This is a genomic window from Clostridium sp. AF27-5AA (genome assembly GCF_003478415.1).
In the GTDB taxonomy this organism is placed as follows: Bacteria; Bacillota; Clostridia; order Lachnospirales; family Lachnospiraceae; genus Otoolea; species Otoolea fessa.
Genome location: NZ_QUFH01000009.1, coordinates 57672 through 146065, shown reverse-complemented (window position 1 = coordinate 146065; position 88394 = coordinate 57672). Strand labels below are relative to the sequence as shown.

Genomic DNA, 88394 nt, shown 5'->3' with positions numbered 1-88394 from the left:
AGAAAAGCGGTTCCAACAATAGCAAAACCCTGCAAAAGCAGGGCTTTGTCTACAGTCTGCGCAGAGATAATTCTCTGTTCATTAATATAATACTATACAATAAGGAGATTGATTTTATGAAAGGCTTAATCAAGAAAGTTCGTGAGAACAAAAAAGGTTTCACACTGGCTGAGCTGTTGGTGGTTGTTGCAATCGTGGGCATCCTGGTTGCAATCTCGATTCCGGTATTTACGGCACAGCTGACCAAGGCTAGAATCGCTACGAATCAGGCCAATATGAGAGCGGCGAAAGCAGCAGCGGTAGCTCAGTATATGACGGATGAGATAGATAAGAATAGTGACGCCGCAATGATTTATGATTATGACTTAAAAACTGGTACAGCTACCTCAATCAAGGATGATGCGTCTATAGTAGCTGATGCGAATAAACAGGGTGATATTGAAGAAGAAAAGGGTAGCAAGCAGTATAAACAGATTAATGTAAAAATCGAACCGACGAAGACGAAAGACACTGACGTTATTAATGGTGCAAAAATTACAATATATGCAAAATAAAACCACATACGTGGAAAAAGGTTGCTGAGCATGTATGCGAGAACAGTAACGAAAAATGGATGGGGTTTCCCATCCATTTTTGCTAAATGCGCCTGCCAGAGCTTTCATTTGTGGTGGTACACCTGACTGCCAGGCGCATGAAGGTTTAGAAGTAACTGTTCACAGGTAGGAATTTTCTGAACTGAAAATTCCGTACGATACAGTTCTGGCAGCAGATTTTGCCGATTTGGAATGCGCAGCATCGGCAAAATCCCGTTGCTGGGCACACGTGTGTGAACAGTAACGTTTAGAATGAAAGTGATGTTCACATCATAAATTTTTCAGGATTGAAAAATCCATTCATTGTCAGATACATAAGCGTGACCTGCAACGCACGAATCAAAACAAAGTCAGCAGGTCATTTTGATAAAAAGTGGGTAAGCAAATGAAAAAGAACCAACACGGTTTTACACTGGCAGAGCTGCTGGTGGTGATAGCGATCGTAGGGATCCTGGCGGCGATCAGTATTCCGATTTTTACGGCACAGCGGAAAAAAGCGGTCATCGCAGCCAATCAGGCGAATGTCCGTGCGGCGAAGGCGGCGGCCGTGGCAATGCTGTATGGAAGCAAGGAAAGCCTGGAACGCTACGAGAACCAGCCGCAGAAGCAATACCGCTATTACCGATACAATGTAAAAGAGGGAAAGATTGTCTGTCAGGCAGAGGGAGAGAACGCGCACATTGAGTACGCACAGGGAAGTGGAACAAAGAAGGTAAATGACCTGGGGCAGGAATACCGGAAGACGGCGATGGAAGCCAAGACACCGTGTACAGATATTCTGGTTTACATCGGAAATCCGGCGGCTAATCCATATGCGAATACGTCTCCGCTTCAGACCGCTCCTTTCTATGAGGGAAATGAAGTTGGGGGAACCAGCCAGAATCCATTTGGTCCAAAGCCGGGATTTGGCGCCAAATAAAAGAAATGAAATTGGGCGTTTTAAGATAAAGATAGCGTTTTACATATCTTGGAAGATATAAAATATTGGGGATTTACAAACAGACAGAACATGGGTACGGACAGGAGATATTCCATTGATGCTGCATCAAACCACATTTTTAACAATTTACATTTTGATGATTACTTTTATTCTGGGCTGTGCGCTCGGAAGTTTTACAGACTGTCTGGCAGGGCGGATGTTAAACGGAACGTCCGTTTTGAAAGGGAGATCCCACTGTGATGCCTGCGGTCATGTGCTGGGAGTACTGGATTTGGTACCGCTTTTTTCACGGCTGTGCCTGCGGGGCAGGTGCCGTTATTGCGGAGCGAAGATCCCGGCGGAGGCATTCTGGACGGAACTTGTCTCAGGAATTGCATGCTGCCTGATTATGTACCGGTACGATGTCTCGGTGCTGGCACTGCGGGGAATTCTGCTATGGATGGTGCTTTTATGTCTGACACTCACAGATCTGCACGCGTGGATCATACCGGACCGGCTTCAGATAGCCGGAATCCTGATCTTTTTCGGCACGGCGCTGAGCTTACCGGAACCGGGAAGACAGATGATGCGGGGAGTTCTGACCGGTGCCGGACTGTCTGTCAGTATGCTGGCACTTTCCCTGCTGTTTGACCGCCTGACCGGAAAAGAAAGCCTGGGGGGCGGCGATGTAAAACTTTTTTTTGTGACGGGACTGTATATGCGTTCCGCCTGGGAGGTATTATTTTTCCTGATTCTCAGCTGTGTGCTGGGAATTGCAGGTTCTGTCATCAGTCGGAGGGAAAAAATTCCGTTCGGACCGGCGATTGCGGCGGCATGTTTTTGTATGCTGCTGTATGGAGATATATGGACACAATGGTATACAGGGCTCTTTTAAAGGGAGTGCAGAGATGAAGAATTGTTTAGGAATTGAGATTGGACATTACCGTATCAAGATTGCATATGCGGAAAAAGGCGAGCTTCGCGAATTTATCAGCGAGCGGGTCGAGGGGATCGACCGGAACGATATGCGTCAATATGCGGATTTAATAAAGGATTTGCTGAAGGAGTATGCGATCCGCTGCCGGAACGTCGTGTTTGTCATCCGGCAGGAGGATGTGTATGTGCGGCGCTTTGAGCTGCCGCTGATGACGGAGGAACAGCTCCGGCTGAATCTTCCATATGAGTTCCATGATTATATCGGAAACGAGATGGATAAGTACGTCTTTGATTATGCGATGATCTATGCGGATCAGGAAAAAATGGATTTGATTGGTGCGGCGTGTACGAAAGAGCTGTCGCAGCAATTTGAAAAACTGGCCAAGATGGCACACTTGAAATTGGTCGGTCTGGTTCCGGCCGTGCTGGGACTGGAATGGATTCTGGAATATGCAGAAGAGAGAATGGCGGATGAGAAGAAGGCTTTGGAGACAAAGCTGAATGCAGAACCTCATAAAAAGGAAGAAAAAGAGAACGCAGAGGGGGCAGAAAAATCGGAAACTGTGAAAGACTATGCGATTCTCGATCTGGGAACCCAAGCATTGCGGATCCATTTCTTTCGCCATGGGATCTATGATATTACCCGTACCATGGAGCCGGGCTGTGAGGAGATCGAGCAGATCCGTTTGGGAGATAAGAACAAGATGCAGGAACTGGGAATTGAGGTGGAGGAAGAAAACCGCGAGGAGACCGACAAAGAAAAGATGGCGGCTGTGCTGGAGGAGCAGTACCGGACCCGCGCCGTCCAGGTCATGCGAGTTTTGAACTTTTATAGCTTCAACAATGTGAATAATACGATCGACAGCCTCTATTATTGCGGCGGAGGCGCACGATACGGGGAATTGATTGATGCGCTGAAAGAAACGCTGGATCTGCCGGTGCGGAGTGTGGCGGAGCTTCTGCCGGAGGTCTCTTTGGATGAGGAAGACGAGTGGATCGACAGCCCACAGGCATACGGTGTATTACTTGCATAAGGAGGAAGAGCGGTGGCTGATTTAAAATCAATCGCGAATATGCAGATTGGCGGTCCGAAGTATCCGAAAAAACGGCGCATCAATCTGTATCAGAAGCAGGTTAAAAAAGGAAAGATAGCGGCAGAATTGGGTGTGTTTGTCGTATTTATGGGACTGGTTTATGGGTTTTCGCAGTTTGGCGTGGTGCGTCTTCTGAGAAAGGCAGACCAGGCGGAGGCAGTCTATGCGGCGACTGAGCAGCAGCTTTCGGCGCTTCAGAAGTCCAACGAGGTGTACAGTGAGGTTCAGGCGGAATACGCACATTATGGAAATGGGTACCTGAATGAGGAAGAGAGACAGCTTCCAGACCGGAGAAAGATGTTGGATTCGCTGAAATCACAGATTTTCCCGCTGACGGCCGTTTCGACGGTTTCGATCACCTCCGATCAGATGGCATTAGAGGGAAGAATTCCCAATGGTTCCTCCTTTCCGGAGCTGGTTCGCGATGCGGAGGCGGATCCGGATGCACGCTATGTGACGGCGTCTCTGGAAGAGACGGTTCAGAAAGAGGGGGAGGAGCGGGTTCTTGCGGCTTCCAAACCGGTGGGCGTGTCGATGACTGTATTTTTTAACGTACCAGAAGAGGACGGAGAAAAACAATGAATTCGTTAAAGAAATATATCTTATCAAGAACGCAGAAGATTGTACTGCTTCTGTTTGTAATCATATTGATCGCGGCGGGCTACTATGCCGGATTCTATCTTCCGGTGCAGAGGCGGATCCAGGCGGCGGATACGACGGATCTGGAGGCACAGATCCAGATGGAGCAGGTAAAGTCGAAGCAGATCCAGCAGATGAAGAAGGAGATAGAGGAAAATAAGGCATCCAATGCGCCGATGGTTCCGGCTTACAATCATTTTAAGGAAGAGACGGAAGAGCTGAACCGCATTTTTGCAGATGCGTATAATTTCAGCTTCCAGTATTCGGAACCGAAGGTGGATGGGATGCAGATCCGGCGTGCGATCAATCTTTCTTTCACGGCAGAGAGCTTTGATAAGGCGGTTTCGATGATCCATGAGGTGTTAGAGGGACCGTACCGCTGCCTGATTGAAGATCTGAGCATCGAAGATGATGAGGACGAGACAGAGGAAATGGATATCCGGAATCATCCGGTGAGCGTAACATTTCAGCTGACCTATTTTGAGACCCGATACGATGCGGAATCAGAAGAAGGTCTGGATCTGGAACCGGAGGAGACACAGGCACCGTCGGGACTGGCGAATGCGGATGTGTCGAACCTGCAGCGTTCGGACATTGAGACAGCGGCAGAGGCGGCGCTGGGAGAATAAAGCATGAAAAAAGCAGAGAACAGTGAAAAACACCCGGAAATCTGGAAGCGGGTTTTCAGCTGTATGAAAAATCAGGATGGCGCCAGCTTGATGGCGGCGCTCCTGTTTTTTGTGTTTTGCGGGGTAGGCGCGTCGATCATTCTGGCGTCCGCCTCTGCATCGGCTGGTAAGATCCGGAATCTTCCGGGAGAAGATCAGAAGCGGTATGCGGTGGACTCGGCGGCGATATTTCTGCGGGATGAACTGCAGAAGACGGAGAATATAGTCAAGATCAAGGAAGTGATCGTGCATGACAGCCGGGATGACGAGGAAGACGATGATTTCTACTGCTACTACGTCGGCAGCCGGAAAAACACGGATAATGAGGCGTCGTGGCAGAAGTTCTATGGAACGGATTCGGGTTTGTCAAGCCCGGAGAGTGGGAATAGCGCGATTCTCGATTCACTGATCGTGGATATTTATAGAAATAATGAGTATCGGAAGCTGGCAGACGGGGACGATGCGTCGGAGGAAGAAATGGCGTACAAAGATTTTACCCTGTCAGTGAAGAAAGACGGAATGAGCGGGAACACGATTGATCCGTTAAAGACCAGTGTACGTCTGTGGATGACGGATGATTATAAAATCAAGGCGGTTATCTCAGATACAGTAACGGCGGATGACAGGAAGGAAGAGCGGTGCGAGAAACGGCTGGAGCTGGAAGCAGCACATAGCTCCGAGCATAAGACGGTCACAGTACAGGGCGATGACGACGAATCGGATGACGACAAATCGGACGACGACGATTCCTACACGATCACGACGACGACCATCATTACGACGATCCGCTGGCAGAACGGAACAATAGAGAAGGAGCTGCTGCAGAATGATAAGTAGAATGAAATGGGCAGCTGGAAGAAAGCTGCGTGCCAATACGGGCGAGACACTGACAGAGGTACTGATATCGGTTCTTGTGATTGCACTGGGAATGACGATGTTTCTGAGTGCATTTCTGGCGTCCGGCAGGATGCTGCGGCAGGGCGAAGAGCAGATGGCGAGCTATTATGACAGCCGCAATCAGCTGGAGAACAACCGGACAGCGAAACAGGCGTCGGGCAGATATGTTCTGGAGCTGGAGGCATCTGGAACCGGCGGCATGAAGAAAAGCCTGGCGTCAAATGCCTACCAGACAGGCACACAGACGAATTACCGGACGGGACAGTATCCCATCGTGCTGTATGTGAGCCAGGCTGATTCGGATGCAGAAGAGGAAGAGGTAAACTTACAAGAGCTGCTTTACAGATACCGATAGAGGAGACAGAGATGGGACAGGAGAGATGTGAATGCCGCAGATGCAGAAATAGGCATTGCAGGCAGCAGAAACAGACGGCATCCAAGGGTCACCGGAAGCTCTTTTCAGTATGTCAGAAAAAACTCCGGTCACAGAACGGTATGACGCTGACGGAGCTTCTGGCGGCGATTGTGATTCTCGGTATGATCGGCACGGTGCTTGGAGGCGGCGTGATGATGGTAAAAAATGTTTACCAGAGGACGCAGGAACAGGCAGATGCAGAGCAGGCGCTGTCGCTCACGGCGCAGCTGATGACCGATGAATTTGCGAATGCGCTGGAAGTGAAAAATTCTGCCGGGACTTCCGCAACAGGAGAATTGGTAACACCTCTTTTGCGGAGTGGAAACAGCCACCTGTGGCTGCACTTCAGTGCGACAGACTGGTCTGGCACGGGCATTGAAAAATGGTATGGGGATTATACTTACGATGATGCGTATAATAAGATATCCTTGCTGACGCAGGCGGCGATTTCGGATGAATACTATACGGCATTTGACGGCTATACCTATTCGGAGGAGACAGCATGCTTTACGGTTCAAAATCTGGCGATCTACCGGAAAAAAGATACGATGGGAACTTCCCGGAAAGCGGTGGTAAAGCCGATTAACCTGACCGTGCGTGCAGTCAACCTGGATCAGAAATAAAATAAAAACTAACTGTTCAGCAGGTCTGCGCGTGACTGTGAAGGTACTGAACAGTTACAATAAAAAGAGGAACGAGGACAGATGGAGCAGAAGAGACAGAACAAACAGAAGAGAAGGGCGGCGTTTACACTGGCGGAATTTTTGACGGTGATTGCGATTGTCGGTATTCTTGCCAGTCTTTCTTTTGTTGCGGTGATTCATTACCAAAGAAAACTCCGCCGTCTGGAGATGGATCAGACGGCGAAGGAGATCTTTCTGGCGGCGCAGAATCATCTGACACTGGAGGTCTCCAGTGGGACGATTCCGCGTCTGCTCCATATGGAGGCACAGGGGGAATTTTCAGACGATCAAAAGCAGGCAAAGCTGGGAATTTCGGTAGATAATACAGTGCTGGCGGAGGAGAAAGAGGGAAATATCTACGGGGTTCTCTATGTGCCGGAAAAACAGGCAGGGCAGCCTGAATCGGAACAAGAAGAGTCTGGCGGTGAGATGGCGCTGGCATCTGCGAATGTGACCGAGGAGATCCGGCAGCGCCTTCTTCCGTTTGGATCGATTGATGAGACCGTCCGTGGAGACGGGAGCTATCTTATTTTCTATGATCCGGAGGCAGGACTGGTCCGCGAGGTGTGGTATTCGGATCATTATCAGTTTGTGCAGACGGATATCGGAAGCGAGGCACTTCTGGCGGCGGCGTCTGATGCCGGAAAACGGGAGCGGTTTACGGGAGCTAACTCCAATTATAAAGATCAGAAACTGCCGATCGGATATTACGCATCAGGAAATCTGGAAGTCCCGGAACTGCCGGTGGAGGAATTCGAGGCGCCGACAGTGAAACTGGTGAATGATGATATTTTATATGCGGAAATTGAGGATCCGAATAAAAATGAACATTCACTGAGTCTGTTTGTAAAGGGAGAAAAGAGCGGTACAACCGGATACATCGAGATCAATCCCCCGGGAACCAGCCCTTCGGCGCGTGTGGCGAAGGTGTCCGGAGCTTCGGGCAATTCGGATGGAACGTATCAGGTCATTCTGGATGATATAGCGACGCCAGCCGGCACGGGCACAAGTACAGGATTCAAATTTATGGATTTCAACCAGCCGGCACAGACGGATATGACATTTCAGCAGGATGAAAGAGGTTTTGCCTCCTTTATTCCGGGCGAAAATATCTTTGTGTACGCGCAGGTTTTCAACAATGAAGCGCTTTCGCAGGTTAAGACGAGCAATATAGAATCCGGCAGCAGCCTCTTTGCATCGATCAGTACGGACCGAAGCGCGGAGATTGGCAGCTTCCGCCATCTGGAAAATCTGGATGAGCGGGTTTCAGGCTGGGATCCGGATCAGCTGTACACTGGGGCGGTGACTACATCCAAAACGGTTACGGCGATGCAGAATAGTGATCTGACCTGGAAAGCGGGAGAAAACATTGCGGACGAGAGCGGTTACTGCGGACATGTGGCGAAGCTGCATACGGCATTTGGCTCGAATTTTTTGAATCAGAATGCGGAAACCATCTCGATTGCCTACCGGGTGACGGATCAAACGAATGCAGATCGGACGAACCCGACGGCACAGGCATATACCACGGAGGCGGGAAGCTATCTTCCGCTTAGTCTGCCGTATCCACTGGACTATCAGGGAAATACATACCGGATCGATGGTCTGCAGGTAGGAAAAACGGCGGGAAGTTCAATCACAGCAGTAGATGGGACGGGTGGACTGTTTGGAACGGTAACACAGGATATGAGTGTTAAAAACCTGCTGATCTGCCAGCCGGTGGTCCGGACGAAGGCGAGTGCAGGCGCTTTGATTGGTGCGGTGACGCCGGGAACGGATTCCCGGGGAACTACGAATCTGGCAACGGTGAAAATTAAAAATGTGCAGATTGAATATCCGCAGGTACAGGCAGAGCAGACCGGCGCTTCTGCCGGTGCGTTGGTGGGCACATTTGAGGGCGTCACTCTGACCGTCCAGGATGCACTGGTGGAGAACCATTTCCGTGATAAGCTGGGAAGCAGCACAGAAAAAGCGGCAGATCTGAAGCAGGAGGAAGAAAGCAAATACCGGATCCGCGCTTTAAAGGGAACGGCGGGCAGCCTGATCGGCACGGCAAAGGGGGAAATTTCTCTGACCGACAGCGCAGCGGCACTCTATGTGGAAGGCATGTACGCCGGCGGTCTGGTCGGAACTGTTGAGAAAGCATCAACTGCAGCCGCCGCAAGCGGTCCCACGGTGCAGATTCAGAGCTGTTATGTCGGCGGTCATACAGCAAACAAGAAGTTTGACACATCCCAGAAACCGGGGAATGGGGCAAATGCCAATGCAGCCTTTGAGAATCTTACCGGACGTTATAATGTAGCGGCATATACCGGCGGATTCGCAGGAGGTCTCGCCGCACAGCTTCCGGCAGACAGTCAGATAGCGAATACATATGTGTCGGCGTCGGTGTATTCGCCGACGGCTGAGGAAAAATCGGATGAAACGGAGGATGGAAGCGGAACGGCAGCGGATGAAACAGAGAATCCGGCGCTGAAAGCACCTGCGTTTGTTGCGTTCTATGATTATGCAAATAGAACGGATGGAATGCTGCCGTCGGAGACGAGCGGTACGGGAACAAACAAAAAATCAGTTTATCCGGGCTGTTATGCGTGCAGTAAGGTGAATGAGAAGTATGTGCTCGCATACGCAGAAGAACTTTCAGAACTGTTTGGTGCTGAGGGAACGGGTGCAGACAGCAAGAATACATATCCCTATGATCCAGAATTAAAGAAAGCAGAGATACCGATTTATCCCATGCCGACGATCCAGAAGGTAGCGGAAAAACTTGCTGCGCAGAACGTATCAAAGGGATTGTCCTGGTTTCTGAATAACCATGTCGGGGACTGGGACAAGGAAGAGAACGAAGAGGCGCTGCATACTGGAAACAGGCTGTATATCGATTATGTCTCTCCGTCTCCGCTTGAAGAAAATCAGAGAATACATCTGATATTTTCGATTACCGGCGAATTGAGCCATAAAACGATGTGGTATGTTCTCCAAGTCAATACTGGTGATTTGCAGGAAGATACTCTGAGAAAGGGATCGAAATTTTGCTTTGTAGATACGGAAAGGAAAGCTGCCAGCTGTGCAGAAAATGAGGAAAATGGCAATTGGAACGGCTTTGATGAAAAAAACAGGGTAAATCGTTTTGAAATAGGCAAAACGAAAGATAAAAAGTTGAAATTGCGTTTCTATCTGGATGATTTATCACGTGAGGGTGGAAATTTCTGTAGTCTGGGTACCTGGGGAGGTTATCAGCCGGGCGGTTACATAAATGGAGAAAATGTTATCGTAAAATTGAGCGAGGATGGCTATCCGCCGACAGAAAATACAAAGCTCTCATACAAGTTCAACAGCTGCTTTGCCGATGTAATTGAACGAAATGGTGATGGAACGGATACCTATACGGTTAAGGTCGCCAATGGACGTCATCTGCAGAATCTGAATTTCTGCGGAGAAGGCTATGGTGGTTTAAAGATCACACGGGTCATTCAGACCGATAATATTCTCTGGCAGGAGGATGATTCGATTACCTCACAGACGGAAGCGTATTGTAAAGAGGTGAAAGATGCATACGGAAAGATGACGATCTACAGTCCGGGAAATTCCAAGTATGAAGGTGGAAGTTTCTGGCCGATTAACAACCCGGATATTATCTCTTATGATGCGGAGGTGGATGAGAAAGAAAAAGCAAAACTGGGTGAATGTTATACGATTGCAGGCTTAAAGATAACTCCTGTTGCCTGGAATGGTGCGGCTTTATTTCAGAAGACGGATCATCTGACGATATCAAACTTGAATCTGAAGGATCCGGACATTTCCTGTCAGGGGCAGAATACAGCAGGGCTGGTGGCGCAGGCAGGCACTTCGGCGGACAGCTATCTAACGATTAAAAATATCCATATATATGGAGAAGAATCCCGGATTTCTGGAACGCTGGCAACAGGCGCGGTGGTTGGAAGCACGAATAATGGCAGTCTGACACTTGAACATGTAGTTGTAGATGCACCGACGCTGCAAATAAGCGGAGGAAAAACCGGAGGCTTGATCGGGGAAGCAAAAGTAAGTGATTTAGTGATGAATCACGTATATGTTTCAGGAAAAAATGCACGGATACAGGGAACCGATGCTAGCGGAGGTCTGGTCGGCTTTGCCGAGAGCTCTGGTCAGATGAAGCTGCAAAACAGTTTCTTCTCTGGGTATGTGGATACAATTGGAACCGCTGGAGGTTTGTATGGATATCTGAAAAACAACCAGAATGGCGGAACTGCCGGGAAAGAATTCAGCATTGAAAACAGTTATGTCGGCGGACGGAACCGCCCTTACGGTTATACGGAAAGTGGTGCGAAGATGCTGTCAGATAGAAAAAATGTGTCAGGCGGCTGGTGTGCCGGAGGTCTGGTGGGATGGATGGATGGTCCGATTTCGGTAATACGGAGTTTCAGTGCAGCGGATGTGTGTGGAAAAACATATGATGCCATCGCAGGCGGTTTGTTTGGAAAATATGATTCTGCAAAACTGGTTCTTTCGAACTGCTATACAACAGGAAGTGTGAAAGCGGCTGGAACCTCAAGGTTCCTTGGATACTATATTGGTCAGTTGAACAATACCTGGTGGTGGGGACCAGGAGCCCAGCTGGAAGCTGGCATTCTTTCGGTTCCGGAAGAATGCTGGTATCTGCCAAAGTTAAGCGACGCAATCATCGGCGCACCTTATGTGGACAGCAGCTCTGTAAAGGACAGCTATTCCAGTATTACTAGGACGAGTGCCGCTGACCTGTCCTCCAAAACAGGCACAAATGGCGTTGATCAGACGATTGTAATAGATGATTCTCTGCAAGGAAAAGCATATCCATATCCAATTTGGACGATCTACGAACCAGCAGCCGGGCAGACCGCTACACGCCTGTATGTAGGCGACTGGGAAGAATAAAAAATAGAAAACGATTAAAACTGGAAACAGGCGCTATTCTACATATCGGGCGGAACCATCAAATTTTTGTCCGGCAGGCAGGATAGCGCTTGTTTTTATCTCAGTCGAGAAGACTCCCACCTCTTCAGGTGGTGAGTAATAGAAAATTTGTCTCAGTGGAAGCCTTGTCTCCGACTGAGATAAACGCTCCGCGAGGATGCGCAGTGATTCTGTAAAGAATATGTCAGCTTCGCTGACCAGAATCACGCGCCAAGTCTCACGGACGTTCGACTTGAAAAAAATGCCGGATGGGCAATCAGCGAAATTCTCCAATTCCCTGATGTAAATGCAGACAAAATATGGTATGATATAAGGTACGAGATTTCGAACCGACGGAACTGTGGGAAGACAAAGCAGTTACCGGGACAGGATAATGAAACGGCAGGTGATAGGAATGAAAGAGAGAATTAACCGGCTGGCGAAGGGAATCATCGATTCGGAACAGCCGAAGATGACCTGGTCGCCTGAAAAGATAGACGAGACGCTGCGGATGAATACCCTGATGCAGAGAAATTTATGGATCGGGAGCGAAAATGGATTAAGTGTGAAGGGATTTGTGTATTCCTCGAACCTGCGGGTGCGGATTCCAGGGGATAACAATTCGTTTGGCGGACTCCGGTGCCGGATCGTATATGAAGTGGACACTTCGTTCCTGACGGCAGGCGACACGATCACGGGTTCTTTTTATCTGGTGACAAACTGCGGGGAAGAGGAGATTCCGTATGAGTTTCATGTCGAGGTGGCAGACGCCGGGAAGACTTTAGGTGATCTGAAAACGGCGGAAGATTTTCTGCACGTCGCGGAAAATGATATGGAGACGGCGCTCCGGCTTTTGGAGTACCCGGATTTTGTGGAAGTGCCGTTTATGCAGGATCTGCATGTGCGGGCACTCTATGACGGCCTGAAGGGGCACGGCAGCCGGGCAAATTTTATGGAAGAATTTCTGGTTGGACTGGGCGTGAAAAAGCCGGTCGGTCTGACGATTCCGGGCAGGGCGCGCGTATATGCCGAGCTGGCTGAGAATGCCGAGGATACGATCGAGATCCGGATGGATAACTGGGGCAGTGTGTACCTGGAGGTGACGGCAGACGGTGAGTTCCTCCATCTGCCGAAGAAGAGTGCGACGCAGGCGGATTTTGAAGATGGTCTGCTCCGTATTCCGGTACGGATTCTGGCGGAACGGCTGCATGCCGGAAAAAATTTCGGTGCCGTCCTGATTCACACTGCCAGAGAAACCGTGCGGATCCCGATCGAGGCATCGGCTGCCGATGCGGGCGGATGCGACCGGGCACATATGTCATTCCAGAAAGAGCTTGGAAATTATCTGACTGCCCGTCTGGCGTATGAAAATGGGATCGGCGGCACGGAGGCGGTTCACCAGATGCAGCGGGAGCTGGATCTGATGAAAATGACGCACTATGACGCGGGACTGCGGCTTTTGCAGGCGGAATTATACCTTTTGACTGATCGGCGCGAGAAAGCGCAGACGATTTTAAAGGAGCTGCAGGATTCAGCGGCGCTTAAAATATCGGGCGACCGGAAGCTTAACTGCCTGTACCGCTATCTGTATGTGACGCTGACCGGCAATGCCGAGCAGAAGGACACTTTGATCCGCCTGCTGCAGCAGTATGCGTCGGAGGAGACGGGCTGCAGCCTGTTTTATTATCTGATGCTTCTGCGTCTGGATGAGGAACTGCAGAAAAATCCGGTTACGGTGCTGATCAGCATGGAGCAGGAGTTTAAGGATGGCTGTCACAGCCCATTCCTCTATGCGGCGGGACTGAAACTTCTGGAGAGTGATCCGATCCTTTTAGACAATGCGGGTAATTTTGAACTTCATGCCCTGTACTATGGGGCACGCCGGAAAATCATCAGCCGCGAGCTGGCACTGGCGGCGGTCCGGGTGGTGCGTGCGTCCCGTTCGTACCGGGAGTTTTACAGACGCCTTTTGACGGAACTTTACGGGCTGTATCCGGAGACGGAGATTCTGGAGGCGCTCTGTGCAATGCTGATCCGGGGAGACTGCCGGGAGACAGCCTGTTTTGAATGGTATAGCCGGGCGCTGGAGGCAGATTTGAGTCTGACGCGCCTGTATGAATATTATTTATATGCGATGCCGGAGAATTATGACCGCCTGATGTCGCGTGAGGTATTTTTATACTTTTCGTATTCGGCAAATTTGGATGCGGGGTCACTGGCGAAGCTTTATGCGAACCTTCTTACATATGGAACGCCGGATTCGGATATTTACCGGATGTACGAGCGGGCGATGGAAGAGTTTGCGGTGGATCAGCTTTTCAAGGAACGGATAGACGGTGCCCTGGCGGTCCTGTACCGGAAATTGATCTATCCGGAACTGATCGATACGCAGATGGCGCGTGTCCTGCCGGGGATTTTGAAATCCTGCCGGGTAGAATGCCGGGAACCGGCGATGAAATACGTGGTGGTGCGCCATGAGGAGCAGATGACGGAGGACGCGTATGTGCTGAACGAGGGCACGGCGTATGTGCCGCTGTTTTCGGAGCGCGATCTGGTTCTATTCCAGGATGAAAATGAGACGCGGTATGCGCGGGTAAATTGCGCCATCCAGCCTGTATTTACGGATATGGAGGAACTTTTACAGACCTGTTTTGAAATGAATCCGATGCATCCGTTCCTTTTTATGAATGCGTGTGCAAAAGCCTGCCGCAAGGAGGTGCTGACCGGGGACGATGCGATCCTTTTGGAGCACGCGGATCAGAAGATGGAGCTGCACCCGCTGTTTAGGGCAAAGGTGCTGTCAGCGATCGTGCGGTATTATAAGAGGATGGCGGATGGGATTGAGGATGCGAAAAAGGATGGAAGTGTTTCATACCTTCTGAGTCTTGACAAGGACCAGCTGACGCGGGATGAGAGAAACGGCGTCTGCGGGACGCTGATCCGGTGCGGGCATTTCAGCGAGGCGTATGAGATGGTGTGCCGGTATGGTCTGGAAGGTCTGCCGGTCAATCTGCTGCTGCGGCTTTGCGGGAGAATGCTGCTTCAAAATCTCTTTGACCGGGATGACCACCTGCTTTATCTGACCTGGTATGTCTTTGAACACGAGAAGCCGGACAGTGTGATTCTCGATTATCTCTGCGAACATTTCAACGGTACGGTGGATCAGATGTACCGCGTCCTGATGCAGGGGCTGCGGCTCCGGGTGGAGACGTATGATCTGGAGGAACGGCTGGTGGCGCAGATGCTCTTTACCGGCAATACAGCAAAGTTAGACCGGGTGTTCGAGCTTTATGCGTCACGCAAGAAAACAGGGGAAAATATCGTGCGCGCGTATTTCACGGTCAAGAGCGTGGAATATTTTCTGGAAAACCGTCCGACGGACGACAAGGTGTTCGCATTTTTGGAGGGTGCTGTGCAGGGAAGCTCTGATCGGGAGCGGATCCCGGATATTTATCTGCTGGCGCTGACAAAGTATTATGCGACGCTGCCGGAGCTTTCGGAGGAACAGCGGCGCCTGTGCCAGTCGGTGGTGGATGTGCTTTTAGATGCGGGCATGATTTTTGCCTATTTTAAGGATCTGGCGCGGTTTATCCATATCCCGGGCAATATTTTAGATAAAGAAATCATCGAGTATCACGGAAACCGGGCGGTGCGCCCGTATCTGCGGCTGCGGATTCTGCCGCAGGAGGAAGAGTTCCACTATGAGGAAATGCGTCTCGTTTACCGGGATATTTACATTCGTGAAAAGGTGATTTTTGAGGGCGAGACGCTGGAATATCAGATCGAAGAGGAAGAGGACGGCGTCCGGAAGACGAAAGAAAAGGGAGAGATTTCCTGCAGGGAGATTCCGGGACGCAGCCGGGAAAGCCGGTTTGCGGCGCTCAATGAGATGAGTCTTTCTTTAAAAGTAAATAACGAGACGGCGCTTCGGGAAAAGATGCGGGAGTACCAGAAGAGAGATGCGGCGGTAAGCGCACTTTTCCCGATCGCCTGAGGAAAGGGACAGACGGACAAACGATAGATGAATGGACTTATAATTGGCATGGATCTGTGTGATTCATGCACACATATATCCTGTCAGGGTCAGGAGACGATCTGGTCGGTTCCGACCCGGATCGGAAAAGAACCGGATTCGGACGTCTGGCGGGTGGCAGAGGAGAGTGCCGGGGGCGCGTTAGAGGGCATGGTAGTGGAAGATAAGCTGCTTTCCCTGGCGATGAAGGACGGCACCGCCACGATCGATGGTGTTCGCTACGAGGGCTTATATCTGCTGAAAATGTTCCTGAAGCAGGTGCTTGCGATTCCCAGACAGGCGTCCGGAAAAGAAGAGATAGAAAACCTGGTGATCACGGTGCCAAAGCTTGAGGTAAAGCTGGTGGACTGCCTGATGTACTGTGCCGATTTTCTGGAAATCGACCGGAGCCGGGTGCATGTGATCAGTCACGCGGAGAGCTTTGTATATTACGTGATGAGCCAGAAACGGGAAGTCTGGAGCAACCAGGTGGGAATGTTTGAACTTTCGGAGAATGGTCTTCATTATTATGAATTGAGAGTGCAGCGCGGGCTGCGCCAGATGCAGGTGGTCGCGGATCAGGAGGAACTGGAGGAGTCATTCCACTTAAATGTGCTGGACAGCGACGCGGGCATCCAGATGGCAGACCGGATTCTTTCCTCCTGTGCGGAACGGCTGCTGCAGAAGCGCCTGTTTTCAGCGATCATCCTGACCGGCAGGGGATTTGCACAGACGGACTGGGCGGCAGATTTTATGCAGCAGATCTGCAAACGGCGCCGGGTGTTTGCGGAGATGGATGTATTTACCCGAGGGGCGCTGATCCGCTCGGAAGATCTCTGTGAAGCGCAGAGTGCGTACCATTTTACCTGTATCTGTGAGGGGCGGCTGAAAACAACGGTTTCTCTAAAGATTCAGGAGCGTGAAAAAGAGGGACAGCTGGTGCTGGCATCCGCCGGGGACAGCTGGTATGAGACGAAAATGACGGCGGAATTTATCGTGTCGGGCACGCCGGAGGTAGAATTTTCACTCCAGCCGCTGGAACCGCGCAAAAAGAAGACGGTGAAGATTCCGCTCGAGGGATTCCCGAAACGCCCGGACCGGACGACCCGGATCGAGATGGCATTTGGATTTACCGGGGAAGACACGATGATCGTCATGATACGTGATTTGGGATTTGGAGAATTGTTTCCGGCGACAAACCGGATGATTAAACAAGAGGTTTCATTATGAGTCTGATACTTTGCCGGCAGGAGCCGGTTCGACATCCTTTTTACATAGAACGGCTGGGCGTCCATATCGCATCGTCGCAGGAGCTGTGTTATGTCATTTATCAGAATCCGCTTCTGGTGCTGGATGGATTTGTGGATGACCGCCTGATTGAGTTTATCCGTTCGGAGCTGGGACTTTCGTTTCTGGCAGGCAAACTGGAGGCATGGCAGCGGAGCGGCGAGAGCCAGGACGAGCTGCCGATCGTGATTCTGCAGGAGTGCTGTTATTATACGGCAAAGGAGATTGCGGCATACCGCCAGAAATTGGCGGCATTTCGCAAAATGAATGCGGCGGAGTTCCGGAAGGAGATGGCGGATTACTATTTCCGCCTGCGGCAGTTTGGGACGGCGATCTATTACTACAACCGGATTCTGGAGGACTGGCGGGTCAAATCGCTGACGGACGAATTTACCGCGAAGATCTGGAACAATATCGGGGCGGCGTATGCCGGGATTTTCTGGTTTGAGAAAGCGTTTACCGCTTATGAAATGGCGTACAATTTCGACAAGAGCCCAGAGATGCTGAAGCATCTGTACCAGCTTGCCTTGATTGACCCGAAGCTGGAGCTTAAGGAGCGGCATGCGGCTGCGATGACGCCGGAACAGAAGGAGATCTGGAAACGGGAACTCGACGAGGCGAATCAGACTGCGGAGAAGTGCGGGAATGTCCGCATGGTCGAGACGATGTTTGACCGCAATCCGGTCCGGCGGATGGAGAGTGCGGGAGAACTTTTAAATGGGTGGAAGCAGGAGTATCGGAAGATGCTCTAATTTTGCCCGCGCCCAGATACATCCTTTGGTCATGAGCACCGCGCTTTTTGGTTTTGTAACATTTCTTTACGAAAGGAGTTTTCCTATGCGCCTTCTGATTGTCCGCCATGCGGATCCTGATTACTCAATTGATTCCCTGACCCCGGCTGGCTGGGAGGAAGCAAAGCTTCTGGCAGACCGTCTGGCGCCGATTCCGGTGGCGGCTTATTATGTATCGCCGCTGGGGCGTGCGAAGGACACGGCGTCCCTGACCTTAAAAAAAGCCTGCCGCACGGCAGAAACCTGCAGCTGGCTGCGTGAATTTGCCCCGCAGGCGGTACATCCGGGAAAGGATTCCGGGCATTGTGTCTGGGACTGGCTGCCGGATGCGTGGATGGCGGAGCCGAAGTATTTTGATAAGGATCACTGGCATGAAACAGAAGTCTTTCGGAACGCCCATGTAAAGGAAGAGTACGACTGGGTGACTGGAGAGCTTGACCGGCTGCTCAGCCAGCACGGATATGAGAGAAACGGATTGTTTTACCGAGCCGTGGCACCGAATGAGGACACGATTGTGTTATTCTGTCATTTTGGCGTCGAGTGCGTCCTGCTTTCCCATCTCTTAAATATCTCTCCGATGCAGCTCTGGCACGGAACCTGTGCGGCACCGTCGTCGGTGACGGTGCTCTATACAGAAGAGCGCCGCTCCGGCGTTGCATCCTTCCGCATGAGCCGTTTTGGGGATGTTTCTCATCTGTATGCGGGTGGACGCGAGCCGTCGTTTGCGGCGCGGTTCTGTGAGGTGTATACACGGTTTGATCAACGGCATGACTGATGGATGTTTCTGTTATTATGTATCGCAATCGTTTGAATCAGCCGATAAATAGATTTTGTGTGAGAGGCTATTTACTGCTCAGCATCCCAATATTTTTAATCAACACCGAGATTGTCCCGTCCATGTTGGTAATAAACTCCACATGGTCGGGATTTCTGTATTCTTCCATCGGGATCGTGATCTCGATGCCGGTGTCAGTGTACAGCTTCTGTTTCTGGAATTTCTTGATCGTCTGCTCATTTTTCGGCGCGACCGTCTCGTAGGAGAGGTTGTAGCGGTCGAGTTTTTCATCCAGCTCCTCGAGCATCTCCGGGCTGCCGGGAAATACTTTTTCGCGCAGTTCGGACACCTTGATTTCGCCCTGTTCCTCTAATTCATTACAGATAATGTCTTTGATTTCCATCTTTTTCTGTGCATCCTCGTCGCCGTAATATTTTTTGGCAACCTGATCGACGGCGCGGGTGACGATGTCGAGCTTGGATTTCTGGGAGAGCGGGGCGCGGCATTCGAGGAAGAGCTCGGAGAAATAGAAGCATTTTTCGCCGTTGACCTCATATTTTTTCTCAGCCAGAATCAGGGAGCCGTCGGAGAGATCGAGGACAAACGCCTCGGAGAGGCGCTGTCCCTGTCCCGGAAGCAGTGCGCGCTGTAAAATGATCTCGTTGCTGTTGCCTCCGTCTGTTTCTTTGGTCTGATGCGTGTAAGAGGTTTTGTAGTTCATTTTTAAGAATGCCAGATAATCCTTGCCCTTGCAGCCGAATACGGTCATCGCCACATCGGCGGCCGGAATGTCAATATTCGCATTCATGATGTCGTAGAGGCGCTCGGCGAGCTGTTTGCTCGTCTCGACGAAATTGTCCGGGTTGCAGTTTTGCAGCAGCTCTTTGACCTCGGATCCTTCTGCAAATGTACAGTGCTTGACATCGTCGCTCTCAGTGATTTTCTCGATATGCGCTTTCAGAAAGTCGGAAAAATCGGGTCCGACCTCCATGCTCTGGTCGGAGAGAACCGGGATTCCCACCGAAGAATCAAGGATGTGCACGATGGCTGCCTTTAAAATCATATCTTCACTTTTCAATGTTATCTTACCTCCAGGTTATAACTTCTTTTGTAGAACCATTCTCGACGCACTCAAAGGAAACGGAGTCGCCCGCCTGCACGAACGGAAGCCGCTCGGAAACGGTGATCGCAGCGGTGTAGATGCTGTCGGTGCGGTCATCGGTCAGTGTGAAATAGTAGCAGGTGTTACCGGAAACGACGACATTCTCGATCGCCTCGACCGTGCCGGAGACAGTTTCGCTTGCCGCCGGTTCCTTGGCAGTCGGATCTTCGATTTCCTCCTGTCCCAGCGTCTCACGGTAATTGCGCTTCGCCTCATCGATCGTCTGTCCGGTGCCGACGATCTGGTACTGCGCGACATCGACGAATGCATACATTTTCACAAGCCCTGCAGCATCTTTCAGGGAAATGAAATATGCCGGTCGTCCGGAAATATTTAAGAGAAGCGGGAAGGTCGCACTGTAATTTAAGTGCTGCACCTGTCCGCGCGCGGAATCCATTGCGGCGAGCTCGGTGGCACCCGGAACGGTGTAAAATTTCGTTTCTTTCGTCCGCAGGTTGACGAGGACGAAGCCAATGTTCGACTCATCTGAGGTTACAGAGCTCATGCCGGTGTACAGCCACACATCGTCGTCGATGGCGAGATAGTTGTAGCCGTAGGTCGTCCGGCGCACGCCGCGCTGACCGAAGATGGAGTTTAAATAACCATTCTGGAATCTGCCGTTGTCGTCGAGCTGTTCCATGATGAGGTTCGAATCATAGAGCTGATCGATCCACTGCGGTACATCCGCTTTGGCGTACCACTTAGATTCGCCGGTCTCAGCATTGACGAGGATCGCGCCGTCGATGTCCTTGCCGTTCCACCAGCCGATCCGGTAGGCGATGGTCGGCGCCACCCAGTATGGATTTCCATCGTCGTCGATCTCGAAGGAGACCGTCTCAAACATCCGTGTCGGGTAGCAGAAACGGATGTAGCGGTTGATATTGCGGAAGAAATATTCACTGGTGGAATACTTCATGCCGGAGGACAGCCAGACGAGATCGGTATTCTGATCGACCATATTGACAGCAATGTATGCCGGAAGTCCCTTCTTCTGGTTGTAAAGCCATTTGATCGGGTCGGCATAGCGCAAAGGCGTCACGCGGTACGGTGTCCCCTTGTAGTTGATCTGTGTGTAATTTTCCTGAATCTCAAACTGGGAGACCAGGTCGGTCATCTCACCGAGCTTTTTGCTTCCGAGCCGGGAGGCGGTGTCCTTATCAACGACCGGGATCTGCGACATGCCAAGCTCTGCGACATCTGAGGCAAAATCGCCCTCGGTAACGGTGATCAGATCGCGGTAGCGGGACGCATTAAAAAGCTGGACGCCCGCCGCTGAGGCGATCAGGGAAAAGAAGATCAGGACAGCGATCGCGATTGTGCCATATTTGCACGGGCGTCCCATCGCCTTAAAACCGGCAAACGGACTGCCGGAGGCGTCGGCGTACTTGCGCCGCAGAACCATCCGTCTGGTCACAGGATCGCGCACGATCTCAACGCCGCGGTTTTGCTGCACTGTTTTTAGGAATATGAGAATGCTTTCCATAAAGTTGACTGCCAGTACAATCAGAATGCAGATAATCAGGAATACGATGAAATCCTGATCGTGCAGATTGATGGCTGGCATCATGGTGTAGAACACCAGAAAAATAAGGACGGCAGAGAGAAACAGACGCCCAAACGCCGAAGTGAATTTTTTCAAAATAGAACCCTCCTGACTCGTTTTATGATAAAAAATAGCTGTTCCCATGAAAAAAAGGATTTCGCTGATTGTAAATGTGATAGAACTCTATTGTATCGCACGACGAGAGATAAAATCAAGCCCGGAAACGGAATTTGCCGTGGCTTCGCATTTAAATACGGCAAATTCCCGGGTTGAAGTCGGGAAAAAAACAGTTGTCCTTCCGCCGAAAATATGCTATGATTACTATGTTTATTCAGGAGGTGCGAAGATGATCAAGACGATCCTTACGATCATATTTATTATTATCTGTGTATTCCTGTCGGCGGTAATCCTACTGCAGGAGGGCAAATCGGCAGGTCTGTCCGGTTCCATCGGCGGTATGGCTGACAGCTACTGGGGCAGAAATAAAAGCCGTTCTATGGAAGGAAAGCTGGAGAAGCTGACCAAATATGCTGCAATTCTGTGGCTGATCCTTGCATTAGTTTTGAATTTGAAATTCCTGTAAGGAACCTTTAAGAGGCTGTCGCGTGGCAGCGGGATCTGTTTCCTGAATCTGATATTTGCCGGTGGTTTCCGAGCAGATGCAGGGGTGAGAGGCAGAGAGCGCTGGACGTGGCAGCTTTTTTTCATAGGAAATGGCGCGAGAATGTGAATTAAGAAAGAGAAGTGAGATAAATTTGAACATATTTGATAAAATCATGGGAAAAATAAAGAGAAGCGAGGCTCAGAAATACGCAAAACAGCAGAAGCGCCAGGCGCAGATGCAGAGTGCGGCAGCTTCACAGAAAGAGGAAGGACAGAAAATGCCGGAAAATCCCAGGAGAGAAAGAGAGGCGTTTGAAAAACGTCAGCAGACGGAGATGAAGCTCTCGGATGAGATGCTGGAAACGATCCGGAAAAATGCAGAACAGAAGTTTGCGATGCGCAAAGAAGAAGCGCGGGAAGAGAAAATGCTCGGAGAAAGCCGGGAGAGCAGCGTACAGCGCCAGATTGACGGGGATGGGCTGATTGGCGAGTGGGAAGAGAGGTACGGAAAAAAGAAGAAAAAACCGGAGCGTGCGAAAGGTCCGAAAGAAAAATCGGTGCGCCAGAAAAAGGATAAAGCGGGAAAGAAAGACCGTGATCGAAAGCTTGAGCGTGAGATGGATAAGAAGCGCGAAAAGCGCGGCAAGAAGGAGCGTGAGGATGCTGGCGCTTCCGAGGAGGAGTTTACCCGCCGCTGCAAGATGATTCAGGATGTCATGAATGAACCGGCATACGTGCCGATGAAGCTGAAGGAGCTGGCACTTCTTTTAAATATTCCGAAGGAACAGCGCCGGGAGCTGCAGCGGGTTATCGATCATCTGCTGGAAGAGGGAAAAATTAGCATGTCCCGCAAGGGCAAGCTGGGGCGCCCGGAGACATTTTCAGAGGCAGGTATTTATTCGGGACACCCGAAGGGCTTCGGTTTCGTGACAATCGAGGGACGTGAGCAGGATGTGTTCGTTCCGCGTGAAAAAACAAAGGGCGCGATGCACGGCGATAAGGTGCTGGTTGTGATTGAGCAGGAGAGCGACGGCGGACGCAGAGCTGAGGGAAGTATCGTGCGGATCCTGGAGCACGCTAATCAGGAGCTGGTCGGTCTGTATGAGAAAAACGGCGGTTTCGGCTTTGTGATCCCGGACAATCCACGGATTTCACGCGACATTTTCATCCCGCAGGGGTGTGACGCGGGCGCAGTGACCGGTCATAAGGTCATCGTGAAGATCAAGGATTACGGAAACAGCCCGGATAAGAAGCCGGAGGGCGTGATCACCAGCATTCTCGGACATATGAACGATCCGGGAGTCGATATTTTATCCATCGTGAAAGCATACGGTCTGCCGGAAGAATTTTCTCCGGAGGTCATGGCACAGCTTGAAGAGATCCCGGATGCCGTCCGCGAGGAGGACAAGGCGGGACGCAAGGATCTGCGTGAGCTGCCGACAGTCACGATCGATGGTGAGGAAGCGAAGGATCTCGATGATGCGATCACGCTGGAAAAGACGGAGCAGGGCTACCGGCTCGGTGTACACATTGCGGATGTGACCCATTATGTCCGCGAGGGCAGCCCGCTTGACCGCGAGGCATTAAAGCGCGGAACGAGCGTGTATCTGACCGATCGCGTCATTCCGATGCTGCCGCATAAACTTTCAAACGGTATCTGTTCCCTGAATCAGGGCGAGGATCGCCTGGCGCTGAGCTGTATCATGGAAATCAATGACAAAGGCGTCGTGATCGGACATGAGATTGCAGAGACATTGATCCGCGTCGATCGCCGGATGACGTATACGGCGGTCAATGCGATCATCACGGATGATGATGCAGAGACAAAGGAGAAATATAAGGAATTTGTGGATTTATTCCTGCAAATGAAAGAACTTTCGCAGCTTCTCCGAAAGAGACGCCAGGAGCGCGGTGCGATCGACTTCGACTTTCCAGAGAGCAAGATTTTACTCGACGCCAAAGGACGCCCGATCGAGATCAAGCCGTATGAGCGCAACGCGGCGACGAAGCTTATCGAGGATTTCATGCTGATGGCAAATGAGACGGTAGCCGAGGACTATTATTGGCAGGAAATTCCGTTCCTCTACCGAATCCATGAGAAACCGGATGAGGAGAAGATGGCGAAACTCGGCACGTTCATCAACAATTTCGGATATACATTGCGGATGCCGGGCGGCGAAATCCACCCGAAAGAGCTGCAAAAGCTGCTTGAAAAGATAGAGGGCACGCCGGAGGAGGCATTGCTCAGCCGTTTGACGCTGCGCTCCATGAAACAGGCGAAATATTCGACCTTGAACTCCGGTCATTTCGGATTGGCGGCGAAATATTATACTCATTTCACCTCCCCGATCCGCCGTTATCCGGATCTGCAGATCCACCGGATCATCAAAGAATGCCTCCACGGCAATATGGATGCGCGAAAAACCGCCCATTTTGAGAAAATCCTGCCGGAAGTGGCAGTCCAGACCTCGGCCCTGGAGCGCCGCGCTGACGAAGCCGAGCGCGAAACCGATAAGATGAAGAAAGTCCAGTACATGGAACATTACATCGGAGAAGAATTCGAGGGAGTCATTTCCGGTGTCACCAACTGGGGTTTCTATGTCGAGCTGCCGAACACAGTTGAAGGATTAGTTCATGTCAATGAACTGCGCGGCGACTATTTCGTATTTGACGAAGCACACTATGAGCTGGTCGGAGAGATGACGAGAAAGCCGTACAAGCTCGGTCAGACTATCCGCGTTCGCGTGACTGCGTGCGACCGGTATGCGAGGACGATTGATTTTATGCCGGCGGTGTACTGGAAGTAGAAGATTGTAAAATAAGATGTAAAAAGTAGAGAGGGAAAGAGGAATTAAAATGGGAGCTGGAATCAAGATGGTGGCGAACAATAAGAAAGCCTACCATGATTATTTTATCGATGATAAATTCGAAGCCGGGATCGAGTTATTCGGTACCGAGGTTAAATCGATCCGCATGGGTAAATGCAGCATCAAGGAAGCATTTATCAAGATCGAGAGCGACGGTCAGGTGTATGTATTCGGCATGCATATCAGCCCATATGAGAAGGGAAATATCTTTAACAAAGATCCGCTGCGTGTGCGGAAACTCCTTCTCCACAAACTGGAGATCCGCCGCCTGATGTCAAAGATCAAAGAAAAAGGATATACGCTGGTGCCGCTGCAGGTGTATTTTAAGGGAAGTCTCGTAAAAGTAGAGATTGGTCTGGCACGCGGTAAGAAGCTGTATGATAAGAGAGACGATCTGGCGAAAAAGGACGCGAAGCGGGAGATTGACCGTGCGTTTAAGGCGAGACAGAAATAAAAGAAAAGATCCCATCTATGTACCGACTTCCAAATGTTAGACCTAAAAATCTAACGATTGGAGGTCGGTATTTTTACGGCTAAATATTCTTTTGAACTTAAATTTCTGTTTCGTTGTAAAAACAACTGAATTTCTGCCGGTATTTTTTTATAATACGCTTGTAAAGCTAAGAAAGACAAAAAGCCGGCAGCCTGGAAGTGCGCGAATGTGTTCTTGAACGTGAGGGTGCCGCAGGTTAGAAATAATGGCAGTTGATTGCAGAACAACGAAAAGGAGTTATAAAGTATGGAGCGGAAAATGTTTTGTTACCAGTGTGAGCAGACGGCAGGCTGTACGGTCTGTACCGGCAGTGCCGGTGTGTGCGGCAAGAGAGCGGACACCGCCAGGCTGCAGGATAAGCTGACGGGTGCGCTGATTGGTCTTGCAAGAGCGACGGAAGGCAATGAATACCTGATTAGCGGGGATACCAGCAGGCTTGTATTGGAAGGATTGTTTACCACGGTAACAAATGTGAATTTTAACAATGACACCATCACTGAATTGATCCGGCGGGTTGAAAAAGAGAGAGAACGCCTGGTGCCTGATTGTTTCGTGTGCACGGTCTCCTGCGGCAAAAATAACAATTATGATATGAATAATCTCTGGGAGGCAGACGAGGATGTCCGTTCTCTGAAATCGCTGATTTTGTTCGGAATCCGCGGCGTTGCGGCGTATGCTTACCACGCGGCCGTTCTGGGATATACCGATGACACGATCAATCGCTTCTTTTTTAAGGCGCTCTTTGCGATCGGCATGGATGACTGGGGCATGGACGAGCTGCTTCCGATTGTCCTGGAAGTGGGTGAAATCAACCTCAAGTGCATGGCGCTTCTGGATCGAGCCAACACCGAAACTTATGGAAATCCTGTTCCGACGCAGGTGTCTCTGACCGTGGAGAAAGGCCCGTTTATCGTTATCAGCGGCCATGATTTATACGATTTAAAACAGCTCCTTGAGCAGACGAAAGATAAGGGCATCAACATCTACACTCACGGAGAAATGCTTCCGGCGCACGCTTATCCGGAACTGAAAAAGTATCCTCACCTGAAGGGCAATTTCGGCACGGCATGGCAGAACCAGCAGAAGGAATTTGCAGATATTCCGGCTCCGGCTCTCTTTACGACGAACTGCCTGATGCCTCCGAAAAAGAGCTATGCCGACCGGGTGTTTACGACGGAAGTCGTATCTTATCCGGAAATGGTACACATCGGCAAAGAGAGAGATTTTACGCCGGTTATTGAAAAGGCACTTTCACTGGGCGGTTATCCTGAGGATATGCATTTTACAGGCATAAACGGCGGCAAAACAGTCATGACTGGATTTTCCCACCATGCGGTTCTTTCAGTGGCGGATACGGTCATCGATGCCGTTAAATCGGGAGCCATCAAACATTTCTTTCTGGTCGGCGGATGTGACGGTGCCAAGCCGGGACGCAATTATTATACCGAATTTGTAAAGCAGACACCGGCAGACAGCATTGTTCTGACCCTTGCCTGCGGCAAATACCGGTTCAATGATCTGGATCTGGGTACGATTGGCGGTCTTCCGAGAATAATGGATATGGGACAGTGCAACGACGCTTACAGCGCCATCAAGGTTGCGGTGGCACTGGCAGAAGCATTTGACTGCGGTGTCAACGATCTGCCGCTTTCCATGGTGCTCTCCTGGTATGAGCAGAAAGCAGTGTGTATCCTGCTGACACTGCTTCATCTGGGGATCAAAAATATTCTCCTCGGACCGTCCCTTCCGGCATTTATCTCTCCGAATGTGCTGCAGTATCTGGTGGAAAATTATAACATTGCACCGATCAGCACACCGGAGGAGGATCTGCACAGATGATATTGGGCGCGAGTGCAAAAGCCCCGATCGAGGGGACAATTGTACGTCTCTATTCTTTTGTAACGTGCAGCTATGAATTTGACAATGCTCGGACGATTCTGTATGCGTATGAGACAACGGAATAATTAAGCGGATATTCGATGAAAAAGGAAATAGATAAAAAGAAGTCGTGATATTATAATAAGGACGCAGAACCGCCGCAAAAAAGTATAAATAAAAAGGCAGCTATAAAACAGATAAAGAAATTCAAAGAAATATCTGTTTTACAGCTGCTTTTTATTTACAGGCTTGTGCGATATATTTTAAACTGCTTCCTGTTTCTGCAGTTTCGTCAATTTCCGCCAGATGGTAAAAAGCATCGTTCCAAAGCAGGCAATTCCGCCGATAAAGTTGGAAATTGGTTCGGCGGCGAATACGCCGTTGGTGCCCATTCCGAACATACCTGGCAGCAGGATTGTCAGCGGAACGACGATGATTACTTTTCGGAAAATAGAGAAAAAGATCGCTTTTTTGGATTCGCCCAGACCGACGAAAATCGACTGTCCGGAGAATTGGAGCGACATCATAAAGAATCCGAAAAAGTATAAGCGGATCGCCGGAATACCTGCTGCAATGAGTTCTGCATCCTGATTAAAAATGCGGATAAAGAATGCTGGGAAACCATCGACGATCAGCCAGATACCGGTCGTATATAAAATTGCAATAAAAGAGGTAAAGACGATTGCCTTTTTAACGCGGCCGTATTCTTTCGCCCCATAATTGAAACCGAGCACCGGCTGGGCGCTGTGGGTAACGCCGGTTACCGGAAGAGTTGCAATTTCACGGATGGAGTTGATAACGGTCATAACACCGACGTAGAGATCGCCGCCGTATACCTGTAAGGTTGCGTTGCACATGATCTGGACGGTGCAGTTGGTGATCGCCATCGTGAAACCGGACAGACCGAGTCCGACGATTTTCCGGATCCTCCGTGCGGAAAGGTGCATCGAAGAACGTCTCAGTTTCAGGATTGTTTTGTCACTGGTTAAAAACCGCAGAATCCAGATGGCAGAGAGAAGCTGCGACAGGATGGTGGCGAGCGCCGCGCCGCGGATTCCCATGTGAAGCATAAAGATAAAAATCGGGTCGAGCAGGATATTGGCGGCAGCGCCCAAAAGGACGGTCATCATGCCGATGCGCCCGAATCCCTGTGAATTGATGAACGAGTTCATGCCGAGTCCGACCATCACGAACAGGCTGCCGAGCAGATAGATTGTAATGTAGGCGTCCGCATATGGATAAGTAGCGTCGCTGGCTCCGAACAGATACAGCATTGGTTTGCGGAATATCAGGCAGAGTACGGTCAGAAGCACACCGGAAATAACCATCATGGAGAAGGAATTTCCCATGATTGCCTCGGCTTCTTTGATATCCCCGCGTCCGCGCTCAATTGAGCAGAGCGGCGCGCCGCCCATGCCAAACAGGTTGGCAAATGCGATGACGAGCGTGATGATCGGCAGCGAAAGCCCGATGCCGGTCAAAGATAGGGTGGCATGATCGGGTATGCGTCCGATGTAGATGCGGTCAACGATGTTGTACAGGACATTGATAAGCTGCGCCAACGTCATCGGGATCGCGAGATTCATGATATTTTTAACGATACTTCCTTTGGAAAAATCGTTCTGTGTATTGGAAGCACTCATACAAACTCCTTTTTTCTTGCGTTTGGATACAATCTGATATTATAATAAGGAAAAAGAAATTTGTCCAGAGAGAAAGTCATTCAAAAGAGATTCAAAAAGGAAGTATATTATCAAAAAATGCGTTTTATTGAAATGGAGATTACTCTGATTGATGAAAAACTTGGTTTTTAAACGAATCGATATTGCACAAATAAGAGATTTGTGCTATTCTCAAAGAAAACGAAAGGGGTATGTATTATGCCGAGAGGACCGAAACGTTCTGCATTAGAAGTAAACAAAGAGAAGCTGGCAGCGGTAGAAGAGAAGCTGGCTAAATTAGAAGAAACCGTTAAAGCTCTGAAAGCAGAGAAAAAGGAATTAGCGGCTGAGATTCGTAAAGCTGAATTAAGCGAATTACTGGATGCGATCGAAGAGAGCAATTTAAGCGTAAACGATGTTCATGAGTTTATTAAACAGAATTCTGAGCAGAAATAAATTAAAGAGTGATAAATCATTGTATTCAAAGAATGAAAAGAGAACTGGAAATTAGGGACATCCTGATTTTTGGTTCTCTTTTTTTGTTTGCGGAAAGACGTTTGCAAACGAGAAACATATGAAAGAATGCCGATGTATAAACAGAGGGTTGTTTGAATCGGATTTGAGCCGGGATTGGTGGATGAAACTGGCTTAATGATAAAAAGGAACCGTGCAAAAGAAAGGCGCATATGCTACAATAGGAATATTCAATCAGAGGAACTTGAGATGACTTCTTTGAACGACCCGGTACATCAAAGAGAAATAGAAGAAAAAAAACGAGGTTCCGGGAAAAGAACCGTTCAGATATTTAAAAAGAAAAAGAAAGGAATGAATATGGATCAAAATACGCTTCTTGGGGTTTTGATTCCGTTTGTCGGTACGACGGCGGGAGCAGCCTGCGTCTTTTTTTTGAAAAATGAGTTAAAGCCGATCATCCAGAAAACGCTTCTGGGATTCGCATCGGGGGTGATGGTGGCGGCGTCGGTCTGGTCACTTTTAATTCCGTCGATGAATATGTGCGAAGCGATGGGGCATCTGGCATTTCTGCCGGCATCCATTGGTTTTATGGTGGGTATTCTGATGCTGCTTTTGCTGGATCGTGTGATCCCGCATCTGCATCTGGGAAGTGATGAGCCGGAGGGGCATGTGTGCGGGCTCAAGAAGACGACGATGCTGGTTCTGGCGGTCACACTTCACAATATCCCGGAGGGCATGGCAGTCGGAGTGGTATTTGCCGGATTCTTAGCAGAAAAGAGCGGTATCACGCTTGCAGCGGCTCTGGCGCTTTCGCTTGGAATCGCGATTCAGAACTTCCCGGAGGGAGCGATCATTTCCCTGCCACTTCGGAGTGAGTCAGGGATGAGCCGGAAAAAGGCATTTGCGATGGGAACACTCTCTGGTATCGTCGAGCCGATCGGGGCGCTTGCGACGATCGCCGCGTACCGCTATCTGGAACCGGTTCTGCCGGTTCTCCTGGCGCTTGCAGCAGGGGCGATGATTTACGTGGTTGTGGAGGAGCTGATTCCGGAGTCGGCGCAGGGCAGTCATTCCGATATGGGAACGATCGGATTTGCGGTTGGATTTGTGCTGATGATGATTCTGGATGTGGCGCTGGGATAAAAGAAAGCTGGCAGTGCTGGCATGGAATCCGGCTGCCTAAAAAGCGAACATTTGTTCTAAAAAATGCGTTGCAAAATTTTTGAATTTATGTAATAATATTTGTAGCTGTTCAGTAGGTCCGCGCATTTACTGCGCTGACCGTACGAAAACATGGTCTAGCAGGCAAAAATCCCATTGCCGCAGGCAATTTTTAATGGATTTTTGCGCGTGACGGTGAAGGTACTGAACAGTTACTAATATTTTATAGTAAATGAGAACGGTTTACTACTTTTTCGGTAATGAAAAGTCTATAAAACAATGGCTGGCGGGTGTGATGCCAGAGAGTTAGAATGTTCTATTTGCATGATTTCAAAGTCATAAAATAAATACGTATTATAAGTGGAAGAAATCAGCTTGGCTAGTGAAATAAAAGCTGCCGTTTGCATCATACGTGTAAATGGCAGCAAATATGATTCCCAGGTCGGGCACAGGAGGAATGAATCTATGGGTAAAACACAGTATGATGCGGACAGCATAACAGTTCTGGAGGGGCTGGAGGCTGTCCGTAAGCGTCCTGGTATGTATATAGGAAGTGTGGGAACGAAGGGACTGAATCACCTGATCTATGAGATTGTGGACAACTCGGTCGATGAGCACCTGGCGGGCGCCTGTTCCCAGATCCGCGTGACGCTGGAGGCGGACGGCTCCTGCACCGTCCGGGACAATGGACGCGGTATTCCGGTGGAGATGCATAAAAAGGGTGTGGCGGCGGAGCGAATCGTACTCTCGACCCTGCACGCGGGCGGCAAGTTTGACAACAATGCGTACAAGACGAGCGGTGGTCTGCACGGCGTCGGTTCGTCGGTTGTCAATGCCCTCTCAGCGCATCTGGAGGTCAATGTATATAAGAATGGACAGATCCATCACGATGCATATGAGCGCGGCATCCCGACGGTTGAGCTGATCGATGGTCTTCTGCCGGTGGTTGGAAAGACAAGAGAGACCGGAACGGAGATCAATTTCCTGCCGGATCCGGAGATTTTTGAGAAAACGCGGTTCAAGGCGGACTGGCTCAAGAGCCGCCTGCATGAGACGGCATATCTGAACCCGAAGCTGACGATTCTTTATGAGAATAAGCGGGCAGGCGAGGCTGAAAAGGTGACTTATTCGGAGCCGGACGGCATCGTGGCGTATGTGCGCGAGCTGAACAGCACGAAGACGCCGATTCATGATCCGATTTATTTTAAGGGCGTCAGCGACCAGATCGAGGTTGAAGTGGCGTTCCAGTTTGTTGATGCATTTGAGGAAAATGTACTCGGCTTCTGCAACAATATTTTTACACAGGAGGGCGGCACGCATCTGGCGGGCTTTAAGACGCGTTTTACCCAGATGATCAACAGCTATGCGAAAGAGCTGGGAATCCTGAAGGAAAAAGATACAAAATTTACAGGACCGGATACGAGAAACGGCATGACGGCGGTTGTGGCGGTCAAGCATCCGGATCCGATCTTTGAGGGGCAGACGAAGACAAAGCTGGCGAGTGCCGATGCGACAAAAGCGGTGTTCAGCGTGACAGGGGACGAGCTGCAGCTTTATTTTGACCGGAATTTAGAGGTATTGAAGGCGATCATCGCCTGTGCGGAGAAATCTGCAAAGATCCGGAAGGCAGAGGAACGTGCCAAGACCAATATGCTGACGAAATCCCGTTTTTCCTTTGACAGCAACGGAAAGCTGGCAAACTGTGAGAGCCGCGAAGCGGAGAAATGTGAGATTTTCATTGTCGAGGGAGATTCCGCGGGCGGTTCAGCTAAGATGGGACGAAACCGCCGCTATCAGGCGATCCTGCCGATCCGGGGCAAGATTTTAAATGTGGAGAAAGCTTCGATGGACAAGGTGTTGGCGAATGCTGAGATCAAGACGATGATCAATGCGTTCGGCTGCGGCTTTTCGGAAGGATATGGCAATGATTTCGATATTGCGAAGCTGCGTTACCACAAGATCGTCCTGATGACGGATGCCGATGTGGACGGAAGCCATATTGATACGCTGCTTCTGACTTTCTTATACCGTTTTATGCCGGAATTGATTCAGAACGGGCACGTATATATTGCGATGCCGCCGTTATTTAAGGTGATTCCGAAAAAGGGAAAAGAAGAGTATCTATACGATGAGAAAGCATTGGAGCGCTACCGCAGAACCCACACAGGGGAATTTACTCTGCAGCGCTACAAAGGTCTGGGCGAGATGGATGCGGAACAGCTCTGGGAGACGACGTTAAACCCGGAGAACCGTGTGCTCAAGCGTGTGGAGATCGAGGATGCCCGGATGGCGTCGGAGATCACGGAGATGCTGATGGGAAGCGACGTGCCGCCGAGACGGCAGTTTATCTACGATCACGCGGATGAGGCGGAGATAGATGCTTAATAGAAAGATTATGAGTGACTGTGAAGGCACTGAACAGTTACGATTATGAAAGTATATGACAGGAATTTAGGAGATAGAAAATAGAATGGCTGAAACGATCATTACGACAGAATATTCAGAGGAAATGCAGCGCAGCTATATGAACTACTCGATGAGTGTCATCACGGCCCGCGCCATCCCGGATGCAAGGGATGGTTTGAAACCGGTACAGCGCCGCGTTCTTTACGATATGGGGGAGCTGCATCTGGGGCATGACAAGCCGCATCGGAAATCGGCGCGTATCGTCGGTGATACGATGGGTAAATACCACCCGCACGGCGACAGCTCGATCTATGAGACGCTGGTCGTGCTTTCCCAGAGCTTTAAGAAGGGAATGCCGCTGGTAGACGGACATGGAAACTTTGGTTCCATCGAGGGCGACGGGGCGGCGGCAATGCGTTACACGGAGGCGCGTCTCCAGAAGTTTGCGGAGGAAGTGTATTTAAAGGATCTGGACAAGACCGTCCGGTTTGTGCCGAACTACGATGAGACGGAGAAAGAGCCGGAGGTTCTGCCGGTCCGCGTGCCGAATCTGCTGATCAACGGTGCCGAGGGAATTGCGGTGGGCATGAGCACCAGCATTCCGCCGCACAATCTGGGCGAGGTCATCGATACGGTGATGGCGTATATCGATCAGCCGGAGATGGAGACGGAAGCGCTTCTGAGCGTCTTAAAGGGACCGGATTTCCCGACCGGCGGCATCATTGCGAATAAGAGTGAACTTCCGGCGATCTATGAGACAGGAACGGGGCGCATTAAGCTGCGTGCCCGGATGGAGGTGGAGCTTGGAAAACGCCGTTCTGACCGGGACAAGCTGGTGATCACGGAGATTCCGTACACGATGATCGGCGCTGGCATCAATAAATGTCTGTCGGATATCGCAGATCTGGTTGAGTCCAAGAAACTTGCCGATGTGGTGGATATTTCCAACCAATCGAATAAAGAAGGAATCCGGATTGTTCTGGAACTCAAGAAAGACGCGGATATTGAGAAAATCCAGAATATTTTGTATAAAAAGACAAAACTGGAGGATACGTTCGGTGTCAATATGCTGGCGATCGCGAATGGACGTCCGGAGACGCTGAATTTAAAGGGAATCTTAAAGAATTACCTGGATTTCCAGTATGAAAATAATACCCGCAAGTATCAGGTGCTTCTGGAAAAGGAGCAGGAGAAGAAGGAGATCAAGGAAGGTCTGATCACAGCCTGCGACTGCATCGATCTGATTATCGCGATCCTGCGCGGTTCGAAGAACCTGAAGGATGCAAAAGCCTGCCTGATGGAGGGCGATATTTCCAAAATCCAGTTCCGCACACCGGGCTTTGAGGAAGATGCCAAGAAGCTTCATTTTACAGAAAAACAGGCATCTGCGATTCTGGAAATGCGTCTTTACAAGCTGATCGGCCTGGAGATCTTAGCACTCCAGAAAGAGTACAAAGAGACACTCCGAAAGATCAAAGAATATCAGAAGATTCTCGGCAGCCGTGAGGCGATGGACGAGGTGATTAAAGAAGATCTGCAGTCAATCAAGGAAGAGTTTGCGGTGGAACGCCGTACGAAGATCGAGGATGGACGCGAGGCGGTGTATGACGAGGCGGCGGAGAGCGCCAGACCGGGTGTGTTCGTGCTGGACAAGTTTGGATACTGTAAGATTCTTGAACCGTCGATCTACGAGCGGAACCGGGAGACAGTGGACACGGAGAATGTGTATGTACTGCCGTGCCATACGACGGATAAGATCGGATTATTTACGGATCTGGGTGCATTCCATCAGGTGAAGGTGACCGAGATTCCCTTTGGAAAGCTGCGCGATAAGGGGGTGCCGATCGATAACCTGAGTAAATTTGATGCCACCAAAGAACGTCCGGTCTGTGTGGTGAATGCGGCGCAGTTAAAGGGACAGAAGCTATTATTTGCAACGAAGGATGCGATGATTAAGATCGTGCCCGGCGGGGAATTTGAGACAAATAACCGAACAGTGGCGGCGACCAAGCTGCAGGAGAATGATATGCTTCTCTCGGTACAGCCGGCGGACGGCATGAAAGAGGCGGTCATCCAGACGACCAGCGGTATCTTCCTGCGATTCCCGATCGAGGAGATATCGGAGATGAAGAAGAATGCGAAAGGTGTGCGCGGTATCAAGCTGGGGCGTACCGAGTCGCTGGAGACAATCCATCTGCTGGACGGCACTGAGGACGATCCGATCGTTATGTATAAAGAAAAACCGGTTCATTTGAGCCGTTTGAAAATAGGGCACCGCGATGGCAAGGGAAGCCGGGCGAGAAGCTAGAATCAAACAGAAAGATTCCGAGAGTACATTTACGAAAAAAGGAGGTATTTCATATGGCTGAACTTCAGAACACACCGACCCCTCATATCGGGGCAAAGCAGGGCGAGATTGCGGAGACGATTCTGCTTCCGGGCGATCCGCTGCGGGCAAAGTATATCGCAGAACATTTTCTGACGGATGCAAAACAGTTCAATACAACGAGAAATATGTACGGTTATACCGGCTATTATCAGGGCAAACGCGTGTCTGTCATGGGAACCGGCATGGGCTGTCCGTCGATGGGAATTTATTCGTATGAGCTGATTCATTTTTATGGATGCAGGAATCTGATTCGGATCGGAACTGCCGGTGCGCTGCGTCCGGAGGTAAAGGTGCGCGAGCTTATTTTTGCGATGGGCTCCTGTACGACATCCAACTATGTAAAACAGTTCCGCCTGCCGGGGGATTATTCCTGCGTGTGCAGCTATGAGCTGCTGGAAAAGGCGGTTGAGTCTGCGAAAAAGAGAAATTTAAAATATCATGTCGGTAATATTTTGTGTTCCGATATGTTCTACAACCCACCGCTTGAGCCGACCGGAACTACCTGGGCGCAGATGGGCGTGCTGGCGGTGGAGATGGAGTCGGCGGCACTTTACAGCAACGCTGCCTATGCGGGCGCAAATGCGATCTGTATCCTGACCGTATCGGATTCGGCAGTGACCGGAGAGGCAACGACGGCAGAAGAACGCGAGAAGACGTTTACCAATATGATGGAAGTGGCGCTGGCTCTGGTGTAAGTGCTAAGCTGGTAAAATAAAAGTAGAATTTGAAGGTTACTGTTTATGGGTAGGCACTTTTGGAACCGAAAGTGCCGTAAGAAAACGTGGTGGCAGCAGGAAGAGAAAACAGGAGAGAACAATGATAGGAATTGCTCCACAGGAGTGGAAAACAGATCTTCCGGAGTTTTGTGAAAAAACGAGGGATTTTTATGCAGGAAAGATGGATAAGGGCTCATATAAGGGCTTTTCAGGACGTTACGGCAGTTATGCACAGAAAGGCGGCGCGGCGAGCATGCTGCGTCTGCGTATGACGGCAGGATGTGTGTCGAAGGAGAAGCTTGCATTTATCGCAAAGGCAATCCGTGCATATCAGGTAAATATGGTACATTTTACGACTTGTGAGAGCGTGCAGTTTCACAATCTGGATGAGAAATCAGTCTGTGAATTGATGGAGCAGGCACTCGATGCCGGGATCGTGACGATGGGCGGCGGCGGGGATTTTCCGCGAAATGTGATGTGTTCTCCGCTTTCCGGTGTGGAAGTGGGCGAATATTTCGACGTTATGCCGTGGGCGAAGGCGGCGGGAGAATACCTGATGACCTTCATCAATGCGGAAAAGATGCCGCGCAAGCTCAAGGTCTGTTTCTCTAATTCACCGGCGAATGTGACGCACGCGACCTACCGAGATCTGGGATTTGCGGCTTGCCCGGACGGAACGTTTGAGGTGTACAGTGCAGGCGGTCTGGGAAACAATCCGCAGTTTGGCGTTAAAGTTGCCGAGGGCGTTGCGCCGGAGAAGATTCTTTATTACATTAAGGCGATGTGGCTGACATTCCGGGCATATGGCAATTACGAAAACCGCGGAAAAGCGCGTACCCGGTATATGCAGGAAGCACTCGGCGGAGCGGAAAATTACCGGAAGGCGTATCAGGAGAAGCTTCAGGAGGTACTGGCATCCGGGGAGCAGCTGGATCTTTCCCGCGAGGAAGTGATGGCAGCGGCAGGAATAAAAGAAAAGCAGAGCAAAACAGGCGATGGAAGCAGCGCGTCGGGAGAACGTGTGCTGGAGCAGAAACAGCCGGGACTTTATACGGTTATCTGGCATCCGATTGGCGGACAGCCGCGCCCGGAGACGCTGGCAGCCCTGGGAGAACTGATGCAGACGATTGACGGCACAGAGCTTCGCCTGGCACCGGATGAAACTGCGTACATCATTAATTTGACCGGAGCAGAAGCAGAGAAGATTCTGGAGGCGACGAAGGAGACGGCTCAGACAAAGTTTGAGACATCGGTAAGCTGTATCGGTGCGTCGATCTGTCAGGTTGGTGCACGCGATTCGCAAGCTCTGTTACAGGCGTGTGTAAAGGCGGTCGGGGAGGCACAGATCCCGGACGGCGCACTTCCGCAGATTCATATTTCCGGATGTCCGTCTTCTTGCGGTACCCACCAGACTGGACCGATGGGATTCCGCGGAGGCGTGCGGATGGCAGATGGCAAGGCTCAGCCGGCATTTGTATTTTATCTGGGCGGAAATGAGGTACAGGGAAAAGAGACGATGGGACGTGAGCTTGGCACGATGTTTGAGAGCGAGATTTCGTCGTTCTTAGTCAAACTTGGAAAAGAGATTGCGGCAAGGGGGCTTGATTTTGAGAGCTACCGGACGCAGTACCCGGATGGGATTGAGAAGGCTGCAGCGGAATACTTGGCTTAGAAGAACCTATTTTGAGTTAAAACATCGTTAAATCCGTGACAGACGTTATAAATTTATCAAATGTCCGTGAGTGACGTACAAATGTATTTTTCTTGCGGAAAAATGTTGATTTTTTGTTTGTTTTGTTATAGGATAGACAAGAATTACAGCGGCAGAGTGAAAACGTGTTGCAGAGCAGGAGCTTCCTATCCAAACTCCATCCTGCCATGAGAAGCTGAAAAAGCCGCTGTCAGAAGAGGAGAAAAACGATGAACATGGAAAAGAAATTACGTGTAGGCGTTCTGGGAGCAACGGGTATGGTAGGTCAGCGTTTCATCACGCTTCTGGCAAATCATCCGTGGTATGAGATTGCTGCGCTGGCAGCAAGCCCGCGTTCTGCAGGAAAAACATATGAGGAGGCAGTCGGCGGACGATGGAAAATGCAGACCCCGATGCCGGAGTGTGTGAAGAAGATGGTCGTTATGAACGTAAACGAGATCGAGAAGGTGGCATCCGAAGTTGATTTTGTGTTCAGCGCCGTAGATATGACAAAAGAAGAGATCCGTGCGATTGAAGATGCGTATGCAAAGACAGAAACACCGGTTGTTTCCAACAACAGCGCACACCGCTGGACACCGGATGTTCCGATGGTAGTGCCGGAGATCAATCCGGAGCACTTTAAGGTAATTGAGTTCCAGAAAAAACGTCTGGGAACCAAGAGAGGCTTCGTAGCGGTAAAACCGAACTGCTCCATTCAGAGCTATGCACCGGTTCTGACTGCATGGAAGGAATTTGAGCCATATGAGGTAGTAGCTACTACGTATCAGGCAATTTCCGGAGCTGGCAAGACGTTCAAAGACTGGCCGGAGATGGAAGGCAACATCATCCCGTACATCGGCGGTGAGGAGGAGAAGAGCGAGCAGGAGCCGCTTCGTCTCTGGGGCGAGATCAAGGACGGCGAGATCGTGAAGGCATCCGAGCCGGTGATTACCTGCCAGTGCATTCGTGTACCGGTTCTGGACGGACATACAGCAGCCGTATTTGTAAAGTTCAGAAAGAAACCAACCAAAGAGCAGCTGATCGAGAAGCTGGTTAATTTCAAGGGACTTCCGCAGGAACTGGAGCTTCCGAGCGCGCCGAAGCAGTTCATCCAGTATCTGGAAGAGGATAATCGTCCGCAGGTACAGCTGGATGTCAACTATGAGAAGGGCATGGGCGTATCGGTTGGTCGTCTGAGAGAAGACAAAGTATACGATTGGAAGTTTGTAGGTCTCTCCCATAACACACTGCGCGGCGCAGCCGGCGGTGCGGTACTGTGTGCAGAGCTTCTGACCGCACAGGGATATATCCAGGCGAAATAAAGAAGTGTGTGCAGAGAATCTGTGAAATAGAAAATTAAAACTGATAAAAGTAAGAACTGCCGCCCAGTGGCGGAGAAGCTGTTTGAAAAACGATGGCTGACTCTGCTCTGGAAGGCAGTTTTTATTTGTGTCATAGGAAACATGTGTGAACAGTGACGACTCTTGAAATTTTTATAATCAGATTTGGAAAAATGGGTGTGCATGAGGGGAAAAGTATTGTATACTTGTAACTGTTCAGTAGGTCTGCGCATTATAAATCAGCTATTTATAAGTTAGACAGATTTATTCTGACAAAAGTAAGCATAAAAATGCGAGAATATTTTCGGATTCTAAAAATTAAGGGGGATTTGGCATGGTTGAGAAGACAATCTTTGGAACAATGGAAGATGGCAGAGAGGTCAGCCGTTATACATTGACGAATCAGAATGGAGTTTCTGCATCCTTTTTAGATCTGGGTGCAATCTGGTCCACGATGCTGGTGCCGGATCGGAACGGAGAGATGGCGGATGTCCTGCTGGGACATGAAACAGTAGCAGACTGCCAGGTAAGCGATGGGCATCTGGGCGAGGCTGTTGGACGAAATGCAAACCGGATTGGCGGCGCGGCGTTTACGTTAAATGATAAAAAATACGAATTGACGGCGAATGATGGTCCGAACAACCTGCACAGCGGCATGGATTTTTACCGGAACCGTATCTGGGCGGCAGAATATGAGACGGGCGTTAATCAGGTTTCGTTTACACTGGAAAGCCCGGACGGCGATCAGGGATATCCGGGAAATGCCTCGATCCGTGTGACCTACACGCTGACAGATGAAAATGAAGTAAAGATTCATTACGAGGGAACCTGCGATCAGGATACCATTTTTAATATGACAAACCACGCGTATTTCAATCTGGCAGGCCATGAGAGTGGTCCGGCGCTTTCGCAGATGGTTTACATTGACAGTGATGCGATCACGGCGGTAGACAAGGTGCTGATCCCGACCGGTGAGATCCGCAAGGTAATGGGGACTCCGATGGATTTCTCAGATTTCAAGCCGATCGGACGTGATATTGAAGCGGATTACGATCAGTTAAAACTGGGCGGCGGCTACGATCATAACTGGATTCTCAACCATGAGTCAGGCGTATTCAGTCTGGCGGCGGCTGCGATCGACGAGGAGAGCGGGCGCAAGATGGAGGTATACACCGATCTGCCGGGAGTTCAGTTCTACACGGGCAATTTCCTGGACGGACAGGTTCCGGGTAAGGGCGGCATGAAGTATGTGAGACGCCAGGGATACTGCTTTGAGACGCAGTATTACCCGAATGCAGTCAACATGCCGGGATTTGCATCCCCGATCGTGAAAAAAGGCGAGAAATACGATACAACGACCAGTTACAAATTTATGACGGTTTAAATTTGTATTTGATTTGTGATCATTTTGACATAGGATAGAGATTGGCATGAGTGAGACAAACAACAAGGGAGTAAAAGTGCTGGCATCTGCCAGCCTTTTATTTGTAACAATTATCTGGGGCAGCGCGTTCGTTGTGATGAAAAATTCGATGGACGCGATCACACCTACATACCTTTTGGCGTACCGGTTTACGATCGCGGCGCTTGGGATGGCGGCTCTTTTCTGGAAACAGATCCGGGGAATGTCGATGCAGGAGTTTAAATGCGGCGCACTGGCGGGATTGTTTCTATTTATCAGTTATTATTTTCAGACGTATGGGCTGAAATACACGACCGCGAGTAAAAATGCGTTTATTACGACGTTGTATGTGGTGATCGTGCCGTTTCTGGCATGGGCGGTTAATCATGTGCGCCCGAAGGCAAATAACCTGATCGCAGCGGGATTTGCTGTTGTGGGATTGGCGCTTTTATCGCTGAAAGGCGATCTGTCGGTCAATTTTGGTGATTTCCTGACGCTGGTGTGCGGCATCTGCTTTGCGGTTCATATGATTTTTCTGGATCGCTTCACGGCATACTGCACTCCGATCCGCCTGACGGTCATGCAGATGGGAACAGCGGCGGCGTGTTCGTGGGTGCTGGGGCTTCTCACGGAAGGAGCGTTCCATCCGGAAGTATTTACACTGCCGGGAGTAGCAGTTTCGATGTTGTATCTGGGACTCGCATCCAGCATGCTCTGTTTTCTGCTTCAGACAGTGGGGCAGAAATATCTGAGCGCCAGCACATCCTCGATTCTACTGTCGTTTGAATCGGTGTTTGGGCTCCTGTTCTCTGTCTGGCTGCTGCATGAGGAGCTGACGTTGCGGATGCTAATTGGCTGTGCGCTGATGTTTGCGGCGGCGATTCTGGCGGAGTGGACGCCGAAGCGGAAAAGTAATTAGAGGAAATTAGGTAACTGTTCAGCAGGTCTGCGCATTTACTGCGCTGACCGTACGAAAACATGGGCCAGCAGACAAAAATCCCATTGCCGTAGGCAATTTTTAATGGATTTTTGCGCGTGACTGTGAAGGTACTGAACAGTTACGAAATTAGTAAGATAGGAGCAGAACAACGTGGCAAAATCGTTATTTATAGCCGAGAAACCGAGCGTGGCGCGTGAGTTCGCAAATGCACTCAAGGTAAATGGACGATCGGTGGATGGCTATATTGAGTCGGAAAATGCGGTTGTGACCTGGTGTGTTGGACATCTGGTCACGATGAGCTATCCAGAAGTATATGATATGAAATATAAGCGCTGGAGTCTGGAGACACTTCCATTTCTCCCGAAAGAATGGAAATATCAGGTTATCGACAGCGTGAAGAAACAGTTTGGAATCGTGAGCGGTCTCTTAAACCGGTCGGATGTAGATACAATCTACGTCTGTACCGACTCGGGACGGGAGGGAGAATATATCTACCGCCTCGTCGCGCAGATGGCTGGCGTGCAGGGCAAGAGACAGAAGCGCGTCTGGATCGATTCACAGACGGAGGAAGAGATTCTGCGCGGCATCCGCGAAGCGAAGGATCTGTCCGAATACGATCATCTGGCGGATTCGGCATATCTGCGGGCAAAAGAAGATTATCTGATGGGAATTAACTTTTCCCGCGCACTGACGTTGAAATATGGACCATCTGTTTCTAACTATATGCGAAGTTCTGACCGGACCGTGATCTCAGTCGGACGCGTCATGACCTGTGTCCTCGGTATGGTAGTCCGCCGGGAGAGGGAGATCCGGGAATTTGTCAAAACGCCATTTTACCGCGTGATCGGTACATTTGGACCGGCAGGCATCTCGATTGACGGCGAATGGCGGGCGGTGGAAGGAAGCCGTTACTATGGAACGCCGTGTCTGTATAAGGAAAATGGTTTTAAGGAGCGAAAGGACGCGGAGGCGCTGATTGCATGGCTGTGGGAACGCGAGAATGGAAGCGAAAATTCGGGAGTCATGCAGTCAGAGATCAGCGACGCAGAAAAAGCGGACGCGGGTTTAATGGGCGTATATAATACTTCGCAGGGAACCATTTTAAAAGTGGAAAAGAAAAAGGAAACCAAAAATCCACCTCTTCTCTATAACCTGGCGGAGCTCCAGAATGATTGTTCTAAAATGTTTAAAATCAGCCCGGATCAGACCCTGAAAGTGGTGCAGGAGCTGTACGAGCGAAAGCTGGTTACCTATCCGCGAACGGACGCGCGTGTGCTTTCAACGGCGGTGGCGAAGGAGATCAGCAAAAATATCGGCGGTCTGACGCATTATGAGCCGCTGGCGGCATTTGCATCGGAGGCGATGCAGGCAGGGCTGTGGAAGAACATAGCAAAAACGCGTTATGTCAATGATAAGCAGATTACCGATCACTACGCAATCATACCGACCGGACAGGGACTCGGCGCGCTGAGAAGTCTCCCGGAGTTGAACCGCAAGATTTACCAGGTGATTGTGCGCCGTTTCTTAAGCATCTTTTATCCGGCGGCGGTTTACCAGAAATATGCGGTTGAGATTGAGGTAAAAAGTGAACATTTCTTTGCCGGTTTCAAGGTATTGAAAGAAGCGGGATATCTCAAGGTGACGGAAATTCCGAAAAAGAAAAAGGACACCGCCGGGGAAAGTGTCGGCAGAACGAACCGCCTTGAACCAGGTATAGATGGAAATGATGCGGAAAATCCGGCAAGAGAAGCAGATGGAACAGACAGCAGCCAGCCAAAGGTAATTGACGCGTCCCACCCAGAGTTTATCCAGATGCTGGAACAGCTCAAAAAGGGGATGAAAGTGTCACTGGATGATTTGCAGATCAAAGAGGGCGAGACATCTCCGCCGAAGCGTTATTCCTCCGGTTCGATGATTCTGGCGATGGAAAATGCCGGTCAGCTTATCGAAGACGAAGAGCTGCGCGCCCAGATCAAGGGCAGCGGCATCGGAACGAGTGCAACCCGCGCGGAGATCCTGAAAAAGTTGTTCAACATCAAATACATGGCGCTCAACGAAAAAACGCAGGTCATCACGCCGACCTATCTGGGAGAACTGATTTATGAGGTCGTACACACATCCATGAAGCAGCTTCTCAACCCGGAGCTGACGGCAAGCTGGGAAAAAGGTCTGACCTATGTGGCAGAGGGCAGCATCACACCGGATGAATATATGCAGAAATTAGAGCGCTTCGTTATCGGACGCACTTACAATGCGGTTCATATGGGAAATGCGTATGGGCTGCGGCCGGCGTTTGATGCGGTTGCTGTGTTCTACCAGAATGCAGAGAAAGAGAAGAAGAGTTCGAGAAGTGCGAAGAGCGCGGGAAATATGAAAGCTGCAAGAGCGACAAAAGCTGGAACCAAATAGCTTATTTATAATAATAGAATCAATTGAATTTTAGGAAAGGCAATGATCATGAAAAAAGAAGAAATGAAAATCACAGAATTATATGATTTAACCCATACGCTGGCTTCAGATTATCTGAAACAGTTTACCTACCCGTGGGAGGCGCTGGCAGGTCTCAGTGATTTTATCATCGAATTGGGAAAGAGCCTGGATCCGGCAGAATATGAGAAAAGTGGTGAAAACATCTGGGTTCACAAGACAGCGAAGGTATTTGACAGCGCCTATCTGCACGGACCGGTCATCGTCGGCAAAGACGCTGAGGTGCGCCACTGTGCATTCATCCGCGGCAGCGCTCTGATCGGAGAAGGTGCAGTAGTCGGAAACTCCACTGAGCTTAAAAACGTCATCCTGTTCGATAAAGTACAGGTACCGCATTATAATTACGTTGGAGACTCCATCTTAGGCTATAAATCCCACATGGGTGCCGGTTCCATCACCTCCAACGTAAAATCCGATAAACTTCTGGTGGAAATCCACGCCGAAGACGGCAAGATCAAAACCGGACGCAAAAAAATCGGCGCCATGCTCGGTGATAACGTAGAAGTAGGCTGCGGCTCCATCCTAAATCCAGGCAGCATCATCGGACGCGGCACCAATATCTATCCGCTTTCCAGCGTGCGCGGCGGGGTAGATGCAAACTCCATTTATAAGAAGCAGGGAGAAATTGCTAAAAAAGAAGTGCGTTGACAAATCTCTATATTGAACGGTTTTTATACTAAATGAAACACATCCACCAGCAAAATCTCTGCCAGTCCATAATAAGTCACAACCGCTACCAGATCATTCACCGTCGTGATAAGCGGACCAGACGCAACTGCCGGGTCAACCTTCAGCTTGTGAAACAGCATCGGCACCAGTACGCCGACCAGGCTGGAGATTACCATTGCGGTCAGAAGAGAGATGCCGACACAGCCGGAAAGTGCAAACGAGAAGAAAAGACTCTTCTGCTTCATAATATGGATGAAAATGCCGATTACGACGAACGAAGCCGAGCCCAGCAGCAGTCCATTTAAAAATCCGATTCGCATTTCCTTGAATACAAATCCCAGCTTCTGCATCGCGGAGATATCCTCATCCATCAGGACACGGATGGTGACAGCCAGCGACTGGGTGCCGACATTGCCTGCCATGTCGAGGATCATCGACTGGAAGCAGATAAGAAGTGCGATACGGTCAACGATCGGCTCGAAAATGCCGACTACTGAGGAAACCCCCATGCCGAGGAAGAGTAGCAGCACCAGCCACGGGAGACGTTTTTTCAAACTCTGCAACAGTGGTTCGTGCAGATCCTCTTCCGAAGTAAGACCTGCCAGCTTTGCGTAGTCATCACCCATCTCGTCGTCGATCGCCTCGGCGATGTCCTCGTAAGTGATGGCACCGATGATCTTATGGTTCCGATCGAGTACAGGGATAGAATCCTCGCTGTAATCGATCAGCTCTTCCATACAGTCCGAAGATTTTTCATCCGCGTACACATACGGATAGGAGGTACTGATAATGTCCTCCAGCTTCATGTACTCACGGGCAGTGATTAAATCCTTCAGCTCGATCGCACCGAAATAGCGCCCATTTTCGTCTTCGACGTAGATGGTGTCGATGTTGTCGTTGTCCTCCGCCTGGGAGATCAGATGGCGCATTGCCTGCTTGATCGTACAGTTATTGGGAATGACGATGTAGTTGGTCGTCATCCGGCTACCGATCTGTTCCTCATCGTAGGAAAAGATCAGGTGGATATCATCCTTAGATTCCTGATCCATGCGCGCGATCAGGGCTTCTTTTTCCTCCGGATCTAAATTTTCGAGGATATCGACCGCCTCATCGGCATCCATCTCTGCCAGAACGGCTGCCGCCCGGTCAAGTCCCAGCTCATGCAGATAAGGCGCCGGTTCATCGAGATAGGTGAAAATCTCTGCCGTCATTTCCAGAGAGAGAATATTGTAGAGGCGTTTCCGGGTCGCAGTGTCCAGTGTTTCCAGAACCTCGGCAATATCGTTTGCATGGTAATTGTCGAGGTCATCCCGGATCACGCTTGCCGGTTTTCCGCTGCGGATGATCGCGCGGATATTTTCTTCAAAATTAGCATTATGCTCTGCGGTTGCGGCGATCGGAGCCGTTTCCGGGGAGCTTGTTTTCTTTTCGTCCATTTCTGGAGTCTGATTCATATTTGGTTCCCTCGCTTTCTGTCGTTCTATTTAATGCCGTTTGGGACGTACAGGGCGAGCAGTGCGGGGATAAAAAAATCCACCGCCAGTCGGGAACAGGATGAAATGCCGCAGATGGCAGTTTCAAACCCGCGCCAGGGCGATGGACAAATATATATGAAAACCAATCGTGCCGGGAAACGTTCAGCACTGAATCACCAGCCTGTTAAAGCAGGCGGAAATGTGCTGCCAGACAGCCCGATTCACACTCAAAAAGACCCTGCGGCAGACCAACAGTCTGGTACGCATGGTTGGAATTCATAGTTTGATTTTGCCCATCGCGACGACTTCGCCCGTTGCTGTCACAACTGTCCATGTGGTTCTCCTTTCTGAATTTTTAAAAATTGCAGTTTTATTAAAGCACGGAATTTCGTGAAAGTCAAGCCGGATTTTCCAGCACTCGGATGCCTTTTAAGATAAAGTCCTCTGTCAAGATTGCCATCTGTTCTGTGGATTCCTTCATGCCGCTTTCGATCCAGTACTGAACGGTACCGACACAGCCGGAAACGATAAAGGCGGAAAATGCCGCGAGCGTATCCGGATCGCTGGAACATTTGAGATCCAGCCAGCCTTTTAAACATTTATCGCTGACAATGCGTTTCAGGCGGTTGACAAAATTCAGATCACCGTTTTCTCCTATTAAGATAGAAACAATCTCTGCATTTTCCTGTACAAGAGGAAATAGTTCTGAGAGTGCGAGGGAAGGGCGCGCTACCAGTTCGGGAACGGGATGGTGCGTCAGGACAGACTCAACCTCCTCGATCAGTTCATTTTTGATCTGATCCATCAGGTCAAAGACATCTTTATAATGAAGATAAAAGGTGCCGCGGTTGATGTCAGCCATCTCGGCGAGTTCGCGCACCGTGATATCCTGAATTTTTTTTTCTTTGAGGAGGCGGGTTAAGCATTCTTTTAACTGGCGTCTCGTCTTTCGTACACGCCGGTCGAGTATTTCTTCTTTCATAGTGACTTCCTTTCTGAACGTTTCCAGACGGGGAAACGCCGTATGACTGTGTATCGGAGGCTGTGGATGAAGGGAGTGTTAAAAATAAGTAAAAATGGGCACACCAGATACAAAAAACAAACATAATGTGATGAAATGTTGATTAAAATACAACTGACGTAAAAATGATTATTGTATTCATTCGAACAACTTAGTATAATGCATTATAGTTCAAAAATGAACAAATGTCAATTAAACAGACATGAGTTGTATATGCTCTATTTTAGATGTAACTGTTCACTGCGAAGAAGTCTTTTGTATGGAACGTTTCACAGACGGCAGGAGTGGCTGACAATCGTGAAAGGAACGGCTATGAGAACCTGCAGCATATGCGAAAGCAAAAGGAAATAGATACGAAGGTGGAATCTGGTATGAAAAATTTTGTCATTACAATCGGAAGAGAGTTTGGAAGCGGCGGCCATAATCTGGGGAAGTCTCTGGCAAAGGAACTGGGAATTCCCTGTTATGACCGCCATCTGATAGAGGAAGCAGCGGTGTGCGGCGGATTTAAGATGGAGGAACTGGAAGAGGCGGACGAGATGAAGGCGAACCGTTTTCTTTTTAAGGTTCCGGCCAAGTGCAATCCGTTTACCGGTTATGGAAAGCCGATGAATGATACCTTGTTTGTCGTGCAGTCCCAGTTGATCCGGGAGTATGCGAAGAAAGGTCCATGCATTATCGTGGGACGCTGCGCTGACAAGATCCTGGAGGAGACAGAAGGGCTTATTTCTCTATTTATATATGCCCCGATGGAGGCGCGCGTGAAGGAGATTATGCGGCGTTACGAGACAGATGAAAAAGAAGCTGAATACCTGATCAAACAAGCGGATAAAATACGGAAAAATTATTATAATTTTTATGCAAAAAAGACATGGGCGGATAAAGCAAGTTATGATATGTTGATTGACAGCAGCCGGATCTCGGAAAAGGAGCTGGCGGCGATGCTCCGGGCACTTTTAACGGCACGGGGGGTGGAACTGGAAACAGATGGATCCGATCAATAAGCATAAAGAAGAGTGAGGACAGCGTATGAAGGACAGAAATTTGTGGATGAAGAAGGAAGAAAAGCGGACGGCGCCGGGGTTAAAAAGGGCGCTGAAAGCGGTTCTGGGACATAAGATAGTACGGCTGGCAGGAATCGCAGGAGTAAGTCTCCTTTTCTCAGCGTCTGCCGCCCAGACAGTGCTTGCGGATGATGCGGGTGTCTGGCAGCCGGTGGAGAATGGTTATTATCTGGTGGGAATGGACGGTTCTTACCTGACGGGCTGGCAGCAGATGGGCGGAAAATGGTACCTGCTCGGAGCAGACGGTTTGATGAAAACGGGCTGGGAGCAGGAAAAGGGAACCTGGTATTATCTGCAAGGGGACGGCGCGATGGCGACCGGCTGGCAGAATATCGACGGAAAATACTATTTCCTGAAAGACAGCGGCGCGATGGAGGGAACGACCTTCACAAAGGATGAGACGCAGTATACGATCAACGCGGACGGCAGCCTGGCGAACGCCAAAAAGAAGAAAAACACGGGCGGCGGCGCGTACACGCTGGCATTTCTGGATGCAGATACCCAGGCGATGGCGGACAGCTTAAATGAGCTGAAGGCGGACGCGTTTGACGGGGATGAGGAAGAAGATTACTATGACGATGACAAAAAAGATTACGATAAAGATGCCAGCTTTATTTTAAATGGAAAATTACAGCAGATCGCCGAACACCGCCTGGCGATGGCACGCAGTAAGGGTTATGGAAGCAGCCGGATCCCGGATGAAGGCACACTTGATGATTACCTCAAATCCATCGGGGAAAGCACTGCGAGACGTCATACGGAGATTTACCTCATCAACTGTGATGATGTGACGCAGGCAGAAGAAAAGCTTCTGCGTAATCACGACAGCGACGAGAAAAAGCGCGTGGACCGGGTGATTTATTATAAGGAAATGGGTGTTGCACATCAGCAGGTCGGCGATAAGCATTATTATATGATTATTTTGATGCGGTAAGGATCGCAATCATTGTATGACAGGAGCAAGCAGGCATGAAACTGAAATTTTTACATAAACGCAAAGAAGAAAAACAGACGGAAAAAGAAGCCTTCTCCCTGCCGAAATTCATCATTGAGCGGAGCAGGGCGATCGAGATTGTCTTTCTGGTTCTGGTGCTGATATCAGCGCTCATGGCGCCGTTTGTCGAGATCAACTATGATCTGACGGAATACCTGCCGTCGACCGTCCAGTCCAAACAGGGACTGGACCTGATGGAAGAGAAATTCGGCTACCCCGGCACGGGGCGCATCATGATTGATGATGTTTCGCTTTATGAGGCGAAAGCCTACAAGGATAAAATAGAGGCGTTGGACGGAGTCGATCAGGTCATGTGGCTCGATACATCGACCAGCGTATACGCGGCGGACGCATTTATCAACTTTAATAGTGTTGATGAGTATTACAAGGATAATACGGCGGTTATGGATATTGTTTTTGTAAACGGCGACACGGATAAGAGGACGTCCCAGACGATCGATGAGATCAAGGACATTCTCGGAGACAAGGGACATTACGTCGGCATGGCGGTTCAGAACAAATCGCTGCAGGAAAATGTTTCGAGCGAGATGAAGCTGATTATGACGCTGGCGGTCGTGGTTATTTTCCTGATTCTGACCGTGACGACGAACTCCTGGTTTGAACCGGTGCTGTATCTGACGGTCATGGGCGTGGCGATCGTCCTGAACAAAGGAACGAACCTGTTTATCGGGCGGATATCCTTTTTGACGAACAGTGTGTCGGCGGTCCTGCAGCTCGCCTGCTCGATGGATTATTCGATTTTCTTAAGCCACGCGTTTGCGAGGGAAAAGGCAAAGGGACTGGATCAGATGACCGCGTTAAGCAACGCGATCAATGAGGCATTAAACTCCATTTTCGCCAGCAGCCTGACGACGATCGTCGGATTTATCGTTCTGTGTTTTATGAAGTTTAATATCGGATTTGATATGGGACTCGTGCTGGCAAAAGGTATTGTCCTGAGTCTTCTGACAGTGGTGTTTTTTATGCCGGCGATGATTCTGCGTATGACGCCGATGATTGAGAAAACATCCCATCGTTCGTTCCTGCCGTCGTTTGATAAGCTCAGCCACGGTATCTACAACAGCCGCCGCATCGTGCTGATTCTGATTGCGGTGCTGGCGATCCCGGCATACACGGCGCAGAGCATGAACGATTTCCTCTACGGAAATGACGCGGTCGGCGCCAGCGAGGGAACGACGGTATATGAGGATGATGAGCTGATCACAGCGAAATTCGGACGAAGCAATATGATGATGGCAATCGTGCCGGATACTTCTTTTATCAAGGAAAAACAGTTCACGGATGAGCTGGAAGACCTGCCGTACATGAAGAGTGTAACGTCCTTGTCCGGGCAGCTCCCGGAGGGCGTACCGGAAGATTTCCTTCCGTACAGCATCACAAGCCAGTTACATAAAAAAGATTATGCGAGAATCCTTATTTACGTTAAGAGTAAGGGCGAGAGCAAGCTGGCGTACCAGTGCTCGGATGAGATCCAGGCGATCATGAAGAAATATTATCCGGAAAATTCGTATCTGGTCGGCACAACACCGTCCACACAGGACATCCAGACGACGATCACGAAGGATTACAGCCGTGTCAATGTGATGTCGCTGATCGGCGTATTTGTGGTTGTCATGTGGAGTTTTAAATCACTGATTATTCCGCTCCTTATCATGATTCCGATTGAGGTCGCGATTTTCGTCAATATGGCGGTACCGTACATCGTCGGAGACACGATGATTTTCATTGGTTACATTATCGTAAGCTGTATCCAGCTGGGCGCGACCGTCGATTATGCGATTCTGACGACGAACAATTATCTGGAATGCCGCAAGACGATGGATAAGAAGGAAGCGGCGATCGGGGCGCTGAATCTTGGTATTCCGGCGATTCTGACATCCGGTTCGATCCTGACCTGTGCCGGATATATTGTATACAAGGTATCGAGTGTCGCGGCGATCGGCGATCTGGGACATTTGATTGGACGGGGGGCTCTGATTAGTATGCTTTTTGTCTGCTCCCTGATGCCGGCATTTCTGGTATTGTTTGATCATATCCTGATGCAGAACGAATTTGAGAGGATTCATCTGTTTTTCAAAAAACGGCGCGAACGCCGCCATGCCCGTATGAAACGGGCGGCAAGACGCGTGGCTGGTGCCGTGTGGAAAGGGAAAAAGCCGCTGGTGGATTCAGTTACGTCGAAAAGAAAACAATTCGAAGCTGAAACGAAAGCGCTGGAAGATACAGAAATAACAGAGACGGGCGGTCCTCAAGAGAAAACAGATTCCGATGCGGAGGCGCGGGAGAAACACAGAAGAAAGCTCCGGCTACTTGGAAAAGTGAGAGAACGAAGAAAAGACCGGAAACGGAAGATGACAGAAAAAAGGGAGGCTGGAAGCCATGAAGAAGATCATTAGAAGAGGAGCGGCGGCGACGCTGGCAGCGGTTACGCTGGTAACGAGTGCGGCAGTTCCTGTCCGGGCGGCTGCACCAAGAGTTCAGGTAGATGAAACGATGTATGTCAATCTGGACTATTATGGAACGGCAACGCAGATCAATGTGGTCAAAGGCTGTACCACGAATGGATTGACCGAATATACCGATTATGGTACCTATGACAAGGTGGTCAACATGACGGACGACACGGCGCCGGAAATTGGCGATGGAACCGTCACATGGAAACTGCCGGAGAAGAATTCGCGTTTTTATTATCAGTGTACGATGCCGAAAAACAGCGTCGATCTGCCGTGGACGTTTGACGTTTCCTATAAACTTAATGGAGTGGAAGCGGATGCATCCAAACTGGCGGGGGCGTCTGGTCTGGTTGAGGTCAATGTAAAGGCGACCCCGAATGAGAAGGCGAAGGCGTATTATAAAAATAATATGGTGTTGACCGTGTTGGTGCCGGTGGATATGGAGAAATGCTATAGTGTCGATGCGTCGGGCGCGCAGGTGCAGTCGGTTGGAAGCTATCAGGCGGCAATGTTTGCGGCGCTTCCGGGCGAGGACGGCGATTTTACAGTCCGGGTCGGCACGGATAATTATGAGAATATCGGAGTCATTATGATGATGGTTCCGGGGACCCTGGATGAGCTGAACCGCATCAAGGATCTGAAAGAGGCGAAAGATACCTGGCGCGAGGATGGAAACAAGATGTATGACAGCATGAATGCGCTGTTAAAGACGATGGAATCCATGAAGTCGGATGTTTCCGGCGTGAAAGGCGGTCTGGCAAATCTCGATCGGGCGCGTGGAACCGTCAGTGCTAACCGGAAACAGATCGAGGCGCTCTCGACACAGGCGCTTGCCGATCTGCAGGCAGTCACGGATCAGACGACGGTCATGATTCCGTATTTACAGACGGCGCGCGATGCGGTGACGGATATTAACAGCAACACACAGGCGCTTTCCAATACGATGGAAGATATGCAGGATGAACTGGATCGCCTGTATGACCGCCTGGGAAGTCTGAGCAAATCGCTCCGGTCGGCTTCGGATGAATTAAATAAGGGTCTTGTCAGTCAGCAGACGCAGGATGCGATCGAGAAAGATATTGTCCAGCGGACGGCGGAAGTCCAGAAAATTTTGGAAGAACTCGATAAACTTCTGGGACAGGGAAATACCTCCCTGGCGGTGACAGAACAGGGGATTGGAAGCCTGAATCAGAGTTTAGCCACGTTAGACGGCATGAAGCTGAAACGGATCCGCAAGATGAAGAGTGCGGAGAAGGAAGAGACATCTGTATCGTCGGAGGCGGCATCTGGAAACGGAAATGGTCAGACAGCGGGGGCGGCTGGCAGCGCAGATATCACGGATTCTGCAGGTGCCGCCGATCATGCAAAAACTACGGGTTCTGCAAATACCACGGATGACGCGGAAATGGCAGCAGGCACTTCGGCCTCTGGCTCAGCAGGAACAGAAAGTAAAGATTCGGCTGAACAGGAAGCAGCGGGCGCAGGCATAGCGTCTGGTGCAGCTGGTAACCAGGCGGAAAAAGCGGCTGAATCAGCGACAAAGACGGAAGAGAAGAATCCTGCTTCGACGGCAGACAAGGCAGAGACGGATTCTGCTAAGAATTCGGGTTCCGCTTCGGAAGACAACTCCTCGGGTCAGGATGCAGAGGTGAATGCATTTGGAACCGAGGTTTCTGCGGGAGCCCTGACAGCCGGACCGTCCGGCGAGCCGGGAAGCGGCGGTGTCAATGATGCGAGCTGGGAAGATGAGATTGGCAATGCAGAAGATGATGTAGAGGAGGCGCTGGAGTCTCTGTCAGCGACTACTTATTCTGCGGATGCTGCAAGTCTGGTGGAAGAGACGAAGGGCATTTTCCAGAAAGTGGAGCAGGCGCAGAAAACTGCGAAAACGATTGTGAATAAAGTGAATGGTGCGTTCAAGACGGCGGGAGATATTACTGGCAAGACGGGTTCGACTTTATCGGCGCTCAGAAGTTCGACCGATGAACTGATTAATTTGCTGGATGATATGCGGGTCCTGATTGACACAACGGATAAATATGTGCCGACGATGCTGGATTCCCTGTCTGATTCTGAAGAACTGATGAACCGGCTGACCAGGGCACTTTATACCACACATGATATGCTCAGTCTTTTGAATGACACGCTGATTTCGGCAGGTGATTCGCTGGATGCCGGAACCAAGGCAACGCTGCAGGGCATGGAGAAGATTCTTGATAAGAACCTGACCCTGATCGATCAGCTTGCGGCGGTTCGGGAAGCGGGGGAAGACATGAAGAGTACGCTCGATGAGCAGATCGATAAGTTTGAGGATGAGAACAACTTCCTGAACATAGATCCGGAGGCGGAGAAGATTTCCTTTACCTCCTCGAAAAATCCGTCCCCGAACAGCGTGCAGATCGTCCTGCGGACCGATGAGATCAGCGATGATGATGAATCAACCGATATCTCCGATCAGGAGGCAGACGGCAGCAGTGAAGAAGGTCCGTTAAAACGGATGTGGAATGTGCTGGTGGCGATCGTGAAGGCGATTATTGAGATATTCCAGAATCGGTAAAAGATGCAGAATAAAAATAGATAAGAAAAAGAACTGCCGCATCAGCAAATGATTTGCTGGGCGGCAGTTCTTTTTAGTGGACCAGACGGGAGTTGAACCCGTGTCCAAAAACCAATTCCCTGTTCTTCTACTATCATAGTCCGTTCTTTGACATTCCCTCTATCCTGCGGAAACGAACATCCTCAGAACTTCAGTAGTTCCTGATACGCCTGACAGTCCGGAACCCGCCTGTCATCGTTTCTCACATATTCGATGCCAGATTCTTAAAGTGTGAGTGCTCTAAGGCTGACAACTGCCAAATTAGGCAGCGTATGCTAATTTGTTGTTAGCGTTTAATTTTAAGTTTGCCATTTAACGCATCGCATGCGGATAGCTTCACCAGCTTCATGATCCCTGTCGAAACCGGTACTGGCCCTTATATTTATAGCCTTATTATCATACCATGAAAGAGGCGGTCTGTCAATGCAGTGAAAACTCAAGAGAAAAATATCTTGACAAAATAGAAACAGCTGATATAATCGAGACTGTAATGATGAACCAGAAACGGGTTTATCTATATAGAAAGAAAGTGTTGAGAAGACCAGTAGGATTGTGGAACTGGACAGAGAACGGCGTCGCAGGAAAAGCCTGAAATAACAGAGGCAGGTGGCTGTGGGTGGAAGCGTCGGACAGGAAAGCAAATCTGAATACCAGCTTTGAATGTCCCTTAATCGGGAACGGTGATTCCGTTATCATCAGAATGAAGTGGAATCGATCCGAACGATCGATTCAATAAGGGTGGAACCGCGATTAATCGTCCCTTAGTCAGAAACATCTGGCTAAGGGATTTTTTGTTTCATAGGAAATTGCGTCCTATGAAACAAAAAACGCTCCGCGGGATGCGCACTCGCGCGAAGAAGCAACATGTCGCAAGCGACCGTGCTCGGCGCGAGAATGTGCCAAGACACATTCTTTCGTGGTTCTTCTGGTCAGGAAGCTTTTATTATTTCAGAACGAAAAGGAGAAAAAAGATGAAGATCACATTAAAAGATGGCTCTGTCAAAGAATATGCGAGCCCGATGTCCATCATCGACATTGCAAAAGACATCAGCGAAGGCCTGGCGAGAGTGGCATGTCTGGGTGAGGTTGACGGTGAGGAAGAAGATCTCCGTACCGTGATCGACCATGACTGTCAGTTAAATATCCTGACTGCAAAGGATGAGAAAGGTCTGGCAGCTCTGCGCCATACCGCCAGCCATGTAATGGCACAGGCTGTAAAACGCCTTTACCCGGAGACAAAACTTGCGATTGGACCGTCCATCGCAGACGGTTTCTACTATGATGTCGATCCGGCTACCCCTCTGACTGCAGAGGATCTGCCAAAGATCGAGGCAGAGATGAAGAAAATCATCAAAGAAGCACTTCCACTGGAGCGCTTTACTCTGCCGAGAAATGAAGCGATCGAGTTCATGAAGGAGAAAGAGGAGCCGTACAAGGTAGAATTAATCGAGGATCTGCCGGAGGATGCAGAGATTAGCTTCTACCGTCAGGGTGATTTTACTGACTTATGTGCAGGACCTCACATGATGAACACCAAGGGTGTTGGTAAGGCATTTAAGCTGATGAATCTGGCAGGCGCATACTGGAGAGGCAGCGAGAAGAACAAAATGCTGACCCGTATCTATGCGACCGCATTTGCAACCAAAGAGGATCTGGAAGCATACATCACAATGATGGAAGAGGCAAAGAAACGTGACCATCGTAAACTGGGCAAAGAACTTGGCCTGTTCATGATGCACGATGCAGGTCCGGGTTTCCCGTTCTTCCTGCCGAAGGGCATGGTACTGAAAAATACCCTGCTTGATTACTGGAGAGAAATCCATAAAAAAGCTGGTTATGTAGAGATTTCCACTCCGATCATCCTGAATCGCAAGCTCTGGGAGACTTCCGGACACTGGGATCATTACAAAAACAACATGTATACAACTGTGATCGATGAAGAGGATTACGCAATTAAACCAATGAACTGTCCGGGCGGCGTTTTAGTATACGCTTCTGAGCCACGTTCCTACCGTGATCTGCCGCTGCGTATGGGTGAGCTTGGTATCGTTCATCGTCATGAGAAATCTGGTCAGCTTCATGGTCTGATGCGTGTACGCTGTTTCACACAGGATGATGCACATATCTTCATGACACCGGAGCAGATCAAGGACGAGATCAAGGGCGTTGTACACCTGATCAACCAGGTATATTCCCTGTTTGGGTTCAAATATCACGTAGAGCTGTCCACCCGTCCGGAAGACAGCATGGGAAGTGATGAAGATTGGGAGATGGCAACCGAAGGCTTGCGTTCCGCTCTGGAAGAGCTGGGACTGCCGTATGTGGTAAACGAGGGCGATGGCGCATTCTATGGACCGAAGATCGACTTCCATCTGGAAGATTCTATCGGAAGAACCTGGCAGTGTGGTACCATCCAGCTTGACTTCCAGCTTCCACAGCGATTTGAATTAGAGTACACCGGAGCAGACGGCGAGAAACATCGTCCGATCATGATTCACCGTGTTGTATTTGGTTCCATCGAGCGTTTCATCGGTATCTTGATCGAGCACTTCGCGGGTGCATTCCCAACCTGGCTGGCACCGGTACAGGTAAAGATTCTTCCGATCTCTGACAAATACGCAGATTACAGCAAGGAAGTTCTGGACAAGCTGACCGAGGCTGGCATCCGTGCAGAGATGGATACACGTTCCGAGAAGATCGGCTACAAGATCCGCGAGGCACAGACCCAGAAGATCCCGTACATGCTGGTTGTTGGACAGAAAGAGGAAGAAGAGAAGACCGTTTCCGTCCGCAGCCGTTTTGCGGGTGACGAGGGCGCAAGCAGTGTAGAGAGCTTCATCGAGTCTATCCAGAAGGAGATCGAAGAGAAAAACCTGCGTGAGACTGTGAAAGCAGACGAAGCTAAATAATTTTGAAAAATTAAAAAATCAGGCAGACGCATCTGTGAGATAAAATCATGGATGCGTTTGTTTTAGTTTGCACGAATAAATCCAAAAAAGAAGCAGATACTACTCCTGAATCTAAAAACCAGTAACTGTTCACAGGCAGGAATTTTCTGAACTGAAAGTTCCGTACGATACAGTTCTGGTTGCAGATTTTGCCGATTTGGAATGCGAAGTATCGGCAAAATCCCGTTACTGGTCATACATGTGTGAACAGCAACGAAAACCATGACACATTGAAAAGTGTATCGCTGAAAAGTTTGACGGCTGGATGCCGGAGGAGACTTTCGGTGATGCATGTCAGAAAACAGGAGGAAAAATCATGACAAAACTGGATTGTAGTGTAACCGGATGTATGCACAATGCGGAAAACTGCTGCTGTAAAAATACCATTCTGGTAGAAGGAAAGACGGCGCAGGATAAATGCGATACCTGCTGTGGCAGCTTCGACGAGAAGAAAGGCGGCACATTCCGCAACCTTTTTAAAACACCGGAGAGCCGTCTCGAAGTAGAGTGCGAGGCAACGAACTGTGTTTATAATACAGACCGCCGGTGCAGCGCGGAACACATCGGAATCACCGGAGGCAATGCGACAGTTTCTATGCAGACGGAATGTTCGAGTTTCCAGAAACGGTGACTGATGCGGTTTTCTTTTTTAATAGAAGAAAGATTGCATAAATATTCGAAATAAAAAATGCCGCCGGATATGGAAAATTCTGTCAGGAAGGAAGCAAAACCGGGCAGAGGTAATGATATCCGGCGGTAGTTTTTAGTATGTCCGTAAATGTATTTGCGTACGTTGCCGTCATTTGCGCAACACGTGAACCATATTTAAAAATCATTTGTAAATCTTCTCAAAAATCTCGAAAAAACCGGTTGACATTCCAAAGAAACCATAGTATACTAACAAAAGTTGTGAGGAAACAACTTTACGAAGACAGGAAAGCAGGTTATCTACCTCACCTCAGCACGAGCAAGTGACTGTGGGTTCATAAATTTGAGAAATTTCCTATATTGGATTTCCTATTATGAGTAAGTGGATGGTCTGTACTGTTCACTTATTTTTTTTGACACTGAATCAACCAAAATCATCACATATCATGGGGGTGCACGACTATTAGCGAGTTAATGATTAACGAACAGATTAGAGACAGAGAGGTTCGTTTGATTGGCGAAAATGGAGAGCAGCTTGGAATCATGTCCGCAAAGGATGCTTACAAGTTAGCGAAAGAAGCGGAACTGGATTTAGTAAAGATTGCTCCGACTGCGAAGCCGCCGGTCTGCAAGATTATCGATTACGGTAAATACAGATACGAGCTTGCAAGAAAAGAAAAAGAAGCTAAGAAGAAACAGAAGGTAATCGAGATCAAGGAAGTTCGTCTTTCCCCGAATATCGATGAAAATGACCTGAATACCAAGATGAACAATGCGAGAAAATTCCTGGAAAAAGGCAATAAAGTAAAGGTTACACTTCGTTTCAGAGGTCGTGAGATGGCACATATGTCAAAGACAAAGTATATCCTTGACGATTTTGCAGAGAAGCTTGCCGATATCGCAGCCGTTGATAAACCGGCAAAAGTAGAAGGAAGAAGTATTGTACTGTTCCTTTCTGCGAAACGCTAGATATAAGGACATAACTATTATTAAGGAGGACTACACCATGCCTAAAATGAAAACAAGCAGAGCAGCTGCTAAACGTTTTAAAACAACCGGAACCGGAAAGTTAGTAAGAAATAAAGCTTACAAATCCCACATCTTAACTAAGAAATCTACAAAGAGAAAAAGAAATCTTAGAAAAGACATCGTTACTGATGCTACAAACAGCAAGGTAATGAAGAAGATTTTACCGTACTTATAAGATTCGAGGATTAAGAAGGAGGAAATAACCGATGGCAAGAGTAAAAGGCGGATTAAACGCTAAAAAGAAACACAATAGAGTATTAAAGCTGGCAAAGGGTTACAGAGGCGCACGTTCCAAACAGTACCGTGTAGCTAAGCAGTCCGTAATGAGAGCTCTTACAAGCTCCTACGCTGGTCGTAAAGAGAGAAAGAGACAGTTCAGACAGCTGTGGATCGCTCGTATCAACGCAGCAGCACGTATCAATGGTCTGTCCTACAGCAAGTTCATGTACGGCTTAAAGCAGGCTGGTGTTGAGATGAACCGCAAGATCCTTTCTGACATGGCTATCAACGATGCAGAAGGTTTCGCAAAACTGGCAGAGCTGGCTAAGTCCAAACTTGCGTAAGCAAAGAGCAGTGCGAAAAAAAGAAGCCACACACAGAAGCGTTGTGTTTACACAAAAGCGGCTGTGTGTGGCTTCTTTTTTTCATAGGGCGAATGCCCGACAGCGAGGAAAAACGAAGTTTTTCGAGCTGCCGCACTGCGGACTAGAAAGAAGTGATCCATAGAAGCGTTGTGTTTACACAAAAGCAGCTGTGTGTGGCTTCTTTTTTTCATAGGGCGAATGCCCGACAGCGAGGAAAAACGAAGTTTTTTCGAGCTGCCGCACTGCGGACTAGAAAGAAGTGATCCATAGAAGCGTCGTGTTTACACAAAAGCAGCTGTGTGTGGCTTCTTTTTTTCATAGGGCGAATGCCCGACAGCGAGGAAAAACGAAGTTTTTTCGAGCTGCCGCACTGCGGACTAGAAAGAGGTGACCAAGAAACTTTTTTCCTCTGCGCCGCCCCCACGCGGCGCAGAGGAAAGCTCTCTGACATCAGTAAAAATCACAACCCACATTTCCACGATATAGAATTTACTTATGAAATTATATTAAAAAAACTATCCAGAAACCGAGAAACTTGTGGTATAATAGATAAAAATATGGCTGTGAATTATTTAATCAGCCAGGTCGCAGATAGTTGACTCATAATAAAAGTGTATTGGGAGGTATCTTTAGAATGGCAAATGAAAAGAAAAAGCCGGTTAAGATCGTGGAAACTGTCCTTCGTGACGCGCACCAGTCTCTGATTGCAACCAGAATGACAACGGAGCAGATGCTTCCGATCATCGGAAAGATGGATGAGGTTGGATATCATGCAGTAGAATGCTGGGGCGGTGCGACATTCGATGCCAGCCTTCGTTTCCTGAAGGAAGATCCGTGGGAGCGCCTTAGAAAGCTGAGAGATGGTTTTAAGAAGACAAAACTTCAGATGCTGTTTCGCGGACAGAATATTCTGGGTTATAACCACTATGCAGATGATGTGGTAGAATATTTCGTACAGAAATCAGTTGCCAATGGTATTGATATTATCCGTATTTTTGACTGTTTAAATGATATCCGCAACCTGGAGACAGCGGTAAAGGCAGCCAACAAAGAAAAAGCACACGCACAGATAGCGCTGAGCTATACACTGGGTGATGCATATACACTGGATTATTGGAAAGACATTGCAAAGAGAATCGAGGATATGGGCGCTGATTCTCTGTGTATCAAGGATATGGCAGGTCTTCTGACCCCGTACAATGCAGAGATCCTTGTGAAAGCACTGAAAGAAGCAGTTGATCTTCCGATTGATATCCATACGCATTACACCTCCGGCGTTGCATCCATGACGTACCTAAAGGCAGTGGAAGCGGGCGCTGACATGATCGATACCGCGATGTCTCCGTTCTCGATGGGAACGAGCCAGCCGGCGACCGAGGTTATGGTTGAGACCTTCAAAGGTACTCCGTATGATACCGGACTGGATCAGGAAAAACTGGCGGAGATCGCAGATTACTTCCGCCCGATGCGTGAGGAAGCGTTAAAGAGTGGTCTGATGAATACCAAGGTTCTGGGCGTTGACATCAATACCCTGCGTTATCAGGTCCCGGGCGGTATGCTTTCCAACCTGGTTTCCCAGCTGAAAGAAGCGCGCGCAGAGGATAAATACTACGATGTTCTGAAAGAGATCCCGAGAGTCCGCAAAGACTTCGGTGAGCCGCCGTTAGTTACTCCGTCTTCCCAGATCGTTGGTACGCAGGCTGTATTAAATGTCCTGATGGGCGAGCGCTACAAGATGTTCACAAAGGAATCCAAGAAACTTCTGATGGGCGAGTTCGGACAGACTGTAAAGCCGTTCGACAAAGAAGTTCAGAAGAAAGCAATCGGCGATGCAAAACCGATTACCTGTCGTCCGGCAGATCTGATCGAGCCGCAGCTTGAGAAGATTGAGGCGGAGATGAAGCAGTGGAAGCAGCAGGATGAGGATGTCCTGACTTATGCACTGTTCCCACAGGTGGCAAAAGAGTTCTTCGAGTCCCGTCCGGCAAAGAAACCGCCGGTTGAGAAACGTGAGATCCTGAAAGCGGCTGCACCGGAAGTAAAGAAAGCACCGGTGTCCACTGAGGAGATGGATGGAAACGGCATCAATACCTGGGCTGGAAGAAAAAGCGAGTCTTACCAGATCTAAGCTAAAAAGAATTTAAGGATTTTGAGCCAAAAGGAGTGCCAGAATCGGTAGAGTGTACCGGGTTGGCACTCCTTTTTATGCTACTATGCATTCAAAAATCATATATCCGGAAAACATTTCAAAGCCAACTTATACTGCTTCTAAAAATTAAGGAAATCTTACAATTTCGCGCAAAGGCCCCAAATTTTGCGAAGTTTTTTCGGTAAGGTTGACACATATGGTCTTTTTTCATTATAATAGATACGATTGTAAAAACGTGAAAAAGATGGAAAACAGTCGAGCGGCTGTCTGGAAATACGGCGGCAGACAGAATAAGAATTCCGTTGCGGGGGATGAATTGCAGAAAACGCAGCAGAATGAGGAGATAGACGGATGAAAAAATGGAAGTTATTGGGGAAACGGGCGGCGGCGTTTCTGCTGGGTGCTGTGATGGCGGTCAACCCAGGGCTGGCAGGTACTGCAGCAGAGTCTTTGCTGGGGATCGTCAGCTATGCGGAAGAGAGAACCGCGTCGGTCAATGCGACAAACCTGAATGTCCGGAGTGGTCCGGGCACTTCGTATCAGGCACTAGCGAAGCTGTCCAAGGGCGCACCAGTTACAGTACTTGGTGAGCAGACGGGAACGGATGGCGTCGTATGGTATCAGATACGATATAGCGGAAGCGGCGGTGAGCAGACGGGTTATGTTTCGAGCAAATACATAAAGTTTCCGACTGCGATCAAATCGGATTCGGATTTTGAAAGCTATCTGACAAAGCAGGGATTTTCGGAGAGCTATAAACAGGGGCTCCGGGAATTGCATGCACAATATCCGAATTGGACGTTCACGGCGTTCCAGACAAATCTGGATTGGAACACAGCGTTGAAAAATGAAAGCGTGATCGGGCGGAACCTGGTTGCGAGCAGCAGCATTTCGTCCTGGAAATCGACCGAGACAGGTGCGTATGACTGGGGAACCGGAACCTGGCCGGGTTTTGACGGAAGCTCCTGGGTACAGGCGTCTTCGGATATTATCGCCTATTATATGGATCCGCGGAATTTCTTAAATGATAAATATATTTACCAGTTCATGAAACAGTCGTATGACAGTTCGCTTCACACGAAGACGGGGCTGCAGAACATGGTGAGCGGAACCTTCCTTTCCGGCACGGTGTCGGGCGGCTCGTCGGTATCGGCCGGTACGGGAAGTAGTTCAGGAAGCTCTTCTTCCGGTTCAGCGACGGGACCGGGAAGTTCGTCAGGTTCGAGCGGAAGCAGCGCCGGTCTGTCGTCTCCGATTGCTTCGATCAGCGATCATAAGACGGAGCGGGTGGCAGCGACCAATGGACCGGGCATGGCGGGAGATGGATTTTCTTCCAACAATGCAGACGGGGAGACGGCGCCGGTCAGCAGCGGCACATCGAATAAGTCATCGGGGACAACCAGCAGCACGGCTGGAACCACCAGTGGCAGTACAAGCGCACCGGGAAGCAGCACAACTGGAACAACTTCTGGTTCAACCAGCAGCGGAAGAACAAGTGCACCGGGAAGTGGCACTTCCAGCAGTTCGGGAACTTCCACGGGAGTGGCGCAGCAGTCTGCAATCGGCACTTCCTATGTAGATATCATCATGAATGCGGCATCCGAATCGGGAGTCAATCCATATATTCTGGCATCGATGATTCTGCAGGAACAGGGCAGCCAGGGAACCGGACGCAGTATTTCCGGAACGGTGTCCGGCTATCAGGGTTATTATAACTTCTTTAATATAGAGGCATATCAGTCCGGCTCGATGAGTGCGGTAGAACGCGGACTCTGGTGGGCATCCCAGTCGGGAACCTATCTGCGCCCGTGGAACAGCATCGAGAAATCGATCCGTGGCGGTTCGGTTTATTACGGCGAGAATTATGTAAAAAAAGGACAGGATACGCTGTACTTAAAGAAATTTAATGTGCAGGGCAGCAACCTTTATAAACACCAGTACATGACGAATGTGCAGGCGGCAGCTGCCGAAGGACTGACGCTTTCGAAGATCACGGCATTGGCAAATACAACACTTGAGTTCTCGATTCCGGTGTATAAAAATATGCCGGCGGGCGCCTGCGTCAAACCGACGCTGGACGGCAGCCCGAACAACAAGCTGTCGGCGCTGGGTGTCGATGGATTTGCACTGACACCGACCTTTAACCGAGATACAGAGTCCTACGATCTGATCGTGGATCCGTCGGTGGCAAGCGTGACGGTAGCAGCGAGCGCGATTGATTCCAAGGCAACGATTGCCGGAACGGGAACGGTCGATCTGCAGAGCGGTGTCAATGAGATCACCGTGACGGTCAAAGCGGCAAATGGAAATCTGCGAAATTACGTCCTTCACGTAGTGCGCCAGTCAGGCGGTCCGACCTACTCAAGCTCGATTGGAAGCGGCGTTTCCTCTGGAAGCAGCTCTAGCGGTCCGGCGACGGGACCGGGCATGTCTTCAGGAAGCAGTTCAGGAAATTCTTCCTCCGGCGGTTCGGATGTGCAGATTGTCGGTCCGACCTCTTCGGGAAGCAGTTCAGGAAGCTCTCCTTCCGGGCAGTCTGCACCGGGATCGAATGTGAATGGATTTGGGAGCGGCAGTTCCGGAACCCTGATTGCGCCAAATGGGGAGTCTGTCGGGAGCGCCGGCAGTCCGCAGGGGAGCCAGTCGCCGACCAGCGCGGCGGCACCATCCCAGTCCACATCGGGAACGCATGCGGCATCGTCGGTGCGCGGGGATGTCAACGGCGACGGTAAGCTGAACATCATGGATATCCTGCTGGCACAGCGGTCGATACTGGGACTTGGAAAGTTAAGAGCGGAGGAAATCGCGCGCGCCGACCTAAATGGAAATGGAAAAGTAGATATTTTGGATATTCTTCTGATGCAGAAGAAGATTCTGGGACTGTAGGGATATTTCACGTACCTGCGGCTGGTCTTGAGAGATGGCAGCGGGTACGTGAAAATTTGTAAAGAAAGGGAACGGTGCAGATATGGGACCGTTACCAATAAAGAATATAGGACAGGGCAGTTGAATGAAAAGGTTTAAAAATATCATATTAGGTATACTTGCGGCAGGTATGCTGACGGTGGCGGCGCCGGTTGGCGGGATCAGCGTCTATGCATCCAGCGCAAAAATTTCATTTTCCGATCCGAGTGCGACGGTGGGTCAGGAGTTCAGCGTCAATGTGAAGATCTCCTCTCAGGATGGAAATCTAGGGGCATCCGACGTGGTACTTTCCTATGATCCGTCGGTCATTGAGTTTGTGAGCGGAAATAACGCAAGCGGCGGTGCAGGTTCCGTCCGCCTAGTTGGAACGATGGATTCCAATTCGACGAAGGCATTTTCCTATACGCTGAAATTCAAGGCAGTGCAGGCGGGAAATACTTCGATCTCTGTGGGAAGTTATGAAGTCTATGACTCAGATGCACAGGCAGTCACAGTTTCTAAAACGGGGACGGCGAGCGTCAAAGTAAAAGCACCGGCAACCTCCTCGGCGGAAGCGGCGCTTTCGTCCTTGAAGATTTCTCCAGGAACACTTTCCCCTGCATTTTCGCCAAATGTGACTTCCTATACGGCGCAGGTAGGAGCCAGCGTCGATAAGCTGGCGGTCAGCGCGAGTGCGAAGGACAGCAAGGCGAAAGTCCTTGTCAGCGGTGATTCCGGCTTAAAGGTAGGTGCTAATACCGTTGTCTGCAAGGTGACGGCGGAGGATGGACAGACAACTAAGAGCTACACGATCACAGTCAATAAGCTCGATACGGTCGATGTGCCGTCAGAGGCGGAGACAGGGGCTGAAACAGAGGCAGTTGGGACAACGCCGGTTGTGAAAAACGGGCTGGATGTGGAAATAGACGGCGTTTCCTATACGGTGGCGACGGAATTTGATGCCTCCCTGCTTCCGGAAGGATATACGCAGTCTACCTGTACTTATGGCGGTTCAGAGGTCCAGTGTGGAAATGGCAATGACCTGACGCTTTTGTATTTGCAGGGTGCCGATGGAAATGGTGCATTTTATATTTATATACCGGAATCCGGTGTGTTATCGCCGTATGTGACGATCGATGTGACAGCAAAGTCGATTCTGGTGCTTCCACCGGATGAGTCGGTTCAGATTCCGGATGGATTTATGGAGACGACCATTCAGTTAAACGGCACGTATAAAGTGCAGGGCTGGGTGTGGAAGAGCGATGAACAGCAGAAGTATTGTGTCGTATATGGTATGAATGAGAGCGGCGAGAAGTCGCTGTATCGGTATGATATTGCAGAAAAGACCTTCCAGCGGTATTTTGAAGACCCGTCTCTGGCAACTAAATACGATGATGCACAAGTGGAAGAGATTGTAGATAAGTACAACGCACTTTGCAGGGATTATAATATCCGCTTTGTCATGCTTGCGGTTCTGGGCGTAGCGTGTGTAATCTTGTTCTTTATCGTGATCAATCTTCTGCTCAAGCGGAAAGAGTGGAGAGAGGAAGCGCAGGCAGCCGGAGGCAGACAGAGGTCCAAGCGTCGTCCGTCATCGCCGAATGCACGACCGGCGGCAGACGCACGGGTGAAACGAGGCACTGGGCGCGACAAGAGAGAAGATGGGGAAATGATGCCGGCAAGACCGGCAGCGCGGAGTGAGAAGGAGCGCATGGCAGCGGATGACAGACGCCGCCCGTCCGCAGAGCGGATGGAGGAAGGGCGTCGGAGTGCGCGCCGAACCCAAGAGACGCTGGAGACAAGACCGGTTCGCCGGGAGCGGGAAGAGGAGCGCGAGATGCAGCCGGTCCGCCGGACAAGGGAAGATGAGCGCGCGTCCCAGCCTGTTCGCCGAGAGCGGAGTATGGAGGCAGCATCGGCAGACCGCGCAAAACGGATGCCGGAGGAAAGACGCCGCCGGGAAGCAGGAAGCGAAAATCGTTCCGAACGCGTTCGTAGAGAAATGCCAGAAGAAAGCAGTCCGGCTTGTGTCCGCAGAGAGGCATCAGAAGAAGAACGTCTGCAGCGCACCCGCAGAGATGCGGCAGAGGAAAGCCATTCAGAGCGTCCGCGCAGAACTTCGGCAGACGGAAGCCGCGCAGAGCGGGAACGCCAGGCAGTGGCAGAAAGCCGACGCACAGAACGGGAACGTGCCGTTTCAGCAAAAGAAAGCCGCCTGCAGCGCGATTACACGCCTGCATCGGCGCATCGTGCGGCGAAAGAGTCTGCAGCATCGGGAGAACGCCGGAATGCGCGCCCGGCGATTTATGTGCGCCCGGCATCCCGCTCGGAGCTTTACTACACGCTGGAACGGGAGGAATACGGTGATCGCCCAACGAGATATGAGTCGGAATCAGAGCGATCCAGACGCGCCCGCGAGGCAAAAGCCCGGTTAGAGCGGGATCGGCGTGATGAGGATGGATTTGAGTATATCGACGATCCGCAGTAAATAAAAGAGGAAAAGATGGATATCTGTCCAGGAGATTTCTGGCGGGTATCTGTCTTTTCTTTTATATCGATTTTTTTGTAACAAGTTCACGTTACTGTTCACGCATACGTGCCCAGTAACGGAATTTGCCGTGGCTTCGCATTTAAATACGGCAAATTCCTGCTGCCACCACGTTTTCTTACGGCACTTTCAGTTCCAAAAGTGCCTATCCGTGAACAGTAACAAGTTCACACAATTAACACAGTTTTACAGTTGACGAAAACACCTGTTTGTTATACAATCTATATAACAAATGATAAAACAGGCGGCTGACTGTATTTAGAAACGGGGTCTGCCGTCAGAATGAAAGATGGTGGAGTATGATTGTAGAGATTGATTTTAACAGTGAGGAAGCGCTTTATATTCAGCTCATAAACCAGATCATCATCGGGATTGCGACCGACCAGATCCGGGAGGGCGATACGCTGCCATCCGTGCGCCAGTTAGCGGATAACATCGGAATTAACATGCACACGGTCAACAAGGCATATTCTGTACTGAAACAGGAAGGCTTTCTGCGTGTGGACCGCCGCCGCGGGGCAGTGATTGCACTTGACACGGATAAGATGCGGACGATCTCGGAGATGCGCCGGGATCTCAGTGTGATTCTGGCAAGAGGTGTCTGTAAAAATGTGAGCCGCGAGGAGGTTCACAATCTGGTGGATTCCATTTATGACGCATTTACAGCGGAATAGCAGGTTCCGGCTGCGGGCGATGGTTTTTGTGTATTGGAACCGTTGCGGGATGTGTATGTTGGGAGGATAAATTATGCTGTGTGAGAAATGTGGGATTCGCGAAGCGAATATTAAATATACAGAAGTGTTTAACGGCGTCAAGACAGAGCATAATCTCTGCGCCCAGTGCGCGAAGGAGATGGATCTGGGACCGTACTCGGCACTGATTGAGGGAGAATTTCCGCTTGGAAAACTGCTTTCGAGCCTTTTGGGACTGACGGATGCGTCTGCCAGCCAGGCACCGAAAGAGGATGTGGTATGCCCGACCTGCGGCACGACGTATGAAGAATTTATCAAGAACAGCCGTTTCGGATGCGCGGACTGTTATCATGTGTTTGATCCGCTGCTTGGAGAGAAAATTAAGAAATTGCAGGAAAATTCGAGCCATACCGGCAAACATCCGAAGATCCAGCCGCGCAGTCAGGCGGCTGCAGAGGTGACGAAGAAAGGAGAACTGGAATTCAGCCCGGAAGAGCAGATTAAGCAGCTGAAACGCAGGCTGGAAGCGGCGTTGCAGGAAGAAGACTATGAGACGGCTGCTGCCTGCCGGGATAAGATACACAGTCTGGAAGGAGAGATGAGACATGACGAAATGGTTTGAGGAAGTGGCGAATGATGCGTCCAATATCGTTTCCAGCCGGGTGCGTCTGTCTCGGAACTGGGAGGAATATAAATTTCCGAGCCGTCTGGAGCCGGATGAGGCGCGGACGATGATTGCCCGTTTAAAACAGAATTTTCGCGATCTGGGTGACCGGGACGGTCAGTTTTATGAATATGAAGATCTGGAATTGATGGAGAAGCTTGACCGCACCGCATTGCGGGAACGGCGGCTTTTAAACCGCACGCTGGCGGAGAAGACGACGCCGGGCGGGATCCTCTGTTCGGAGGATGAGCGGGTCAGCATGGTATTAAATGCGGACGATCATATCCGTTTACAGGTGCTGGCATCGGGACTCGATCTGCAAGAATGTTATGCAAAAGCGGATGCGCTGGATGATTATATCAACGAGAAGATTCCGTATGCATTTAATGAGAAATATGGGTATCTGACGTCCTATCCGACGAATGTCGGAACAGCAATGAAGGCGTCCGTGGTCGTGCATCTGCCGTCTCTGACAATGAATAAGAAATTTCAGGAACTTCTGGGCGATATGGGACGTTTCGGCACGACCGTGCGCGGCGTTTATGGCAGAGGCAATGAAAACTATGGCGATCTGTACGAGGTAGTCAATCAGAAGACACTCGGAATCACCGAACAAGAGATTCTGGAGCTGGTAGTCAACGTGGCGGGGCAGCTCTCGGCGCAGGAAAATCAGTTCCGCGAGGTTTCTCTGTCGAGGCACCGCCTGGAGCGGGAGGACGAGGCGTACAAGTCCTACGGCGTTCTGAAATATGCGCGCCGGATGACGCTCAAGGAAGCGATGACATTTCTATCTCATGTCTGGGCGGGCATCGCGGACGGGCTGTTAAAACCGGCAGAATTTGTGAGCATTTACCGCCTGATGATCGGCATCCAGCCGGCAAACTTACAGAAACGTTCGAGCAAGCCGCTGGGACGTGAGGAATTGGAGGCAGAGCGGGCGCGGTATCTGCGTGAGGAACTGCCGAAGCTGGTGTAAAGTAAAAAGAAACAGGAGGAACAGTAAAATGATCGATCGTTTTACTCAGAAAGCCAGAGAAGCGATCCGTCTGGCAGTCGAGACAGCGCAGGAGCTGGAACACGGCTATGTGGGGACGGAGCATCTGCTTTTAGGACTGATAAAAGAGGGAACTGGCGTGGCGGCAGCGGTTCTGGCAGAACATGATGTGACAGAAGAGCGTGTCATGGAACTGATGGAGCGTCTGATAAGCCCGGCAGTGGCGACTCAGGTAGAGGGACAGATTGAATATACGCCGGGGGCGCGCGCCGTGCTGCAGGCGAGTTATGATGAGGCGGTTTTTTTCAAAGCGCCTCTGATTGGAACGGAGCACATCCTGATTGCCATCATCAAGGATGGAAAATCAACTGCGTGCCGTTTACTCAATACAATGAATGTTAATATTCAGAAATTATATGTGGATCTGATGGGGGCTATGGGCGATGATGCGCCGTCCGAGGCGGCGGAAGATGCGGCAGCAGGACGGGTGCGCCCGGAGAAAGGCAATACACCGAATCTGGACAATTTCAGCCGGGATCTGACTCAGATGGCGCGGGACGGAAAGCTCGATCCAGTCATCGGCAGGGAACGGGAAATGAAACGTGTTATTCAGATTTTAAGCCGCCGGACGAAGAATAATCCGTGCCTGATCGGGGAACCAGGCGTCGGAAAAACGGCGGTTGTGGAAGGTCTGGCGCAGTTCATTGTTTCCGGCAATGTACCGGAGACGATCGCGAAAAAGCGGGTTGTCAGCCTCGATTTGTCCGGCATGGTCGCAGGATCCAAGTACCGCGGTGAGTTCGAAGAGCGGATTAAGAAGGTACTTGCCGAGGTGCGGGAGAGTGGAAATGTGCTCTTGTTTATTGACGAGATTCACACGATCATCGGCGCAGGCGGCGCGGAGGGCGCGATCGATGCCTCCAATATCCTGAAACCGTCGCTGGCGAGAGGCGAGATTCAGCTCATTGGTGCGACGACGCTGGAAGAATACCGCAAATACATCGAAAAAGATGCGGCCTTGGAACGCCGGTTTCAGCCGGTTATGGTGGATGAGCCGACGGAGGCGGAATCCATCGAGATTTTGAAGGGGCTTCGCAGCCGCTATGAGGAACATCACAAGGTGACGATCCAGGATGAGGCACTGGTGGCAGCGGTGCGCCTGTCTGCCCGATATATCAATGACCGTTTCCTGCCGGACAAAGCGATCGATCTGATCGATGAAGCATCCTCGAAGCTGCGTCTGACTGTATATACGGAGCCGGAGGAGATCAAAAAGCTCGAAGCGGAGATCAAAAAACTCGAAGGCCAGAAGGAAGAGGCGATCAAGGCTGAAGCCTATGAGAAAGCCGGTGAGATCAAGAAGAAGCAGCAGAAAAAGCAGGAAAAGATTGAAAAGATTCGTGAAAAATGGGAAAAAGAGAAAAATTCACGCAAGTTAGTGGTCGGTGAAAATGAGATTGCGGACATTGTTTCTGACTGGACGAAGATCCCGGTTCGCAAGCTGGCAGAAGAAGAGTCAGAGCGGCTGTTGAAACTGGAGTCCATTCTGCATGAGCGCGTGGTCGGACAGGAGGAAGCTGTATCCGCCGTGGCGCGTGCGATCCGCCGTGGTCGTGTGGGACTCAAGGATCCGAAGCGGCCAATCGGTTCGTTTCTGTTCCTGGGGCCGACGGGTGTCGGAAAAACAGAGCTTTCCAAGGCACTCTCGGAGGCGATGTTTGGCACGGAAAATGCGATGATCCGCGTTGATATGTCGGAGTACATGGAGAAACACAGCGTTTCCAAGATGATCGGTTCGCCGCCAGGATATGTTGGCTACGAGGAGGGCGGACAGCTCAGCGAGAAGGTGCGTCGCAATCCATATTCGGTTATTCTCTTTGATGAGATTGAAAAAGCGCATCCGGATGTATTTAACATTCTGCTGCAGATCCTCGATGACGGGCACATTACGGACGCACAGGGACGGAAGGTGGATTTCAAGAACACGATTCTGATTATGACCTCCAATGCGGGCGCTGAAAATATTATTTCCCCGAAGCGGCTTGGATTCTCGTCGGAGAGCGGTGAGAAAGCGGATTATGCGTTTATGAAAGAACGCGTGATGGAGGAAGTGCGCCGGATGTTTAAGCCAGAGTTTTTAAACCGAATCGATGAGATTTTAGTATTCCATCCTCTGACGAAGGAGAATATCAAGACGATCGCGGGCATTCTGCTGCGCGGCATCAAGAAAAGGACGGAGGATCAGCTTGGAATGACGCTCACGATCACAGATGATGCGATCGATTTTCTGGCAGACAAGGGATATGATTCCAAATATGGTGCAAGACCGTTGCGCCGGACGATCCAGACGCAGATCGAGGATCAGCTTTCTGAGAAGATCCTGGAAGGCACGATCCGGAAAAAAACAGAGGTTCGGATTGAAAAAGATGGCGATCAGCTGAAATTTGAGACGGTCTAAAGGGCTGGAAGCGAAAAGACTGGTAAACCCGGTCGAAGTGTGTTAAAATGATACTACTGAGTAACTGTGTAAGTGCGGAGCAGTTGCGATATTGATTAAAAGGATACTAGGAGGATAAAGCATTATGCCAGTAGTTAGCGAGTTAATCCGCATCGAGGATGACGGAACCATCAGTTTTGGCAATTATATGTTAGCAGCAAAGTCCAAGCTGCAGGATTTTGAATTTCAGGGCGATCTTTATAAGGTAAAAACATTCGGCGAGATTACCAAGCTGGAGCGCAACGGAATGTTCGTATATGAGTCGGTACCGGGCACGGCAGTCAATCATTTCCAGGCGGGAGATACTTCCGTACAGTTTTCGGTTGAGGGCGAGAAGGATGCTCAGATTACCATTCAGTTAGAGGATGAGCGTGAGTATGAGGTATATGTAGACGGCGTATCGGTCGGTGGCATGAAGACCAACGTCAGCGGCAAACTGGTACTGAGCGTGGAGCTGAACCCGGGCAAGGCAACCGCAATCCGGATTGAAGCCAGATAAGGAAAAGAAAAACAAAGCGTTACGTACAAGTTACAATGAGTGAGATGAAAGTTGCTGCATGGCAGGAATGGCGGGCGTGTGCGCCGGAAGCCGGTTTCCGCCATGCAGCAGCTTTTTGTGTAATAAGAAATATGAGAAGAAGTGTTTGGAAAGGAATCAGAATGGCAAAGGCAAAATCAACGGGATTTTTCTGCAGGGAATGCGGTTATGAATCTTCCAAATGGATGGGGCAGTGCCCGGCGTGCAAGGCGTGGAATACGATGGTGGAAGCGCCGTCCGCACCGGCATCATCCGGTACGGCAGCAGGGCGGTATGCGGTAGCGGCTTCGCTGACGGCGGCACCGGGGAAACGGGTTGGCGCGCAGGCAAAGCCAGTCAGCTTAGATGAAATTGAGCTTTCCGATACGGATCGGACGAGAACCGGATTTGCAGAACTTGACAGGGTGCTTGGAAGCGGCGTGGTGCGTGGCTCCCTGGTGCTGGTCGGCGGAGATCCGGGAATCGGAAAATCAACCCTGCTTCTGCAGGTCTGCCGGAACCTGGCAGGACAGGAACAAAAGGTTTTATACGTCTCCGGCGAGGAGTCATTAAAACAGATCAAACTGCGGGCAAGCCGGATCGGGACGGTGCGCGGACCACTTTCGTTCTTGAGTGAGACGAACCTGGATACGATTGCGGAGGTGATCCGGGAGGTACGCCCGGATGTGGTCGTGATCGACTCGATCCAGACCATGTTTATCGAGGCGGCAGGTTCTGCACCGGGCAGTGTCAGCCAGGTAAGAGAGTGCACCGGCGTCCTGATGCAGCTCGCAAAAGGACTGGGTGTGACAGTCTTTATCGTCGGTCATGTGACGAAAGAGGGTGTTGTGGCGGGACCGCGTATGCTGGAACATATGGTCGATACAGTGCTATATTTTGAGGGCGATCGCCATGCGTCCTACCGGATTCTGCGGGGAGTGAAGAACCGTTTCGGTTCGACCAATGAGATCGGCGTGTTTGAGATGCGGGAGGAAGGACTGGCGGAGGTGCCGAATCCATCCGAATTTATGCTGGAAGGGCGCCCGGCGGAGGCATCCGGTGCGGTGACTGCCTGCTCGATGGAGGGAACCCGCCCGATTCTTCTGGAAGTGCAGGCGCTGGTGTCAAAGACGAATTTCGGACTGCCGCGGCGGACGGCAGCGGGCGTCGATTACAACCGTGTGAACCTGCTCATGGCAGTGTTGGAAAAACGATGCCGTTATGCCCTGTCCGGGTACGATGCCTATGTCAACATTGCAGGCGGCATGAAGATGAACGAGCCGGCGCTTGACCTTGCGATCGTGATGGCGCTGATTTCCAGCTATAAAGACCGTCCGCTGGATGAGAAAACGATCGTATTTGGCGAGGTCGGACTCTCCGGAGAGGTGCGCGCCGTCTCAATGGCAGAGCAGAGAGTCCATGAGGCAGTCAAGATGGGATTTACAAGGTGCATTCTTCCGATGGTCAATGTCAGTAAATTGAAACCAAGGTCGGATATCCGGCTGGAAGGGGTGGCAAATGTGCGGGAGGCGATTGGGCTGCTGTAGGTTGCTTGGATTTTGGGAAAATTTAAGAAAAATAATATTAGCGTAATGTGAGTAACAGCAAATTTGTCTCAGTGGGAGTTAGGTCTCCGACTGAGATAAACGCTCCGCGAGGATGCGCAGTGATTCTGATAGGAATATGTCAGCTTCTCTGACCAGAATCACGCGCCAAGTCTCATGGACGTTCGACTTGAATGTTTAAAAAAACAAAAAACGCCAATGACTCATCTCTGAATCACTGACGCCTTTAGAAGCAGGGGAAGAGGGATTCGAACCCCCATTAACGGTTTTGGAGACCGTTGCTCTGCCATTGAACTATTCCCCTTCGCTGCTGACTCAGTTATGATATCATAGCCATAACGAAAAGTCAACAATTTTTTTATAATTTTTCATTTTTTTTGATTTAATATATTTTTTTCCATTTATTAAGTATCATTCATCATTTTATATGGAAACTAGAGATCAGGATAATTTGGTAAAAGAGAATTTGTGTGCTCATGCTGGGTGGAAAATCACAATGAATATTTAGTTCAACTGCCCAAAAATAATCCGCTAAACCATTTGATGTATATAAATAATGACAATATATCATGAAATGAATACGACGATAGTTCTAGACGTCGGAATATTTTACCAAGAAACACGCTGCTTTTTTGGTAAAAATCATGTATTAAAAATATGCGGTATAAAAGAAATCAAATTGACATTCGACAAAAATCATGCTATAAACACTGAATAAATCTTTATGGTTTTAAATGTGCCTAAAAAACGGAGGGAAAAATTCTGTTGGTACATTCAGGAAAAAGGAGTTGTTTATTATGAAACAGAGAAAAATTATGCTGAAAACGATAGAAGATGCAAAGAAATTTGTCAATGCTTCTATGAAATGCGATTTTGATATTGATGTTTTTTATAACCGTGTTGTCATTGACGCCAAGTCGATTCTGGGAGTTATGAGTTTGGATCTGACACAGATTCTGACCGTTGAGTACACGGGCGAGGATGCAGAGTATGAGGCGTTCCTTGACACGATGGAAGCGGACAATGTGACAGCGGCATAAAAGGGCTGGAAGGCTGGTTCAAGTGGAACATAGATATCATAGATATTTTGGAAGGATATGTATGGCTCGAATCGGCATGATGAAAGAAAAGTTGATAGTACGAAAATAAAGAAAGACTGCGGGTGCCGGAGAGAAGATGGTGTCTGCAGTCTTTTTGATAGACATATATATGTACTCTCGGAGTCTTTCTGCACGTGCTTTTGTGGCTGATTTTCCGCCAGCCGCACCCGAATTTCATCAACGTACGCACCGCGTACGCCTCAGAAATTTGGGCACAACTGACAAAAAATCATTTCACAAAATCAAGCACAGAAAGATTCCGAGAGTACATGTACGGGGAAGGGAGGAACCACACATGGAGCTGACCGGCAGGCAGATACGGATCTCCGTCCGCAATCTGGTTGAGTTCGTTCTGCGTTCGGGGGATATTGATAACCGGCGCACGGCGGGTGCACAGAAAGAGGCGATGTTAGCTGGAGGACGGATGCACCGGAAGATACAGCGGCGGATGGGATCAGGGTATCAGGCGGAGGTGTCGCTGCGCCATTCGGTGGAGGAGGACGGATTCCAGATCGTGGTCGAGGGGCGTGCGGATGGAATCATCCGGGATGGAAAAGATGTCACGATCGATGAGATCAAGTGTGTTTACCAGGATGTAAACTGTCTGGAAGAAGCGGTTGGCGTGCATATGGCGCAGGCGCGCTGTTATGGCTATATCTATGGATTACAGGAAGCGCTGGACGAAGTGACACTGCAGCTCACCTACTGTAATCTGGAGACGGAGGAGATCCGCCGCTTTCAGGAGATCCAGACGATGAACGAACTTTCTGAATGGTTTGCTGGTCTGATCCATGAATATGTCAAATGGGCGCGTTACCTCTATCACAACGGGCTGCGACGTGATGAATCAATCAAAGCGCTCGAATTTCCCTATCCGTACCGGGCGGGACAGCGGGAGCTGGCTGTGGCGGTTTACCGGACGCTGGAGCGCGGGCGCAGGCTGTTTGTCCAGGCCCCGACCGGGATTGGAAAGACACTTTCGACGGTATTTCCGGCGCTTAAAGCGATCGGGGAAGGACATGGGCAGAAACTCTTTTACCTGACGGCGAAGACGATCACGCGGACGGTGGCGGAAGAGGCGCTGGCGATTTTGCGGGAACGCGGGCTGTATTTTCGTTCGGTCACGATCACGGCAAAGGAAAAGTTGTGTATTTTGGAAAAACCGGTGTGTAATCCGGAAATGTGCCCGCGTGCGAAAGGGCATTTTGACCGTGTCAACGATGCGGTGTATGAAATTTTGCATCAGGAATTTGGAATTACGCGTTCGGTAATTTTAGAGTATGCGGAAAAATTTCAGGTCTGCCCGTTTGAGTTCTGCCTCGATATTTCTTCGTTTGTGGATGGGATCATCTGTGATTATAATTATGTCTTTGACCCGGATGTGCGCTTGAAACGTTATTTTGCGGATGGGGACTATTTCTTCCTGATGGATGAAGCCCACAATCTGGTATCGCGCGCGCGGGAAATGTATAGTGCTTCTATTATAAAGGAAGAAGTGCTTTTGACGAAAAAGGTACTGGGACATCGTGCGCCGGCGTTGGGGCGGCAGCTTACAAGGTTAAATAAGGCGCTTCTGGGGATGAAGCGGGAGTGCAGCGGCTACCAGGTGCTCAAGGATGCCGGACATCTGGTTTCAGTGTTAAACGGTGTTTTTGGAGAAATGGAAAAGTATCTGGAAAAGCCGGGCGGGGAAGATGGGCGGGACACGATTCTGGATTTTTATTTTTCGGTGCGACATTTTTTAAATATGTATGAGCGGGTCGATGAGCATTACAGGATTTATACGGAACTTCTGCCGTCCGGCGAATTTGTCATCCGGCTTTATTGTGTCAATCCGATTGAAAATCTGGCGCAGTGCCTGTCGCAGGGGAAAGCGGCGGTCTTTTTCTCGGCAACGCTTCTGCCGCTCCGGTATTACCGGATGCTTCTGTCGGATCAGGAGGAGGACTATACGGTCTATGTGGCGTCCCCGTTTCCGCAGGAGCGGCGTCTTCTGCTGGCGGCGACGGATGTGACGAGCCGGTATACGCGGCGCAATGAGACGGAATACCGGCGGGTGCTGCGGTACATCCAGACGATGGCAAGTGTGAAAAAGGGCAATTATATTGTGTTTTTTCCGTCGTATCAGTATATGAACCGGGTACGTGAGGTGTGTGAAGGGGAATATGCGTATCAGAATGTTGAATTGGATGATAATGAAAAAATGAAAAATCATTCCGGGAAAAACGGAAAAAGCATGGAAATCCTGGTCCAGGATTCTCACATGACCGAGGAGGAACGAGAAGCATTTTTACAGAAATTTTCTCCCGAACGAACAGCTGAACGTGATACCTCCCTGGTGGCGTTCTGCGTGATGGGCGGTCTGTTTTCGGAGGGAATCGATTTGACAGGCAACCGGCTGATCGGCGTGATCGTGGTCGGAACCGGGCTCCCGATGGTATGCACGGAGCAGAAAATTTTGCAGGGATATTTTGAAGAAGAGGGAAAAGATGGATTTGCATATGCCTACCAGTATCCAGGCATGAATAAGGTACTCCAGGCGGCAGGGCGGGTCATCCGGACCGCGTCCGATCAGGGCGTCATCCTTTTACTGGATGACCGGTTCTGGCGTCGGGAGTACCGGGAATTATTTCCAAGGGAATGGAGCGATGTCAAACGAGTCAGTCTTTCGTCTCTGGAGCAGGAGCTCCAGGCGTTTTGGAGCCGTTTTCCAGAAGTTCAATAAATTCACGCGATGCCTGTGAGATCGGCATTGTCTCATTGTGGACGACGACGAGCTGGCGCGGCGGCAGGGCTTCAGTCAGGGTCAGGGCATAAAGTTCTTTTTCGCCAGCCGGGAGACAGAAATCCGGGACAAATGCGATGCCGAGACCGATGCGCGCCAGATCGATGAGCAGATCGTTGCTGCTTAATTCAATCTCCGGTACGAGGTCAAGCTGGTGCTTCTGGAACATGTTGTGCAGAAATTCGCTGGTGGTACTCTTGCGATCCAGCATGAGGATCGGGAGCGCCTGCAGCTCGTGCAGTGTAACCGGGCGGTCTTTCATCGGGAAATAGGTTTCATTGGCAACGAATATATCGTTGAATTCGCGCAGCACATGGATATTCTGCGTTCCACCGAGCCCGGAGTTTGGATAGTTCGTTAGGATAAAATCGACCTGTCCGTTGTCCAGAAGCCGCGCACATTCGATGGAGGTACGGTTGGTAACCTTGATGTGGATATTCGGGTAGCGCTTGTGAAATTCGTTTAAAAATGGCACCAGATAATAGCGGCAGATCGTGTCGCTTGCGCCGATGCGGAGCTGACCGCCGTTTAAGCTGTTAGAGTCGAGCAGCTGGTTTTCGCCCTGACGGATCAGGTTCATCGCCGGTTCCACGTGCTTGAGCAGGATCTCGCCTTCCGGGGTAAGCTGTACTTTTTTTGTGCTGCGGATGAAAAGAGTCTGGTTCAATTTCTTCTCCAGTACCTTGATCGACTGGCTGACCGCCGACTGGGAGATGAAAAGCTGCTTGGATGCCTCGGAGAAGCTTAACGTCGAGGCTACGTGGTAAAATACTTTATATAATTCATAGTTGATATCCATTTATTAGTCCTCCTTATAGAACTGTATTCAGTGTAACATGATTGGAGGGCGGAGTCAATAATGATTGTATCTGCGTCTTGTTTGTGATAAAATGACGGAATCATTTAGAAATATTTATTGTAACTGTACTGAACAGCTACTATTTATTTTTTAGGAGGGAACACCACATGGAATCTAATACATTTTATGATATTTACTTAGAGGAACTGAAAAATCTCCCGCAGGGCACGCCGGAGGAGGAAACGGCGCTTCTGAAAAAACTGACGGAGGGGGACAAGACAGCGGCTTCCCGTCTGACGGAGTTAAAACTGGCGAAGGCGGTTCAGATCGCGGAGGAGTACCACGATCGGGGACTTCCGGCGGGCGATCTGGTGCAGGAGGCAAATATGGCGCTGTTTCTGTTCGCAAGTGAGTACGAAAACGGTGATTTCGACGCGCAGATGGAGAAAAAGGTGCGCGCGGCGATCGAGGATGCGCTGCAGATTCAGAACCGCGAGACGAAGATCGAGGAGGAGATGGCGGCGCGTGTTAATGTCCTCAAGGATATTTCTGCGAGCATGGCGCGGGAGCTGGGACGTGAGGCGACCCTTGCGGAATTGGCGGAGCGCATGAAGATGAGCGAGGATGAGATCCGTGACATCATGAAGCTGACGATGGACGCGATGAAGGTCAGCGGTCAGGCGGCAGAGATGGCTCAGAAAGAGATAGATGAACAGGAGTAATAGAAAATGCTGTTTTATTTGGTACGCCACGGTCAGACCGACTGGAACCGGGCGGGAAAGATACAGGGAACAACGGATATTCCGCTGAACGAAACAGGACGGCAGCAGGCGGAGCAGCTTGCCACTGTCCTGAAAGAAAGGAGCGGCTATCCGGCGGAAACGCGGATAGATGCGGTCTATGCCAGCCCGCTTGCGCGTGCATTCCAGACGGCGGAGATCCTGGCAAAGGAAGGAAAATTACCGCTCCGCCGCCTGACGGGGCTGCGGGAGCGCGATTTTGGATGCTGGGAAGGCAAAAGCTGGCAGCAGGTGGAAGCAGAGTACCCGGATGAATTTCATCTGTGGAGGGAACAGCCGATGGTCGGCATCCCGTCCGGCGGAGAATCAAGAAAATCCTGCGAGGCGCGGAGTGAACGGGCGATCCGACAGATTTTGGAGGAGACAGCCGGGGATGCGGTGATCGTGGCGCACGGTGGGATCCTCGTCTTTTTGATGAATTATCTGCTCCGTTTCCATCGGGAGCCGCAGGAGATCATTGTGGCGAATGCCAGTCTGTCGGTTGTTTCGTATGACCGTTCGACGGGGATGGGAAAGCTGCTTGCACTGAATGAGACAGGGACGTTGGAACAGAAAAAATCGTTTTAAAGAATGATTTCAAAATGAAAAAAGCAGGAATGAAATAAGGCAAGAGATACAATAAGAGTTACTGTTCACGGGTAGGCACTTTTGGAACCGAAAGTGCCGTAAGAAAACGTGGTGGTAGCAGGAATTTGCCGTATTTAAATGCGAAGCCACGGCAAATTCCGTTACTGGGCACGTATGCGTGAACAGTAACCAATAAGATGTGTTAATAAAAAATATTAAATATATTAATTTTACTAATCTATAAAAATTGTGTATGATAAAGGCAGATGCTAGAAGAAGGCATTTGCCTTTTATGCTAAAAAATGAATGTATTTTACAGAACATGAAACATTAAAATACGAAAAAACAGGAGGAAAACATGAGCGTAAGACGTATTTTCGTTGAGAAAAAACCGGAATTTGCCGTATTGGCTCACGATCTGAAAGAGGAGATCGCAAGCTATCTGGGGATCGACACGATCACCGATGTCCGCGTACTGATCCGCTATGATATTGAGGATGTATCGGAGGATGCATATCAGAAAGCGCTGATTACTATCTTCTCTGAGCCGCCGGTTGATTTTGTCTATGAGGAGGCATTCCCGTCCAAGGAAGGCGATACGATCTTTTCCGTTGAGTTCCTGCCGGGACAGTTCGATCAGAGAGCCGATTCCGCAGAACAGTGTGTGAAACTTCTGAATGAAGAGGAAAATCCGGTAATCCGTTCCGCGACAACTTATGTTATTTCCGGAACACTGACCGCGGAGCAGATCGAGGGCATCAAGTCCCTGTGCATTAACCCGGTGGATTCCCGTGAGAATAACAACGCAAAGCCGGAAACACTGGTAACGGTATTTGAGCAGCCGGAGGATGTCAAGATTTTCGATGGTTTCTGCGGTTATGGCGAGGCAGAGTTAAAAGAACTCTACGATTCCCTGAACCTTGCGATGACGTTCAAGGATTTCGAGCATATCCACAACTACTTTAAGAACGAAGAGAAGAGAGATCCGTCTGTGACCGAGATCCGCGTGCTGGATACATATTGGTCCGATCACTGCCGTCATACGACCTTCCAGACTGAGTTAAAGGACGTTACCTTTACAAAGGGCGATTACAATGAGCCGATGGAAGCTTCCTACAAACAGTATCTGGCAGATCGCGAGGTTCTCTACAAAGATCGCGATGACAAGTTTGTCTGCCTGATGGATCTGGCTGTTCTCGCTATGAAGAAGCTTCGCCGTGAGGGCAAGCTGGAGGATCTGGAGGAGTCTGAGGAGATTAATGCGTGCAGTATCGTAGTTCCGGTTACCATCGACGGCAAGGAAGAAGAGTGGCTGGTAAACTTTAAGAATGAGACCCACAACCATCCGACCGAGATTGAGCCGTTTGGCGGCGCTGCCACCTGCTTGGGCGGTGCTATCCGTGACCCGCTTTCCGGACGTACCTATGTATATCAGGCTATGCGTGTGACCGGTGCGGCTGATCCGACCCGTCCGATGTCGGAGACACTGCACGGCAAACTTCCGCAGAAGCGCATCGTAAAGGATGCAGCACATGGCTACAGCTCCTACGGTAACCAGATCGGTCTTGCTACCGGCTATGTAAAAGAGATTTATCATCCGAATTATGTGGCAAAACGTATGGAGATCGGTGCTGTTATGGCAGCAGCTCCGCGCAAAAATGTCATCCGTGAGACTTCCGATCCGGGCGATGTAATCATCCTGATGGGTGGACGTACCGGCCGTGATGGTATCGGCGGCGCAACCGGTTCTTCCAAGGTACATACCGAGGAGTCCATCGAGGTCTGCGGCGCAGAGGTTCAGAAGGGAAATGCACCAACAGAACGTAAATTACAGAGACTGTTCCGCCGCCCGGAGGTCAGCCGTCTGATCAAGAAGTGTAACGACTTTGGCGCCGGCGGTGTATCGGTAGCGATCGGTGAGTTAGCTGACGGACTTCAGATTGACCTTGACAAGGTTCCGAAGAAATATGCAGGTCTGGACGGAACGGAGATTGCGATTTCCGAGTCACAGGAGCGTATGGCTTTGGTGGTAGATCCGAAAGATGTTGATAAGATGCTTGCTTACGCAGCAGAAGAGAACCTGGAGGCAGTTCCGGTTGCCGTTGTTACCGAGTCTCCGCGTCTGGTTCTGAATTGGAGAGGCAAGACGATCGTAGATTTAAGCCGTGCATTCCTGGATACCAACGGTGCACATCAGGAGACAACTGTTACCGTTGAGGTTCCGACCAAGGAAGGCAATGTATTTGATAAACAGGAAGTAAAGGATGTCAAAGAAAAATGGCTGTCCATGCTTTCTTCCTTAAATGTATGCTCCCAGAAGGGTCTGGTTGAGATGTTCGACAGCACCGTGGGCGCAAGCAGCGTATTCCTTCCATACGGCGGCGTTCACCAGATGACCGAGACACAGGCGATGGTGGCAAAACTGCCGATGAGCGAGGGCAAATGCGATACCGTTACCATGATGAGCTACGGCTATGATCCGTACCTGTCCAGCTGGAGCCCGTACCACGGCGCTACTTACGCAGTGCTGGATTCCGTTGCCAAGATCGTGGCAAACGGCGGTGATTTCCACAAGATCCGCTTTACCTTCCAGGAGTACTTCAAACGTATGACTGAAGATCCGAAGAGATGGGGCACACCGTTCTCCGCTCTGCTCGGTGCTTACAGTGCACAGCTCGGATTCGGACTTCCGTCCATCGGCGGCAAGGACAGTATGTCCGGTAGCTTCTATGATGAAGAGCACGGCGAAATCGACGTACCGCCGACACTGGTTTCCTTTGCAGTTGATATTTCCGATACCAAACACGTGGTATCTCCGGAATTTAAGAAAGCGGGCAGCAAGATTGTTCTCTTTACCATCGAGAAGGATGCACATGACCTGCCGGTTTACAGCCAGATCATGGATGGTTACGAGAAAATCTATCGCGATATGGAGGCTGGAAAGATTATTTCCGCATATGCGGTTGAGGGTGCTGGTGTGGCAGAGGCTGTCAGCAAGATGGCATTTGGTAACCGCCTGGGCGTAAAGATTGAGCACAATGTAGATCCGAGAGACTTCTTCGCCGCTGGCTGGGGCAATATCGTCTGCGAGGTTCCGGATGGCAAGGTAGGCGAGCTGTCCATCCCGTACACTGTGATCGGTGAGGTAACCGACAAGGGAACCTTCGAGTATGGCAGTACCGTGATCTCTATGGAAGAGGCTCTGAAAGCATGGACCGGAACCCTGGAGAAAGTGTTCCCGACCGCTTCCGGCGCACCGATGAAGGCAGCAGAAGAGACACTTTACAATACCGATAAGATATATGTATGCAAACATAAAGTGGCAAAACCAACCGTATTTATTCCGGCAATGCCGGGTACCAACTGCGAGCTGGACAGCGCGAAAGCGTTTGAGGCAGCCGGAGCGGAGACGATTGTGCGTGTATTCCGCAACCAGAATGCATCCGATATCCGTTCTTCCATCGAGCAGTACAAAGAGGATATCAAGAAATCCCAGATCATTATGTTCCCGGGTGGATTCTCCGCAGGTGATGAGCCGGATGGTTCGGCTAAATTCTTCGCTACGGTATTCCGCAACGAGGCGATGATGGAGGAGATCGACAAACTGCTTCATGACCGGGATGGCCTGGTACTGGGTATCTGCAATGGCTTCCAGACATTAATCAAACTGGGACTTTTAACCGGAGGCAAGATTGAGCCGCAGAAAGCAGATTCCCCGACTCTGACAACCAACAACATTGGACGCCACATTTCCCGCATGGCATACTTAAAGGTTGTATCTAACCTGTCCCCGTGGCTCAGAAAAGCAGAGCTGGGAGGCGTATACTGCAATCCGATGTCCCATGGTGAAGGACGTTTCGTAGCCAACGAGGAGTGGCTTGCAAAACTTCGCGCAAATGGTCAGATCGCGATCCAGTACAGCGATTCGAACGGAAACTTATCCGTCAGCGAGGAGTGGAACCCGAACGGTTCCTACCAGTGCATCGAGGGTATCACAAGCCCGGATGGACGTATTCTTGGTAAGATGGGTCACAACGAGCGCTGCTGGAGCGATACAGGCATGAATATCTATGGAAATCAGGATATGCAGCTGTTTGCTTCAGGTGTGGAGTATTTCAAATAAAATGAACACCTGCTTTTAAGCAAGGTAGAAATAGACCGGACCGCAGAAATCTGCCCCGGTCTATTTTTTGTGCGATAGAAAATTCCTTGGAATTCCCCATCACACAAAAAGGTACATTCTTTTTATGTCACAGAAAATAGCAATTATGATATAAATTTTATCATTGACGAAAATGTCAGAAAACCTTAAACAAAAAGTTATTCTCAGGTAATAAAAGTGTGCTATCCTGTCAATAACAGAAAACAGACATTTACTTCAAAAAACAAGGTAAAAATTTTGAAAATACCGACAGTTTATTTTGACGCAGGCAGATATGTTTGTTATAATGGAAACAAGAGTTTGTACGCGAGAGTACATTAAAAAAGGAGGATGGGATATGAGACATAACCTGAAGGCAGCGGCGGTTTCCGCTCTTGCTATCATGGCGGCACTGGCGATGAGTATTCCGGCATACGCGGCTGACAAAAAGATCTCGGAAGTTAAGTTCCGTGTCAATGCGAAACCGGAAGCGGGCGACAGCATCGGGGATCCGGATGTACAAGTTACGAAGGGTAATGTTGAGATTACCGAGCAGGAGTTTGACAATGACGACAGCGAGTGGGAGAGAGGTGATAAGCCGGTCATCTACCTGACGATCGAGGCAAAGGACGGTTATCAGTTATCCGGCACAAAGCTTTCTGCAACCAAGTCGGCTTACAAAGTTACGAAGCGATCTGGCGATAAGAGCGAGTGGAAAGTTAAGATTACGATGTCAGCTGTTGACGGCGATTTGGATACGGTCGAGGATCTTAGCTGGAGCAATCGTACCGCAACCTGGGACAGTGTATCGGATGCAGGCAAGTATGAAGTTAAGCTGTACCGCAACAGCTCTACCGTAACGACTGTTACAACTACAGGCACAAGCTACAATTTCTACCCATACATGACGAAATCCGGCGATTATACCTTTAAGGTGCGCGCGGTTGACGGAAGCGATAAGGGTGAGTGGAGTGACGAGTCCGATGAATATTATATGAATTCTTCAGATGTGTATACAGGTACACCTCCGACCGATAATTCTTCTGGTGGTTCCACTCCGGCAAATGCGAATGGTCAGTGGGTAAACAGCATTTACGGCTGGTCTTACTACATCAATGGTGTACCGGTTAAGAACAACTGGGTATATGTTGATAATGAGTGGTATCATCTGAATGCAAACGGATTCATGGATACAGACTGGATCTATACTGATAATAACTGGTTCTATTTAAACCCGGTATCCGATGGTACGAGAGGCAAGATGCTGACCGGCTGGCAGCAGATTGGACCGTACAAGTATTATCTGAATCCGGTATCCGACGGTACTCGCGGTGCAAGAAAGACAGGCTATCAGTTCATCGATGGCGCATGGTATCTGTTTGACCTGAATAGCGGAGCACTCTGGACGAACATGGTAACTCCGAACGGTATGGTAGCGGATGCAAATGGTGTTCTTCACTAGGGAGCTATCTGGCAGCAGACCGGAAGAGGATCTGAGATGCGGAAACATACATAAATGAAATAAAAATCAGACAGCGGCAGACAGCGGACGAGCGAAAGCAAGTGGCTGATGCCGCTGTTTTTTGTTTTTCTTGCACAGAAGGGGGGAAAAAGGATATAATAGAGAATCATATTGAGAAGCCGGAGAATTGATGAGGCGGGAATAAGAAACAGAGAGGAGAATCGATAAATTACGATGAAACCAACTGTATTATTGTATAATTTTACTGATTCCAAAAGAAAAATGAAGGTGCAGCAGGCGCTTATGCCGCTGGGATTCCGTTTAAGGGCAGTGACAAAGGAGGAGTACGGGCTGCCGGTGGGCGTGCTGGCTGGTGTGAAAGGACTGAATGAGGATGTCCTCAAGGAAGCCGGACAAGCAATAGAGGCTGTGGAGGAAACGCAAAAAGAAGAGTCCGCTCAGAAACTGGCAGACGGGAGGCTACAGCGAGAGGTGCCGGAGAACGATTCTTCCAGGAAAAGGGATTTCTCGGATGAGATGGCGATCATGGCAGGCTTTTCTTCCGCCCAGATCGATGCATTTATCTATGCACTTCGAAAAAAGGGAGTCGGACGGATCGATTATAAAGCAGTCCTGACACCGTATAATATGAAGTGGGATTCGGTACAATTATATGAAGAGATCAAAAAAGAGCATAAGATGATGACGGGGAAAGGTAAAGACGAATCATTGTGATGCCATGGGATTGGTGAAAGGGTGTTCAGGAGGAAAGAGCGGGCTTGAAAGGTCATTTTACTGCTTGATGTGGAGGTGGAAAGATGCTGGAAAAAGTTGATTTGAATAAATCAGTGGATAAGGAAAACTACAAGAAGCTTCGGGAAGAGATGGATGTGAAGCTGGGAGAATTGCAGCGCGCCTGTAAGGAGGAAAAGATCCCGGTTGTCATCGTATTTGACGGATTCGGGGCAGGCGGTAAGGGAACGCAGATCAACCGCCTGATCCAGCCGCTGGATCCGCGCGGCTTTGATGTTTATGCGAGCCGGGAGACGGGGGAGGAGGAACGGATGCGTCCATTTCTCTGGCGGTATTGGACGAAGACACCGGAAGATGGACGTATGATGATCTTTGACAAGAGTTGGTACGATAAGGTTACCGTTGACCGGTTTGACAAAGAGACGAAGCGGCAGGAGCTAAACGGGGCGTTCCGGGATATCCTTTCATTTGAAAAGCAGCTGGCAGATTCCGGCATGATTCTGATCAAATTGTTTCTGTATATTTCCAGGGACGAGCAGAAAAAGCGCTTTAAACGGCTGGAAGAAAGCAAAGAGACTGCGTGGCGTGTGACGGAGGCGGACTGGAAGCGCAACAAGGATTACGATACATTTCTGGAGATGAATGAGGAAATGCTGCAGCGGACGGATACCGGGTACGCGCCGTGGACGATCGTGGAAGCGACTGATAAAAATTATGCGGCAGTCAAGATTTTATCCACCGTCACAGACCGGCTGGAGTATGAGCTGAACCGCCGCCGAATGGAACGCGAGGAAGGGGCGGTGCATCCGCCGGTCAAACTTCCAGATGAGCGGTTTAAAAATGGCGTGCTTTCCGGCGTGGATCTGACGAAAACGCTGACACGCGAGGAATATAAGGAACGTTTGGATAAGCTGCAGAAAAAGCTGGAGGTGCTGCACGGCGAGCTGTACCGGCTGCGGATTCCGGTGGTGATCGGCTTTGAAGGCTGGGATGCGGCGGGAAAAGGCGGTGCGATCCGGCGCCTGACAAGCCACCTGGATCCACGCGGCTACAAGGTCAATCCGACGGCGGCACCGAATGATGTGGAGAAGGTACACCATTATCTGTGGCGTTTCTGGCGGGAGATGCCGAAAGCGGGGCATATTGCGATCTTCGACCGCACCTGGTACGGGCGTGTGATGGTGGAGAGGATCGAGGGCTTCTGCAGTGAGGCGGACTGGAAACGGGCGTATCAGGAAATCAATGAGATGGAAGAGCACATGGCGAATTTTGGCGCGGTGATCGTGAAATTCTGGATTCATATTGATAAAGATGAGCAGGAATGCCGCTTTAAGGAGCGCATGGAGGATCCGGCAAAACAGTGGAAGATCACGGACGAAGACTGGCGCAACCGTGAAAAATGGGACGCATACGAGCAGGCAGTCAATGAGATGCTGGTGCGGACCTCTACCACCTATGCCCCGTGGACGATCGTAGAAGGAAATTCCAAATATTACGCGCGCGTCAAGGTGCTGGAAACGGTTGTGGAGGCCATGGAGGAGAAGATCCGTGAGGTAAAAAAGCTGCGTAAGTGATAGAAAAAAGCGGGCTGTCGATTTGGCAATCATGTGTGGAAATATGCAGAAGCGCGGTTGCAATTCTTCGTAAGATACAGTAAAATCAATATTTAAAGAAAATAGACGGCAATTTAAAAAATACAAACATTTGTCTAAACTTTGCATTAAGTGTAACGATAGAAAGGAAGCGGACAAAATGGAGCAGACAGCAAAAGAAAGCACGCTTGCAATTATGGCAGAGCATGCCGGGGATCCAACTCCGATGGAATTATTTCATATGCATGTGAAGCATGAGGGAATCAATACAAAATCGAAAGACGAAGCGCTTTGATGAGCAGGGACGCTGCATTTTCGCCTGTTTTAAAGAAGAAGTCGGCGGATTTGCGATTCACCTGGTACAGGATTGATAGCACCAAGCGATATAAAAACGAAAAGGATAGCAATATGAAAAAAATAATCGTGATCGGCGGCGGGGCAGCCGGTATGGCGGCTGCGATTGCGGCGGCGGAAAATGGCTGCGCGGTAACGATCTATGAAAAGAATGAG

General features: G+C 49.9%; 64 protein-coding genes, 1 tRNA gene and 1 other RNA gene (1 of these 66 only partly in view). 58 read left to right on the top strand and 8 right to left on the bottom strand.

Annotation, left to right across the window (positions count from 1 at the left end; all coding sequences use genetic code 11):
- The 14 genes from DWY89_RS10340 to DWY89_RS10275 all read left to right on the top strand — a co-directional run.
- Window positions 1-554, top strand: a 554-nt coding sequence (locus tag DWY89_RS10340) for a prepilin-type N-terminal cleavage/methylation domain-containing protein (protein ID WP_347474720.1), incomplete at its 5' end; no start/stop codon positions are given.
- Between the two features lie 424 nt (window positions 555-978).
- Window positions 979-1512 carry a type II secretion system protein gene (locus tag DWY89_RS10335; RefSeq protein WP_107000048.1) on the top strand — a complete coding sequence of 178 codons (534 nt, stop codon included), beginning with the start codon at window positions 979-981 and terminating at the stop codon, window positions 1510-1512.
- 118 nt (window positions 1513-1630) lie between these two features.
- Window positions 1631-2407, top strand: coding sequence for an A24 family peptidase (locus DWY89_RS10330; RefSeq protein ID WP_118524116.1), 777 nt, complete (start codon window positions 1631-1633; stop codon window positions 2405-2407).
- A 13-nt stretch (window positions 2408-2420) separates the two neighbouring features.
- Window positions 2421-3482, top strand: a complete 1062-nt coding sequence (locus DWY89_RS10325) for a pilus assembly protein PilM (protein ID WP_182434562.1) — start codon at window positions 2421-2423, stop codon at window positions 3480-3482.
- 12 nt (window positions 3483-3494) lie between these two features.
- Window positions 3495-4124 (top strand): hypothetical protein, encoded by a 630-nt coding sequence (locus DWY89_RS10320; protein ID WP_118490628.1) that lies wholly within the window; start codon window positions 3495-3497, stop codon window positions 4122-4124.
- Window positions 4121-4810 carry a hypothetical protein gene (locus DWY89_RS10315; RefSeq protein ID WP_118524120.1) on the top strand — a complete coding sequence of 230 codons (690 nt, stop codon included), beginning with the start codon at window positions 4121-4123 and terminating at the stop codon, window positions 4808-4810. The genes DWY89_RS10320 and DWY89_RS10315 overlap by 4 nt, the downstream gene beginning before the upstream one ends.
- A gap of 3 nt (window positions 4811-4813) precedes the next feature.
- Entirely contained in the window at window positions 4814-5686 is an 873-nt protein-coding gene (locus DWY89_RS10310; RefSeq protein WP_118524121.1) for a hypothetical protein, read from the top strand.
- Entirely contained in the window at window positions 5676-6101 is a 426-nt protein-coding gene (locus DWY89_RS10305; protein ID WP_147341923.1) for a hypothetical protein, read from the top strand. The genes DWY89_RS10310 and DWY89_RS10305 overlap by 11 nt, the downstream gene beginning before the upstream one ends.
- 11 nt (window positions 6102-6112) lie before the next feature.
- Window positions 6113-6784: a type II secretion system protein gene (locus DWY89_RS10300; protein ID WP_117795685.1), complete on the top strand. Its 672-nt coding sequence runs from the start codon at window positions 6113-6115 to the stop codon at window positions 6782-6784.
- Window positions 6785-6865: 81 nt separating this feature from the next.
- Complete coding sequence (locus tag DWY89_RS10295; protein WP_118524122.1) at window positions 6866-11758, top strand: prepilin-type N-terminal cleavage/methylation domain-containing protein; 4893 nt, start codon at window positions 6866-6868, stop codon at window positions 11756-11758.
- A 433-nt stretch (window positions 11759-12191) separates the two neighbouring features.
- Window positions 12192-15770, top strand: coding sequence for a DUF5717 family protein (locus DWY89_RS10290; RefSeq protein WP_118524052.1), 3579 nt, complete (start codon window positions 12192-12194; stop codon window positions 15768-15770).
- Between the two features lie 27 nt (window positions 15771-15797).
- Window positions 15798-17018, top strand: a complete 1221-nt coding sequence (locus DWY89_RS10285; protein ID WP_118522717.1) for a DUF5716 family protein — start codon at window positions 15798-15800, stop codon at window positions 17016-17018.
- Window positions 17015-17827, top strand: a complete 813-nt coding sequence (locus DWY89_RS10280; protein ID WP_118524053.1) for a hypothetical protein — start codon at window positions 17015-17017, stop codon at window positions 17825-17827. The genes DWY89_RS10285 and DWY89_RS10280 overlap by 4 nt, the downstream gene beginning before the upstream one ends.
- Before the next feature lie 85 nt (window positions 17828-17912).
- A complete protein-coding gene (locus DWY89_RS10275) occupies window positions 17913-18641 on the top strand; it encodes a histidine phosphatase family protein (protein ID WP_118524054.1) in 729 nt (242 codons plus the stop codon).
- Between the two features lie 67 nt (window positions 18642-18708).
- Here DWY89_RS10275 and DWY89_RS10270 read toward each other — a convergent pair whose 3' ends face one another.
- Complete coding sequence (locus DWY89_RS10270; RefSeq protein WP_118524055.1) at window positions 18709-19719, bottom strand: nucleoid-associated protein; 1011 nt, start codon at window positions 19717-19719, stop codon at window positions 18709-18711.
- 7 nt (window positions 19720-19726) lie between these two features.
- On the bottom strand, window positions 19727-21442 hold the full coding sequence (locus tag DWY89_RS10265) for a CvpA family protein (protein ID WP_243022810.1): 1716 nt from the start codon (window positions 21440-21442) through the stop codon (window positions 19727-19729).
- A 250-nt stretch (window positions 21443-21692) separates the two neighbouring features.
- Between DWY89_RS10265 and secG the strand changes: the two genes are divergently transcribed.
- The 5 genes from secG (at window position 21693) to DWY89_RS14735 (ending at window position 27273) form a co-directional block, all read left to right on the top strand.
- A complete protein-coding gene (gene secG / locus DWY89_RS10260; RefSeq protein WP_107000428.1) occupies window positions 21693-21929 on the top strand; it encodes a preprotein translocase subunit SecG in 237 nt (78 codons plus the stop codon).
- A 721-nt stretch (window positions 21930-22650) separates the two neighbouring features.
- Complete coding sequence (gene rnr, locus DWY89_RS10255) at window positions 22651-24756, top strand: ribonuclease R (protein WP_118524668.1); 2106 nt, start codon at window positions 22651-22653, stop codon at window positions 24754-24756.
- A gap of 49 nt (window positions 24757-24805) precedes the next feature.
- The gene (smpB, locus tag DWY89_RS10250) at window positions 24806-25270 is read left to right on the top strand and encodes an SsrA-binding protein SmpB (RefSeq protein ID WP_022358767.1); all 465 of its coding nucleotides are present in this window, start codon (window positions 24806-24808) and stop codon (window positions 25268-25270) included.
- 285 nt (window positions 25271-25555) lie between these two features.
- Complete coding sequence (gene hcp, locus DWY89_RS10245) at window positions 25556-27148, top strand: hydroxylamine reductase (protein ID WP_182434560.1); 1593 nt, start codon at window positions 25556-25558, stop codon at window positions 27146-27148.
- The gene (locus DWY89_RS14735) at window positions 27145-27273 is read left to right on the top strand and encodes a hypothetical protein (protein WP_265104141.1); all 129 of its coding nucleotides are present in this window, start codon (window positions 27145-27147) and stop codon (window positions 27271-27273) included. Before hcp ends, DWY89_RS14735 begins: the two co-directional genes overlap by 4 nt.
- Window positions 27274-27450: 177 nt before the next feature.
- Here the strand turns inward: DWY89_RS14735 and DWY89_RS10235 are convergent, their stop codons facing one another.
- Window positions 27451-28830 carry an MATE family efflux transporter gene (locus tag DWY89_RS10235; protein WP_118524661.1) on the bottom strand — a complete coding sequence of 460 codons (1380 nt, stop codon included), beginning with the start codon at window positions 28828-28830 and terminating at the stop codon, window positions 27451-27453.
- Between the two features lie 237 nt (window positions 28831-29067).
- Between DWY89_RS10235 and DWY89_RS10230 the strand changes: the two genes are divergently transcribed.
- The 11 genes from DWY89_RS10230 (at window position 29068) to DWY89_RS10180 (ending at window position 44501) form a co-directional block, all read left to right on the top strand.
- Complete coding sequence (locus tag DWY89_RS10230; RefSeq protein WP_022360338.1) at window positions 29068-29304, top strand: hypothetical protein; 237 nt, start codon at window positions 29068-29070, stop codon at window positions 29302-29304.
- A 375-nt stretch (window positions 29305-29679) separates the two neighbouring features.
- Window positions 29680-30465 (top strand): ZIP family metal transporter, encoded by a 786-nt coding sequence (locus DWY89_RS10225; RefSeq protein WP_117795818.1) that lies wholly within the window; start codon window positions 29680-29682, stop codon window positions 30463-30465.
- Window positions 30466-30948: 483 nt separating this feature from the next.
- On the top strand, window positions 30949-32868 hold the full coding sequence (locus DWY89_RS10220; RefSeq protein ID WP_118523004.1) for a DNA gyrase subunit B: 1920 nt from the start codon (window positions 30949-30951) through the stop codon (window positions 32866-32868).
- Between the two features lie 85 nt (window positions 32869-32953).
- A complete protein-coding gene (locus DWY89_RS10215) occupies window positions 32954-35197 on the top strand; it encodes a DNA topoisomerase (ATP-hydrolyzing) (RefSeq protein ID WP_118468748.1) in 2244 nt (747 codons plus the stop codon).
- 53 nt (window positions 35198-35250) lie between these two features.
- The gene (deoD, locus tag DWY89_RS10210) at window positions 35251-35973 is read left to right on the top strand and encodes a purine-nucleoside phosphorylase (RefSeq protein ID WP_118524660.1); all 723 of its coding nucleotides are present in this window, start codon (window positions 35251-35253) and stop codon (window positions 35971-35973) included.
- A 121-nt stretch (window positions 35974-36094) separates the two neighbouring features.
- A complete protein-coding gene (locus DWY89_RS10205) occupies window positions 36095-37666 on the top strand; it encodes a nitrite/sulfite reductase (protein ID WP_118524057.1) in 1572 nt (523 codons plus the stop codon).
- Between the two features lie 254 nt (window positions 37667-37920).
- Entirely contained in the window at window positions 37921-39006 is a 1086-nt protein-coding gene (gene asd, locus DWY89_RS10200; RefSeq protein ID WP_118524065.1) for an aspartate-semialdehyde dehydrogenase, read from the top strand.
- A gap of 352 nt (window positions 39007-39358) precedes the next feature.
- Entirely contained in the window at window positions 39359-40408 is a 1050-nt protein-coding gene (locus tag DWY89_RS10195; RefSeq protein WP_118524058.1) for an aldose epimerase family protein, read from the top strand.
- A 46-nt stretch (window positions 40409-40454) separates the two neighbouring features.
- Window positions 40455-41345, top strand: coding sequence for a DMT family transporter (locus DWY89_RS10190; RefSeq protein ID WP_118524059.1), 891 nt, complete (start codon window positions 40455-40457; stop codon window positions 41343-41345).
- Between the two features lie 171 nt (window positions 41346-41516).
- Window positions 41517-43775, top strand: a complete 2259-nt coding sequence (locus tag DWY89_RS10185) for a DNA topoisomerase (RefSeq protein ID WP_118524060.1) — start codon at window positions 41517-41519, stop codon at window positions 43773-43775.
- 48 nt (window positions 43776-43823) lie between these two features.
- Window positions 43824-44501 (top strand): UDP-N-acetylglucosamine pyrophosphorylase, encoded by a 678-nt coding sequence (locus DWY89_RS10180; RefSeq protein WP_118524667.1) that lies wholly within the window; start codon window positions 43824-43826, stop codon window positions 44499-44501.
- Between the two features lie 23 nt (window positions 44502-44524).
- Here the strand turns inward: DWY89_RS10180 and mgtE are convergent, their stop codons facing one another.
- Both mgtE and DWY89_RS10170 read right to left on the bottom strand, forming a co-directional pair.
- Window positions 44525-45976: a magnesium transporter gene (gene mgtE, locus DWY89_RS10175; protein ID WP_242995717.1), complete on the bottom strand. Its 1452-nt coding sequence runs from the start codon at window positions 45974-45976 to the stop codon at window positions 44525-44527.
- Between the two features lie 418 nt (window positions 45977-46394).
- The gene (locus DWY89_RS10170; protein ID WP_107000022.1) at window positions 46395-46979 is read right to left on the bottom strand and encodes a TetR/AcrR family transcriptional regulator; all 585 of its coding nucleotides are present in this window, start codon (window positions 46977-46979) and stop codon (window positions 46395-46397) included.
- A 410-nt stretch (window positions 46980-47389) separates the two neighbouring features.
- Between DWY89_RS10170 and DWY89_RS10165 the strand changes: the two genes are divergently transcribed.
- From DWY89_RS10165 to DWY89_RS10150, 4 genes are read left to right on the top strand one after another with little or no spacing between them, the layout of a single operon-like run.
- Window positions 47390-48022 (top strand): cytidylate kinase-like family protein, encoded by a 633-nt coding sequence (locus DWY89_RS10165; RefSeq protein ID WP_118524061.1) that lies wholly within the window; start codon window positions 47390-47392, stop codon window positions 48020-48022.
- A gap of 25 nt (window positions 48023-48047) precedes the next feature.
- A complete protein-coding gene (locus DWY89_RS10160; RefSeq protein WP_243022809.1) occupies window positions 48048-49016 on the top strand; it encodes a cell surface protein in 969 nt (322 codons plus the stop codon).
- A gap of 35 nt (window positions 49017-49051) precedes the next feature.
- Window positions 49052-51493: an MMPL family transporter gene (locus DWY89_RS10155; protein ID WP_118524062.1), complete on the top strand. Its 2442-nt coding sequence runs from the start codon at window positions 49052-49054 to the stop codon at window positions 51491-51493.
- On the top strand, window positions 51477-54107 hold the full coding sequence (locus DWY89_RS10150; protein WP_118524063.1) for a hypothetical protein: 2631 nt from the start codon (window positions 51477-51479) through the stop codon (window positions 54105-54107). The genes DWY89_RS10155 and DWY89_RS10150 overlap by 17 nt, the downstream gene beginning before the upstream one ends.
- Before the next feature lie 74 nt (window positions 54108-54181).
- Here the strand turns inward: DWY89_RS10150 and ssrA are convergent.
- Window positions 54182-54522: a transfer-messenger RNA gene (ssrA, locus tag DWY89_RS10145) on the bottom strand.
- Between the two features lie 595 nt (window positions 54523-55117).
- Here ssrA and thrS point away from each other — a divergent pair.
- From thrS to radA, 14 genes are all read left to right on the top strand, one after another.
- Window positions 55118-57055 carry a threonine--tRNA ligase gene (gene thrS / locus DWY89_RS10140; RefSeq protein ID WP_118468734.1) on the top strand — a complete coding sequence of 646 codons (1938 nt, stop codon included), beginning with the start codon at window positions 55118-55120 and terminating at the stop codon, window positions 57053-57055.
- 355 nt (window positions 57056-57410) lie between these two features.
- Window positions 57411-57725, top strand: coding sequence for a DUF1540 domain-containing protein (locus DWY89_RS10135; RefSeq protein ID WP_107000017.1), 315 nt, complete (start codon window positions 57411-57413; stop codon window positions 57723-57725).
- 491 nt (window positions 57726-58216) lie between these two features.
- Entirely contained in the window at window positions 58217-58711 is a 495-nt protein-coding gene (infC, locus tag DWY89_RS10130) for a translation initiation factor IF-3 (protein ID WP_107000016.1), read from the top strand.
- A gap of 37 nt (window positions 58712-58748) precedes the next feature.
- Entirely contained in the window at window positions 58749-58946 is a 198-nt protein-coding gene (gene rpmI, locus DWY89_RS10125) for a 50S ribosomal protein L35 (protein ID WP_022358435.1), read from the top strand.
- Between the two features lie 31 nt (window positions 58947-58977).
- Window positions 58978-59334: a 50S ribosomal protein L20 gene (gene rplT / locus DWY89_RS10120; RefSeq protein ID WP_022358436.1), complete on the top strand. Its 357-nt coding sequence runs from the start codon at window positions 58978-58980 to the stop codon at window positions 59332-59334.
- 655 nt (window positions 59335-59989) lie between these two features.
- Window positions 59990-61483, top strand: coding sequence for an oxaloacetate decarboxylase subunit alpha (locus tag DWY89_RS10115; protein ID WP_022358437.1), 1494 nt, complete (start codon window positions 59990-59992; stop codon window positions 61481-61483).
- Window positions 61484-61855: 372 nt separating this feature from the next.
- Window positions 61856-64390 carry an SH3 domain-containing protein gene (locus DWY89_RS10110; RefSeq protein WP_118524659.1) on the top strand — a complete coding sequence of 845 codons (2535 nt, stop codon included), beginning with the start codon at window positions 61856-61858 and terminating at the stop codon, window positions 64388-64390.
- Between the two features lie 124 nt (window positions 64391-64514).
- Window positions 64515-66896 (top strand): cadherin-like beta sandwich domain-containing protein, encoded by a 2382-nt coding sequence (locus DWY89_RS10105; RefSeq protein ID WP_118523708.1) that lies wholly within the window; start codon window positions 64515-64517, stop codon window positions 66894-66896.
- Between the two features lie 359 nt (window positions 66897-67255).
- A complete protein-coding gene (locus DWY89_RS10100; protein ID WP_022359631.1) occupies window positions 67256-67630 on the top strand; it encodes a GntR family transcriptional regulator in 375 nt (124 codons plus the stop codon).
- A 73-nt stretch (window positions 67631-67703) separates the two neighbouring features.
- A complete protein-coding gene (locus DWY89_RS10095; protein ID WP_107000012.1) occupies window positions 67704-68270 on the top strand; it encodes a UvrB/UvrC motif-containing protein in 567 nt (188 codons plus the stop codon).
- A complete protein-coding gene (locus DWY89_RS10090; RefSeq protein ID WP_118523707.1) occupies window positions 68254-69288 on the top strand; it encodes an ATP--guanido phosphotransferase in 1035 nt (344 codons plus the stop codon). Before DWY89_RS10095 ends, DWY89_RS10090 begins: the two co-directional genes overlap by 17 nt.
- A gap of 28 nt (window positions 69289-69316) precedes the next feature.
- A complete protein-coding gene (locus DWY89_RS10085; RefSeq protein WP_118468725.1) occupies window positions 69317-71764 on the top strand; it encodes an ATP-dependent Clp protease ATP-binding subunit in 2448 nt (815 codons plus the stop codon).
- A gap of 124 nt (window positions 71765-71888) precedes the next feature.
- The gene (locus DWY89_RS10080) at window positions 71889-72302 is read left to right on the top strand and encodes a hypothetical protein (protein ID WP_022359635.1); all 414 of its coding nucleotides are present in this window, start codon (window positions 71889-71891) and stop codon (window positions 72300-72302) included.
- A 161-nt stretch (window positions 72303-72463) separates the two neighbouring features.
- Window positions 72464-73867 (top strand): DNA repair protein RadA, encoded by a 1404-nt coding sequence (gene radA, locus DWY89_RS10075; RefSeq protein ID WP_118524666.1) that lies wholly within the window; start codon window positions 72464-72466, stop codon window positions 73865-73867.
- Window positions 73868-74118: 251 nt separating this feature from the next.
- Here the strand turns inward: radA and DWY89_RS10070 are convergent.
- A tRNA-Trp gene (locus tag DWY89_RS10070) sits at window positions 74119-74189 on the bottom strand.
- Between the two features lie 493 nt (window positions 74190-74682).
- Between DWY89_RS10070 and DWY89_RS10065 the strand changes: the two genes are divergently transcribed.
- Window positions 74683-74925 carry an HPr family phosphocarrier protein gene (locus DWY89_RS10065; RefSeq protein WP_107000009.1) on the top strand — a complete coding sequence of 81 codons (243 nt, stop codon included), beginning with the start codon at window positions 74683-74685 and terminating at the stop codon, window positions 74923-74925.
- A 355-nt stretch (window positions 74926-75280) separates the two neighbouring features.
- Complete coding sequence (locus DWY89_RS10060) at window positions 75281-77710, top strand: ATP-dependent DNA helicase (protein ID WP_118524658.1); 2430 nt, start codon at window positions 75281-75283, stop codon at window positions 77708-77710.
- On the opposite strand, the gene DWY89_RS10055 is transcribed toward DWY89_RS10060, so the two are convergent.
- A complete protein-coding gene (locus DWY89_RS10055) occupies window positions 77646-78569 on the bottom strand; it encodes a LysR family transcriptional regulator (RefSeq protein WP_118523399.1) in 924 nt (307 codons plus the stop codon). The two genes, DWY89_RS10060 and DWY89_RS10055, sit on opposite strands and share 65 nt — an antisense overlap.
- 167 nt (window positions 78570-78736) lie before the next feature.
- Between DWY89_RS10055 and DWY89_RS10050 the strand changes: the two genes are divergently transcribed.
- The 8 genes from DWY89_RS10050 to DWY89_RS10020 all read left to right on the top strand — a co-directional run.
- Complete coding sequence (locus DWY89_RS10050) at window positions 78737-79291, top strand: sigma-70 domain-containing protein (protein ID WP_118524657.1); 555 nt, start codon at window positions 78737-78739, stop codon at window positions 79289-79291.
- A 6-nt stretch (window positions 79292-79297) separates the two neighbouring features.
- Window positions 79298-79936 carry a histidine phosphatase family protein gene (locus tag DWY89_RS10045; protein ID WP_118523398.1) on the top strand — a complete coding sequence of 213 codons (639 nt, stop codon included), beginning with the start codon at window positions 79298-79300 and terminating at the stop codon, window positions 79934-79936.
- 358 nt (window positions 79937-80294) lie between these two features.
- Window positions 80295-84059 carry a phosphoribosylformylglycinamidine synthase gene (locus DWY89_RS10040; protein WP_118524656.1) on the top strand — a complete coding sequence of 1255 codons (3765 nt, stop codon included), beginning with the start codon at window positions 80295-80297 and terminating at the stop codon, window positions 84057-84059.
- A gap of 376 nt (window positions 84060-84435) precedes the next feature.
- A complete protein-coding gene (locus DWY89_RS10035) occupies window positions 84436-85539 on the top strand; it encodes a hypothetical protein (protein WP_118468715.1) in 1104 nt (367 codons plus the stop codon).
- A 234-nt stretch (window positions 85540-85773) separates the two neighbouring features.
- Window positions 85774-86274 (top strand): DUF3783 domain-containing protein, encoded by a 501-nt coding sequence (locus tag DWY89_RS10030; RefSeq protein ID WP_118524655.1) that lies wholly within the window; start codon window positions 85774-85776, stop codon window positions 86272-86274.
- Between the two features lie 83 nt (window positions 86275-86357).
- Window positions 86358-87866, top strand: a complete 1509-nt coding sequence (gene pap / locus DWY89_RS10025; RefSeq protein WP_118293202.1) for a polyphosphate:AMP phosphotransferase — start codon at window positions 86358-86360, stop codon at window positions 87864-87866.
- 178 nt (window positions 87867-88044) lie between these two features.
- A complete protein-coding gene (locus DWY89_RS14730; RefSeq protein ID WP_270228412.1) occupies window positions 88045-88179 on the top strand; it encodes a hypothetical protein in 135 nt (44 codons plus the stop codon).
- A 113-nt stretch (window positions 88180-88292) separates the two neighbouring features.
- Window positions 88293-88394 carry the start of an NAD(P)/FAD-dependent oxidoreductase gene (locus DWY89_RS10020; RefSeq protein ID WP_118523415.1) on the top strand. Its footprint extends 1164 nt past the window's final position, so 102 of the gene's 1266 nt are visible here — the first part of the coding sequence; it begins with the start codon at window positions 88293-88295; the stop codon falls past the right edge of the window.

What these genes read in the sequence shown, in the direction of transcription:
- DWY89_RS10335 (WP_107000048.1), top strand. Translation starts at nt 979, where the DNA reads ATGAAAAAGAACCAACACGGTTTTACACTGGCAGAGCTGCTGGTGGTG.
- DWY89_RS10330 (WP_118524116.1), top strand. Translation starts at nt 1,631, where the DNA reads ATGCTGCATCAAACCACATTTTTAACAATTTACATTTTGATGATTACT.
- DWY89_RS10325 (WP_182434562.1), top strand. Translation starts at nt 2,421, where the DNA reads ATGAAGAATTGTTTAGGAATTGAGATTGGACATTACCGTATCAAGATT.
- DWY89_RS10315 (WP_118524120.1), top strand. Translation starts at nt 4,121, where the DNA reads ATGAATTCGTTAAAGAAATATATCTTATCAAGAACGCAGAAGATTGTA.
- DWY89_RS10310 (WP_118524121.1), top strand. Translation starts at nt 4,814, where the DNA reads ATGAAAAAAGCAGAGAACAGTGAAAAACACCCGGAAATCTGGAAGCGG.
- DWY89_RS10305 (WP_147341923.1), top strand. Translation starts at nt 5,676, where the DNA reads ATGATAAGTAGAATGAAATGGGCAGCTGGAAGAAAGCTGCGTGCCAAT.
- DWY89_RS10300 (WP_117795685.1), top strand. Translation starts at nt 6,113, where the DNA reads ATGGGACAGGAGAGATGTGAATGCCGCAGATGCAGAAATAGGCATTGC.
- DWY89_RS10295 (WP_118524122.1), top strand. Translation starts at nt 6,866, where the DNA reads ATGGAGCAGAAGAGACAGAACAAACAGAAGAGAAGGGCGGCGTTTACA.
- DWY89_RS10290 (WP_118524052.1), top strand. Translation starts at nt 12,192, where the DNA reads ATGAAAGAGAGAATTAACCGGCTGGCGAAGGGAATCATCGATTCGGAA.
- DWY89_RS10285 (WP_118522717.1), top strand. Translation starts at nt 15,798, where the DNA reads ATGAATGGACTTATAATTGGCATGGATCTGTGTGATTCATGCACACAT.
- DWY89_RS10280 (WP_118524053.1), top strand. Translation starts at nt 17,015, where the DNA reads ATGAGTCTGATACTTTGCCGGCAGGAGCCGGTTCGACATCCTTTTTAC.
- DWY89_RS10275 (WP_118524054.1), top strand. Translation starts at nt 17,913, where the DNA reads ATGCGCCTTCTGATTGTCCGCCATGCGGATCCTGATTACTCAATTGAT.
- secG (WP_107000428.1), top strand. Translation starts at nt 21,693, where the DNA reads ATGATCAAGACGATCCTTACGATCATATTTATTATTATCTGTGTATTC.
- rnr (WP_118524668.1), top strand. Translation starts at nt 22,651, where the DNA reads ATGATTCAGGATGTCATGAATGAACCGGCATACGTGCCGATGAAGCTG.
- smpB (WP_022358767.1), top strand. Translation starts at nt 24,806, where the DNA reads ATGGGAGCTGGAATCAAGATGGTGGCGAACAATAAGAAAGCCTACCAT.
- hcp (WP_182434560.1), top strand. Translation starts at nt 25,556, where the DNA reads ATGGAGCGGAAAATGTTTTGTTACCAGTGTGAGCAGACGGCAGGCTGT.
- DWY89_RS14735 (WP_265104141.1), top strand. Translation starts at nt 27,145, where the DNA reads ATGATATTGGGCGCGAGTGCAAAAGCCCCGATCGAGGGGACAATTGTA.
- DWY89_RS10235 (WP_118524661.1), bottom strand. Translation starts at nt 28,830, where the DNA reads ATGAGTGCTTCCAATACACAGAACGATTTTTCCAAAGGAAGTATCGTT.
- DWY89_RS10230 (WP_022360338.1), top strand. Translation starts at nt 29,068, where the DNA reads ATGCCGAGAGGACCGAAACGTTCTGCATTAGAAGTAAACAAAGAGAAG.
- DWY89_RS10225 (WP_117795818.1), top strand. Translation starts at nt 29,680, where the DNA reads ATGGATCAAAATACGCTTCTTGGGGTTTTGATTCCGTTTGTCGGTACG.
- DWY89_RS10220 (WP_118523004.1), top strand. Translation starts at nt 30,949, where the DNA reads ATGGGTAAAACACAGTATGATGCGGACAGCATAACAGTTCTGGAGGGG.
- DWY89_RS10215 (WP_118468748.1), top strand. Translation starts at nt 32,954, where the DNA reads ATGGCTGAAACGATCATTACGACAGAATATTCAGAGGAAATGCAGCGC.
- deoD (WP_118524660.1), top strand. Translation starts at nt 35,251, where the DNA reads ATGGCTGAACTTCAGAACACACCGACCCCTCATATCGGGGCAAAGCAG.
- DWY89_RS10205 (WP_118524057.1), top strand. Translation starts at nt 36,095, where the DNA reads ATGATAGGAATTGCTCCACAGGAGTGGAAAACAGATCTTCCGGAGTTT.
- asd (WP_118524065.1), top strand. Translation starts at nt 37,921, where the DNA reads ATGGAAAAGAAATTACGTGTAGGCGTTCTGGGAGCAACGGGTATGGTA.
- DWY89_RS10195 (WP_118524058.1), top strand. Translation starts at nt 39,359, where the DNA reads ATGGTTGAGAAGACAATCTTTGGAACAATGGAAGATGGCAGAGAGGTC.
- DWY89_RS10190 (WP_118524059.1), top strand. Translation starts at nt 40,455, where the DNA reads ATGAGTGAGACAAACAACAAGGGAGTAAAAGTGCTGGCATCTGCCAGC.
- DWY89_RS10180 (WP_118524667.1), top strand. Translation starts at nt 43,824, where the DNA reads ATGAAAAAAGAAGAAATGAAAATCACAGAATTATATGATTTAACCCAT.
- mgtE (WP_242995717.1), bottom strand. Translation starts at nt 45,976, where the DNA reads ATGAATCAGACTCCAGAAATGGACGAAAAGAAAACAAGCTCCCCGGAA.
- DWY89_RS10170 (WP_107000022.1), bottom strand. Translation starts at nt 46,979, where the DNA reads ATGAAAGAAGAAATACTCGACCGGCGTGTACGAAAGACGAGACGCCAG.
- DWY89_RS10165 (WP_118524061.1), top strand. Translation starts at nt 47,390, where the DNA reads ATGAAAAATTTTGTCATTACAATCGGAAGAGAGTTTGGAAGCGGCGGC.
- DWY89_RS10160 (WP_243022809.1), top strand. Translation starts at nt 48,048, where the DNA reads ATGAAGGACAGAAATTTGTGGATGAAGAAGGAAGAAAAGCGGACGGCG.
- DWY89_RS10155 (WP_118524062.1), top strand. Translation starts at nt 49,052, where the DNA reads ATGAAACTGAAATTTTTACATAAACGCAAAGAAGAAAAACAGACGGAA.
- DWY89_RS10150 (WP_118524063.1), top strand. Translation starts at nt 51,477, where the DNA reads ATGAAGAAGATCATTAGAAGAGGAGCGGCGGCGACGCTGGCAGCGGTT.
- thrS (WP_118468734.1), top strand. Translation starts at nt 55,118, where the DNA reads ATGAAGATCACATTAAAAGATGGCTCTGTCAAAGAATATGCGAGCCCG.
- DWY89_RS10135 (WP_107000017.1), top strand. Translation starts at nt 57,411, where the DNA reads ATGACAAAACTGGATTGTAGTGTAACCGGATGTATGCACAATGCGGAA.
- infC (WP_107000016.1), top strand. Translation starts at nt 58,217, where the DNA reads ATGATTAACGAACAGATTAGAGACAGAGAGGTTCGTTTGATTGGCGAA.
- rpmI (WP_022358435.1), top strand. Translation starts at nt 58,749, where the DNA reads ATGCCTAAAATGAAAACAAGCAGAGCAGCTGCTAAACGTTTTAAAACA.
- rplT (WP_022358436.1), top strand. Translation starts at nt 58,978, where the DNA reads ATGGCAAGAGTAAAAGGCGGATTAAACGCTAAAAAGAAACACAATAGA.
- DWY89_RS10115 (WP_022358437.1), top strand. Translation starts at nt 59,990, where the DNA reads ATGGCAAATGAAAAGAAAAAGCCGGTTAAGATCGTGGAAACTGTCCTT.
- DWY89_RS10110 (WP_118524659.1), top strand. Translation starts at nt 61,856, where the DNA reads ATGAAAAAATGGAAGTTATTGGGGAAACGGGCGGCGGCGTTTCTGCTG.
- DWY89_RS10105 (WP_118523708.1), top strand. Translation starts at nt 64,515, where the DNA reads ATGAAAAGGTTTAAAAATATCATATTAGGTATACTTGCGGCAGGTATG.
- DWY89_RS10100 (WP_022359631.1), top strand. Translation starts at nt 67,256, where the DNA reads ATGATTGTAGAGATTGATTTTAACAGTGAGGAAGCGCTTTATATTCAG.
- DWY89_RS10095 (WP_107000012.1), top strand. Translation starts at nt 67,704, where the DNA reads ATGCTGTGTGAGAAATGTGGGATTCGCGAAGCGAATATTAAATATACA.
- DWY89_RS10090 (WP_118523707.1), top strand. Translation starts at nt 68,254, where the DNA reads ATGACGAAATGGTTTGAGGAAGTGGCGAATGATGCGTCCAATATCGTT.
- DWY89_RS10085 (WP_118468725.1), top strand. Translation starts at nt 69,317, where the DNA reads ATGATCGATCGTTTTACTCAGAAAGCCAGAGAAGCGATCCGTCTGGCA.
- DWY89_RS10080 (WP_022359635.1), top strand. Translation starts at nt 71,889, where the DNA reads ATGCCAGTAGTTAGCGAGTTAATCCGCATCGAGGATGACGGAACCATC.
- radA (WP_118524666.1), top strand. Translation starts at nt 72,464, where the DNA reads ATGGCAAAGGCAAAATCAACGGGATTTTTCTGCAGGGAATGCGGTTAT.
- DWY89_RS10065 (WP_107000009.1), top strand. Translation starts at nt 74,683, where the DNA reads ATGAAACAGAGAAAAATTATGCTGAAAACGATAGAAGATGCAAAGAAA.
- DWY89_RS10060 (WP_118524658.1), top strand. Translation starts at nt 75,281, where the DNA reads ATGGAGCTGACCGGCAGGCAGATACGGATCTCCGTCCGCAATCTGGTT.
- DWY89_RS10055 (WP_118523399.1), bottom strand. Translation starts at nt 78,569, where the DNA reads ATGGATATCAACTATGAATTATATAAAGTATTTTACCACGTAGCCTCG.
- DWY89_RS10050 (WP_118524657.1), top strand. Translation starts at nt 78,737, where the DNA reads ATGGAATCTAATACATTTTATGATATTTACTTAGAGGAACTGAAAAAT.
- DWY89_RS10045 (WP_118523398.1), top strand. Translation starts at nt 79,298, where the DNA reads ATGCTGTTTTATTTGGTACGCCACGGTCAGACCGACTGGAACCGGGCG.
- DWY89_RS10040 (WP_118524656.1), top strand. Translation starts at nt 80,295, where the DNA reads ATGAGCGTAAGACGTATTTTCGTTGAGAAAAAACCGGAATTTGCCGTA.
- DWY89_RS10035 (WP_118468715.1), top strand. Translation starts at nt 84,436, where the DNA reads ATGAGACATAACCTGAAGGCAGCGGCGGTTTCCGCTCTTGCTATCATG.
- DWY89_RS10030 (WP_118524655.1), top strand. Translation starts at nt 85,774, where the DNA reads ATGAAACCAACTGTATTATTGTATAATTTTACTGATTCCAAAAGAAAA.
- pap (WP_118293202.1), top strand. Translation starts at nt 86,358, where the DNA reads ATGCTGGAAAAAGTTGATTTGAATAAATCAGTGGATAAGGAAAACTAC.
- DWY89_RS14730 (WP_270228412.1), top strand. Translation starts at nt 88,045, where the DNA reads ATGGAGCAGACAGCAAAAGAAAGCACGCTTGCAATTATGGCAGAGCAT.